Here is a 112,298-nt window from a genome sequence, read left to right as displayed (position 1 = left end):
GCACCAGGCCGATCACGTCCTGCGTCACCAGCCCCTGCAGGAACGCGCGGGCCTCCGCGCCGGAAACGCGCAGCACGGCACGGTCAGGCAGCATGCCATGGGGGGTGGTATCGGTCATGGACCTTAGGTAGGACGATGCCGGTGCCAAGCCAAGCCAAAGCGGACAACCATCATGACCCAGATTTTCGACATGGTCCTCAACAACGGGACAATCCATACCCCCGGCGGCCCGGTTCTGGCGGATATCGGGGTTTCGGGCGGACGGATCGCGGCCATCGGCAGCGGCTTTTCAGGCGGAGAAACAATCGATTGCACCGGTCTCGACATCTTGCCGGGGGTGATCGACAGCCAAGTGCATTTCCGCGAGCCGGGGCTGGAGCACAAGGAGGATCTGGAAAGCGGGAGCCGCGCGGCGGTGCTGGGCGGCGTCACGGCCGTGTTCGAAATGCCCAACACCAATCCCAATACCGACACGGCCGAACGCGTTCACGACAAGCTGGCCCGCGCCCGCCATCGGATGTGGTGCGACCATGCCTTCTATGTCGGTGCGACGGCGGACAATGCCGAACAGCTTGCCGAACTGGAGCGGATTCCCGGCACGGCAGGCGTGAAGATATTCATGGGCGCCTCGACCGGCAGCCTGCTGGTGGATGACGACAATGCGCTTGCCCGTGTGCTCGCCTCCGGCAAGCGGCGCGTCGCCATTCATGCCGAAGACGAAAGCCGGATGAACGCACGCAAGGATTTCCGCGTCGAAGGTGATCCCGCTTCGCACCCCGTCTGGCGCGATGATGAAAGCGCAATGATCGCGACGAAGCGGATCATTGCGCTTGCCCGTGCGGCCGGGCGGCGCATTCATGTCCTCCACATCACGACGCCCGCCGAACTGGAGTATATTGCACAGAACAAGGATATCGCGACGTGCGAGGTGACGCCGCAGCATCTGACCTTGGCCGGTGAGGAGGCCTATCCGCGGCTTGGCACCTTCGCGCAGATGAACCCGCCTATCCGGTCGGGTGCCCATCGCGATGGCCTGTGGCATTTCCTCAATCAGGGAGTCCCCGACGTGCTCGGGTCCGATCATGCGCCGCATACGCTGGAGGAAAAGGCGAAGACCTACCCGGCCTCGCCCAGCGGCATGCCGGGCGTGCAGACGCTCGTGCCTCTGCTGCTCGACCATGTTGCACAGGGCCGCACCACATTGGCACGGTTCATAGAACTGACCAGCGCCGGGCCGCAGCGCATATTCGGGCTGGTCGGCAAGGGACGAATCGCGGCGGGTTACGATGCCGACTTCACGATCGTGGACCTCAAGAAACGCTGGACGATCGGAGCGGACTGGCTTGCCTCGCGCTGTGGCTGGTCGCCCTTTGCGGACATGAGCCTGACGGGCAAACCAGTCGGCACCATCATCCGCGGCAACCGGGTGATGTGGGAAGACAGCCTGGCAGAGGCCGCGATCGGCGAGCCGGTGCGCTTTGAAGCGACCGATTTCTGAGCAGTGCATACGAATACATGACCAGGCCCGCCCCCTGATGCGGCATCAGGTTACGTGACGGACACATAACAAACGCAACGTCATCACAGGAGAGAAACCATGGCCATGGCACCCGGCGTGACCGCGCCGCAAACAGACCGGGGTTCGCCAGCGCCCGACAATACAAGGGGACTTTTGTTCCTGGTCGTCGCCGTGTTCTTCCTATTCGGGGGCATCACCAATCTCAACGACATATTGATTCCCAAGCTGAAAGGTCTTTTCTCGCTGGGTTATGCCGAAGCGATGCTGGTGCAGTTCGCCTTCTTCACCAGCTATGCGATTTTCTCGATCCCTGCCGGGCTGGTGATGGCGAAGCTGGGCTATTTCCGGGGTATTGTGCTGGGCTTTGGCATCATGGCGCTGTCTTGCCTGCTGTTCCTGCCGGCGGCCTATTCGGGTCTGTTCGGATCGTTTCTGGCCGCGCTGTTCATGCTCGGCGGCGGCATTACCCTGCTTCAGGTCGCGGTAAACCCACTTATCATTTCGCTGGGCAAGCCGGAGACGGCGCACAGCCGCCTGACCTTCGCGCAGTTCTTCAATTCGATCGGTGTTTTCCTGATGATCCGTTTCGGTGCCGAAGCGATCCTGGGCGAGGAATCGACGGTAGACGCATCAACGCTCTCGGGCGATGCGCTGACCGCGCACCGCGTTGCGGAAACGACCGTGATCGGCCACAGCTACATCGGCCTTGCAATCGTACTGACACTAATCGCCCTGTTCTTCTGGACGCGCCGCAGCCTGCTCGACCAGCAACAGGTCGCGAAAGTAAAAATGGCGGGCACCTTCGCGTTGCTGCGCCGTCCCCGCCTCGCATTCGGGGTGGCAGGCATCTTCGTCTATGTCGGTGCGGAAGTGGCAATCGCCAGCATCATGGTCAGCTATCTGGGCGACGCGCGCGTGCTCGCGCTGGACCCGCGCGCGGGCGGCGTGATGCTGTCCTATTACTGGCTGGGGGCGCTGATCGGGCGGATGATCGGCGGTTTCCTGCTCCGGCTGGCGCGGCCCGGCGCGCTGCTGGCAAGCTTTGCGGGGATCGCGATTGCCCTCATTCTCGTTTCGGCGGTCAGCACGGGCAGCGTTGCGGCCTGGTCATTGATTGCCGTCGGCCTGTTCAACTCGATCATGTTCCCGACAATCTTCAGCCTCGCCACCGAAGGTCTGACCGAAGAGGCACCGCAGGCGTCCGGCCTGCTATGCACGGCCATCGTTGGCGGCGCGATCGTGCCGGTCGCCATGGGCCTGCTGGCCGACGCCGCAGGCCTTGCCATCGCACTGGCAGTGCCTGTGCTGTGCTATGCCGTCATTCTGGCGTTCGGCCTTTACGCTCTGGCCGCACCGAAATCCGTCGCGACGTAGGTTTTCAGGGCGACGCTAGGGCGCGTGCCGCGCGCGCGCTGCGAACCGAATCGACGGTGTAGATCGCCAGCCCCGCCCAGATCAGGCCGAAGCTGGCGATCTGCCCCTGATTGAGACTTTCGCCGAAAACCAGCACGGCAACGAAAAACTGGATCGTTGGCGAAAGATATTGCAGCAGGCCGAGTGTCGACAGAGGCATGCGCCGCGCCGCCGTGGCGAACAACAGCAGCGGCAGCGATGTGACAACGCCACTCAGCACCAGCAGGACTGTACGGGGTGCATCCTGCCCCAGTGCAATGCCCCCGTGGCTGGCCAGCCAGGCCATATAGGCGAGCGCCACCGGCGTGAGGATAAGCGTTTCGGCAGCGAGGCCCTGTCGCGGGCCGACCGAGGCCGTCTTGCGAATATAGCCGTAGAAGGCAAAGCTGATGGCGAGCAGAAGGCTGAGCCACAGGGTGGCGAATGCGCTGGCCGCCATGACCGCAACCCCAAGCGTCGCAACGCCCACGGCCACCTTCTGCATCGCGCTGAGCCTTTCCTTCAGAAAGACGACGCCCAGCAGCACGTTGACGAGCGGGTTCAGGAAATAGCCAAGGCTGGCGGCTACGATGTGATCGGTGGAGATGGCCCACACATAGGCCAGCCAGTTGATGCCGATCAGCGCGGCGCTCAGCATCATGCTTCCCATGACCGCGCGGTTGCGCACCGTCGCCTTGAACTGCCCCAGCGCCCCGGTGGCCGCCAGCAGTGCGATCAGAAAAACCAGCGAGAACAGCACACGACTGGCGACGATTTCGGCCGGGCCGACGCTCGCCAGCAGCTTGAAATAAAGCGGGAGCAGGCCCCAGAGGAAATAGGCCCCCAGACCGAAGGGCAAACCGCTGCCGCCTTTCGCCCGCGACGGACTTTCCATCAACTCGGCCCCCCGGCGCGCAGGCGCAATCAGATGATGCCGCCACCCAGAAACAGGCGGAACATGCCCAATGCGGCGACGACCAGACAGAAATTGCGCCCGCCGTTGCGCGAGGAAACCGTGCCGACCAGGGCGCCGACCAGCGCGATCGGCACGAACAACCAGTTCGCCCAGCCGAGAAACGGAATGATCGTTGGCAGCATCAGGATGAGGGCGAGGAGGCCAATCAGGCCGGAAAGGATGTTCAGCATCCCAAGCACATGGATGCAATGCGCCATGACTTCAATCCCCGACCGGCAAAAGCCGGGCCATGGCAGAGAGAATCTTAACCTTGTTGGCGGAAAGACTGACAGCCGGGTGATCCGGCGACTGACCGGTGCCCGGAGATCGTACGCATGGCATCATCGCGCGGATTATGGGCAGCGACCGGCATGGCGGCGGCAATGACGCTTGCTGGGTGTGGCGCCGCGCCTCGCGATCCCGATGCGGCGCTGGCAGCGGCGCTGGCCAAGGATACGGCTGATCCGCTGATCCGCGACACGCTGACCATGCCGCTTGCGACTGACCCCGATCTGGCGACCCAGGCAAACGTCAATGCCATCCGCAGCAGCCCACGGGTGGCAGGCAACAGTATTCCGCGACCGCTTTCGCGCGCCGATGCCGCTTCAGCTCTGCCAACAAGGGATGGCAAACGCCTTGCAGCGCCCGCCGCAGTGCCTGCGTCACCCTGCCCCGATTGCGGTCCCGACGGACCCGCGACGCTGGGCGCCCTTGCCCGTGAACTGGCGCGGCGTACGCCAGCTGCCTGCCATGCCGACCCGGCCCATCGCCTCGATTACGCTCTGCCATGGGCCGAGCGCCTGCCGCCGCCGTTCGCGCTGTTCCCGGGTGCGGCGCTGATGGATGCCGCCGGAGCCGAGACCGCCGATTGCGCGGTGCGCGCTGCCAGCGTTGCTATCGCAGCGTCAGCGCAAGATGTGATCGATCATTATTACACCCAGGCCCGCCGCGCCGGATATACGGTGGCGCATCAGCGACTGGGCAGCCATGCCATGCTGATCGGCGCGCGCGCGCGCGACAAAGGCGGCCTTCTCCTGATCGCGCGGACGGCGCCCGATGGCGGTGCGACGGTCGATCTGGTCGTGAGCGAGTCGCGCTGAACCCCGGTCCGCGCGGCGCCGCCTTGCACTGTTGGCCAGCGCAGGGGTGACGCCCGCAGCAAAACCCTCTAGGGCAGGGGAATGAACGCCCTTTTCCTCGTCATGGCGGGCGGTGCCGTCGGGGCCGCGCTTCGCTTTCAGCTCGGACGTCTGTCCCTGCACGTGCTTGGCCCAGCCTTTCCATGGGGTACGCTGGCCGCCAATCTGCTGGGTGGACTGCTGATGGGCATGCTGGCGGGATGGCTGGTGCGCGCGTCAGTTGGAAGCGGCGAATCCCTGCGGCTGCTGCTGGGTGTGGGTGTACTCGGGGGCTTTACGACATTTTCCGCCTTCAGCCTTGAGACGATCCTGATGATCGAACGTGGCCAGATAGCCATGGCCTTCGGCTATGTACTCGTATCAGTGATCGGGGCGCTCGCGGCGCTTGCCCTCGGCCTGCTCGCCGCGCGGAGCATCGCATGACCGACCGCAAGCCGCCTGCCCGGCCCAAAAGCCCGGCGAAGTCCGGTACACGGGGTCGCGGAACCGGGCCGTCCTTCCCCGGTGCCAAAGCGGGCGGCAGGCCCGGCAGCAGCTTCGGCGCGAAAAAGCCCGTCGGCAAGAATACGACCTTTGCAGCGGGCAAGTCCGCCAAGCCCAAAGCGGCCGCCAAGCCCGCAGCCTCGCAGACGGCCAAGCTGACCCCGCCGCAAAAGACGCCCAAGCCTGCCGGGGTAACGCTGGACGTCCGCCAGTTCCGCGTGGCGGCGGACGACGACGGCATCCGGCTTGACCGCTGGTTCCAGCGGCATTTGCCCGATGTCGGCTTCAACATCGTCTCGCGCTGGGCACGGACCGGACAATTGCGCGTCGATGGAGCCCGCGCGGCACCCGGCGATCGCATAACCGAAGGCCAGACGATCCGTGTCCCCCCCGCCGAAGCCAAGGCACCGCGCCCCGACAAGCCCGCGCGCGCCGGACGCCGCATCACCCTGACCGAAGACGAAATCGCTTTCGCCCAGGATATGGTGATTTATCGCGACGAACAGGCGATCGTGCTGAACAAGCCGCCGGGCCTCGCGACACAGGGCGGCACGAAAACCGACGCGCATGTCGACGGCCTGCTCGATGCGCTGATGTTCGAGGGCGACCAGCGTCCCAAGCTGGTCCACCGTCTCGACAAGGATACGTCGGGCGCGCTGCTCGTCGCCCGGTCGGCACGCGCCGCGGGCTATTTTGCGAAGGCCTTTTCCAGCCGCACCGCACGGAAGATCTATTGGGCGCTGGTCGTCGGCGTACCCGATGTACGCGACGGGATAATCGAGTTGCCGCTCGCCAAACAGCCGGGCACCGGCGGCGAAAAGATGCATGTGGACGAAAAGGACGGCCTGCCCGCCCGCACGCGCTATCGCATCATCGAGCGCGGCGGAAACCGCACGGCCTGGGTCGAGTTGCAGCCCTTTTCCGGCCGCACGCACCAGTTGCGCGTGCATATGGCGGCCATTGGCCATCCGATCGTCGGCGACGGCAAATATGGCGGGAAAGACGCGTTCCTTTCGGGTACGATCAGCCGCAAGATGCATCTGCATGCCCGGCGCATCCGCATCGACCATCCCGACGGCGGCAAGGTGGACGTGCTGGCCGAACTGCCCGATCATTTTCGCGAAAGCCTGGAGGATCTGGCGTTCGACATGGCGCTGGGCGACATGCCGCTGGACGAGGAAATCGACACCACGCCCACCCGCGAGGACGAAAAGAAGTTCGCCCGCCAGCATGCCAAGGCGGTGCGCAAGGAACGGCGCGGCGAACGGCGCGGGCGCGGAACGCGGTGAGGCGCTGACGGCGATGCATCCCGACCCCGCCTTCGCCTGGAAAGACAGGGCCGCGATGCGCGCGCTGGTCGAAAGCGTCGGCTTCGGGACGCTGTTTGCCGAAACAGCCGAAGGACCGCGATGCGCGCAGGTACCTGCCTTGTTTCTGGATGAGGACCGCATCGGCTTTCACCTGTCGCGCCACAATGCCCTGGCGCAGGAACTGGCGGGGCGCCGCGCGCTGTTCGTGGTTCAGGGACCAAATGCTTATGTAAGCCCGGACTGGTACGGCATGGCCGATCAAGTGCCCACGTGGAACTATGCCGCGGTCGAGCTGGACGGCATGGTCACCGCGATGGACAGGGACGCGCTGATTGCCCTGATCGACGGCGTATCGGCCCATCACGAAGCGCGGCTGGCCCCCAAGGCCGTCTGGACGCGGGACAAGATGCGCGAGGGACTGTTCGACCGGATGCTTGGCGGCGTCACGGGCTATGCGCTACATATTACCCAATGGCGTGGCACGCTGAAAGCCGGGCAGAACAAGCCGCAGGCGGCGCGGGCAGCCGTCGCCGAGATGCTGGCGCAGCGCGGCGAAAGCGGCATGGCGGCGCTGATGCAGGCTGGCATGCCATGAACCGTCCGCTGGCCCTGTTCGACTGCGACGGCACGCTGGTGGACAGCCAGCACAGCATCTGTGCGGCCATGGTCCGCGCATTCGACGCGGCGAGGCTGACACCGCCGGACAGGCCGACCATCCTGTCCGTCGTCGGCCTGTCGCTGCCGCATGCCATGGCGAAGCTGCTACCTGACGCGGATGACGCCTTTCACCACCATATCGCCGACCAGTATCGCGATGCTTTCCGCACGATGCGCACCGAAGGCGATGTGGTCGAACCGCTATACGACGGCATCGGCGATCTGCTCGATCGGCTTAGTGGGCAGGGCTGGCTGTTGGGTGTAGCCACGGGCAAGTCGGATCGTGGCTTGGCGCTGTGTCTCACACAGCATGGCATCATCGACCGGTTCGTGACCCTGCAGACCGCCGATCGTCATCCATCGAAGCCCAATCCCGCCATGCTGATGGCGGCGATGGCCGAGGCGGACGCCGCGCCGGAGACCACCGTGATGATCGGTGACACAACCTATGACATCGACATGGCGATCGATGCCGGGGTGCGCGCGATCGGCGTCAACTGGGGCTATCATAGTCCGGCGGAGCTGCTGGCCGCAGGCGCCACTGCCGTAGCGGTGGACAGCGAAGACCTTGGCCGCCATATCGGCACGCCATGACGGAACCGGACCATCCATTGCCCGATATCGATCGTGACAGCGATCGCGACAGGGCCGCGCGGCAACGCCTGCTGGCGATCAATCTGTTCCGCCTGTCGGGCGTGTTCATCCTGATGTTCGGCTTTCTCATCATGATGCAACGCTTTGGCTGGGTGCAGGGGCAGAACGCCAAGATCATGGGCGCGATCATCGCGACGGTCGGCATGGTCCAGACGATCATCGTGCCGCGAATGCTGTTGCGCGCGTGGCGTAGCCCGCCAACCGACTGAGGCTGCGTGTGAAGCGATTTTACCGCAATGCCGATACCCAGCGAGACGAGGACGGATGGCAGGTGCTGCTCGACGGCCGGGCCTTGCGGACCCCTGCCCGCGCCAGCCTGATCCTGCCGAACGACGCAATGGCTGAGGCCATTGCAGCCGAATGGCGGGCGCAGGGCGAAACGATCGACCCGGCCCGCATGACGGCGACGGGCTTTGCGAATGCCGCGATCGATCAGGTCGCGCCACATCGCGGGACCTTTGCGGCGGAAGTGGCGCGTTATGCACAAAGCGATCTGCTCTGTTACCGGGCGGACGGACCCGCTTCGCTTGTCGCGCGGCAGGCGTTACTGTGGGACCCCTGGCTCGACTGGGCCAGGCAGCGATATGATGTCGCCTTCCGCGTGACGCACGGCATCATGCATGTGCGGCAACCGGACGAAACGCTCGACCGGCTTGCCGCCGCCGTCGGGGCCTGTGACGATTTCACACTGGCCGCGCTGTCCACGATCGTCAGCCTGACCGGATCTCTGGTGCTGGGGCTGGCGATCGTCGATGCACAGGCCGACGCCGAAACCATCTGGCAGGCCGCCGAGCTGGATGCGATATGGCAGGCCGAACAATGGGGCGAGGACGCACAGGCACAGCAGCAGGCGGCAGCGCATCGCGCCCAATTTGACGCAGCGGTCGCTTTCTGTAGGATAGTTCGAGGTTGATGGTCAGCGGATCGTCACGCCATTTCAAATCGTTACGCATGCGTGCCGGACCCCGAACGGGTGCGCATGCCCCCGCAGAGGAGACCCATGCGTTGACCAGAGCTATTATTGCAGCTTTCATGATTGGCTTGTCCGTGCCGGCGATGGCGCAGGACGCCGCTCCGGCCACCCCGGCCGCCGCGCAAATGACCCCGGACCAGGTGACCGCTTTCAACAAGGCCGTAGCCGATTTCACGGCGGCACAGGCCGCGCAGCAGGGCGGCGACAATGCCGGTGCGTTGGCCAAATATGAGGCCGCACTGCCCGCTATCTGCACCGCCGTGCAGGTGCAGCCCGGCAATATCGATAATGTCAATTTCCTCGCCAATGCGCTTTATGCCGCCGCCGCCGCCGCGGGGGCGCAGCAGCAGATCGACAAGACACTGGCGCTTTATGAGGAAAGCGTGCCGCATTGGCGCACCGTCGTAGAGGCCAAGCCGACCGACGCGACCAGCCGCAACATCCTGGCTGGCATTCTTGTCCAGCTCGGCAATGCGAAACTCGCCAAGCAGGACAAGGCCGGGGCCGCGCCACTTTATGCCGAAGGGCTTGCGCTTGCGCGCAAATCCTTCGCGGAAAATGCCAGCGACTCCATCGTCAAGAACCTGCACCTGAGCGCGCTGATCGGTGCCAGCCAGACCAGCGAGGACGCCGCCATCAAGACCGAGGCAACCACGACCGCCAAGGCGATGCTGGCCGACGGATCGGTCGATGCCGTCAACAAGCCTGCGGCGCAGGCGCTGGCAGGGATAACGCCCGGCGCATAAGTCGGCTTCCCGCTGTAACGCGTGCCAAGCGACCCGCCGCCTCAGGGCAGCGGGTCGTTGTCTTTGGGCAGCGGCGAACCGAAGCTGTCCGCGACGATCGGATGGGGCTGGTTATCGACAGGGGCGGCCGTGGCGATCGCCGGGACGTCAGGCATGAACTTTGCCGCTATCACCCCCGCCAGCACCAGCGCGACGAAGTCGCTGAAGCCGAGATAGAGGTAGAATCCCCAGGGTGCATGATTGAAAATCGGCTGGCCGATATGCATCCAGAGTGTTGCCGCCATCGCAAAAGCGACCGCCGCGCGTACACGCGTGGGCGCATCGCTCGCCACAAGACGCAGTGCCATCGCAATCAGTACACCGACCGCGAGGGCGAGGATCAGGCCGCCGATGAGCGCCTCACCATCGAGCGAGGGGAAACCGCTGGTGTTGAAATTGACCTGGGCGATCGGTCCCTTGCCATAGAGGATCGTGCCTTCCCTCGTGGTCGTCGAGGGGATCAGGTAGACGCCGGTGCCCGTCGGCGTGAGCGCCTGGGCCAGCGCTGCCTGGAGATCGGTGCTCGCCTGCGCGTCAGCCGTCGAATAGGCGATGTTGGCAAGCGGGGTGCCCCAGAATACAAAGCTTGTCAGAAACAGGGCGAAGCCGCCAAGCAGGCCGCCGAACAAAGTACGAAACATGGACGAAAATCCTTCCTCTCGTGCCGCATGGGCTGACAGGAAAACACCTTGTCGCCTAAATCTATCCGTTCAACGCGATCAACTTTATCCAACTACCTGAAATTACGCCGATAAAGGTCAATCGACTTCGCCAGTAGCCTTGCCAAGCTTTCGAATGAAGCCAATGAGGCCGGTCTGGCGGCTGCGCTTCATGCGCTCCGCCTCAAGGATGGTGCGCACCTTCTGGAAGCAGATGTCCGCATCGTCGTTGCACAGCACATAATCATAACCGTCCCAGTGCGCGATTTCCCCTGCGGCGCGGCTCATCCGGCCTTCGATTACCGTTTCGCTGTCGGTCGCACGACCACGCAGGCGACGCTCAAGCTCCTCGATCGACGGCGGCAGAATGAACACGCGGACAACGTCGCCCCCGGCGATCTGGTGCAACTGCTGCGCGCCTTGCCAGTCAATGTCGAACAGCACATCACGGCCAGACTTCAGCATCGCCTCGACCGGCGCGCGCGGCGTACCGTAGCGATGACCGAAGACATGCGCCCATTCGAGAAACTCATGATCGGCAACCATCTGCCGGAAAGCGGGAAGATCGACGAAATGATAATCCCTGCCGTCAACTTCACCCGGCCGCATAGGTCGCGTCGTGGCGGAAACCGACATGACAAGCGTGGGATCCGCAGCCAGCAGCTTGCGCGCGATCGTCGATTTCCCTGCACCCGACGGCGACGACAACACGAAGAGTAGCCCGCGACGCTTGAAGCCATGCGGATCGCCGGGGCGATCGTTCAGGGAGATATCGGCCATGCCTGCTACTGGCGCGGGCGAAACAATCCGTCAATGGTCTCGATTATGCCGCGACCGGTGCAACGGCTGAGGTCAGACCTTCAACCGCGCGTCGGACACAGCAGGGGCACCCTGAGCGGTGGGCAAGGGATGCGCCGCCGCGCCGTTGGGCAGGCTGTTGGCCTCGGGCGCCGACAGTCCGTCCTTGGTGGCCGTCGCATGCGGACCAAATGCGTCAATTTCACGCTTCTTCTTCAGCAGCTTGTGCGCGACATAGCCTCCACCGAGCAGGAGCGCGCCCATCGGCGAGCGCGCGATGATCCGCGTTGCGGCCATGCCCGCGACCAACCCCAACACGCCGGACGATTTGCCGGTGTCCGCAGCGATCCGTGTACCGATCACCGTGGCAGCGACCTTGCGAAAAATGCTCATGCTGGTTCTTTCCCTGTGTGCTGCCATGGATAATGTATAGCGCGCGGCCGTGGTTCCGGAAAGGCGCGGATTTATGCGTCGGCGGCGGTCAGACCATGTCCTGCGGCCGCACCAGCCGGTCGAAGGTCGCTTCGTCGACCAGACCGAGCGCCAGCCCTGCCTCGCGCAGCGTCAACCCTTCGTGATGGGCATGTTTGGCAATCCTCGCAGCATTGTCGTAGCCGATTTCCGGGGCCAGCGCCGTCACCAGCATCAGCGACCGATCGACCAGTTCGGCAATGCGCGTTTCGTCGGGCACCAGGCCATCGACGCAGCGTTCGGCAAAGCTTGCCATGCCGACCGCGAGCAGATCGATCGAACGCAGGACATTCGCGCCGATCAGCGGCTTGAACACGTTGAGTTCCAGATGCCCCTGCATCCCGCCGACCGTCACTGCCTGATGATTGCCGATCACCTGCGCCGCGACCATCGTGAGCATCTCGCACTGCGTCGGATTCACCTTGCCCGGCATGATCGAGCTGCCCGGTTCGTTGGCGGGCAATGCCAGCTCACCAAGCCCCGAGCGCGGGCCCGAGCCAAGGAGACGGATGTCGTTCGCGATCTTGGTCAGCGCGACGGCAAGAGTCGACAACGTCCCGGAGAGCTGCACCAGAGGATCGTTGGAGGCCAGCGCCTCAAACTTGTTGTCGGCGGTACGGAAGGGCAGACCGGTCAGCGTCGCGATTTCGGATGCTATGGCGACATCGAACCCGACAGGTGCATTGAGACCGGTGCCGACCGCGGTGCCGCCCTGGGCCAGCGCCATCACGTCGTTGATGACCGCCGCCTCGATCCGCCCCCGGCATCGGGCAAGCTGATGCGCATAGCCCGAAAACTCCTGCCCCAATGTCAGCGGCGTCGCATCCTGAAGATGCGTGCGGCCGATCTTCACGATTCCGGCCCATGCCGTCGCGTGCGAGGCAAGCGCGCCATGCAGCCGGTCGAGCGCCGGCAGCAGCGATTGCATGACGGCGAGCGCGGCCGCGACATGCAATGCGGTCGGGAAACTGTCGTTGGAGGATTGCGCCATGTTCACATGGTCATTGGGATGGACCGGCGCCTTGCCGCCGCGCGCGCCGGTGCGCATTTCGTTGGCGCGCCCGGCGATCACTTCGTTGACGTTCATGTTGGACTGAGTGCCGCTCCCCGTCTGCCAGATCACCAGCGGGAACTGGTCGTCATGATCGCCCGCGATCACCTCTGCCGCTGCGCCCTCGATCGCATCGGCCAGCACCGCATCCAGCCCGCGCGCACGATTCACCCGAGCCGAAGCCTGCTTCACGATCGCAAGGGCATGGATAATGCCGATCGGCATCCGTTCGGTCGCGCCGAAGGGAAAGTTTTCGATGCTCCGCTGCGTCTGTGCGCCCCAATAGGCGTCTGCTGGCACCGCTATCGCGCCGATACTGTCGGTTTCGGTGCGGGTATCCGTCATGCTGCTGCGCTCCTGCGAACTACGTGGGCACGCATGTGGGGCGGCGGAAAGCCCTGCGCCAGCCTTATTTCTTCTTCCCGAAATCAACCGTCACGACATTGGAACCATCTTCTGCGACGACCGCCGGGCCATCATTTTCGGCGGCTTCGTGATGTTGCGGATCATCACCTTGGTCCTGCACCTGGAATTGCAGCGCGAAATTGACGGCCGGATCGACAAAGGCGCTGATGGCCGCGAACGGAATGACAAGATGCGACGCGATCTGATTGAACGTCAGGCTCACCTCGAACGCCTTTGGCCCCACTTTCAAATCCCAGAACTTGTTCTGGAGCACGATGGTCATATCGTCGGGGAAACGCTCGATCAAGCTGCGCGGTATTTCGACACCCGGCGCCTGCGTCTTGAAGGTAATGTAGAAATGATGGCCGCCGGGCAGACCGCCGGACCGCTCGACTTCGCCCAGCACCCGGCCGACTACGGCGCGCAGGGCCTCCTGCACGATTTCGTCATATGGAATCAGACTGTCGGGCAGCGTTTCACTCATGGGCCATCTTCCTAACGCTGCTAGGCGGCGGGTCAAGGGACGTTGGCGGCGTACAGGCCACGCGCTGCGGAATCATTGCGCACGCCGCGGCAGACGCTATAGGGGCGCGATGCGCATCGCCGAAATCCATCGCAAGACCGCAGAAACGTCGATCGACGTGGCCGTCAACCTCGACGGCAGCGGCACCTATACGGTATCGACCGGCATCGGCTTTCTCGACCATATGCTCGAACAGCTCTCGCGCCATTCGCTGATCGACCTGAATGTTGCGGTCGTCGGCGATCTGCACGTGGACCAGCATCACACGACCGAGGACAGCGCGATCGCGATCGGCGAGGCCGTGTCGAAGGCGCTGGGCGACCGCAAAGGCATCAGTCGTTTCGGCTCGGTCTATTCGCCGATGGACGAAACATTGACCAGAGTGTCGCTCGACATTTCCGGGCGGCCCTATCTGGTGTGGAAGGCGGCATTCTCGCAGCCGCGCCTGGGCGAGTGGGATACGGAACTGATTGAGCACTGGTTCCACAGCTTTGCGCAATCGGCGGGCCTGACGCTTCATGTCGAGACGCTCTATGGCAGCAACAATCACCATATCGTCGAGAGCTGTTACAAGGGGCTGGCCCGCGCGCTGCGGCAGGCGGTCGAGATCGACCCGCGCAAGGCGGACAGCATCCCTTCGACCAAAGGCATGCTGGGCGCGGGCTGAACGGACCGCTGCCCTGCACGAAAAGGACCGTCGCCATGTTCATCATCGCCCTGCACTACACAGCAACGCTCGAAGAGGTCGACGCCCATCTCGACGCGCATGTCGCCTGGCTGCATCAGGGCATTGCCGACGGCTGGCTGATGATCGCGGGGCGGCAGGTTCCGCGCACCGGCGGGATATTGATCGCGCGGGGTGACCGCGACGCGATCGTTGCGAAGGCTTCCACCGATCCCTTCGTCGTGCATGGCGTCGCGGACGTGACGGTGACCGAGTTCACGCCAAGCATCGTGGCGCCGGGGCTGGATGCCCTGGCGGGATGATTGCCCTGATCGACTATGGCGCGGGCAACCTCCATTCCGTTCATAACGCGCTGATTCAGGCAGGGGCAGGGGACGTCGCGGTGACCGCCGACCCTGAGACGGTGCGGAGGGCAGACCGCATCGTCCTGCCCGGAGTCGGCGCGTTTCGCGCCTGCCGCGATGCGCTGGTCGCGATCGACGGCATGGTCGAGGCGATGGACGAGGCAGTGTTTCGGCGCGGCATGCCGTTTCTGGGGGTCTGTGTAGGCATGCAGCTGCTGGCGGACGCCGGCGAAGAGTTCGGGCGGCATGACGGGCTGGGCTGGATTCCCGGCACGGTCGAACGAATCGTGCCTGCGGACAGTACTGCGAAAGTGCCGCATATGGGATGGAACGACGTGAAGGTCGCGCGCAATCACCCGCTGTTGGCACAGGGCGAGGCGTATTTCCTGCACAGCTATCACTTCACCGCCGCCGATCCGGCCGATGTCGCGGCGACAACCGACCATGGTGGGCCACTGGTTGCCGCCGTCGCGCGCGGCCCCATAATGGGCGTGCAATTTCATCCCGAAAAGAGCCAGCGTTACGGTCTTTCCTTCCTTTCGCGCTTTCTGGAGTGGCGGCCATGAGCCTGATCGTCTTTCCCGCCATCGACCTGAAGGCCGGTCAGGTGGTCCGTCTGGCCGAAGGGGACATGGACCGGGCCACCGTCTATGGCGACGATCCTGCCGCGCAGGCCCTGGCGTTTGCGCAGGCAGGGGCCGGGCACCTGCATGTCGTCGATCTTGACGGCAGCTTCGCCGGGCATGCGGTGAATGCCGATGCCGTCGAGCGGATTGTCGAGGTCTTCCCGGGTCACGTCCAGCTTGGCGGTGGCATCCGCAATCGCACGGCGGTCGAACACTGGTTTGACCTTGGCGTATCGCGCGTCGTGATCGGCACGGCCGCGCTGAAAGATCCCGATTTCGTCAAGGCGGCGGCCCGTGACTTTCCGGGCGGCATTGTTGTCGCGGTGGACGCACGCGATGGCTTCGTCGCGACCGATGGCTGGGCCGAAAAGTCCGATATGCCGGTCGCCGATCTGGCCCGGAGGTTCGAGGATGCAGGGGTTGCCGCGCTGCTCTTTACCGATGTCGGGCGGGACGGGTTGCTCAAGGGCTGCAACATCGACGCGACAGTGGACCTCGCACGGCAGACCGACATTCCGGTGATCGCCAGCGGCGGCGTGGCGGGCATTGCCGACATTCGTATCCTGAGCCTGCATGCCGAAGAAGGGATAGAAGGTGTTATCACCGGGCGGGCGCTGTATGATGGTCGTCTGGACCTGAAAACGGCGCTGGCGATCGCGGCGGCGGCGGCATGACCGGGCGACTCTGTTGCTCCCTTTGGATCGAAGGCGTGCGCCGATGACGGTCCGCACGCGCGTTATTCCCTGTCTCGACGTCGCCAACGGACGGGTGGTGAAGGGCGTCAATTTCGTGGATCTGGCGGATGCGGGTGATCCCGTGGAGCAGGCGCGGCTGTATGACGCGGCGGGCGCGGATGAGCTGTGTTTTCTCGATATCACGGCCAGCCATGAGGCGCGGGGTACGATCCTGGACGTGGTGCGGCGCGTCGCTGAAGTCTGCTTCATGCCCGTGACGGTCGGCGGGGGCGTACGGACGCCGCAGGATGCGCGCGCGCTGCTGCTGGCGGGGGCGGACAAGGTCGCCGTAAACAGTGCGGCCGTCGATCGGCCCGCAGTGATCGCCGACATCGCAGACCGTTTCGGCAGCCAGTGCGTCGTCGCGTCGGTCGATGCGCGACGCGTGGGCGATGGGCGGTGGGAAATCTTCACCCATGGCGGGCGGCGCGCAACGGGGATCGATGCGCTGACCCATGCGGTGCGACTGGCGGAGCTGGGGGCGGGCGAGTTGCTCGTCACCTCCATGGACGGCGATGGGACGCGAGCGGGCTATGATCTGGCGCTGACACGGGCGATCGCCGATGCCGTGACGGTGCCGGTGGTGGCGAGCGGCGGGGTGGGCACATTGCAGCACCTGGTCGACGGCGTGGTCGAAGGGCACGCCAGCGCCGTCCTTGCCGCCTCCATCTTCCACTTCGGGCAGCACAGCATTGGAGAAGCCCATGCCGCGCTGGCGGCGGCGGGCATTGCCGTGCGGACGCCGCTCTTGACCCCGCCGGGCGAAGGCGCACTATGAACAGCATGTCCGACACACTCGCCCGACTGGAAGCCACGATCCGCGCCCGCCGCACCACCGATCCCGCCAGCAGCTATGTGGCCAGGCTGACCGCGCAGGGCCGCGCAAAAATCGCGCAGAAGCTGGGCGAGGAAGCGGTCGAGACGGTGATCGCGGCGATGGCCAATGATCCGCAAGCCGTGACGTCCGAAGCCGCCGACTTGCTGTTTCACCTTATCGTGCTGCTGGCCGACATGGGCGTGTCGCTCGACGATGTCTGCGCAGAGCTGGACCGACGCGAAGGCGTGTCGGGCATCACGGAAAAAGCGGCACGTCCCCGGGAATAACGGCCACAGGAACAGCCATGCCCATCGATCCGACTCTACCTTATGACGACACCAACATCTTCGCCCGCATCCTGCGCGGCGAAATCCCGTGCGGGAAAGTGTATGAGGACGATCATGCGCTGGCCTTTCACGATATCAATCCGCAAGCACCCAGTCATATTCTCGTGATTCCCAAAGGGGCTTATGTCAGCTGGGACGATTTTTCGGCGCGGGCGGCGGACGCCGAGATTGCCGGGTTCGTCCGCGCCGTGGGGCACGTCGCGCGGGCGGCCGGGCATGTGGAAAGCGGCTACCGTCTGCTGGCGAACATCGGGCAGGACGGCCATCAGGAAGTGCCGCATCTGCATGTGCATATCTTTGCCGGGCGACCGCTGGGGCCGATGCTGGCGTCATCATGAACCGCTGTTACGCGCGATAGTTTGTTACGCTTCGGTGTAACATGCTTGCACGATAGGCTTGCGCGGGCGGATTTAGGCGATAGTCTCGTTACCCATATCAGGGAGGCGCGCTGTCTGGCGCGCCACGAGACACAGGAAGACCCCATTTCATGATCTTCGGGCGCATAAAGTCTCTCGATGCGATATTGGCAACAGCGGAAAAGAAATCGCTGACCCGGTCTCTCGGCGCGTTTCAGCTCACGATGCTGGGCATCGGCGCCGTCATCGGCACCGGCATTTTCGTCCTTACGGCGGAAGCGGCGCAAAAGGCAGGGCCGGGCATGATGCTCTCCTTCGTGATCGCCGGATTCGTCTGCGCCGTGGCGGCGCTATGCTATGCGGAAATGGCGGCGATGGTGCCGGTTTCGGGTTCCGCCTACACCTATAGCTATGCGGTGATGGGCGAACTGATCGCCTGGATGGTCGGCTGGGCCTTGATCCTGGAATATGCGGTTGCGGCAGGGGCCGTTTCCGTAGGCTGGTCGGGCTATGTCGTCGGATTGCTGGAAAATGCGCTGGGCATCGACATTCCCGATCTTCTGGTACGTGGCCCCTATGACGGCGGTCTTGTCAACCTGCCTGCCATGGGCATTGCGGGGCTGGTAACCTGGCTGCTCGTGATCGGCACCAAGGAGAGCGCGGCGGTGAACGCGGTCCTCGTGGCGATCAAGGTAACGGCCCTGACCCTGTTCGTCGTCCTGGCCGTTCCAGTCATCAACATGGAGAATTTCACGCCGTTCTCGCCGCTCGGCTTTGCCGGCGTGTCCGCTGCGGCTGCATCGATCTTCTTCGCTTATGTCGGGTTCGATGCGGTATCTACAGCCGCGGAGGAAACCAAGAATCCACAGCGCAACATGCCGATCGGCCTGATCGGATCGCTCGGTATCTGCACCATCTTCTACATTCTGGTTGCCGCAGGCGTAATCGGCAGCGTCGGCGCGCAGCCGGTTGCGGGGCCGGAAGGGCAGATACTGGCCCCCGGCAGCATCGAATTGTCGCAGCAATGCGCCGCGCTTGCTTCGGCCGGCAAGGAAGCAGTGGTCTGCTCCAAAGAGGCCCTGGCGTGGACGTTGCGCGAAATCGGCTGGCCGCAGATCGGCAATCTCATCGGCCTTGCCGCGGGCCTGGCGCTTCCCTCGGTCATCCTGATGATGATGTTCGGCCAGACCCGCATTTTCTTCGTGATGAGCCGCGACGGTCTGCTTCCGGCAGTATTCTCCAAAGTGCATCCCAGGTTCCATACGCCGCATGTCATCACGATATTGACCGGCATCTTCGTGGCGCTGTTCGCGGCATTCTTCCCGGTCGGCAAGCTGGCGGATATCTCCAATTCGGGGACTTTGTTCGCCTTCGCCGCCGTGTCGATCGCGGTACTGATGCTGCGCCGGACCGATCCGTCACGTAAACGTCCGTTCCGTACTCCGGCGATCATGATAACGGCGCCGATCGCTGTCGCGGGCTGCCTTTATCTGTTCTGGAGCCTCGGTGTCGAAACCAAGCTCATGTTCGTGGGCTGGGCGGTGATCGGCCTGATCGTTTACTTCGCCTACAGCTACAAGCGCAGCCATGTGGGCCGGGGCCTCAACGAAGTGCACGAGACCGACGCCGACATCCCGCCGCAGCCCGTGCCGCCGATCACCTGATCCCGGCGGTACACCGGAACAAAAGCCCCGCGGGAGCGATCCGGCGGGGCTTTTTGCTATCGGGGCGGCAGCGAAGCGCCGTGACGCAGCGCAGAGAGGCCGGGCCGCGTGAACAACTTGCCGCGTTCGGCCCATGTCACGATCAGCAGAGCGGCCGCGCCATAGCCGAAAAAGCCGAGCGCTAGTGGCAATGTCGTGCCGTTGAACTGCGACCCGATGAACGCGCCCAACAACGCCGAGAGGATCGTCGTCAACCCGGCCTGGAATGACGAGGCCATGCCCGCGCCACGCGTGAACGGTTCCATCGATATGGCCCCGAAATTGGAGCCGGTGAACGCGAAGCTCAGCATTGTCATCGCCTGAAAGGCGATGAAGCTTGCCATGGTTTCGAAGCCCGCCCAGGCGACCAGCGCATGGCAGCCGGAAATCAGGATGAGAACCATCAGGGACCCCTGACTCAGCCTGCGGGCGCCGACGCGCTCCACCAGATGACTGTTGAGAAAACTGCCGATCCCCATGAAACCGGCGATGCCGGCGAAGGCCAGCGGGAACAAGGCTTCTTCATGAAAGACATCGAAGAATATCTGCTGCACCGACGTGATGAAACCGACCAGCGCGCCCATCACAACGCCACTGGCGGTCATATAGCCAATGGCGCTGCGATGCGTCACGACGCTGCGCAATGTCTGTGCGAGATCGGCTGCTCGTATCTCCACGCGATTGCGCGGGTCGAGCGTCTCGGGCAGTCGAACGAGCATCCAGGTAACGATAATGGCGCCGATGATGAGCAGCGCGCCAAAAATCCATCGCCACGGCGCAATCAGCAGTACCGCCTGCCCGAATGCCGGTGCGAGGATCGGCACGATCATGAACACGATGAAGATCAGCGACATGATGCGCGCCATCCGATCGCCCTGAAAACGGTCGCGCACGATGCTGATGGCGATCACGCGGCTGGATGCGGCAAAGAAACCGCAGGCGAAGCGGCCGACAAGCAGCATCGCGAAGCTGTGCGATAGTGCGCAGAAGCCTGTGAAAATGACGAACAGGCCAAGGCTGATACCCATCACCGGCTTGCGCCCGAAGCGATCAGATAATGGCCCGTAAATCAGCGATCCAAGCCCGAGACCCATGAAATAGGTTGTGATGATCCACTGCCGGTCGTTTGGACTGGCGATCGACAGCGACTCGCCGATGGCGGGCAAGGCGGGCAGCATCGGATCGATCGACAGCGCATTCATCGCCATCAACGCCGCTATCAGCGCCACGAACTCCTTGAATCCCAGCGGGAAAGGACGCTCAGTGGCAGGAGGCACTTCATGCTGCATTGCAGCGATATGTGCGTTCGGGCACCGATTGGCCAGCCCATTTTCACCAGGGTAGCGGGTTTATGCAGGATCGAGCGCGATGTTGTCGATCAGGCGTGTGCCGCCAATCCGCGCGGCAGCGAGTAGGCGGGCAGGTCGGTCGAGCCGGTCCATCGGGCGCAGCGTTGCCGCATCGCACAGGGCAACATAGTCGACCGAAGCGAAGCCATGGCCGAGAATCAGGGCTTCTGCGGCCTCCAGCGCGTCGCGGACCGCCACGCCCCTGCCGATCTGGCGGGCTGCCTCGCCAAGGGCACGGGGCAGGGCGAGCGCATCCTTGCGCTCCTGCTTGGTAAGATAGGCATTGCGGCTGGACAGTGCGAGCCCATCCTCAGCCCGCTGCGTCGGGACACCGACGATAGATATGGCCATGTCCAGATCGGCGACCATCCGCCGGATGACGGCAAGCTGCTGAAAATCCTTTTCCCCGAACAGCGCCACATCGGGCGCGACCTGGTTGAACAGCTTCGCCACGACCGTGGCAACGCCGTCGAAATGGCCGGGCCGCGCGGCACCGTCCAGCCCTTCGCTGACGCCCCAGATCGACAGATTCGACGCAAAGCCTGGCGGATACATGACATCAATCGGCGGCGCCCACAGGATTGCGACGCCTGCGTCCGCCAGCATCCGGCTATCGCTCGCTTCCCGTCGGGGATAGGCCGCCAGATCCTCATTGGGGCCAAATTGCCGCGGATTGACGAAGATCGATGCGACGACATGATCGGCCTGCCGCCGGGCTTCCATGACCAATGCCATATGCCCGTCATGCAACGCCCCCATGGTCGGCACCAGCGCAATGCGACCACCATCGGCGCGCAGCCGGGATAGGGCCGTACGAAGGGCGGGAATGTCACGCAGGATTTGCACGCGGCGGGTGGCTCCGATAAGGGCGGGAGGATGCGATGTCGCTAGGGCCGGAAGCCCCGGCGGGTCAAGAATCAAACAATCACACGCACAATGGAACAGGGAAGCGCAGGTCCAATGGCAAGCCACACGGCGCACACCATCGTCTTTGCCAATGAAAAGGGCGGCACCGGCAAATCGACGACCGCCGTTCATGTCGCCGTGGCGCTGGCCAGCCAGGGGCACAAGGTCGGCATGATCGATCTCGATCCGCGGCAGCGGACAGTGACGCGCTATATGGAAAATCGGGGCGAGACGGCGCGGCGGCGCGGCATCCTGTTGCCCGCGCCGGACTTTGCCGTGCTACAGGGCGACAGCCTGGATGCGCTGGCGGAAGAGGCGGCCGCCGTGGCGCTGGGCAAGGATTTCCTGATCGTCGATACGCCGGGACGCGACGACATGTTCGCGCGCGCCATGGCCGCACAGGCGCACACGCTGGTGACGCCGATGAACGACAGCTTCGTCGATTTCGATCTGATCGGACAGGTGGATGCGGAGACATTCAAGGTCAAAAGACTGTCCTTTTATTCCGAGCTGATTTTCGAGGCGCGCAAGAGCCGTGCGAAAGCCGACGGCGTGTCGATCGACTGGGTTGTCCTGCGCAACCGCGTTCAGCATCATGACGCGCGCAACAAGAAACGCGTCGGCGATGCGCTGACCGAATTGTCCCGCCGGGTCGGCTTTCGCGTGATACCGGGGCTTTCGGAGCGTGTTATCTACCGCGAACTGTTTCCCTCGGGCCTCACCCTGCTAGACAAAGGGCATCTGGGCGAACTGGGCGTCAGCCACATCGCCGCCAGGCAGGAACTGCGCGAGATGGTGGCCGGCCTCGCCCTTCCGGCCGTGGTGCAGGACAATGAAGGCATGACGGCAGAGATGATCCGGGCGGCAGAGGCTGATGAACGCCATAACGCAGCCATGACCAGCGACGCCTGATGGGCTTCTTCGCTCTCATCGTTATCGGCTTCGTCGGCTGGCTGCTATGGACGGGACGGTTGCAACGCATGACAGCGAAAGATGGCGTGATGCTGGGCATTGCGGTGGTCGGCGCGGTTATGGCCGCCAAGGGCAAGCCGCTGATCGGCGCCATCCCCTTGATCGTGTCGCTGGGCTATGCCGGTCTCAAGCTGCGCAAACCAGCGCCCAGAGCGTCACATCCGGTTGCGGCTGCCGACGTGGCCGAGGCGCGGGCGCTGCTGGGCCTTGGGCCATATGCCGATGCCGAAGCGGTGCGCGCCGCGCATCGTCGGCTGATTGCAACGGTCCATCCCGACAAGGGAGGGACAGAGGCGCTGGCGGCCAAAATCAATGCTGCGCGCGATCTCTTGTTGCGGCATGAAGCTTTGACGAAACCCCCGGCCGAATCGTCTGATCCCTAGTCGCGAAACCCGTTTCATCAACTTAACCCCACTCATCCGACCTATCTCCAACGACAGGATTTTGCATGACGCACGCCTTTCATCCCACATCCCTGCGCGAATATGACATTCGCGGCATCATCGGCGAAACACTTGGCGAACAGGATGCCTATGCCATAGGCCGCGGCTTCGGCACGCTGATTGGCCGAGCCGGTGGCCGGAAGGTCGCCGTTGGCTATGATGGCCGTGTCAGTTCGCCGATCCTGGAAGCGGCCCTGGTCAGCGGACTCAACGACAGCGGCATTCACGCGGTGCGGATCGGCGAGGGACCGACGCCGATGCTATATTATGCCGAGGCCGTGCTGGATGTGGACGGCGGCATAGAGATAACCGGCAGCCACAATCCCGCCAACTACAATGGCTTCAAGATGGTGTTCCAGGGTCGTCCGTTCTTTGGCGCGGATATTCAAACCCTCGGCACGATGGCGGCGCAAGGTGACTGGGATGATGGCACCGCAGGCTCCGAAAGCGTCGACATCATGGACCAGTATGTCGCGCGCCTTGTCGAGGGATTTGATGGCGCGGCCTATCGCATCGGCTGGGATGCAGGCAACGGCGTGGCCGGACCGATCGTCGAGAAGCTGATCAAGCTGATCCCGGGCGAGCATCATACGCTGTTCACCGATGTCGACGGCAATTTTCCCAATCATCATCCCGATCCCACCGAAGAGAAGAATCTGGCCGATCTGAAGGCGTTAGTCGCGGAAAAGAAGCTCGATTTCGGTGTGGCCTTCGATGGCGATGGGGACCGGATCGGTGCAATCGACGGCGAAGGCCGGGTCATCTGGGGTGATCAGCTGCTCGCCATTTATGCCGAGCCGGTATTGAAGGAACTGCCCGGCGCCACGATCATCGCCGACGTCAAGGCCAGCCAGGCGCTGTACGACCGCGTCGCCGAACTGGGCGGCGTGCCGCTGATGTGGAAGACGGGACACAGCCTCATCAAGTCGAAAATGAAGGAAACTGGTAGCCCGCTAGCAGGCGAAATGAGCGGCCACGTGTTCTTCAAGCATGAATATTACGGCTTCGACGATGCGCTGTACGCGGCTGTTCGCCTGATTCGCGCGGCAACGGCGCTGGGCAAGAGCGTGACGCAGTTGCGCGGCGAGATGCCCGCGATGGTGAATACGCCGGAAATGCGCTTTCAGGTTGACGAAAGCCGCAAGTTTGCCGTGATCGACGAAGTGCTCGCGCGATTGAAGGCGGCAGGTGCCACCGTCAACGACACGGATGGCGCACGCGTCAATACGCCCGATGGTTGGTGGCTGCTGCGCGCGTCCAATACCCAGGATGTGCTGGTTGCACGCGCTGAGGCCAAGGACGAAGCGGGTCTGGCGCGTCTTATGGACCAGATCGATTCGCAATTGGCAGAATCGGGTCTGGCACGGGGACCGCAAGCGGCACATTGAACCCGCGGGGGGCAATATCGTGTCGAAAAACCTAGCAGAAATATCAGGTCACTTCGTTGCTTTCCCTTACGGAAGTCTAGCATTTAGGTAGACTTGCATTTTTTGCAATCGTTGCTTCGTTTTTCGCATTTGCGGGAACAACTGTTGCGATGCACAACAATCGGGCCTTTCAGGCATCCTCTCCTAAAACTTTTCAGGCCGTCCCTCGGGGCGGCCTTTTTTTGCGTCGTGCGGCAAGTCGTTTGCTTTGTACGACGGATGCTTGCGCGCTGTGGACGGTGCGTTAAGCTGCACCGATGCACCACGTCCTGCTGCGCTCCGCTTTGGCGATTCTCTTGTTAGTCGCTGCCCCTGCGCAGGCCCAGATGTCGGCCAATTCCGCCCCGATCATAGCCCCGCCAGACAGCTGGGTCATGCCGCTCCCGCCCGCAGAAGCGACCATCAAGACCGGCAAGAAGACCGCCGCGCCTGCAACAGGCTTGCCTGCCACCCTGATCAGCCTGGACATGCAAGCGCGCTTTACGGCGGAAGGCAGCGCCCGTTATGCCGCCAGCAGCGTACGGATCGAAACGCCGCAGGGGCTGGCCGCGCTGGGCACTGTGAGCATTCCCTGGTCGCCCGACACCAGCAGCCTGACAGTGCATCGGCTGGCCATCCGGCGCGGCGCGGAAACGATCGACATTCTTGCCAACGGCCAGACGTTCACTGTCTTGCGGCGGGAAAACAATCTGGAAGCAGCAATGCTGGACGGTGTGCTGACCGCCACGATCCAGCCGGAAGGATTGCAGGTCGGCGATATTCTGGATTTTGCCGTGACCATCACGACGCGCGATCCGGTTCTGAAGGACCACAACGAACTCTTTCTGGGTCCGATCGTCACCGGACCGGCGACGCGGCTGACGCTGCGGGCGAGCTGGGCGGACAACCGGCCAGTCCGATGGCGCAAAAGCGCAACGCTTCCTGATCTGCGCGTCACCAAGACGCGGGGTGAAACGATCCTCTCTCTGGACGTCACCGGTCTGCCGGAGATTGCCTATCCCAAGGGCGCGCCGGGTCGATTCAATCCGTTGCGGTTTGTCGAGTTTTCCGATTTTGCCCAATGGGGCGACATCGCAGCCCTGATGATGCCGCTTTATAAAGAGGCCGCGACGATACCTTCTAGATCGCCGCTGGCAGCGGAAGTCGAAAAGATTCGCGCAGCCCACAGTGACCCGGCGGGCCGCGCCGGGGCGGCGCTGAAACTTGTGCAGGACCGTGTGCGCTATGTCTATCAGGGCATGAACAGCGGCAATCTGGTGCCGGCGGATGCAGCCACGAGCTGGGGGCGCCGATTTGCGGATTGCAAGGGCAAGACGGCGCTGCTTCTCGCGATGCTCCACGCGCTCGAGATCGATGCGGAACCGGCGCTGGTCAGTACCAATCTGGGCGACGGGCTGGATGCACGCCTGCCGCTGGTCGGCCTGTTCGACCATATTCTCGTACGCGCGCAGATCGCGGGCAAGACATATTGGATGGATGGAACGCGCACCGGTGATCGTGGCCTCCAGAGCCTGTCTGTTCCACCATTTCAGTGGGCGTTGCCGGTACGGGCGGACGATAGCCGCCTGGAGCGGCTGGACCAGATGCCATTAAGCGAGCCGACAGAGCATACTGAAATCCGCGTCAATGCTACGCGGGGCATTTCCCTGCCCGCACCTTTCGAGGTGGACCAAATCGTGCGGGGCGATCAGGCTGTGGCGCTCAAGGCGCAGCTCGACACGATCGCGCCGTCTGAACGCGAAAAGACGCTCAAGGCCTATTGGACCAAGCAATACAGCTTCGTCACGCCGGAACTGGTCGACTGGACCTTCGACACGGCGACGGGCGTGTTGCAACTCACCATGGACGGCACGGCCGATCTCGACTGGACGAGCAGCGGCTATGAGCTGGACGGGGCAGGGCTGGGGTGGTCGGGATCGGACTATGCGCGAGACCCCGGCTATGGCGCCGACGCACCGGTGCGGCTGTCCTTTCCGCAATACACCAGCTCAAGAGAAACGATCCGGCTGCCGTGGAACGGCAAGGGCTTTACAGTGACCGACGCGGATATTGACAAGACCGTCGGCGGTTTTGCCTTCCACCGGAAGGTCGGCATAGTCGACGGCGCGGTCGTCATGGAAGCGTCGAGCCGCAGCCTGCAACCGGAGATCCCGCTGGCGGAGGCGCTGATCGCGGCGAAGGAATGGGAAGCGATGAGCAAGGTGCGGCTGTTTGTGAACACGGCAGGGCATTATACGCGCACCCCGGAAGAAACAGCCGCCATGATTGCCCGCAAGCCGGAAACGGCACAGGATTTTTTCCGACGTGGCAACCTGTTTCTGGACCAGGGCGATTATCCTGCCGCAGTCGCCGACTTTTCTGCGGTCTTGGAAAAGACCCCTGACGATAACAACGCGCTGGCGCATCGCGGCATGAGCCTCGCAATGGACGGCAAGCTCGATGCCGCGCAGGCTGATCTGGACAAGGCAGGCGCAAAGGACGCCAGCAATTTTGTCGTGCAGCACGGTCGCGCAGCCCTCGCGGCGAGGCGCGGCGACTTCCCATCAGCCATCGCGTCCCTCAGCCGCGCAATCGATCTTCGCAAGGACAATCGATACGCCTTGTTCCAGCGCAGTTCCGCTTATGCATTGCTGGGCGAGACGGAAAAAGCCCTGGCCGACATTGATCAATTGCTGACATTATCGCCCGGTGCCGGAGACAGCATTTCGCGGAAGATCACCATTCTTTCGTGGGCCGGGCGTCCTGAGGAGGCACTCGCCTTTATGGACACGCAACGCAAAGCCGATCCGGACAATGTTGCGCTGCGTATCGATCACGCCATGCTACTTGCCAGAAACGAAAGGTCTGCGGAAGCACGCGACGCCTTCGCAGCATTGCGTGTGAAGGCGGGCAACAGGGCAGGCGAGCGCAACAGCCTGTGCTGGTCAGCCGCACTCGCCGGGTTCGATCTCGATCAGGCGGATGCCGACTGCACGGCAGCGATTAAAGCGGCGCCTGATAGCAGCGCAATAGCCGACAGCCATGCCTATGTCGCGTTGCGCCAAGGGAATAATGCGCTGGCGATCAGCCGCTATTCGGCTGTGCTCGCCAGACAGCCGCGGCTCGCGCCATCGCTCTATGGCCGCGGACTGGCGAAAATGCGCAATGGCGATACGGCCGGTGGCACGGCCGACCTTGGTGCGGCGCGCATGATCGATCCTTATGTCGCGCTGACCTTTCTTGAAAAGCCTGAGACGCCCTGATCCACTGCATGGCATAGCGCTCATGATATAGTATGGCGCGCTCATGTCCCCGCCGCTTCCCTCCGCCCTGACCGACTGGTTCGCCGCCCGCCAATGGGCGATGCGCCGTCATCAGCGCGACATGCTCGCGGCGGCCCGGGCGGGGCGGCATGCGCTGCTGGTGGCGCCGACCGGGGCGGGCAAGACGCTGGCCGGATTTCTGCCGGTACTCGCCGATCTGATCGACAATCCGGCGCAGGGGTTGCACAGCCTCTATGTCTCCCCTTTGAAGGCGCTTGCCGTGGACGTGCAGCGCAATCTGCTGAACCCCATCGCCGACATGAACCTGCCGATCCGGGTCGAGACTCGCACCGGTGACACCCCTGCCGACCGCAAGGCGCGGCAGCGGGTGAATCCGCCACAGATATTGCTGACGACGCCCGAATCGCTTTCGCTGCTGCTCAGCCATGCCGATGCCGCCTTTCTTTTTGCCGACCTGCGCACGGTGATCGTCGATGAAGTCCATGCCTTTGCCACACAGAAGCGCGGGGACCTGCTGAGCCTGTGCCTGGCGCGACTGCAGACGATCCAGCCCGCCATGCGCCGCGTCGCCCTGTCGGCAACGGTGGCGGACATCGACGGATATCGCGCCTGGCTGGCCCCCGATGGCGATATCGACATGGTCGAAACGGTGGTAGGCGAAGCGGGCGCCGAACCGGTGATCGACATATTGATACCGGAGGGCCGCGTGCCCTGGTCTGGCCATTCGGGCAAATATGCCGCGGCGCAAGTGATGGCGGAGATCGCCCGTCGCCGCACCACATTGGTCTTTTGCAACACGCGCGGGCTGGCCGAGCTGATCTTTCAGGAACTATGGGCCGTCAATGACGCCAATCTGCCGATCGGTATCCATCATGGCAGCCTGTCGCGCGAGGCGCGCCGCAAGGTCGAAAGCGCCATGGCGGCAGGCAAGCTGCGCGGGCTGGTCGCCACCGCCAGCCTCGATCTGGGTGTCGATTGGGGTGATGTCGACTGCGTGATCCAGATGGGGGCACCCAAGGGCAGCTCCCGCCTGCTTCAGCGGATCGGCCGGGCCAATCACCGGCTCGATTGCCCAAGTGAGGCGATCCTCATTCCGGGCAACCGCTTCGAATATCTGGAGGCGCGGGCTGCGCTGGACGCTGTCGAGGCCGGTGAGCGCGATGCGGACGATTTCCGTCCCGGGGCACTCGACGTATTGGCACAGCATGTGATGGGGATCGCGTGCGCCGGGCCGTTCGCGGAGGATGCATTGCTGGCGGAAGTGCGGTCGGCGCTACCCTATAGCGCGCTGACGGACGACGACTTTCGGCGTGTACTGCATTTCATCGCTGGTGGCGGCTATGCCCTCCGGGCCTATGACCGGTTCAAACGGCTGGTGCAGGATGCCGATGGCCGGTGGCGGATCGCGCATCCGCAATTCATCGCGCAGCACCGGCTCAACGCCGGTATCATCGTCGATCAGCCGGTCCTGACGGTGCGCTTCGCCAACGGGCGCAAGCTGGGTACTGTCGAGGAAGGCTTTGCCGCGCAGCTGGCTCCTAAGGATTGTTTCTTCTTTTCCGGCATGGCGCTGGAAGTGGTGAAGATGGATGCGGCCGACCTGATCGTGCGCGCGACCAGCCGCCCGGCACGCATCCCGAGCTGGGGCGGCACGCGCATGGCGATGTCGACGCGGCTGGCCGATCGGGTGCGCGGGTTCCTGTCGGACCCGGGGCAATGGCCGCGCTTTCCCGATGATGTGCGGGAATGGCTGGAAGTGCAGCAGGCGCGATCGGCTCTCCCGCAGCCGGGCCAGTTGCTGGTCGAGACATTTCCCCACGAGGGACGAGAATATCTCGTCTGCTACAGTTTCGAGGGATGGAACGCCCACCAGTCGCTGGGCATGCTGCTCACGCGCCGCATGGAGGCGCAAGGCCAGATGCCGCTGGGCTTCGTTTCGAACGATTATGCCCTGGCGATCAGCAGCCTGAAGCCAGTCACCGATCCGCGCGGCCTGTTTACGCGCGACATATTGGCGCATGAGTTCATCGATTGGGTCGAGCAGTCGAGCCTGCTACGGCGCGCATTTCGGGATGTCGCCGTTATCAGCGGCCTGATCGAGCGGCAGCATCCGGGCAAACGCAAAAGCGGGCGGCAGGTGACCTTCTCGACCGATCTCATCTATGACGTGCTGCGCAAATATGAACCGGACCATATGCTGATGGACGCCGCCTGGGCCGATGCCCGCGCGCGGATGACCGACGTGGGGCGCTTGGGCGACCTGCTGGACCGGGCGGCGGACACCATGCTGCATGTGACGCTGGATCGCGTCAGCCCGCTGGCGGTGCCGACACTGATCCTGATGGGCCGCGAAGCGGTTGGCACCCGCGCCACGGACGACACGCTGCTGACGGAGGCCGAAGAACTGGCGCGGGAAGCGATGCGGATGGAATGAGGAAATATTGGAGCGGGTAGCGGGGATCGAACCCGCATCACAAGCTTGGAAGGCTAGTGCTCTACCATTGAGCTATACCCGCTTTTCCGGCGCATGTTAGGCAACCGTGGCTATACCATGCCGAAGCGCGGCCCTGCCACAGGGGACGGCAAATCGTCAAGGGGACGCATCATGACAATGCGTCGAGCCTTACAGCAGTACGCGTTCGGGCTGACCGATCGTTTCGAGCCGGGTGCGGGCATCGATTTCCATGAGCGGCTTGATGAGACCATCGCGCAGATCATACACCCAGCCGTGGAGCGCCAGCGGCTGACCTGCAGCGAAGGCCGCCTGCACTGTCTTCGTCTGCGCGAGCTTTACGAGCTGGTCGCGCACATTGACTTCGACGAACCGGTTGACCTGGGCCTCGCGATCGCCCGCGTTGTAGATTTCGGCGCTATGGTTCTCGCGCACGGCACGCGCATTTTCCAGCCAGATATCGACCGGTCCGTCGACCTGCCCATCATAGGCGGCCATGATGCCACCGCACCCATAATGGCCGCAGATGATGACATGCTTCACCTGCAACACAGCGACGGCATATTGAAGGACCGACATCAGGTTGATGTCGTCTTCATTCACCAGATTGGCGATATTGCGGTGAATGAACATGCCGCCAGGTGGCGTCATCGTCATCTGTTCGGGATTGACGCGACTGTCGGAGCAGCCGATCCAGAGGAAATCGGGCATCTGGCCATTGAGCTGGCGCTTGAAGAAGTCGGGATTCTCCTCCTTCAGTTCCATGGACCAAGCCTTGTTGGCGAGAAGCAGTTGCTTGTAGCTTTTCATGCGAAGCGCACCCCGGTTTCCTTGGCGTTGATCAGCGGCGACACGCGCTCGGCAATGTCGGCGCGTACCCGCACAGTGATGTTGCGATAGGACGCGCCCTTGATGAAGGCATTGATGATGTCGACATTGTCGAGATCGACATAGTTTGTCGAGGACAGGTCGATCAGCAGCGCGCAATCATCCGGCACGCGATTGAGCGCCTTTTGCAGCTCATATTTGTGAATGAAGTAGAGGTTGCGGCGCGCGCGGATGATGCAATCGCTATCCTCTGCAATAAAAGTGATCGCCGGGCGGAAGTTGCGCGCGATCACGAACACGAAACCGACGACCAGACCGATGCCGATGCCGATCAGCAGATCGGTAAACAATATGGCGGTGACGGTCACGACGAAGGGAATGAACTGCGTCCAGCCTTGCTTGTACCGCTCCACGAACAGCTTCGGCTTGGTGAGCTTGTATCCCGTGGCAATCAGCACGGCCGCCAGCGCCGAAAGCGGGATGAGGTTGAGGACCGCAGGGATCAGCAGAACGCTGAGCAGCAGCCAGAAGCCGTGGAGGATTGCCGACATCTTGCTTTCCGCGCCAGCGTCGACATTGGCCGAGGACCGGACGATCACCGAGGTGATGGGAATGCCGCCGATCATCCCCGAAACGATGTTGCCGCCGCCCTGCGCCAGCAGCTCCCAGTTCTTGTCCGTGGTGCGGCGGCGCGGGTCGAGTTCATCGACAGCCTTGATACACAGCAGCGATTCGAGGCTGGCGACGATCGCCAGCGTCGCCGCCGCAGTCCAGACCCTGGGGTTCGTGATCGCCGTGAAGTCCGGAAAGCTGAAGAACGACAGAAACGCGCCGAAACCCTCGGCTACCGGCACCTGTACCAGATGTGTCTTTTCGATCGCGAGCGCCGGGGCGACCTGACCCAACAGCAAATTACCGAGCACACCGATCAGCACGACGACGAGCGGGCCGGGCACGAACCGCAGCAACCCTTCTTTCGGGCGGGCATGATCCCACCAGAACAGAAAGACGAGGCTGACGATCGCAATCAGCATCGCCCCCCAAAGGAAACTCTGGCTGACGGAGTACCAGATGGCGGAGAAGGTATTGTAGCCGTCAGCCTGGAAAAAGTCGAAATTGCCTTCGTAGCTGCCGTCATAGCCCAGCGCATGCGGAAGCTGTTTGAGAATGAGGATGAGGCCGATTGCCGCGAGCATGCCGGTGATGACCGAAGAAGGCACGAATTCGCTGAGCACCCCCGAACGTGTCAACGCAAAGGCCAGTTGCATGATGCCCGCAAGTACGACGGCGAGCAGGAACGCCTCATAGGTCGGCAGATTTTCGATGGCACTCAGAACAATGACCGTAAGACCTGCGGCAGGCCCGCTGACCGAAAGAGGCGATTTGGAGAGAATGCCGACGACAAGACCGCCGACGATGCCCGCGATCAGTCCGGAAAAAAGTGGTGCGCCGGATGCCAAGGCAACGCCAAGGCAGAGCGGCAGGGCGACGAGCGCCACGACAATTGAGGCGGGGATATCCGCGCGGAGCGTGGAAAAGAGAGACTTTTGGGCGGACACGACGGCTCCCTTGCGCTTGAACAGTCAGGCATGCGACATGACAGCCGTCTGCGATGCACTGCAAAACAGCCAGATAACTGCCAAATCGCTCTGCGTAGCGAACATCCTGTAACAAAATGTTTCTGTTGTCTCATTGTGCGAAGAGGCGGGAATCGGACGAAAACCGGCAATCCGGTGGCGTCGCGCCGATCGGAACAGCCCGGCACGGCTGTTTCCGCCTTCCCCCTGCCGCTCGGCGCGCCTAACAGAAGAGCATGTGGCAACTATACCAATTTCCGCTCTGTCCCTTTTCGCGCAAAGTGCGCCTGCTGCTCGGCGAAAAAGGCGTCGGCTATGATCTGGTGCGCGAATCGCCCTGGGCGATGCGCGACGAGTTCCTGGATCTCAATCCCGCTGGCACGACGCCGGTGATGGTGGATGCCGATAAGGGCGTCACACTGATCGACAGTCAGGCCATCTGCGAATATTTCGAGGAAACGATAGACCGCTTTCCGCTGATTTCCGGCACGGCGGCAGGGCGGGCCGAAGTGCGGCGGCTGGTCGCGTGGTTCGACCAGAACTTCTACGGCGATGTCGTCGCGCCGCTGCTGCATGAACGGATGAAGAAGCGCATCGTCCACCGGTTGTCGCCCGATGGCGGCGTGCTGCGCGAGGCGATGAAGCGCGCCAACACGCATATGGACTATATGGACTATCTGCTGGATCACCGAAGCTGGCTGGGCGGGGGCACGATGAGCCTGGCCGACATTGCCGCTGCTGCCCATCTTTCGGTTGCCGATTATCTGGGTGGGATCGACTGGACGGGCCATGATCCGGTGAAACGGTGGTACGCCGGGTTCAAATCCCGCCCGTCCTTCCGCCCCCTGCTATCCGAAAGAATGGAAATTGTCGCCCCGCCCGCGCATTATGACAAGCCGGATTTCTAGCCGACCCAGTCGTTGCGCAGAGCCTTTGCCGCCAGCGCCATCAGCAAGGCCGCAATCGCGTAGAAGCCAAGGGCCGAGAGTATGGCGTAGCGCAGCGCCTCCGCACCGAAGCGGACAGTCAGCGCATCGGACAGCGCGCCCAATATCATCGTGCCAAGGCCGATGCCGATCAGATTGTTGATGAACAGGAAGCTGGCAGAGGCACTCGCGCGCATCTGCGGCGGGACAAGGTGCTGCACGGCGCTCAGTACCGGGCCGATCCAGATATAGGACAGCGCCTGCGGCAGCAGGAAGAGCAGGAACGCGGCTGTCACAGACGATGACAATACGCCCGCCGCGAAGAACGGGATCGCCAGAAGATAGGCGATCGCCGGCAGCCGGACATAGTTGCCCCGATCGCGCGCGCCCAAATAATCGCCCAGCCAGCCTCCGGCAAGCACACCTGCAATGCCCCCCAGCAACAAAACCGCGCCGTAGAATTGCGAGGTCTGGACGAGATCCAGCCCAAAGCTGCGCTGCATCAGGCTGGGGAGCCAGAACGCGATTCCATAGCCGCACATCGAACTGAAGGAGGCACCGAAGGAAATCAGCCAGAAGCTGCGCTTGCGCGCCAATATGCCGAAAACGGCGCCTATCGGGGCTTTCTCGACCGGAATGGCATCGAACTGCCCCTTGGGCGGCTCGCGCACGATCAGGCGGAACAGCGGTGCTATGGCAATGCCGGCGATACCGACGACGAGAAAGGCCGTGCGCCATTCCACCAGCGCCGCAACATAGCCGCCAAGCAAAACGCCCGCCGCTGAACCCAGCGGAATACCCAGCGAATAGATCGCGAGCGCCCGCGCCCGTTCGGCGCTGGGGAAATATTCGGCGATGACGGCATAGGAGGGCGCGACTCCGCCCGCCTCGCCGACACCCACGCCCAGCCGAAACAGGAACAGTTGCCAGAAACTGGTGGCGATGCCGCACAGCGCCGTAAAGCCGCTCCACACGGTCAACGAAATGGTGATGACCCAGGTGCGGCTGGTCCGGTCGGCCAACAGCGCCAGCGGAATGCCGAGCGAGGTGTAGAGCAGGGCAAAGGCAATGCCCCCCAGCGCACCGAGCTGCGTGTCGTTAAGCCCGAGATCCGCCTTGATCGGACCGACCAATATGCCCAGAATCTGCCGATCGAGAAAATTGAAGGTATAGACCAGCAGCAGCATCGCCAGCACGACGCCGCGATAGCGCCGGGTGGGCTTTGTAACCGGGATTGCTGTGGTGGAGATATCGTCCATGAAATGCCCCTTGTCCGCCCTGTCGCACTAAGCGGCCATGACGGACAAGGATAAAGGCCTCAGAACTTGACGGCTGCGGTGACGAAGACCTGCCGCGGATTGCCGTAATAAGCGGTCAGCACACCTTCGCGACCCAAAGTCGGAATCAGGTTTCCCGCGATCGTGCGGTTGAAATTGCCGGTGTCGGGATTCTGGCTGAGGAAGTTGTAGCCAGACACGATATACTTCTTGTTGGTCAGATTGCGGCCATGGACACCCAGCGAAAGACGGTCGCCCTCCGATGACCAGACGAGGCTGGCGTCCCACAGGGCAAACTGGCCCTGGTCCAGCCCCGGCGTCCGCAATTCGAACTGCTGGCTTGCGCTGCGATAGGCGAGCGTCGTGCTGGCGTTGAGCGCGCCACTGCCGACGGGCGTATTGTAGGCAAGCGTTCCACTGGCCGTCCATTTGGGCGTATTCTGGAACTTGCGACGATCGGACACGTCGATCCCGCGCGCATCGATGAAGCGCGTATATTTGGCGTCGATATAGCCGAGCGCCCAGTTGAAACCGAGCCGGTCGCCGCCGGTCGCGAAATCACGGGCGATGGCGAGATTGCCTTCATATTCGATGCCACGGATGCGGGCCTTTCCGGCGTTGGTCGTGACGCCAATGAAGGTCTGTTGCCCGTTGATCACCGTGCCGACCGAGCCGGGGACCTGCACGTCGCTGTAATCGGCGTGGAACGCGGACAGCGCCATGGTCAGGCGGCGATCGAACAGCGATGCCTTGTAACCGACTTCGTAGCTGTCGACCGTTTCGGGATCGAACGAGAGGAAGTCGAAGATTTCCTGATAGCTGCGCGTTCCGTCACCATTGCTGTCCGGCGCCGCCGTGCTGACGCCGCGGGGATCGAAGCCGCCACCCTTGAAGCCTTTGGAATAGCTTGCGTAGAGCGTATGGTCCGGCGTGGGCTTGAAGCTGACCGACGCGCGCGGCGTGAACTCTTTGAAGCTGTTGTCACCGGTGAAGCTGGAGGTGGTCGCAAACAGCAGTCCGTTGCCGCCGAAGAAGGGCGATCCGCCACCCAGAAAGGTCTGCCGCAGGATGGTCGAGCTGCGCTTGTCCCACGTGTAGCGCCCGCCGACCGACGCACTGAACATCGGGCTGAAGTCATAGGTGAAGTCACCGAAAATCGCGAAGGTTTCCGTATCGACATCCCCGAAGGTCAGTGCCGTGACGCCATTGGGGAGGCGCACGTCGAAGGCCGTCCGTGCATTGGCATCCAGGAAATAGCCGCCGATCAGCCCCTGAAGACTGCCCGCATCGATCAGCAGTTGCAGTTCCTGCGAGAATTGCTTGTTGTTGTAGAATGCCGGGACATCGACGTCGACGGCGGCGAGCGAGTCGAAATCGATGGGCGTCGCGCTGTCATCCTTGCGATAGGCGCTGATGCTGCGCACGGTCAGCATGTCGGTGGGCTGCAACTCGGCAAACAGCGATACGCCCCAGGCCTCCACATCCTGCTTGGGATCGAGCAGGCCGGCGCGGCTGTCATAGACGTCCGTCAGCACCGGCGCGCCGGTGAACAGGCCAGGGATAAGGCGATGTCCGCCACGGGGATTGCTCTTGTCCTTGGTATAGTCGCCGGTCAGGCGGAAGAAAGCGTCCTTCGCCTCCACCTGGGCGGTCAGGCGACCGGCCCACACGTCCTTGTTATAGTTTTCCTGACCGGTCGTCAGATTGTCGCCGAACCCGCCCCGGCTGAGCCGTGCGAGCGCGCCGCCCAGCTTCAGCGTGCCGTCGCCGACCGGGATGCTGGCGGTCAGGACGCCATCGGCCTGATTGTAGCTGCCATATGTGCCGCGCACTTTCAGCATGGGATCATCCCCCAGCCGTTTGGTCACATATTTGACCGCGCCCCCGATGGTGTTGCGGCCATAGAGCGTGCCTTGCGGCCCGCGCAGCACTTCGATCCGCTCCACATCATAGATATCGAGCACCGCCGCCTGCGGCCGGTTGAGATAGACATCATCGAGATAGAGGCCGACGCCTGCCTCGAAACCGGCGACGGGATCCTGCTGACCCACGCCGCGGATGAACGCCGTCAGCGTCGAATTGGTGCCGCGCGAGGTTTCGAGCGTGACATTGGGCGCACTGTTGGAAATGTCGGTGATGTCGATGGCGCCCGTGCGCTCCAGCGTGTCACCGGAGATGGCAGTGACGGCGATCGGCACATTGAGCAGGCTTTCCTCGCGCCTGCGCGCCGTCACCACGATTGTGCCGTCGTCTGATCCGGCCTCGACCGCTGCGTCCTGCGCGGCCAGCGACGCCGGAAAAAGGCCGCCACAGGCGACCGAAGCCATAGCCAAAATCCGCAATGCATGCCGCGAAGCCATCATCATTCCTCTCCTGATCGGCGTCCCCTTTTGTGCGATGCGGGCGGGCCGTGCATCGCGGGTTGCCAGTTTCTATCAAATCCAATAATGAAAGTTGAACCACCTTTCAACTTTAAAAATGATTGGTGGTTCCGGGGATCGAAAGCGCAGGATTGCTGCGACATTTTGGCCACGGACCGATCCGGCTAAGGCATCATGCGAATCGCATTTGACGGCACGGGTCGCACGATGGGAGAGTGAAGCGGATGAAGGCCGAAGACCCACAGACGGACGCCAAGGCGCCACGCACCGCGCGTGGGGAACGAACGCGTCGTGCCATACTCGACGCGGCAGCCGCCGAGTTTGGCGAAAAGGGATTTCATGAAGGGTCGATCAGCGGCATCACGCGCCGGGCCGGGTGCGCGCTGGGCAGCTTTTACACCTATTTCGATACCAAGGACGCCGTGTTTCGCGCGCTGGTGACCGACATGTCCGCGCAAGTGCGCGACTATGTCGGCCCGCGCATCGCCGCCGCGCCCGACCAGATCAGCGCCGAACGCGAGGGGCTGCTGAGCTTTCTGGAGTTCGCGCGCGCGCACAAGGAAATCTATCGCATTATCGACGAGGCCGAGTTCGTCGACCAGGCCGCCTACCGCAGCCATTACGAAACCACCGTCGACCGCATCACCCGCCGCCTGAGAGCCGCCGCCGACCGTGGCGAGGTGCGGGACGACATTACCGAAGTCCACGCCTGGGCGATCATGGGCATGAACGTCTTTCTGGGCCTGCGCTATGGCGTCTGGGACGAAAGCGAAACGCCGGTCGAGGTTGCCCGCATCGCCAACGACATGCTGGCGCGCGGCATCGCGCCCTAGCGCGGGTTCTTCTTGGCTGCACCAAGCCAACCCGTTCTATGGTATTGGTTTACCGCGATTTCCGTATCGCCCGATGATTCTATCGGGCTCGAAATCGCTCTAGCGCCGCAGCAGGAACACAGCATGCTGGGCAAAGAGATTGGCGTTGGTGTGCGTCGTTTCCCGATCCCCGTTCAGGAACCATTGTCCGTCGATCGACCAGCCACGTTCCTTCACCAACGCCCGGAAGTCATCGATTGTCAGATGATGGATGTTGAGCGTGTCGTACCAGGTGTCGGGCAGCAGCCGCGTGACCGGCATCCGTCCGCCGAATGCCAATGACATGCGCCCGCGCCAGTGGGCAAAATTGGGAAAGCTGACAAAGGCCTGCGCCCCAATCCGCAGCAGTTCCTCCACCACGCGATCGGGTCGGCGGGTGGTCTGCAACGTCTGGCTGAGGATCGCATAATCGAAGCTGCGCGCGCCATAATAATGCAGGTCCGTATCGGCATCGCCCTGCACCACCGAAAGGCCGCGCGCCACGGCGGCGGCAACATTCGCCGGATCAATTTCCAGGCCCCGTGCGTCAACCTGCCGCCGGTCGCGCAGCGCCGCCATCAGCGCCCCGTCACCGCAGCCGATATCGAGCACCCGCGCGCCGGGGGTCACATTGCGCGCGATCAGGGCGAGGTCGGGACGAAGGTCTTGCGTCGCGGCGTTCATCGTTCGCCTGCACGCAGAAAGCCGTCGACGACCCGGTTGAGTTCGGGTGCCTCAAGCAGAAAGGCGTCATGGCCGAAGGGGCTGGACAGTTCGACGAAACTGGCCTGCGCACCGGAAGCGTTGAGGGCATGGACGATCACGCGCGACTCAGCGGTCGGATAGAGCCAGTCGGTGTCGAAGCTGACGACGCAGAAACGCGCCTTCGTGCGCGCAAAAGCGCGCGCGAGGCTGCCTTCATGATCCTCCGCCAGATCATAATAATCCATGGCGCGGGTAATGTAGAGATAGCTGTTGGCATCGAACCGCTCGACGAAGCTCAGTCCCTGGTGCCGCAAATAGCTTTCAACCTGAAAATCCGCGTCGAAACCGAAGGTCTTTTGCCCGCCGGGACTGTCCGGTCGCGCCTGCAGTCTGCGACCGAACTTTTCCGTCAGCCCCGCTTCGGACAGGTAAGTAATGTGCGCGGCCATGCGCGCGACGGCAAGGCCTGCGCTCGGCACATCGTTGTCGCCATAATAATTGCCGCCGCGCCAGCGCGGATCGGCCATGATCGCCTGCCGCCCGACTTCATGGAAGGCGATGTTCTGGGCGGAATGACGGGCGGTGGAGGCGATGACGATCGCCGATTCGACACGGTCTGGATAAAGCGTGGGCCAAGTGAGCGCCTGCATGCCGCCCATCGATCCCCCGATCACCGCCGATAGCCGTTCTATACCCAGATGATTGAGCAGCATCGCCTGCGCACGCACCATGTCGCCGATGGTGATGACGGGAAAGCGCATCGCAAATGGTTCGTCGCGCACAGGATCGACGCTTGCCGGCCCGCTCGATCCCATGCAGCTGCCCAGAACATTCGCGCAGACAATGAAATGCCGCGCCGGATCAACCGGCTTGCCCTCGCCTACCATCCGCCACCACCAACCGGGTTTGCCTGTTAGCGGGTGCGGGGATGCAAGATACTGATCCCCGGTCAGCGCGTGGCAGATCAGCACGGCGTTCGATCGATCGGCGTTCAGGCTACCGTAGGTTTCATAGGCGATATCGACTGGCGCAAGTGCAACGCCGCTGTCCAGCCGCAACGGTCCGTCCAGCCGCACCTGGCGACCGAGACCGAAGCGGCTGTCGGAATGAGGAGCTGTCGGGGCAGGGGCTGGAGCCATGTGCCGCCGCTAGGACGCAGGGACCAAGGTGTCAATCAGGCCCGCCCCCGCGGTGACCGGTAGCCGCACCGCCGCATCGGCGTCGCGCGCCCCCTTTGCGCCAGACGGCTTTGCCGCTAAAGCCCCTGCCATGACACAGGATACAATTATCAAATCCGGCACGCCCCAGCCAAAGCCATGGATCATGGACATTTCGGCCTATGTGCCAGGCAAGGCGAGCGCGGCGGATGGGCGGCCGCTTATCAAGCTGTCCGCCAATGAAAACCCCCTCGGCACGAGCGAAAGCGCACGCGCGGCCTTGATGGCGGCTACGGGGGATCTGAGGACATATCCCGATCCTGGCGCGGTGCAACTGCGCGAAGCGATCGGCGCGGCATTCGGTCTGGACCCAGCGCGCGTCATTTACGGTACCGGATCGGACGAACTGCTGCACATCGCCGCCAGCGCCTTTGCCGGCCCGGGTGATGAAGTATTGTACGTCCGACATGGCTTTTCCGTATATGATATCGCCACGCGACGCGTGGGCGCTACGCCGGTGATCGCCCGCGACAAGGATTATGCCACTGATGTCGATGCATTGCTTGGCGCCGTGACGGACAAGACCCGCGTCGTCTTCCTTGCCAATCCCAACAATCCCACCGGCACGATGACATCCGCGGCGGAAATCGCTCGGCTGCACACCGGACTACGGTCCGACATCCTGCTGGTGCTGGACCAAGCCTATGCCGAGTATCTGGAACCGGAGGAGGACGACGGCGGCCTGGCGCTGGCGCAAACTGCGAACAACATATTTGTGACACGCACTTTCTCCAAGATTCACGGGCTTGCGGCGGAACGCATCGGCTGGGGCTATGCTTCGGCGGCGATCATCGACGCGCTGCACCGCATTCGTGCGCCGTTCAACGTGACGACAGCAGGCCAGGCAGCGGCGATTGCAGCGATCCGCGATGACGCGTGGGTCGCGCGCAGCCGCGCGCACAATCGGCAATGGCGCGAGTGGCTGGCAGGAGAAATCACGGCGCTGGGCAACCACGGCCTGCGCGTCGTGCCGAGCAAAGCGAACTTCCTGCTCATTCTGTTCGAGGGCGCCCTTACCGCCGAAGCCGCCATGAACGCCCTTATGGCGGAAGGCTATGCGACGCGCTGGCTGGCCGGGCAGGGGCTGACCAACGGTCTGCGCATCACGATCGGCACGGAGGAGCAGACGCGCGATGTCGCCCGCATCCTGCGCGCTCTGGCCACAGCGGCTTGATGCTGTCTCCCTCGGCTGCGCTCGGGACAGGCTTTTCCCGGATCAGTGTTATCGGACTTGGCCTGATCGGATCGTCGCTGCTGCTGGCGATCCGCGAGGCGATGCCGACGGTCACGCTGATCGGACATGACGCGAGCCCGGACGTGCGGGAAACCGCGCGCAGGCTGAAGCTGGCCGATGCCATCACCGATACCGCCGGGGCCGCCGTGGCCGACGCCGATCTGGTGATACTTTGTGTGCCCGTTCGCGCCATGGCGGATGTCGCCGCGTCGATTCGCGATGACCTGCCGCCCGAGGCGATCATATCCGACGTGGGATCATGCAAGGCGGAGATACTGGCGAGCCTGACCGCGGCCTTGCCGCACCATCGCGTGATCCCGGCGCATCCCGTCGCGGGCACCGAGAATAGCGGGCCGGAGGCAGGCTTTGCCAGCCTGTTCACCGGCCGCTGGTGTATCATCACGCCACCTGCGGAGGCCGATCCGGCGGCTGTCGCGCGCATCGCCGATCTGTGGCGAGAGGTTGGCGCGCTGGTGGAGACGATGGACGCGGCCCACCATGATCTGGTGCTGGCCGTCACCAGCCATCTGCCCCATCTGATCGCCTATACCATCGTGGGGACCGCCAGCGATCTGGAGGATGTAACACGTTCGGAAGTCATCAAATATTCCGCCGGCGGCTTTCGCGATTTCACGCGCATCGCTGCAAGCGATCCCACCATGTGGCGTGACGTGTTCCTGTCCAACAAGGATGCGGTGCTGGAAATGCTCCAGCGTTTTTCGGAAGATCTGTCCGCCCTGCAGCGGGCGATTCGCTGGAATGACGGCGACGCGCTGTTCAACCTGTTCACCCGAACGCGTGCGATTCGCCGTTCGATCATCGAGGAAGGGCAGGACGATCCTGCTCCCGATTTCGGCCGCAGCCATCCATAGCGATCAAAAGCCGATTTCTGCCGGATAATCGGGATCGTGGAGGGCCGTCAAACGGCGGGCGGCGCGGCGCGCAAGCCTCAGGGTTTCGGCCTTGCGCCGCGCCGAGGACAAGGGCTCGATCGGGGCGGGGCGCAGGATTTCCGCATCATAACGATCCGCAACGATCAACCCGGTCCGCTGCGGCCAAAGCGACGAACCCTCGAAAGGCGTAAGATCGAACCCGGACGGCACTGCCCAGAAAAAACGATCGCAATAGTCGAAATAATCGCCCCATTTGGCATCGCCCAGCAAATCGGCCCGGCTGCACTTGATTTCGACAATGATGATATGCCCTGCGGCATCGAGCGCCATGATGTCGGCGCGTCGCGCGTTGGGCAGGGGGACTTCGAGCACACCGAACAGGTCGTGCCGCTGAAACAGACGCAGCACACCACGCGCGACGGCCATGGCGGTCCCGTCGGTCATCGGTGAACAGTCACTCACAGGGGCGGCAGTCATCGATTGGCATTAGAACAAGAGAAGAACAAAGAAAAGGCCGATTCCGGTTTCCCGGATCGGCCCTTTCCTCCTCTCCCCCAATTCTCGCGGATGCTGCCTTGGGAGGCGCGCCGCGGCTGCGGGTATCTCAGCGGTAGAAGATGTGATTGTCGATCGCGGCGAGGCGCGGCTTGCCCCAGCCCGGCGAAACCCGGCGCGCATGGAAATAGAGCGCCCCTTCCGCCGGGGTCTGCCATGCATCCTTCAGCGCAATCTGCGCGATGGCAACGGCATCCTGCCAGTCGGCGCTGGCGGTGCTCGGCTGCGGAATCGTTCCGCCACGCACAAAGCTGAACTGGCTCGGCTGACGCACGACGCCGCACAGGCTGTCAGCGAAACGGCCCGACCGTGCGCGATTGATGATGACGCGTGCCACAGCAAGCTGGCCGGTCAGGCTTTCGCTCTTCGCCTCATAGTAGACCGCGCTGGCCAGGCAGCGCAGATTTTCGTCGAGAGAGGCGGGCACAGGGTGGGAATCGACCAGATCGGCCAGCGAGGCCGGCGGCTGCGCGATATCGGAAACTTTTTCCCCATTGGACGTTGAGGGGACGTCGGTGGGCTGAACCACCTCACGCGGCGCGGCGAAACTTATTCCCGCAGCCTGCGGAGCGTGATTGGCCTGCAGCGGACGGATGGTGACGGGCAACGTCTCGTTCGATCCGGCGGCTATCGATGCATCGCTTGCAAGAACTGCGGCGATGGCTGACAAGGTAAAGGCGGTCACGGTCGCGACCTTCAAACGAAAACTCATTATAACCCAGAAACATGCGGTGAGTCGTCTCGCACGCCGCGCCCTTGCATCTGGGCTTGTCTTGCGCCAAGTCGCTCCCCGTCTGCGTGTTTACCGCGTTCGCCCCCATTGAACGATGATACGGCAACCTGCGCATGGAAAGTGCAGCGCCTATGAGCGAGACGTTCCGCTAAGTCAACAATCAGCGCAGTATCGCAGCGGCCAAGCGTTCCGCCTGTGCGACATCGAGTTCGATCAGCCACAGGTCGGGATCGGCACGACGCCGGCGGGCGATATAACTGTCAATTCCGGGGGAGTCCAAATGATCCGACGGACCGCAGGGTTCGATGCGATAGCCGCCGCTGCCATCTGCCACACGCTCGAAAAGGCCGCACGGTTTCCCGCGTTCGAGACATTGCAGGAGAATAACACCGCTTGTCGGATCGCCGCGGTGCACGACGGTCGCAAAGCCGCCCGCTTGCTGAACCTGACGGATCAACGCCCCGACGAGCATATTGGCCGCGAGTCGCGGCCCGCTCATGCCGCGCGGTAGCCAGGCAGCGATGAGAGCGGAAACTGCGACCGCATGAACGTGCCGGTGCCGCGCCCGACTTCCTCGCCATCCGCATCAATCAGGCTCGCTTCGGCCACATAGACGCGGCGGCGACCGCTGATCCAGCGCCCTTCGGCGCGGAGCGTTCCGGCGTGGATAGGGCGCGTGAAAAGCAAGTTGAAACTGGTCGTCAGCAGAAAACGATCGCTGACCAGGCTGTTGGCGGCGTAGAAGGCCGCGTCGTCCAGCATCTTGAAATAGACGGTTCCGTGCACCGCGCCTGCGGCATGATAGACGCCAGCATCGACATCGAAATCGATGTGCGAGATGCCAGGTGCCGGGATGGCCAGCGTGGACCGGAACAATCGGTTGATCGGCGCAGACATGTAAAGCTGCTCCAGGGCACGAAAATGCGCCTCTTCGCCGCTCGGTGCTGGACCCGGCGCAGGCTGGCGGGCTTCAGGCGGCGTCACGCGCCTCATTGCCGGACAACAAGGCAAACAGAGCCTCGCGTGATCCCGCGCCGCGCAGGCGGGTGATCTGCGCCTCGTTACGCAGATATCGGGAAACCCGTGCCAGCGTTTTCAGATGTTCAGCACCGCTATCGACCGGCGACAGCAGCGCGAACACCACATCGACGGGCGCGTCATCCACAGCGTCGAACGCAAGCGGCGTTTCGAGCAACACCACGATAGCCCGCACCCGGTCGAGATCAGGTATCTTCGCGTGCGGGATGGCGACGCCACCGCCAAAACCGGTCGAACCGAGACGCTCTCGCTCGGTCAGACGGTCGAACACCACATCGGCGGGGAGACCATATACGCTGGCCGCCATCTCACCCAGCTTCTGGAAAAGCTGCTTCTTGCCCGCTACGATCGCGGCTGTCGCCAGCGCCTCCGGCGTCAATATGTCGTCAAAATGGACCATTTTGTACCTAAACGCCGGATATTCCGGGCCGCGCGGGGGCACAGCAATTTCGACCGGCCTGCTGCCTGCGCCGCATATCCTATCCGAACCAAAGATCGGCGCATTAGAGCGGCACAGCGCGATCGTCAATGCTTGCACGGCAAAGCCACTGGGGACAGGCCGACTATCCTTTCGCCTGCCCCCATGACCTCAGGGCGATCCATTCAAGCGCGCGGCTCCACCCAGCCGATCGTGCCGTCATTCCTGCGATAGACCATGTTGTACGCGGATGTCCCCGCATTGAGAAACAGCAGGGCATTGGTATTGCGCAGGTCGAGCATCATGACTGCGTCCGACACGCTGGCCTCGGGTATATCGACGCGCGTTTCGGCCACGATCAGCGGGGCATCGTCCGCCTCGACATCCTCCTCGGGCGTGGCGAACACCGTATAGCCCGCACCGTCGAAGGCGAGTGCATCGACCCCGTTGGCGCGTTGTGCTTCGGCCGCGGCGGTCTGTGCATGACGATCCTTGAGCCGACGCATGTAGCGGCGCAACTGCTTCTCGATTCGATCGGCGGCCTGATCGAAAGAGACGTGCGCATCCTGGGCCTCTCCGGCACCTTTCAGGATCAGTCCGCTCATGACGTGACATACGATGTCGCAATGGAATGCACCATGCGGTGCCGGCCGGAACGTCACCTGCGCGGAAATCGCGCGCGCGAAATATTTCTCGGCCATAGTTTCGAGCCGCGTCCAGACGTGCTGCTTGAGCGCGTCACCCGTATCGACCTGATGACCGGAAACACGAATATCCATCTTGCCTTCTCCTTATGCGAGCCGGACCGCCGGGGAAGGCGGGCCGGTGAGCGTGCTGCACCCGCCCTGAGGACTGAGGCGCGGCGTTTTGCCGGAACAGCGTTCAGGCCGCTGGTCCGGCAAGCCAGAGCGGTTTTTCCAGCGTTGCGACGAACGCTTTATGCCGCTCCAGTTCTTCGATGCTTGCCCGATGGGGGCGCGCGGCACGCAATGGCCGAACGGTTGGGACGGGACCACGTTCCTTGCTCGCCGGAGCATCGCCCGCTTCTTGCGCCAGGGTGAGGCCGATCTGCCGTCCGCCCGTCAACTCGATATAGAGCTGCGCCAGGAGTTCGGCATCGAGCAGTGCGCCATGTTTTACCCGATGGCTGCGGTCGATGCCGTAGCGGGTGCAAAGGGCATCAAGGCTGTGTTTGGCGCCGGGATGCAGGCTACGGGCAATGGCGACGGTATCGATCATACGGTCGAACGAAATGGGGTCGCGCGCGATCAGCTTCAGTTCGTGATTGAGGAAACCGAAATCGAACTTGGCATTGTGTGCAACCAGTGGAGAATCGCCCAGGAACGCCAGCAGCGCGTCCACGCCGTCGCGGAATAGCGGCTTGTCGCTCAGAAAAATGTCGGAAAGGCCATGTACAGCCTCAGCAGCGGCCGGCATGGCGCGCTGCGGATTGAAATAGGCGTGGAAGGTTTGGCCGGTAGGTACGCGATTGATCAGTTCGATACAGCCGATCTCCACCAGCCTGTCACCTGTGGCAGGATCGAATCCTGTCGTCTCGGTATCGAATATGATCTCGCGCATGAGTCTTCCGCCAATGCCAAAATGTTTTATCGGCCTGCTTTCGCGTTAAGGCAAGCGACCAGACGGCGCACCTGAACACGCGTCCGATCGAAACTGCCGCCGGTGTCGATGATGATGTCGGCGCGGCGACACTTTTCCGCGTCGGACGTTTGCAACCGGCGAATCCGGGCGAACTTCTGCGGCGACATGCCAGGCCGCGTCAATACCCGCTTGCGCTGCTTCCAGTGCGGCGCACTCACGACGATAACCCCTGCCAGCCAGCGGTCGGCATGCGTCTCGTACAGCAGCGGGATGTCGAGCACGACGACGCGACGCGCGCGATTGTGCCGCAGAAAGGCCGCCCGTGCGCGTTGCACGGCGGGATGGACGATCGCTTCCAGCGCCTTGCGCTCGTGCGGATGCGCAAACACCGCCGCGCCGAGCCTGGCGCGATCGACGCCCTGCGCCCCTGTCGTACCGGGAAAACGCGCCTCGATCTGAGACAGCAACGCGCCACCGGGACCCTGAAGACGGTGGACTTCGGCGTCGGCATCGAAGACGGGAACGCCCTGACGCATCAGCATCGCGGCAACGGCGGACTTACCCATGCCGATCGATCCAGTAAGGCCCCAGACGCGCACCATCGGCGTTGCGTCAGGCCGTCAACAGGGCGCGCAGTTCCGCGTCATGCTCCCGCGGCGCAGCGGCATCGAAGAAGATGTCAAAGGCCAGCGCGGCTTGCCCGATCAGCATCTCCAGACCATCCACGATCGACAGCCCCCGCGCGTCGGCCGCGGTGAGCAGGGGTGTTTCGAGCGGCGCGTAGACGATGTCATAGACCAGCGCACTGGCAGGCAGCGGCGCCAGATCCGGCGCCAGCGCGGGTTGGCCGTCCATGCCGAGCGACGTGCTGTTGACCAGCAGGTCCACCGGCGGGAGCCGATCCTCCATCCCTATGACATTTCCCGCGACGCCAGCGCCATCGAGCAGCGCCTGTGCCTTGTCCGCATTGCGCGCCATGATCGTGATCGCGGGAACACCGAAAGTCGTCAATGCAAACAGGATGGCACGGGCCGCGCCGCCGCTACCTACCAATAGAGCATGCGCGGGACGGAACTTGCGGGCAATGAGCGGCTGGAGGAAGCCGCCCGCATCGGTATTGGTGCCGATGAGGGGACCGCCAGTTTCGCTGGCAATGGTGTTCATCGCACCGATGCGGCTGCGCACGCCGCCCGGATCGTCAGTATAGTCCATCACCGCGATCTTGTGGGGTATCGTCACGTTGCACCCCAGCCAGTCGGGATCGGCCCGCCGTTCAAGGAAATAGGCGGACAGGCCATCTGCGGTCACATGGGTCTTCCGATATTCCGCTTCGATGCCGAGTTTTTGCAGCCAGAAATTATGGATGGCAGGCGATTTGCTGTGCGCGATCGGATCGCCGATCACTTCGGCATAAGGCATTCCCTGGGTCATGATGGCAGGAAACCGCGGACGCGCAGGAAGTCAAGCAAAGGCAGCAGCGGCAAGCCCTGAATCGCAAACTGACTGCCTTCGATACGCGCAAAAAGCTGCACACCCGGCCCCTCGATCCGATAACAGCCGACGCACCAGCGGCAATGATCCCATTCGGTATCCAGATAGGTGTCGATGAACGCAGCGGACAGCGGTCGCATGATCATCTTGACGCGCTCGACATGCCGCCAGATTGCGGTTCCGCCCTGCGCGATGACGGCCGCACTATGCAGATAGTGGGCGCGGCCCGACAGCAGCGTCAATATCCTTTTCGCGTCCCCCCGATCGACAGCCTTGTCGATCATGCCCCCAGTGTCCAGACACAGCGTCTGATCGCAACCGAGCACGAGATCCCCCGGCGCCTGGCGCGACACACGCAGCGCCTTGAGCTCCGCCAGCGCATCGGCCAACGCCCGCGCGTCCAATCCGTCCGCACGCAGCGCGTCTTTTGCGGCCTCTTCGTCGACACCGGGCGCAACCGCGTCGAACGGGACAGCGGCTGCCGTCAGCAGCGCACGGCGCGCGACACTTTGCGAGGCAAGGACGAGACGGAGGCTCATGCGCCTTTCTGCCCCCCTTCTTTCAATACCCTTTCGTTGAACAGATTGATGATCGCCGCTGCCGCCTCTTCGATCGACCGGCGCGTCATATCGATCACCGGCCAGCCGTGGTCGGCGAAAAGGCGTCGACCAAATGCAACTTCGGCCTGGACCCGCTCAATGTCGACATAGGCGGTTTCCGGGGCCTGGTTGAGCGACAGCAGCCGATTACGACGAACCTGCACCAGCCGCTCCGGGCTGATCGTCAAACCGACCACCATGGGATGCTTCAGACGATAAAGATTGGCGGGTGGCGGTGATTCCATCACCAGCGGAATATTAGCGGTCTTGTATCCGCGATTGGCCAGATAGATCGACGTCGGCGTCTTTGATGCACGGGAAACGCCCGCCAGGACGATATCGGCTTCCTCCCAGTTGTCATGTCCTACGCCGTCATCATGGGCGATGGTAAACTGTATGGCCTCGATGCGTGCGAAATAGGCTTCATCGAGAATATGTTTTCGCCCGGGCCGATTTCGGGTTTCTTGCCCCAATATATTCGACATGGCATCCGTGACGGTATCGAGTGCCGCCACATGTGGCAGTCCCAACGCGCGGCAGCGGTTCTCCAGCTTCCGCCGCAAATCGCTGTTCGCGAGCGTGAAGAGAACAAGGCCGGGATGAACCGCGATTTCTTCCATGATCCGGTCGAGATGGAGTTCGGACCGCACCATCGGCCAGAAATGGCGGATCGCCTCGACATTCTCGAACTGTGCAATGCCTGCCTTCGCAATGTTTTCCAGCGTCTCACCAGTGGAATCCGACAGGAGATGAAGATGCAGGCGTGTCATCGGGCAATAGTGTTGGCAGGTTGTGGATAAAGCAAGGGAGGAAAGCGGTGGTAACTGACGCCCTCGTAACAGTGCCCCTTTGCCGGGATTTCATCCACAGCCCTCCCACAAGCCGCGGTTTTGATCCACAGCCTGTGGATAACGGGGAAAAGCCTATCGACTCTGCCCGAAATCAGACATTGAATGGAGTCAAACTGTTGGCAATTGCGCGGACAGTCGATTACCCCCATCGCCAACTGACCATCATCTTCAACATTCTCCTTTATATAAACTAGAATATAGAAACGGAGCCGACATAGCTGTGGCCGACATCATGCAATCGCCCAAACCTCTCATGCGTGTCATTGCCGGGGAGCGGCTCGATCCACCGCCTATGTGGCTTATGCGACAGGCCGGTCGCTATCTGCCCGAGTATCGCACCCTAAGGGCAGAAAAGGGCGGTTTTCTGGAACTGGTTTATGACAGCGCAGCCGCAGCGGAAGTCACTGTACAACCCTTGCGCCGCTTCGCTTTCGATGGCGCGATCCTGTTTTCAGACATTCTCATCGTGCCCTATGCCATGGGACAGAAATTGTGGTTCGAGGCAGGGGAAGGCCCACGCCTTGCCCCTACGCTCGATGTCACCCAGCTCGACACGCTGGTCGCAGACCACAGCCGTTTCGATGCGATCTACGAGACGGTGCGACAGGTGAAGGCACAACTGGCGGCCGACGTGACGATGCTGGGCTTTGCCGGCAGTCCGTGGACCATCGCGACCTATATGATCGCGGGGCAGGGCAGCAAGGATCAGGGTGCGGCACGACGTCTGGCCTACAGCGATCCGGCGCGCTTCGGTGCGATCATCGACGCGATCGCCGACGCAACCGTCGAATATCTCTGCGGCCAGATCGACGCAGGTGTCGAGGCGATCCAGTTGTTCGATAGCTGGGCCGGCAGCCTGGCACCGCTGGAGTTCGATCGCTGGGTCATTCGGCCGAATGCGAAGATCGTTGCCGCAGTGAAAGCGCGGCGGCCCGGCGTTGCTGTTATCGGCTTTCCCAAGGGCGCAGGTGCAAAGCTGGTAGACTATGCGGAGGGCACCGGCGTCGATGCCATTGGCCTTGATGAAACGGTCGATCCGCACTGGGCTAACGCTGTTCTGCCGAAAGGCATGGCCGTACAGGGCAATCTTGATCCGCTGGCGCTGGTGTCGGGTGGTCCCGGTCTGGCGGAAGCCGTTGCCAACATCCGGGCCGCGTTCGCCGACCGTCCGCACATCTTCAACCTTGGCCACGGCATCCTTCTCGACACGCCGATTGACCATGTTGAGGCGCTGATTACACTGGTGCGGACTCCGCTGGCGTCGCGGGCCGAAACATGAGGCACTGACCATGAGTTTGCTTGGGGCGGCCTATCTTTGGGTGAAGGCTGCACATCTCATTTTCGTCATCTTTCTGATGGCGGGCCTTTTCATGCTGCCGCGCTTTTTCGTGTATCATCAGGAAGTGCCGGTTGGATCGGACGAAGATCGCAAATGGATCGACCGCGAAGCAAAACTGCTGCGCATAATCCTCAATCCCTCGCTGGTGATCGTCTGGGTGCTGGGACTGCTGCTCGCTTATGACATCGGCGCCTGGACGATGGGATGGTTCCACTTGAAACTGCTGCTCGTGGTCGCGCTCTCGGGCTATCATGGCTGGCTGGGTGGCTATGCCAAGAAGCTGGCGCGGGGGGAACGCACGCTCACGGACAAGAAGCTGCGATTGCTGAACGAAGTCCCCGGAATCGCCGCTGCCGTCGTGGTGATACTGGTCATCGTCAAGCCATTCTGAATGGGCGGCAGTTCAGCGATGCGACGGTGCGTTGTACACCGCCTTGACTTGGTCTTTGCCCCCGCCTAACGCTTGAGGTCTCTTCAGCCGCTCGGACGCACGACGTTATTCCGTACTTCCGCTCGAGCCGGCACCTTTTCCCATCGTCATATCCGCCGGAACGTCACCCGATGCATCTTAAAGACCTCAAGAAAAATACGCCCGCTGAACTGGTCTCCATGGCCGAGGAGCTGGGCGTGGAAGGTGCGTCGACCCTGCGCAAGCAGGATCTGATGTTCGCCATTTTGAAGGCGGAGGCGGAAAATGGCGCACAAATCATGGGCGAGGGGACCATCGAGGTCTTGCCCGACGGTTTCGGTTTCCTGCGCAGTCCGCAGGCCAATTATCTCGCCGGCCCCGATGATATCTATGTCTCTCCCAACCAGGTTCGCAAACATGGGCTGCGGACCGGCGACACGGTTGAAGGCGAAATCCGGGCACCCAAGGATGGCGAACGCTATTTCGCGCTGACACGCATCAGCTCGGTTAATTTCGACGATCCCGATGCCGTGCGTCATCGCGTCAATTTCGATAATCTTACACCGCTCTATCCTGAAGAGAAGCTGACGCTCGATACGCTGGACCCGACGGTCAAGGACAAGTCCGCTCGGGTGATCGACATCATATCCCCGCAAGGCAAGGGCCAGCGCGCGCTGATTGTCGCGCCCCCACGCGTCGGCAAGACGGTGTTGCTGCAGAACATCGCCAAGGCCATCACCGATAATCACCCCGAAGTGTTCCTGATCGTGCTGCTGATCGACGAGCGTCCGGAAGAAGTGACCGACATGCAGCGTAGCGTGAAAGGCGAAGTCGTATCCTCGACCTTCGACGAACCCGCGCAACGCCATGTCCAGGTCGCCGAAATGGTGATCGAAAAGGCCAAGCGTCTTGTCGAGCACAAGAAGGATGTCGTCATCCTGCTCGATTCGATCACACGCCTGGGCCGTGCCTACAACACTGTCGTTCCGTCATCCGGCAAGGTGCTGACCGGCGGTGTCGATGCCAACGCGCTCCAGCGGCCCAAGCGGTTTTTCGGTGCGGCGCGCAATATCGAGGAAGGCGGTTCGCTTTCGATCATCGCCACCGCGCTGATCGATACCGGCAGCCGCATGGACGAAGTGATCTTCGAAGAGTTCAAGGGCACCGGCAACAGTGAAATCGTGCTCGATCGCAAGGTTGCGGACAAGCGTATCTTCCCCGCGCTCGATGTCGGCAAGTCCGGCACGCGCAAGGAAGAATTGTTGGTCGACAAGGGCAAGCTCAGCAAGATGTGGGTCTTGCGGCGAATCCTCATGCAGATGGGCACGGTCGATGCCATGGAGTTCCTGCTCGACAAGATGAAGGATTCCAAGACTAACGAGGATTTCTTTGATTCCATGAATCAGTGAGCCTGCGCTGCGCTGCTGTCGTCACGCGCGCACTGACGTTCCAAAGAGGCTTACCGGAGATGTCTGTTGATTGACCTGCTGACCATGGCCAGTGCCGCTGCGACCTCGCTTGGCTCGCCTGCCGAGATCTGGGGCCATATCGTCGCGGATTTCGCCAATATCGGCTCGCCGAGCGCGCTGGCCGCCTTTGGCCAAGTGCTGATGATCGACATCCTGCTCGCAGGCGACAATGCGATCGTCGTCGGTGCGCTTGCGGCGGGCCTGCCTGCGGACCAGCGCAAAAAAGTCATCCTGATCGGTATCATCGCAGCCTTAGTGCTGCGTATCGGTTTTGCACTGGTTGTCAGCCAGCTTATGCAGATCGTTGGCCTTATTCTAGCGGGCGGTTTGCTGCTGCTGTGGGTCAGCTGGAAAATGTATCGCGAACTGCATCCTGCCGGGCAGAGCGTCGGTTCGGCCGAGATCGAGGGTGACGAACGCAGCGGCGTCAAGCCCGCCAAGAGCTTTGCGGCGGCCGCATGGGCGGTCGCGGTGGCCGATGTCAGCATGAGTCTGGACAATGTGCTGGCGGTCGCCGGCGCGGCGCGGGATCATCCCGGCATCCTTATCATCGGCCTTATTCTGTCGGTCGCGCTGATGGGCATCGCTGCCAATGTGATCGCGAAATATATCGAGCGGTTCCGCTGGATCGCCTATCTTGGCCTGGCCGTCATTGTCTATGTCGCCGCTAAGATGATCTATGAAGGCGTCACCGATCAGCAGGTAGGAATATTGACGCTGTTTTCCTGAGCCATCAGGGCAGCAATATCGTTGATCCTGTCGTTACGCGGGATTCCAGCGCGCGATGTGCTTCTGCGGCATCGGCCAGTGCGTATCGCTGACCGATATTCGCCTGGACCACGCCGCGTTGCATGCGGTCAAACAGGCGATCGGCGGTATGCGCAAGATCGTGCGGCGTGGCGACATAATCGAACAATGTCGGCCGCGTGACATAGAGTGACCCGCCTTTGCTGAGGTCGAGCAAGCTGACCGGGGGCACTGCGCCCGACGCGTTACCATAGCTTACCAACAGGCCACGGCGCCTGAGGGAACCGAGCGATGCGGTCCAGCTATCCTTGCCCACGCCATCGTACACCACGTCCACGCCTTTCCCGTCGGTCAGATCACGCACTTGGTCCGCAAGGCTGTCAAACGGCGTGTGGAGACTATGGTCGGCCATTACCTTCGCGGCTTTGGTCGCAGAGCCACTATGTGCAATGACAATGACACCCTTGTCGCGCAACCAGGGCACGAGCATCGACCCGACACCCCCAGCCGCCGCCAGGACAAGCGCGACCTGTCCCGGGCGGAGTGGTATCATGTCTTCCGCGAGATAGCAGGCCGTCATTCCCTTCAGCATCGAGGCCGCCGCGTCTTCGCTGGAAATCCCGTCGGGAATCGGCACGACCTTATCCGCCGAAACAATGCGATGCGTCGCATAGCTGCCCAAGCCATGCACACAGCCAACCCGATCGCCAATCGCATAGTCCGAGACATCCGGGCCGATCGCAACGATCCGTCCGGTGCTTTCCGACCCAAGCGATATGGGCATCGGCGCGGGATAAAGGCCGGAACGGTAATAGGTGTCGATGAAGTTGATCCCGATGGCATCCTGTTCGATCAGCATTTCGCCGATGCCCGGCAGGCCGGGATCGAAATCCTCCCGCACAATCACCTCCGGCCCGCCGTGCGTACGCGCCACCATGCGCCAAGGCCGGGCCATCATGCGAGTTGGTCCGCGAAGACGTCGGCAGTTGGCTTGCCCGCCGATTGGACAGCTCTGATTAGCGCTTCAATATCGTTTGTATTCCAATTTGTGTTAAATTGTCTCATAATATCAGATGCTTGCTAGTGAAAATCGGAAGTATCTTCGCTCAGGCTGATGTGCAGCTGGAGGCCCCCGTGCAGATTGGGGGCATACACGATATCGTCGGCGTCCGCCCGGATAGCGCAATTGCCGCAAATGCGCTCGTTGACGCCGACAATCTCATGCATGAGGATGAATCCGCTTCGAATAGATTGTCCCGCCGGGTGACATAAGCGTCGAACGGCGCATCAGCAGCGAGCGTTGGTTTTGGAATCTTCTTGCTCATCGTCCCAAGTTTCAACCTGATTGCCGCATCGCATAATGACGTCGATCCATGGCAATTCAAGGACGATAGCCTGCCGAAGCGGCAAAACTGGCATTTCATGCGCTGTTGCGCCATGATGGCAGCATTGCGGCTGGCAGTGGGCGCGTTGGAAAGGGCAGAACGTGAAAGTGACCGTTGACGTTGAATGCACACCGGAAGAGGCACGCACATTTCTAGGCTTGCCCGATGTGTCGCCCATTCATGACAAATATGTACAGACGATGCTGGAAACGATGGACGGTACGGTCAGTCTTGACCAGATGGAGAATCTGTTCCGCAGTTTTTCGCCCATGGGTGATGCCGGCATGCGGCTTTTCAAACAGATGATGGATATCGGCCTTTCGGGCAGCGGAATGGGCAGTGGTTCCATCACGGGCAAGAAGGACGGGTAGCGAACGCTTGTCTGCCGATACCATTTTTGCCTTGTCCAGCGGCCAGCCACCCGCAGGTATCGGCATCATACGGATCAGTGGCCCGGCCGCCGCTACAACGTTGCGTGCTGTTGTTGGCCGCATACCAGCGCCGCGGGTTGCGACCTATGTGACGATGGCCGATCCGGCGGATGGCGACGTGATCGACCGGGGTCTGGCCTTGTGGTTTCCCGGCCCAAAGACAGCCACCGGCGAGGATCTGGCCGAGCTGCATTGCCACGGTGGCCGTGCTGTCACAGCCGCTTTGCTGCTGATGCTCGCCCGTCAGGCGGGATGTCGCCTTGCCGAACCAGGCGAATTTGCGCGTCGGGCCTTTCTGAACGGGCGGATCGATCTGAACGAGGCGCAAGGTCTGTCGGATTTGCTGCTCGCCGAAACACAGACGCAACGGCGCGCCGCCATGGCGATGGCGCAGGGTGATTTTTCCCGACGACTTGAAACATGGCGCAGCGAAATCGTGCGGTTGGCGGCGCTAGCCGAATCGGTGCTCGACTTCTCCGATGCCGACGATGTTCCCGACGATGGAATGGAATTGGTCATTGCGGAAGGCTTGCGCGCGCTGGGCGAACAGGTGCGGCACGAGCTGTCGCGGCCTGCCGCCGAGCGGTTGCGTGACGGCATTCGCGTTGTCATTGCCGGACCGCCGAATGCCGGTAAATCGACCTTGTTAAACCGACTTGTGGGCCGCGAAGCAGCGATCATATCCAGCATCGCAGGGACGACCCGAGATCGTATCGAAGTGCCTGTCGCTATCGACGGCATCGCCTATGTCTTCACGGACACGGCAGGGCTTCGCAATGATACAGATGATCGTATCGAGCAGACCGGCATCGATCGTGCGCATGAGGCCATTGAAGCGGCGGATATTCTCTTGTGGCTCGGCGAACCGCAGGCCGCACCGCGGCCCGATTCCCTTTGCATAGCGGCACAGTCCGATCGAAAGGATTGGACCATGGCCGAAGGAGGGCAGTTGGCGCTGTCGGCCGTATCTGGTGCAGGACTTGATGCTCTGCTCGATGCAATCGGGCAACGGGCTTCGGCCTTGTTGCCACGAGATGACGGCTATGCCCTGCATAGGCAGCAACGCGAAGCACTGGAGCATATCGCAACACTGATTGCTGAAGCGCGCGACCAGTCCGATACTCTCGTAGTGGCGGAAATACTACGCCTGCTGCGTGGGGCGATTGACCAGTTAACCGGCAAGGCCGGGACCGAGGATATGCTCGACGCGTTGTTCGGAACCTTCTGCATCGGGAAATAGGCTGTTCCACGTGGAACAGCATGATGCGATCTTTGACGATGACCGGCATTATCGCTATGGATCGCTCATGCGAAATAGGGATCTGGATGTAATCGTGGTCGGTGGCGGCCATGCCGGTTGCGAGGCTGCCGCCGCTGCTGCACGCATGGGTGCGCGTGTCGCGCTCGTTACATTCGATCGCAAAACCGTTGGTGCGATGTCGTGCAATCCGGCAATTGGCGGATTGGGCAAGGGGCACTTGGTCCGGGAGGTCGATGCGCTTGATGGGCTGATGGCGCGAGCGGCTGACGCCGGTGCCATTCATTATCGCATGCTGAATGCAAGCAAGGGCGCGGCAGTGCAGGGCCCACGCGTTCAGGCTGATCGCCGCCGCTATCGGGCGGCGATACAAGCGATGCTCGAGGCCTGCGAGTCTCTGGACATCATCGAAGGCGAGGCCGAATCGCTGATCATCGAAGCGGGCCGTGTTGGCGGGCTCAACCTTCGCGACGGCAGGACGTTGCGCGCGGCCACGGTTGTGCTCGCAACCGGCACATTCCTCGGTGCCACGCTGTTTCGCGGTGAGGAGCGGATGGTCGGCGGACGCACAGGGGAGCAGGCAGCGCAATTGCTCGCGGCACAGTTGCGCGCGCTCGCCCTTCCTATGGGTCGACTGAAGACGGGAACGCCGCCACGTCTTGACGGCCGTACCATCAATTGGGCTGCTCTTGATGTCCAGCCATCCGATCCAGGCACATGGACTATGTCGCCGCAATCGGCGGGGCGGGTGCTGTCGCAAAGTTTTTGCGCCGTCACGCGCACCAATATGCGGACCCACGCCATTATCCGCGATGGCCTGGGCCGGTCTCCGCTTTTCAGTGGCGCCATCGAGGGCCAGGGGCCGCGTTATTGTCCCTCGATTGAGGACAAGATTTTCCGTTTTGGCGATCGCGACGGGCATCAGATTTTTCTGGAGCCGGAGGGACTGGATGACGCGCTCGTCTATCCCAACGGGATCAGTACCTCGTTGCCGAGTGATGTTCAGCTGGAGATGGTGCGGTCAATTGCGGGGCTGGAACGTGCCGATATCGTCGTTCCGGGCTATGCCGTAGAATATGACTATGTTGATCCGCGCGCATTGGACCGTCGTTTGGGTCTTCGCGCATTGTCAGGCCTCTACTGCGCGGGACAGATCAACGGGACGACCGGCTATGAGGAGGCGGCGGCACAGGGGCTGGTCGCGGGTGCAAATGCTGCCGCCGAAGCGCTTTCGCGCCCACCCATTATTCTCGATCGTGCAAGCAGCTACATCGGCGTGATGATCGATGATCTTGTCTTGCAGGGGGTGACGGAGCCTTATCGCATGCTCACCGCGCGCGCTGAATATCGTTTGCTCCTGCGGGCGGATAATGCCGCGACGCGCCTGACCCCGATCGGCACCGCGCACGGTCTTATCGGTGCCGAACGCGCCAAGGTCTTCGGCGATCGTCAGCTCCGGCGCGACGCTCTTGTTCAGGCACTCGGGCGAACGGTTACGGCGTCAGAAATGCAGGCAGCCGGTGCGCCGGTCCGGCAAGACGGCATGCGTCGGAGCCTGTTGGAATGGTTGCGCTTCCCCGAAGTCAATTTGGACATGTTTGACAGGCTTTGTGCGGAATGGCGTGCTGCTGACGCTGACATACGCGAGGAAATCGTAGAGGATGCGCGTTACGCACCTTATCTCGATCGGCAGGCAAGCGAGATACATGCGCTTCGTGCCAATGAGGCGTTGCTGCTTCCTGATGACATGGATTATGCCAGCATTGGCGGACTCTCGAAGGAAATGTTTGAGCGGCTGGAGGTCGCTCGCCCCGATACGCTGGCGGCTGCAGGCCGGATACGCGGAATAACGCCCGCGGCTTTGGCTGCTATTCTGGTCCACGTCCGACGCCGCGCCGCATGACGGAAGAAGAGGCGCGTGCCTGGCTTGCCTGTCATGATGTTTCACGTGAAGCGTTTGCGCGACTGAACGGTTATGTCGCGTTGCTGTTGGATGAAATGCAGCATCAGAATCTGATTGCCCAGTCTACGCGCGATCATGTGTGGGCCCGCCACATTGTCGATAGCGCGCAATTATTGCCTCTCGCCCCAGCACCCAAAATGGATACAGGGCGCGCTGGCTGGATCGATCTTGGCTCAGGTGCCGGCCTGCCGGGCGTTATCATCGCCATACTGTCCCCATGGCTGGTGACCCTTGTAGAGTCGCGCCGCCGTCGCATTGATTTTCTTGCTCATGTGGTTGCTGAACTGCGTCTCGATAATGTTCGGATTTTCGCAGGCAAGGTAGAAACGCTCCAACTGGAGCAGCCCGCCACGGTTATCAGTGCCCGCGCCTTTGCACCTATGCCGCGCCTCTTCGCGACGGCGCATCATCTTGCCGACGCAGGCAGCTTTTGGCTGTTACCCAAAGGCAAAAGCTGGCAGAGTGATATCGATGATGCAGCCAAGGATTGGCACGGGCTGTTTCACGTGGAACATAGTGTGACCGATCCGGATAGCGCGGTTGTCGTGGCGCGATCGGTCCGCAGGAAAGGCCGCCGATGATCCGCATTGCGATTGCCAACCAAAAGGGTGGCGTCGGAAAAACCACTACTGCGATTAATGTCGCTACCGCGCTTGCGGCTACCGGGCATCGGACACTGCTGATTGACCTTGATCCCCAAGGTAACGCGTCGACCGGTCTGGGCATCAGTCATGCGGAAAGGCAGCAGTCCAGTTACGATGTGCTGATCGGCGATTGCGATGTAGCGGATGCCGTTCTGGCTACCCGCGTTCCCAAACTCGACATCTTGCCCGCGACGCAGGATCTGTCCGGTGCGGAAATAGAGCTGATCGACTATGAGCAGCGGACACATCGTCTTCAGCAGGCGCTGGACAAGGCAGAACAGGGCCAGTGGGACATCTGCCTGATCGATTGCCCGCCTTCGCTGGGCCTGCTGACGATCAACGCCATGGTTGCGGCACAGGCGTTGCTGGTGCCGTTGCAATGCGAGTTCTTTGCGCTCGAAGGCTTGTCGCAATTGCTGCAAACCGTTGATCGCATCCGGGGACGCTTCAATCCAGGCCTATCTATCATGGGGGTGGCGCTTACCATGTACGACCGGCGTAATCGCTTGACTGATCAGGTGGCGGACGATGTGCGCGCCTGCCTTGGCGATGTCGTTTTCAAGACCGTGATACCGCGCAACGTCCGCTTGTCCGAAGCACCCAGCCACGGCATGCCGGCACTGATCTACGACTATCGCTGCGCCGGATCGGAGGCCTATATGCAATTGGCGCGCGAACTGATCGGGCGTTTACCGCACAGAGAAGAGGTTGCTGCGTGACCGGGACGAACAAGCAAGACAATGCCGCAGCGAAGGCAGCGACCAAAATAGTGAAGCGTCCCCATGGCCTGGGCCGGGGCTTGTCGGCGTTGCTGGGCGATACCGCGCAGGAAGAATCGGTTTCTGCCGGCAGCAGTAAGCCTGGCTCGTCGATCCAGAGCATCGAAATTGCACTGATACAGCCTCATCCGGACCAGCCGCGCCGCCATTTTGACGATGGGGCCTTGCAGGAACTGGCAGACAGCATCGCCAAACGCGGCGTCATTCAGCCCATCATCGTGCGCCCGCGCGGATCGGGCTATCAGATCGTTGCAGGTGAACGGCGCTGGCGCGCCGCCCAGCGTGCCCAATTGCATCGCATCCCGGCCATCGTGCGTGATTTTGACGAAGCCGAGACGCTCGAAATTGCGTTGATTGAGAATATTCAGCGCGAAGACCTCAATCCGATCGAAGAGGCTGAAGCGTATCGCAAGCTGATCGGGCAATTCGGCCATAGCCAGGAGGCGCTCGGTCGTCTCGTCGGCAAATCGCGCAGTCATGTCGCCAATCTAATGCGTCTGCTTGACCTTCCAATGCCGGTTCAGCGTGCGGTGATGGAGCAGCGGATCAGCATGGGGCATGCTCGGGCGTTGATCGGTGCCGACGATTGCGAGGCACTGGCCCGGACGGTCGAGCACAAGGGCCTTTCGGTGCGCGAGACGGAAAAGCTGGTCCGCAAGGCCCGTACAGGGGATGCGGCGCCACGGCCAGGCAGTGGTGGGCAGTTGCGCGGAAAGGATGCCGACATTGCGGCTCTTGAACAGCATCTGGCGGATATCCTCGGCCTCAAGGTCGATATCGCACATGGCGCGGGTCAGGGCGGAGCAGGATTGCTTACCCTGCGCTATTCGACCCTCGATCAGCTCGACATGCTGTGCCAGCGCCTTTCGGGCGAACGCATTTGAAGCCTATGAGCTAATTGTCTGATAAATATGGGTTATCTGCAATTGGTGCGGTCGAGAAGACTCGAACTTCCACGGCCTTTCGGCCACAACGACCTCAACGTTGCGCGTCTACCAATTCCGCCACGACCGCACAGTGCATGAAGAAGTCGGCCGGGCCGACACCTTGGTAGGGGCAGGCACCTAGCAAAGGCGGGCAGACCTTGCAAGCGGCGAAAAGGCGGGATGTGTCGGTGTTGTCGGGCCGTTGCGCCCGCTTGGTTGGCGCGTCGCAAGTCGCGCGCCTATCGGCCTTTGTCCACGAAGGCGAGCGACAGATTTTCCGCATTTTTCGGGATGTCGAGGCGGCTTTCGCTGATGGCGGTTTCCTCGCCGGGTTTCAGCTGCGCCTTGTCCGCCTTGGTCATCCAGCTGAAGACCAGTCGGTTCTGCTTGTCGCGCAGCTCCACAAGCACTGGCGGCACGGCCTGCATCGTTTCGCCGCTGTTCACGATCCGCGCACTGAAGGCGAAATACTCCTCCCCGGTCGGCAGTTTCCGCCTTTCGGCGGGCTTCGCAAGGTAGAACAGAAGGTCCGGTTCTTCCATGTTGCTTGCCAGGCCCAGATTGACGGCCCAGCCCGGAACGCCGAACCGATACAGGGCGGCACCGGTGGCGCTGATCGCGATCAGGAAGAGGATGCCGCCGATCAGCCAGAGTCGGGCCGGGTTGCGCCGTGGCCGAAATGGTGGCTCAGGCGCAAAACTGTCATAATCCTGCGAGGCGTCGGCTTCCTCGTCGGGCGGTTGAACAGCAGTTGCCACCGGGGCCACGCTAGCCGGTGCGTCGATGCTCTCTGTGACGGATGCGCTTTCCTGTTCGGGTTCCGTCGGCATGTGCGAAGATGCGGCTGCATCGGGCACCGGCGGGGTTGCGGATGCCGCGCTCATCGCAGGCATTGCCGCTGCCGGCCGCTCGGGCAAGGCAGCGCCTTCCTGAAACCAGCTATGCTTGCACGAGGCGCAGCGGACCTGACGTCCTGCCGGGCCTATGGCGCTGTCCGGGACAATGTATCGCGTGGCGCACTGCGGACAATTAAGGATCATTGCACTTCATAAGCACTGCAACGACTCGAGGGCAAGCGGGGAACGCAAGACGCTGCTTTTGCAAGCGCGTTGTCGATGCACAGGGCTGCCTCGCCTATGCCACTTTACGGCGGGGGTTGCCCTGTGCGATGGCAACTTGGCAAAGGCGGCAGCGGCGGCAAGAGCGGGAAGGGGCACGGCGCAACAGCATCATGGCCAGCATCGTGCAGTTTGAGAATGTCGGTCTGCGCTATGGGCTTGGCAGCGAGGCGCTGAGCGACATCAGCTTTTCGCTGGACAGCGGCGGATTCTATTTTCTGACGGGAGCGTCGGGGGCCGGCAAGACATCATTGCTCAAGCTGCTGTATCTGGCGCAGCGACCCAGCCGGGGTGTCATCCGCCTGTTCAACGAGGATGTCGTCACCCTGCCTCGCAAGCGGCTACCCGGATTCCGGCGGCGCATTGGCGTCGTTTTTCAGGATTTCCGGCTGGTGCCGCATCTCTCGACCTATGATAACATCGCCTTGCCACTGCGCGTAGCCGGGATGGAGGAAAGCGAAATCGCGGCACCCGTTGCCGAAATGCTGGCCTGGGTCGGGCTGGCCGACCGCGCGGACGCACGTCCCGCAACCTTGTCCGGCGGAGAACAACAGCGTGTCGCGATCGCGCGCGCCGTCATCGGCCGACCCGAAATCCTGATTGCCGATGAGCCGACGGGCAATGTCGATCCGGACATGGCACAGCGGCTGCTGACCCTGTTCGAGGCACTCAACAAGCTGGGCACGACGATGGTGGTGGCAACCCACGACATTCCCCTCATCGGCAAGGTCCCCGACGCGCAGATGATGCGGCTCGATCGCGGCAGGCTCGCGGACCCGACCGGATCGTTGCGCTATCCTCCCGGTCGGGCAGGATCTGCATGATACCGGGGATAAAGCGCAAGCGGGACAAGGCCGCAACGGCGGCGCGCAACAGGCTTTTGCCCGAAGGCCGTGTGGCGGGGCCCATGCCATGGGTCATCGCGATCATGATGTTCCTGACGGTACTGGCGGCTGCGGCGGGCCTTGGCCTTCTGCATGCATCGCGCGCGCTTGGCGCGGATCTGTCTGGGCGGGTCACCGTGCAACTGATCGACGCCGATCCGGTCGCCCGCAACGATGCCGTGCGTCGCCTCGTCCGCGCTCTGCCGCGTCTTCCCGGCGTGGTTGCGGTGCAGCCCGTGCCGGAATCGCAATTGGCTGATCAGTTGCGCCCTTGGCTCGGGACGGATTTGGCGGCGGCGGAATTGCCGATCCCGGCACTTGTAGACGTCACGCTGGCTGCCACCGACCCGGCCGCCGTTGCAACGTTTCGGCGTGCCGTCGCGGCGATCGTGCCCCAAGCTCGCGTAGAGCCGCATGCGGCGTTTCTGGCGCCTCTGTCCGGCCTCATGACGTCGCTGGCCGGCTTGGCGGTCGCGCTTGTTCTGCTTATGGCGCTGGCGACCGGTGCCGTCGTCGTTCTGGCGGCGCGCGGCGCGCATGACAGCCATCGCGGGACGATCGATGTGCTGCATTTGATGGGCGCGACCGACATACAGATCGCGCGCCTGTTTCAGCGGCGCATCGCTCTGGACGCGTCCTTTGGCGGTGCGCTCGGCTTTGCTGCGGCGGCGGCCGTGATTGCGATTATCGGGCAAAGGCTCGGCGCGACGGGATCGGACATGCTCCAGACAATCCACCTGTCGGCTGGCGCATGGCTGCTGCTACTGGCTTTGCCGCTGGCGGGCGTATTGCTGGCGATGCTGACGGCGCGAATGACGGTGCTTTCCGCGCTGGGCCGCCAGCTGTGATCGGGCGCCTGCTATCGCTGGGTCTTGTCGCCTGGATTCTCGGTTTTGCGTGGTTCGGTGCGTTCCTGCCGCAACCGCTCGATGGCCGCGCGACGGACGCAATCGTCGTGCTGACCGGTGGGGCAGGGCGGATTGACCGCGGCCTTGCCCTGCTCAAGGACGGTGCCGCGAAAAGGATGCTGATTTCCGGTGTCGATCGTTCGGTTCGGCCGGTCGAACTGGCGGTACGATACAAGGCCCCCACGCAATTGTTCGATTGCTGTGTGACGCTAGGGCGCGAGGCGATCGATACCCGTTCCAACGCGCTGGAAACCGCGCGCTGGCTCGACCGGCGGGATTTTCATACCGTGCGCCTCATCACGACGGATTGGCATATGCGCCGCGCGGCGCTGGAACTGCGGCAGGCGCTCCCGCCCGACGTGACCCTCGTCTACGATGCGGTGCCCGCCCGGCCCAGCCTGACCATGCTGTTCAAGGAATATAACAAATATCTGCTTAGGCGGATCGTCGCCCTGATCGGCATCTAGGATATTCCAGAATGACTGCATTGCGTTCCATCGCCTTCGCGCTGGTGTTTTACGGCCTGTCGCTATTCTGGGTGCTGTGGGCCATCCTGATCGCGCCGTTCGGGGAACGGGCCGTGATCTTTGCCGCTACCCGCTGGAGCCGCTTTCACCGCGGCTGCGCGCGGCTCCTGCTGGGTCAGAAGGTGGAGGTGATCGGCACGCTACCGACAGAGCCGATGCTCTGCATCTTCAAGCATGAATCGATGTTCGAGGCGATTGATCTGCTGTGCCTCTTCGACGCACCGATGGTCGCAGCTAAGCGCGAACTGATCGACATTCCGCTATGGGGCCGCGCGGCGCGGCTCTACGGCCTTATTCCCGTGGAACGCACGGCAGGCCCAGCGGCAATGCGGGCGATGCGCAAGGCGGCGCTTGCAGGGCTGGCCGCCGGTCGCCCGATCTGCCTCTTTCCAGAAGGCACGCGTGTGCCGCATGGTGAAATGCCCCCGCTTCGGGCGGGTTTTGCCGGGCTATACATGCTGCTCAAGGTGCCGGTGGTGCCCGTCGCGGTCAACAGCGGGGCGCTGGCCCCTCGGCGAAGCTGGCGCAAGCGCGCCGGTACGATCACCTATCTGGTGGGCGAGACGATCCCGCCCGGTCTGCCGCGCGAAGAAGCGGAAAGGCGCGTACATCGCGCCATCAACGCACTCAACGGCTGCTAGCTACAGCGACGGACCTTGGACAGCGGAGTTGGCGGGCTTGACTGGCTTGGCAGCGGAAAGCGCATCGGAAAGCCCGGCCGCGCGGCCTTCGCGTTCGGCATAATCGCGGGCGGACATGCCGGCGATCGTATCGCGCTTGTCGGGATTGGCTCCCTGCGCCACCAGCAGCCGAACCGTGCCGAGATCGCGCAATTGCACGGCACGGATCAGCGGCGTCTCGCCATTGTCGTTCGCCTTGTCGATGGTCGCGCCATTGGCCAGCAGGACGCGGATGCCGTCTGCCCAGCGCAGTTGCGTCGCGAGCATCAGCGGCGTGTCACCCTGCGTATTGGCAAGGTCCGGCTTGCCCCCCTTTGCCAGCAGGAAATTGAGCCACGCCGGATCGCGCCGCGCGACGACGATATGCAGCGCGGTCTCGCCGGTCTTGAGATCGCGCGTGTTGATGACGGTGCCGCCGGGCTTGGACAGCAGTGTCGTCGCCTTTTCGCCGTCACGATCACGCACGGCCTTCAGGAAATTGTAGCTGTCGGAAAACTGCGCCTGTGCGACCTGCGGCGCAACCATAGCCGCCAGCGGCACGGCCAGCGCCGCGCAGCGGGCAATATCACGCAGGCCAAGCCCGAGCGTGACGGTGATAAGCTGCCGATTCATGCTGTTACCCTGTTCACAATTGCTAAAGCGTGCCTAGCAGGGCATGGCTGGCTGCGCCATGAACAAAGCGATATGCCTTCTCTCCGCCGTTGTCCTAGCAACCCTGTCGGCCTGTTCGGGACAGGGATCATCGGGCGATCAGCCACCGCTCGCCGGGGCACGGATCGGCGCGCCTTTCACACTCACCGATCAGGACGGCAGGAAAACGAGCTGGGACAGTTTCAAGGGACAGTATCGCCTGGTCTATTTCGGCTACACCTATTGCCCGGATATCTGCCCTGTCGATCTGCAGAAGATTGCCCAGGCGTTTATCCGGTTTGAAAAGCAGGATCCGGTGCGCGCGGCGAAGGTGCAGCCGATCTTCATCACCGTCGATCCGGAACGGGATACGGTGCCGGTCGTCAAAAATTATGTCCGCGCGTTCCATCCCCGCCTCATTGGTCTCACCGGCACTGCGGAGGACATTGGCAAGGTTGCCCGGGACTTCGCTGTGATCGCGAGCAAGGAAGGGGCAGGGAAGGACTATCTCGTCGCCCATAGCCGCACGCCCTATCTGTTCGGGCCGGATGGCGCACCGATCGCCCTCATCCCCGTTGGCGAAGGCCCTGACGGTACCGCCGATGCCATTCTCAAGACGCTCGACACATGGGTGAAATAGCGTTCTGGGAAAAGCCGCTGTCGGCACTGAACCGGACCGAGTGGGAGGCGCTTTGCGACGGCTGCGGCAAATGTTGCCTGCACAAGGTGGAAGATGAGGATACGGGCAACATCTATCCCACGAACGTCGCCTGTCGGCTGCTCGACCGGGACAGCGGCCGGTGCAGCAATTATCGCGGCCGTCGCGCCTTCGTACCGGACTGCATCCAGTTGACGCCGCGTCTGGTGCGGGAGCTTGCCTGGCTACCCCGAAGCTGCGCCTATCGCCTGCGCGGTGAGGGCAAGCCTTTGCCTGCCTGGCATTATCTTTTGAGCGGGGACCGGGAAGCGGTGCATCAGGCCGGCGAATCGGTACGCGGGTGGACCGTCGCGGAGGTCGAGGCAGGCGATCTGGAACGGCATATTGTCGATTCCGACATCTGATCCCGCCGCCGGGGCGATCCTGGTCGATGGCCGGATGGTGCCGGTGCGCATCCGCCGGTCGGCGCGCGCGCGCAACTACCGGCTGACGCTCGACAGCAGCCGCGGCGAACTGCGCCTTTCGCTACCTGTGCTTGCCAGTCTGCGCAAGGCGCTCGGCTGGGCGCAGGGGCATGAAGCATGGGTGCGCGACCAGATGGCCTGCGCGCCTGCCATATTGCGGCTGGCGGATGGCGCGACGCTCCCATTGGAGGGCGTGGAGACCGTGATCCGGTGGGATCAGGCCGCGCCGCGCAGGGTAACGCGCACGGCCGACAGCCTCGTCGTCGGTGGTCCGTGCGATGCCGTCGGCCCGCGCGTCCTGCGCTGGCTGAAGGCGGAGGCGCTGCGTGTGCTGGAATCTGAAACGCGCACGCTCGCGACGCGTCACGGGCTGCACGTCGCCAGCGTCGGCATCGGTGATCCGCGCACACGATGGGGCAGTTGCGCCACATCCGGCGCCATCCGCTACAACTGGCGCCTCATCCTCTGTCCGCCAGACGTGCGATACGCCACGGTGGCGCATGAAGTCGCGCATCTCGTCCATATGGATCACAGTCCGGCATTTCACGCTGCGCACGAACGGCTGCTTGGTGCCGATCCACGACCGGCGCGCATCTGGCTCAAGACCCATGGCGCGCGGCTGCATGGAATCCTTGCCTGAGTCTTACGCCGGACGTCAGCGTGCGCCGAACAGCGCCGTGCCTACGCGCACATGCGTCGCACCGAGCATGATCGCGGTTTCATAGTCGCCCGACATGCCCATCGACAGTCCCTCCAGTCCTTCGTCCCGCGCCATTTTCGCCAGCAACGCGAAATAAGGGGCGGGCTCGATATCGGCAGGCGGCACACACATCAGGCCGATCACCGGAATGTCCGCGCTGCAGGCTTGCGCCACCAATTGCGGCACCTGCGCGATCGGACAACCGCCTTTCTGTGCTTCTGCGCCAATGTTGACCTGGACAAAACAGGGTACTTGCCGCCCCGCCTTGTGCATCGCCCTGGCCAGCGCAACCAACAGCGACGGGCGATCGAGCGCGTGAATCACATCGAACAGCGCCACCGCGTCGGCTGCCTTGTTCGACTGCAACTGGCCCACCAGATGCAAGGCGATGTCCGGGGTCGTCTCCTTTAGTGCGGGCCATTTGTCCTGCGCTTCCTGCACCCGGTTCTCGCCGAACACGCGCTGTCCCGCGGCAATCAGCGGCGCGATTGCCTCTGCACCATGCGTCTTGGACACTGCAACCAGAGTGACCGCGTTCGACGCACGGGCAGACAGGGCCGAGATACGGTCGATAGTCTCGCGCACCCCGGCCAGACGCAGGGCGGCATCGGTGGCGGGATCGGCGGAGGGAGTGGCAGAGTGCATGCGCGCTGCTATAAGCGTCGTCATGGCCATGCGTCACTGCAAAAAACTCGGGCCTGCGGCTCTCCCTACATTATGGCTGATGACCGATCCACGGATAGCCGAATCCGCCCTGATCAGGGCGCTGTACCGCTTGCCGCGCGGCGCGGGCGTCATCTTCCGCCATCAGGGCTGGCCGCCAGACCGCCGACGTGCCCTGTTCGATATCGTGCGCGGGGTTACGCGGCGGCGGGCGCTGTGTTTGTTGCTGGCGGGGGAGGCCCGCGTGGCGCGGGCCTGGGGCGCAGATGGCTGGCACGGGCGGCATGGGGCCGCGCCAGGCGTCCGGCGCGGCCTGCTGCATAGCGCCCCGGTGCATGACGTGCCGCAGATACGCAGCGCCGAGCGATCCGGCGCGCAGCTTCTCCTGCTTTCGCCGATTTTTCCGACGCGCTCGCATCCCGGTGCGCCAGTACTGGGGCGGGTGCGCTTTGCCATGCTGCTGCGTCGTGCGCGGCGGCCCGTCATTGCTCTGGGCGGCATGACAGCCCGACGCTGGCGCAGCCTGCGCGCCGTCGGGGCGACAGGATGGGCAGCGATCGATGCCTTGGCTGCGGAAAGTCATCCTTGACCTCTGCGCCAAAAGGCCTAGATGTCGCGCCGACACCCCATGGGGCGATTAGCTCAGTTGGTAGAGCGTCTCGTTTACACCGAGAATGTCGGCGGTTCGAGCCCGTCATCGCCCACCACTCGTTTGACTTTGCACGGCATCTGCTACTTTCAAATTGTACGAAGGCTGTTAAGTGGCGCAAATCCGCGGCTTTCGGCGGGACAAATGCATCGGGTCGCGTATCGAGAGACGCTCGCATCGCGGCGGAGCGTTTGGTGATCTGCCGTTCAAAAACCTTCGAGTGAACGACTGACACTGGTCGGCAGCTACCGGAATCGGACCGTCAGCAGCTGGGCAACCATAGTCATGGTCTGAGTGTCGTCAAAGGGTCGACATCGGTGGACCGGAAGTGGGACATTGCTGTCGTTCGGGAGGTCGGCCGGCGAGGTCCGGTTCGGACAACATCAGACGTTCGCTCGGTTGCATCGTTCAGGCTAATTTTGGGTGCCACTGGCGAGAGCGCCCGCCGGGCGCGCGGCTGCCCTACCCCGGATACTCAGCGCAGGTTTACCGCTTCAGGATTATATCGGCTGTCCACTGCCTTAATCTGGTCGGATCTGCGGGCGAGCGTCCCAAGGTGGGCGCTTGCAGGCCGTAGCAGCGAGATGGCAGGCAAGAACTGTTGGTCAGCCAGCACACCCGGCTTTCGATACAGCTAGTGCGGCGGGCAATCCAAGCCGTTATACTTGCTGCCGAAAACGACCCTATTTCCCTTGCTGGGCTCCGTGCATCTGCCTACTGATGGCGAACAAATTGCGTTGACAAGGCAACGCAATCTGAGGGGCGATCATGACCGACTACACACGCTGTTTGTCGATGCGTCGCATCATGCTCGTTGCTGGCGCGAGCGCTGCCGCCATAAGCGTTGTCATCGCTACCCCGGCAGCAGCACAATGCTTGCCCGATCCTAGTGGGCCGGGCGGTACTACGACTTGCAACGGCCTGGACGCAGACGGACTGATCGTGACTTCGTCCGGCGGCGTAGTTGTCGCTAGCGGCGCTACGGTCCTGAATGGTGCGGGAACCGCAGGTGCCATCGCACTCTCCTCACCTCCGTCCGAATCGACGATCGTCGCACTGACCAACAACGGAATGATCTCAGCAACGAACGGTGTTGCCCTGGTCGCACAGGACCAGCCGGGCCGCGTCGGCTTTTCCACGATCACCAACGCAGCCGGAGCGACGATCGCGGGTACCAATGGTGCCATGAATGTCTGGTTCAGCCGCCTGACGAATGCCGGCACGATCGATGGCGGTACGGGGAGCGCGATCGCCTTGCCGGGCACAGAGACCGTGATTACCCCGGATGCGATTTTCAACAGCGGATCGATCCTTTCCAATTCGTCTACTGCGACGATCGCATTGACTGCATTGCCACCACAACAATTCGGCAACAGTGGCACGATCGCAAACGCGGGTGCGGGTTTAGTGATCGATGCGGGCAGCCAGTCGCTCAACTTTGTCAATGATCAGGGTGGCGTAGTGAGTTCGGCGGGGCCGGTGGCGCTCATCAGCACGTTCCAAGTGTCGCTCATCAACGCCGGCACGATCAACGGAGGAATAGTCGGGGGCAGCGGCTTTGATGACCGGATCGACACACGTTCGGGCGTGATCAACGGCTCGGTAACTCTGAACGACGGCAACGACCTGCTGGTTGCTCGGCTTGGCGCGAACACGCTCGTGGAAAATGTCACCGGGCCAATCGACGGCGGCAGCGGCACCGACGTGCTGGAACTGATCGCGGGACGGGACCGCGTGCTGACCAGCGCGGCACTGCCCACCGGTTTCGAAGTGCTACAGCTCGACATTGCGAACGATGCAACGCTGACCCTCGCTGCGCAGGCACCGGCTGGCGGCTACTCAGTGCGGGGCACCGGGACTTTGGTGGTCGGCGCAGATCTGACGACGGCCGGTCCGGCGATCGGCCCCAGCTACATCCGGCAAAATGTCGGTTTCGAAGCTCTGCGCTTCGTCAATGACCGAGCGATCATGGCGACGCTCACGCAAGACTTCGACGTTGCCGTCCGCCTGGAAAGCGTCGCATCCGCCATCAACGATGGCACGATAACGGCGATTGGTGGGGGTGGCATCGCCATCCAGAACGCTTCGGAGCAAACGATCACCCGCAACAACGGCTTGATCGTCGCCACGTTCACTGGCGCGAGCGTCAACGGCGTTCTGCAAAACAGCGGATCGATCCAATCACTCGCCGGTACAGCGGTCAGCAACGATCTGGGTGGGGGCGCAGTGCGTAGCCTGACCTCAATGAATACCGGTTCGGTGTCAGGTGTGACTGTCGGATACGGCCTTGGTTCCCTGGTGCTGGTGAATAGCGGCCTGATTGATGCCTCGAACGGCGTCGGTGTTGTCATGAGCTCAGCCACTCTCGACAACCGTGCGAGTGGAATCATCACGGGCAGCCAGGCCGCGATCCGCAGCGTCGGCTTCAACGGCGCTTACATCGCCAACGCGGGGACGATCAACGGAGTCGTGGACCTCGGCATTTTTTATAATCCGTTAAGCGCGTCGCAGGACTGGTTCATCGATCGCGGGGGCGTCGTGAACGGCAATGTGCACATGGCGGGCGGCGACGACATCTTCGTTACCGATCTCGTCCGCCCGTCCGGCGGCGTTGTCGGAACGATCGACGGAGGCGACGGCTTCGACATCTATCGTTATCGCACGAACCTTGATGCGCAGGCCATCATTACGCCACGCGCCACATTCGAGGGGATCGGTTATGAGGTTGCCAACGGCGCTCAACTCACGCTGACAAGCCCAACGGTGGTCACTGTGCCGATCAGTTTCGTCGGTGTTGGATCGATCGACATGACGGCCGATCTGACTGTTTCGGGCGGTCCGTTGATCGATGTCACCGGCGCAATCCTTCCGAGCTTCTCAGGTCTTGGCGAAAATCTGCCGACCAACAATCTCACGATCGTGAGCCGCGGCACCTTGAGCTATGGTGGAGGGTTCGCACCCGCCTTTGCCATGGTTCAAGGCACAGTCGAGTCAGACTTCGAGAATGCCGGCACGATCACCACCGCTACAACCACGCTTGCTGCGCTGCGCCAATGGGACACGGTCACCAACTCCGGCACGATCGTGTTGAACGGTAATACTGCCGTCACCGACGTCAACGCGGTCATCAACACCGGGGGCATCACGACGTCGAGCGATGCGAGCGCCTCATACGGGATTCTGGAAACTCAAAGCGTCGATAACGCAGGAACGATCAGCGTCCGAAACTTTGCGATCTACAATGTCGGATCAGTCATCAATTCCGGACTGATTGCCAGCAGCGACGATGCGGCGATTGGCGGACGAGGATTTGGGACGTTCTTCTCGGTCCCGCCCATCATCGACAATCGCGCAGGAGGCACGATCAGCGGGAGCGAAGCCACGGGCGCCATCCGCGTCAGCGGTGGCATGCTTACGAACGCGGGCACCATCGTGGGGTCGGTCGATCTCGGATATACCGGCGGCGAGCCCTCTTACGACGAGGGGATCTACGTCGCTGATGGCGGTACGATTACGGGCAACCTCCTGTTCGGATCGGGCCAAGATACGCTAGTCGTCACCGGTACGGGCACAGGCGTCAGCGGGACGATCGACGGCGGCTTGGGGTCCGACACGGTCGCGCTGGACATGACGACTGGCAGCGCCGTGAGTTTCGCGGGCGCGCTGAATTTCGAGCGACTGGACGTTCGCACCGGCGTCTGGACCCTGACCGGCGCGCAGAGCTACGCGGACGGCGCCAGCATTGCCACGGGCGCCAGCCTGACCGCCTCGGCCTCTGCGTTCGGCGCCGACGTCGCAAACAGCGGCACGCTGACGTTAGCTCAGACAGACGAAGGCACGTTCGCCAATAGCCTCACCGGCAACGGCACGCTGACCAAACAGGGCATGGGCACTCTGGTTCTGGCGGGCAATTCCTCTGCCTTTGCCGGAACCACGGCTGTGCAGGCCGGATTGCTGGCGCTAGATGGTGCATTGGGTGGCCAGATCGAGGTGAGCTCGGGTGCACGTCTGACGGGTACTGGCCAGGGGACCGGCACGGTAAGCATTCTCGCCGGCGGCACGCTGGCAGGTCGTGGCGGTCAGGTCCTGACGCTCGGCGGGCTCAATCTGGTCGAGGGCTCGACGATCGAGGCCGCGCTGGGCGCACCATCGGACACCGGTCTGTTCAGGGTGAACGGCAATGTCGTGCTCGATGGCTCGCTCAACGTGCTCGATGCCGGTGATTATGGCGTGGGTGTCTATCGCCTCATCGACTACACCGGCACGCTGACCGACAACAGGCTCGAGGTGGCATCGCAGCCGCAGGCCGACACGAGCTCCGCCGTGGTCCAGACAAGTCTGGCCAACCAAGTTAACATTGTAGTCAATCGTGCTGGCGAATCTGGAGCGGTCCAGTTCTGGGATGGGACAGGCACGACGGCCGATGGTATGGTCGGCGGCGGCTCGGGTACCTGGAACGCAGGGTCGATCACGAATTGGACCAACGCGCAAGGCACCGCCAACGCAAGCTGGGACAGCGGCTTTGCGGTGTTCCAGCACAATGGCGGCACCGTCACGGTGGAAAGCTCTGGCGTTGCGAGCCAAGGCATGCAGTTCGCCTCCGATGGCTATCGCGTCACCGGCGGACCGGTTGCGCTCTTCGGTTCGGCCACCATGCGCGTGGGCGACGGCAGTGAAGCGGGAGGCGGCTGGAACGCGACGATCGACAGCGTGCTCTCGGGCGCAGGTAGCCTCGTGAAGCAGGATCTGGGAACGCTGACGCTGACCGCCGCCAGCACTTACACCGGCGGCACCACAGTGGACGCCGGAACCCTGCGGATCACCGGCAGTGTCTCAGGCGACATTACCAATAACGCCTCGCTCGTCTTCGACCGCTCGAGTGATCTGGCATTCACCGGCGCGATCTCCGGCAACGGCACGCTGACGAAAGCGGGCACAGCCACTCTGACCCTCGGTAGCCAGTCCGGCTACACCGGGCGCATCAGTGTCGATGCCGGGCGTTTGGTCCTGGCTGGAGCGCTCCCGGCCGCCGTCACTGTCAATCGGGGCGGAACCCTTGGCGGCACCGGCACGCTTGCCAGCCTGACGGTGGCTTCAGGCGGTACCGTAGTGCCTGGCAACAGCTCGGGCACGATCACCGTCGCCGGTGCCTTCGTCCAGGCCGCTGGCTCGACTTACGCTGCTGAGACCACTGCGGTCGGCTTGTCCGATCGGATCGCCGTCGGAGGCAGTGCCACGATTGGCACTGGCGCCGTCCTCCGCATTAGCCGCGACAACGGCACCTACACGCCGGGCACGCGCTACACGCTGCTGACCGCCGCCGGAGGCATCGCGGGCACATATACGCTGGAGCAGACCGCCGCTGGTGGAACGGAGTTTCGCTTGGTGCAGTCGGCCAATGGCGTCGCTGTCGACATCGCGCGGACCGGCGCGTCGCTCGCCCGGATCGCCACAACCGGCAACCAAGCGGCGGTGGCCGGTGCCTTCGGCGAATTGGGTATCACCAATGCCGCCTACGTGACGCTGACGCTCGAGCCGAACGACGCAAGCGTGCGCGTCGGGCTCGACCAGCTGTCCGGCGAGATCCATGCCACCGTGCGCACGGCGATGATGCACAGCGCCCGGACCGGCTTGGACGTCGCGCGATCGCGGCTGCTCGGGCCTGAAGGCGGGCGCGGCTTGTGGCTCCAGATGACCGGCCAGAGCGGCGAAGACGACGGCGACGGCAATGCTGGGCCAGCGCGACGGCGTGGTTGGGGCCTATTCGGCGGAATCGAGGCACCGGTCGGGGCTGCGGCGCGGATCGGCATTGCCACCGGCTACACCCATACCGACCTCACCTCGAAGCGAGGGCTGGGATCGGCCGACGTGGAGACCTGGCAGGCGTTTGCGTACGCCGGCGGCACTCTTGGTCCCGTAACCTTGCGCGCTGGCGCGGGGTACGCTTGGGCCAGGAATGCGGTTGAGCGCCGGGTGGCATTCTCCGGTTTCTCGGCCTCAGCGTCTTCGAACTATAAGGGCAACGTACTGCATGGATTTGCCGAGGCCGGTATTCCACTTCCGGCTCTGGGCGGCACGGTCGAGCCCTTCGCGGGGATCGAGGCCTATCGGGTGAAGAGCAATGCCTTTGCCGAGAGCAGCAGCGCTGTGGCGCTCGCCGGGCGTGGCCGATCGGAAACATTCACGCTGGGCACTCTCGGGCTTCGCGGACAGACGCCGGTCGCACAAGGCCTAAGCGCGCGCACCCGGATCGGCTGGCAACGCACGTTCGGCGATCGCAGCCCTAGCGCGGCTCTCCGCTTTGCAGCCGCAGGCCCGCAATTCGAGGTTTCGGGCACGCCCCTGTCGCGCAATGCCGCGCTGGTCGGGCTCGATCTGACTTGGCAGCCGAGCGATCGAGTGGTGGTGACGACAGGTTACTCCGGCAATATCGGCGACGCAGGTTCCGACAATCGGTTCCGAGCGACCCTTTCGATTGGCTTCTGATCCTGTCCAAGACTCGGCCGATCGTGCGAGGTCGAAGCACGTTTGGCTGGTGCCGCGTGTCTAGACCTTGCTCGACATTTTTGAGGGTAGTTGTCGACAGGATGGATTGAGGCGACGATCGTGGACAGTTCGGTCTTTCAATCGGCAGGGGCGGGTTTCGGGGAAAGCCGTCATTCTGATCTTGGTCGGATAACGGCTTGATCTGGTCAATAGCTGCCGGAAAAGCGGAACCTCTGCTGCTGGGGATCAAAAATTCGGCCCTGAGCGTCCGGCATAGGTCGCTTCCGCTATGGCCGCTTAGGCAAATCCCACATCCCGGTCGTATCGCCAGAGCTATCATCGACGTTAATCGTTGTCAGTCCAGACGGAGTGATGAAGATGCCCGACGTAGGATTGCCTTCAGCGCTTCCACCTGTAGCCCAACCACTGCCGCGTGGCTCATTAAAATCGCTGTTCGCCTCTCTATCGGCACAATCAAATACCGTGTGATGGATGGCGTGTTTCAAGATCGCTTACGGGCGTGACGGAAGAAACCGGGTAAAGCTCCGATCAGCATAAGTTTATGCATTATTTTCGCGCCACAATGAGCGTATCCGCCGCGCTAGGGTCATCGGATCGAAAGGCTTGGTTATGATCCCATTTGCGCCCAAATCCGCGTAACGCGCAATGTCTGACGAACGCGCGCTGGCCGTAATGAAGTAAATCGGTAATGCTACAGGCGAGGGCCGGTTACGCAACTTTTCAAGCAACTCGATACCGCTCATGCCCGGCATCATCATGTCTATCATTGCGATATCGGGTACAAATCCACCCGTCTCGAGCAGCGCCAGTGCTGCCGCGCCGGACGACAGCGACTGCAACTCGATATCCGGGTCCAGCCCCAGCGCCATCTCAACAATCGTTCTTATGTCGTCCTCATCATCGACATACAGGATACGCAGCCTTTCGTTCATCACAGCTTCTCCGCACTTGACCGCTGCGTAATGTTCATGACGGTTTCGACCAGAGTGGGCAGCGAGCGCTTCGACTTAAGCAACACGGCTTCGACATTCGGTGCGACGCGAGCGGAACCGACGTCCTGCGCGGAATAGACTATGACGGGAATGATCCTTTCCGACCCAGTCCGATTGAGATCGGCCAGAATATCCAGGCCCGACCCATCCGGCAGGGCGATGTCCACGATCAGCAGATCGACATCATGCATCGCCAGAAAACTGCGCGCGGAGGAAAGGTCGCTCGCCTTTGCGATGCGCGCCAGGCCAACCAATGCACGTTCCGTGATTTCCAACGTGTCGATGTCGTCATCGATGTGCAGAACCAGCGGCATCGCGACCGCCGCACGTTCGACCGCCGCGCCTACGGCATGATTGAGGCGAAATGGAGATACAGGCTTGAAAATCCAGTCGATGATGTCGAGCGCTGCGGTTTTCTCTGGCGGCAGTGGCGGCGTTTCGCCTGCAATGGCGATGACAGGCAACGAACGGTGAAGCGGGTCGGCGCGGATCTGCTGCAAGGTTGTCAAGGCATCCTCCCCGGCAAACTGAAAATCCATAACCAACGCAACGTAATGGCGGTTCGCAAGGGCTGTGAGTGCCGCTTCATGGTCTGCCACCACATCGGCCTCGATCTCGCGTCGCGAGAAAGCGGCACCGATCGTTGCCGCTTCGTGGGCATCGCAAAAAAGGAGAAGCCGTCGCGCGCCAAGATCGTCGATCTGCCCAGAAAGGCCGTTCCATAGCGGCACGGTGAACGTAAAGGTGCTGCCTGTGTCCGCTGACGTATCGAGCGCAGGTTCCCACCATATCCGCCCGCCATGGTTGTGCACGATCTCCCGCGAAATAGCGAGGCCGAGGCCGGTACCGGGAGTCGGCCCGGTCCGGTGCGCGCTTTGGGCAAAACGCGTGAACAGCCTCGCGCGCAGATCGGGATCAATGCCTGGTCCCTGATCGGTCACGGCGACATGCACGTACCCAAATTGCATGGCGAGGCTTAGCGTTACGGCTCCCCCTTCCGGCGAATAGCTAATCGCATTGGACAGCAAGTTGACGATGACCTGCATCAGGCGATCGGTATCACCATGAATAGCCAAGGGACGATCATCGCCGGTGAGACCGAGGCAAATTGCGCGCGTCGTCGCCATGCCGCGTATCGAATCCAGACTGCGGCGTGCGATGTCGCGCATGTCGGCTTGCTCGAAATCGAAGGTCATCAGGCCGGTCTGCATCTTTTCGACATCGAGGAGATCGTTGACCAGCCGGATCAGTCGGTTGGCATTGTTTTCAGCGATTACAACGAGCCGCTGGGCGTCGCTCGGCAGTTCTTGGGTAGCCCCGCCACGCAGCAGGCCAAGAGAGCCTACAATAGATGTCAACGGCGTACGCAACTCGTGGCTTATGGTGGAAAGGAACTGATCCTTCATCTTCTCCACTCTGGCACGCCCGGAAATATCGCGAAACGCCGCAACAATATGAATGCCGTCTTCCAAAGGCATAGTGCCGAGCGCCACTTCGACCGGTACAACCACGCCGTCCGCGGTGCGCGCTTCGAGCGGAGTACGCAGCGGAACTTCTATGGTGTCGCCCTTCACGCCCAGCCTGTCCAGAAATGGCCCTGTGCCCGGTGCGATATCGATGACCAGCGACAGGTCGCGGCGTAACAATTCCTGCGAAGGATAGCCGAACATCCGTTCGGCCGCAGAATTGAGCATTTCCATGCTGCCGCTCGGGTTGACCAAAATGATGGCATCGAGGCTATGACGGAAAATGGCTGTTTGTCGCGCCGTGGCTTCGGCGACCTGCTGCTGTGCGCGATAGCGCGCCGCTCTTGCCGTGTGAACGATGACGGCACCCAGCATTGCCAATATGGTGGACAGGATGACGACGACCCATGCGGCAGCGCGGATGATGGCGTTGCGTCTGTCCTCGAACGCCAGATTGCGAGCAAGCATCGCATTCTGATCGCGCACCATGGTCGCGACATGCGCGCGGAAATCATCCATGATCTGCTTACCGCGCCCCTGCACGATGATAGACGCAGCAGCATCGCGCCCGAAAGCATCCCGTGCAGCAAGAACGCGTTCCAATTCCGCGAACTTGAGGTCGATCAGGCGGCGCAATTTCGGCAGTTGGGCGGATCCAACCGGATCGCCGGAAAGCAGTTTCTCTAACGCCGCAATATCCTTCGGCAGAGCGAGGCCGGCATTTCGGTAAGGTTCCAGAAAATCGGGATCGCCGGTTATCACATAACCGCGCTGCCCCGTTTCCGCATCCTGCACTGCCGAAAAAACGGATTCGATCGCGAGTTGGCGGCGGAACGACTGATCCACTGCGTCATTGGTTTGCGCGGCGCGGCGATATTCGCTGGCAAACCAGAGCGTCAGCCCGGCCAGCAGCAACGGGACAAGCGAAGCCACCATCAGGCTGCGCCATAATTTCGGTGCCGCCCGCGGAGTGGGCATCTCCTTAATTGTCATGATTCTGCGAACGGATCGAGCACAGGGCGTATGGCCAGCATTGCCTGCAATCGGTTGGTCACGCCCAACTTGCGAAAGATGGAGGTAAGATGCGCCTTGACCGTCGCTTCGGTTAGGTCGAGGTCCGCTGCAATCTGCTTGTTGAGGTGACCGCTGGCCAGCGCCGACAGCACACGCGCCTGCGCCGGCGACAAGCTCTGCAAACGCGCGTTGAGATCAGCAATGTCCGAGGGCACTTCGATGACGTCGGGAAAAACCTTCTGACCGGCGAGCAGCAAGTCGACGTTGCGTACCAACTCGTCCAGCGGCTGGGATTTCGAAAGAAACCCTGCCGCCCCGAGCGCGCGCGCCGTCGCGATGATCGGCGGCTGGGTGTAGGCGGACAAGAGCGCGATCGGCGTATCGTGCAGAGCGTGCTGCATTCGAAAGAGGCCGTTGAAGCCATTGCAGTCCGACATCCGGTAATCGAGCACCAGCAACTTGTAGGGCTTTCGCCGCCGTGCGAGATCTTCAGCCGCTGCGATGCTATCAGCGGCGTCGACCATATATTGGGGATGGCGGATGCGTATCGCCATCTGCAATCCTTCCCGGATCAACGGATGGTCGTCTGCCAGTAGTATTCGCCCCTCTTGCATAGAGATTCCACTCACCGTCTGCGCGTTGTGTCGGAACTAGCGGAGAAGATGCGCGCTTGATCGACCATTGTCGAGTGGAAAGGTCATGATTTCTATAGGAAAATGGTCCAAGCGAGGGACTTATGCAGAGGATGGATCCCAACGCCCTTTATCTCCTGAGCGCGGACGACAGCTGTCGTCGGCAAATTGCCCTGTGGATGGCCGATTTCCCTTGGTGTTGCCATCACGCGAATTATGCGGCGCAGTTAATGGCCGATATGTCGGACAGCGTACCGGCTGTCCTGCTGATCGACAGCCGTACTTCGAGCGACATCGCCGCCACCGTGCGCGCTATCCGAGCCGTGCCCGGACCGTCCGCTACGCTGCCGATCGTGCTGCTGACCCCGCACATGGATGACGCAGGGCAGGGATGCAATGCCGTCCTGCACCTGCCACTCGCGGCGGAAAGAATGCTGGACGTCGTGTCCGAATGGGCGGGGCCTCTGGAGGATGCAGCATTCCGGTCCTTCGATAACCCGCTTTACCGTCTCATCCGTATCGTCGGCCGGCGCAGAGCTTCGGCCATGCTGATGCGCTGCCTCGATAGCTTGCGCAGGGCACTGACCCAGATTGCGGAAGGCGCGCCACCGAAACCCATAGCGCATGACACGGCCGGCATATGCGGCATGTTAGGATTTGAAGCGCTCGGGGTGGCGTGGTCGGCAGTGGAATATGACGAGCCGAATGCCCTGGAAGACGCCGTCAAACTGACGCGCAGCACTATTGCGCGGTTGTCAAACAACTGAATTTCCCGCGTTTATTAGCGATGATCGTTAGACATTGGTCTAACTATACCCCCTTTGTTCCGTTTTGGAAAACTTTCTTAACCAGAGACCCGCTTACTCCATCGCACTCAAACGGCGGGGTAAGCCTTATGAATATGCGTATGATTTTGAAGCATGGCATCGCGGCTCTGGCAGCAACGGCGAGCATGGGAATTGCCGCACCGGCACAAGCGGGCAGCAGCAGCGGAACGATCAATGTGCAGCTGACGATCACGTCTGCGTGCCTCGTGAACGGAACGGCATCGACCGCTTCGTTCGGATCGGCCGGTACAATCGCGTTCCCGAATGAACCGGGCACCTTCACGCAGTCTGATGCGCAACTGGTAGGATCGCTCGGCGATCTGGCCATTCGCTGTTCGCCCGGCACGACGCCGACATTGACGATCGGCAGCGGTCTCAATGACGATAGCGGCGTGCGGCGCCTGGCATCCGGCACCAACCGCATCGGATATCGTCTCTATACCGATGCCGGGCGATCGCAGGAAGTGACGGTCGGCCACAGCATTGCTTTGGGCACCATGGGGCAGACGGCGATCACGGTGCCGCTTTACGCGCGGGCCTCGAACAGCGGCGTGCTGCCGGCGGGGACCTATGCGGACACCGTCCAAGTCACGTTGGCATGGTAACATGCAACTGATCGAGGCAAGCCATGGCACGCTATTTTGTCTGCATTATGTTGGCGCTATGCCTGTTGTCGACCGCGTCGTCGCCAGCCTGTGCGGAACTGACGCGGGATGTGACGGTGTCTGCCGATGTTGTGCCTGGCTGCCGGATCGCGACGACGAGCAACGGCAGCCTGGGTAACGCTGACTTCGGCAGCCATTCGGGCACCTCGACCTCAACGGTCAACGCCGCTGTCGTCGGTGCAACCGGCGCTGGCTTGCGGATCGAATGCACACCGGGAATTACGCTCGGCATTGCAGCAGATGCCGGTGCTCATGCTGTAAGTGGGCAGCGGCATCTCGCCGGTCCTGCATCGAGTACGCCCATCCCCTACGATTTGTACGCCAATGGCGGCACGACACCGTGGACCAGCAACACAGTCTCGCTGGGTTTCACCCAAGGCGGCACGATACAGATTTTCCCGATCACGGCGCGTGTCACCCTTCCGGGCAACGCGCGCGCGGGCAGCTACACCGACACCGTCCATGTCACATTGACATGGTGACTTTACAAAGGACATCCGGATGAAACTGTCTCTGCTGTTGCCTCTGACACTGCTGTGTGCCGGCGTGAGTGCCGTGTCGCCGAGCTATGCAGCGTCGTCCGTCGTTATCTGGCCGATCGACCCGTCGATGGACGTGCAGGACAAGGCGACGCCGCTTTGGATCGAAAATCGCGGCACGGAACCGGTCACGGTGCAGGTTCGCACCTATCGCTGGGCGCAAAATGGCGGCGAGAACCGGCACGAACCACAAAATGACGTCATCGCCAGCCCGCCGGTCGCGAAAGTAGAGCCGGGCGCACGGCAGCTGATCCGTATCATCAAGCTGAACAGCCCTGAAAAGGGGAGCGAAAGCGCCTATCGCCTGCTGATCGACGAATTGCCCAAACCGTCTGCGGAAGGCGACCAGAATGCACGCCGCGCCGATCTGGCCGTGCAGATGCGCTATTCCATTCCACTGTTCGTGCGCGGCGAAACTCTGAGTGTAGCCAGCCCGGTCACATCGCTGAGTGCGGCGATGCTGATCGAAGGCGGTGAACGCTATGTCTCCATTCAAAATCGCGGCGCCATCCACGCCCGATTGACCGACCTGCGACTGGTGACGCGGGGTCATGAAACGACCGTACGCAACGGCTTGGTTGGTTATGTGCTGCCCGGCGCCACGATGCGCCTGGCATTGCCGTCCGATGCGCCTGCCGATGCCACTGTTCGTGTGGGCATCAACGGGCAGGATCGTCTGCTGGCATCCGGCACCTGACAGCGTGCGCGCAAACCATGGGGGGAGATCGATTCTGGCGCTGTTGTCGCGCACTGTGGCAAGCTCTGCTGGCCCTCTTCCTTGCGGCGACGCCGGCATGGGCCTTTGCGCAGACATCCTCTGTCACCGACTTTACCTCTTCGGCAACGCATCTTTTCCTGAAAGTCGATGTCAATGGCACCCGCGATGGTCCGGTGGTGTTCGTGGAGCAGCATGGCGATCATTTCCGCATCAAATGCAGCGATCTGCGCGCCATAGGTCTACGCCTCGAAGGGGCAGCGGAGGACATGATCGATGTCACCGCTCTGGCAGGCGCGAAGGTCGCATATGACATGGCACAGCAGAGTCTGTCGGTGATAGTGCCGCCTTCCCTGCTGCCAACGCAGAGGCTGGGTGAGGCTTCGACCGCGCGCGCGCCCGCTATTTCGGGCAGCGGCGTACTCATCAGCTATGATCTCTATGCCCAGACCATCGGTGGCCGCACAACCGCCTCGCTGTGGAGCGAGCAGCGCCTCTTCGGCCGCTTCGGTACGGCAAGCAACACCGGCACGGTGCGCTTATCCGGCGGCACGACCGGCTATCTGCGCTACGACACGCGCGTGCGATTGCAGGATGAAGGCCGCGCCTTGGCCGGCACGGTAGGCGATATGGTGACGGGATCGCTCAGTTGGGGCAATGTGGTAAGAATGGGCGGCGTCCAGATAGGCCGCAACTTCCGCATCCGACCCGACCTCGTGCTCACCCCGTTGCCGCAGTTCGCCGGACAGGCCAGCGTGCCTTCCGCCGTCGATCTGTTCATCAATGGCCAGCGATCCCATACCGACAGCGTGCGCCCCGGTCCGTTCCTTCTTGATGCGCGCCCGTCCATCAACGGCGCGGGCGAAGCCGTCGTGGTGACGACCGATGCGGTCGGGCGACGGATCGCCGCCAGCATCCCCTTTTATGTGTCCAACGATCTGTTGCGGCCTGGCCTCGTCGACTTTTCACTCGAAGTCGGTGCATTACGCCGCGATTACGGCCTGAAGTCCTTTTCCTATGGTATGGCAGCGGCCAGCGGCGTCGCACGGATGGGCATCACCCGGCATCTGACGCTGGAAGCGCAAGGGCAGATGTCGCGCAAGGTACAGATGGCCGGGATCGGTGCCGTCGTAGCGCCCGGCGTGTTCGGGACCGCCAATCTTTCGGTCAGCGCCAGTCACAAGGCGAATGGCACTTCCGGACGACAGGTCGCCATCGGATATGATTATGTGGGGCGGCGCTTCGGCCTGTCGGTACAGCGCGTCGAACGCAGCAGCGGCTATCGCGATTTGGCGTCCTTCGATCTGGGCATGCTGTCCGGTGCTCGCCGCAGCTCACGCGTCTTCGCCTCCGCGTCGCTCGATTCCGCCGGATCGATCGGTGTCGGCTACATCGATGCGGTGTACCGCGATGCGCCGCGCACCCGCCTGGCGACGGCATCCTACACCGCAACGCTGTTCGGGCGCCTGAGCCTGATCGCCAGCGCCGATGTGGACGTGCGCAACGGGCGGGCGGGCGGGCAATTCCGTGTGCTTCTGCCGTTTGGCCGCAGCAGCCTTTCCGCAGGCGTGCAACGCGCATCGACCGGCACCAGCCGGATGCAGGTCGATTTCGCGCGCGCCATCCCCAGCGAAGGCGGCCTTGGCGTCTCGGCCAGCGTCGCACGCGAAGGACGGGGGGCCATGTTGGCGCAAGGCGAGACGGTGTGGCGCACACCTGTCGTGCAATTGACTGCAGGCGGATCGCGCGGACGCGGGGATACGGCGCTTTGGGCGAGCGCGAGCGGATCGCTGGTCATGCTCGGCGGGCAGATCATGCCCACGGCACAGGTCAGCGATGCCTTCGCGCTCGTCTCTACCGATGGTATGGCAGGCATCCCGGTCTACTACGAAAATCAGCGTGTCGGCGTGAGCAACCGCCGTGGCTATGCGTTCGTCCCCGGTGTCACATCGCATTATTCGGGGCGGTACAGTATCGATCCGATGGCGCTCGACCGGACCATTTTGGTGTCGGTCTCGGAAAAGCACATGAATATTCGCGCGGGCGGCGGCGCGGTGGTCGATTTTACGCTCGCCAGAAACAGCGCGATCTCCCTCACCCTGACCGACGATGTTAACCGGCCATTGCCGGTCGGCAGCATCGTCGCGCAGACGCAGACGCAAGGGTCCGTTGTCGTCGGCTGGGATGGTCTTCTGTATCTAGAAAACACGCAGTCCGGTGCCATCCTCGATGTACGTCGCGCCGATGGCGGGCGCTGTCGCGCGGTCGTCCCTGAGATTTCCGCAGAGGCGATAGCGCCACCGGTGGTGTCATGTCTATGATTGCGCGCTTCAGAGTCGTGCGTTTCTGCCTGGTCCTCATGGGCTTTCTGCTGATGCCGGAAACGGCATCGGCGGCCTGCACAGTCGGCAGCGTCAGCGGTAGTCTGGGCACGCAATCCTCCTACAGCGTCCAGACAGGCGGCGGCGGGCGCACCAAGATAGGCGCGGGCTTCACCTGTTCTGGCTCCGTCATTACCTTAGTGTCGAGCAACAGCGCCAATGCGACTGTCACCACCACCAACCAGTTCAAGCTGAAGCGTGCCGGAAGCAGCGATGTGATCTCTTACACCCTGTCGGCCGATCCGGGTGGCACGATGCCATTTTCCAACAACAGCACCGTAAACTATATGAGTTCGTCCACATTGGCGCTACTCGGCATATTGGATCAGGGCAATTTTGCGCCGTCGGTTTACGTCCTGCCGCAGCCCGGTGCCAATGTATCGGCCGGCACCTATACCGATACCATTCGCATCGACTGGGCGTGGTCGGTCTGCCACGGTGTCAACGTCCTTGGCATCTGCATCTTCAGCGAAAACGGCACGGGAACAGCGTTGGTCATCGTCACGATGGTCGTCAGCGCCGATTGTCGGATCAGCGTGCAGCCGATCAGTTTCGGATCGGTAGCACTGGTTGATCAGTTTTCTGAACAAAGCGGAAGCTTCGCTGTGGATTGCACCAAGGACAGTACGTTCAGCATCACCGTCACCAACGGCAATTCCGGCACATCGATGCCATGGCGCAAAATGAGCAACGGCTCCGGCGGGACGTTGGATTACAACATCTACTGGGCCGATGGCCATACCATATGGAATGCCGCTGCGCCTGTGGCGGGTGCCGCCCCTGGAACGGGTGCGCCAGTTCCGGCTCAGAACTATCCTTTCAAGGCGCGCATAAACCCGTCACAAAGCGCACCCGCAGCTGGGCATTATAAGGATCTGGTAAGTGTGCAGGTCACCTTTTGAGAACAAATGCATCCCCAGGGAATGTCCGGACCCGATAAAGCCATTCCATTATGGCTGCAGACATTGCTGATAGCGAGATGACTGCGCGTTTGGCTTCACCATGAGCGTATCGACGCTCACCCGGAGTCGTTGATGAGGCCGCCTCCCGTCCCCTTTGAATAGGATGTTTCGTTCGAAGCGGCATCAAAGCAGGGTGTTTAGAATTGGAAGGCAGACCGTCCGCTCCTGGCGAACGAACATGTACCGCAGAATGACCGACAGGGGTCGTTCCAAGCGCAACACCCGCTGGCCAAGGCCCCTGAGCCCTGCAATCACGCATCGGTCAAAGGTGCATGCCGCCATCTATGGGCAAATTAGTACCTGTAATATACCTTCCCGCATCTGAACATAAAAGCAGTGCTGTACCGGCGACGTCCTCTGCTTCGCCAAAACAGCGTGCAGGAATGCCTGCCAGCACGCCTTTGGCATATCCAGGATCGGCCAGGACGGCCGCATTGCGGTTCGTCAGGATCACCCCTGGCGCGATAGCGTTCACGGTTATGCCTTCACCGGCGGTCTGCCGGGCGATATTCTTCACCATGTTAGCCTGCGCGGCCTTCAACGCCGCATAGATTATCATGTCGGGGTGGGGGACGCTTTCCTGCACGCTGCCGATCATGACGATGCGACCCCATTTCTGCGCCTGCATGTATGGCAGAAAGGCCTGGATCAGGCGCAGCGCGGCTTTCATATTAACGGCGACCTGATGGTCGATCGCGGTGCTTTGGATTGAACCGAGCGACTCCTTGATCTGGACGGCGACATTAGAAACCAGAATATCGACGTGCCCAACCGAAGAAATCATGGCGTCGACAGCCGCTGCATCCGCAAAATCTGCCGTGACCAGATTGGCGGGCCTACCGGTGGATGCCAACTCCTGCTGCAGTAGGGCCGCCGACGCATCCGCGGTCACTCCGTGCAGAATGACTTCGGCCCCGGCCAGTACGAGCCGCTGCGCTATCGCTTTTCCGATGCCTTCGGTTGAGCCCGTTACCAGCGCCCGACGGCCCGTCAGATCGAAGTCATGCATTCTCACAATTCCCTGAATGGCTGGAAAGCGTATCTCTCAGCCATTCCGTTATCATTTTCATGGCCGTATCCGCAGCCGGTACAGCGCCGACCAGATGCAGGAAGCCGTGGGTTACGCCGTCTACCCGCTTATGCTGCGTTTCGACACCGGCGGCCATTGTCTTGATGGCGAACGCCTCGCCTTCATCGCGAAGAATATCATGCGATGCCGTGACGACGAGCGTCGGCGGCAGACGCTTGAGATCGCCGTGACGCAAGGGAGCGGCCTCATTCTGACGATCGGGTGCGTACAACTGCCAGAACGTCATCATCATCTGCCGCGTCAATCCGAAGCCTGTGGCAAATGCACGATAGGATTCGCGACGGTCGTCGGGATAATCCGTCACAGGATACACCAACGCCAACGCCTTAATCGGTACCCCGACTGCTTGCAGGACGACAGCGATCGCCAGCGTTCCACCGGCGCTGTCACCGACTATTGCAATCCGCTGGGCATCTCCGCCCAGAAATTCCGACTGTGCCTCGATCCAGGCACCAACGGCCGCACAATCCCCGACCGCGGCAGGAAAGGGATGCTCGGGCGCACGGCGGTAATGGACTGCGACAACGATCGCACCTGCTCCTGCGGCCAGATGCCGACATATGCCATCGTGGGTATCGAGATCACCAAGCACAAAGCCGCCGCCATGAATGAACAGAAGCATGGGCATGGGACGGGTTGCCATGGGCACGTAGATGCGAACCGCGATATCGGTTCGTTCGATCGTTACGGTGCGATCTGCAACATAGTCCAGAACCGGAACGGTTCGATCGATGGGACGAAAACGTCTCCGTGCCTCTTCCCGCGCTTCAGGCACAGTCGCCCGGTCGAGTAGGGGAGGCTCACCCTCAGAAAGCATGGCCGCAATGTAGGGATCCAGAGAAGCTGACGTGTTCAGAGCGCGCATGTCATCGACCGTCGAAAAGTCATTCCCGTCAGCGTTGGAAGTGACGGTCATAGGTAGCGTCCCTCGCCTTTTCATTCATTGCCACGACATGCCTGTCGCCTGCATCAGCCCCTTAATATAACCGATGGTGTAGACCATACCTTCGGCTTCGTATCCCGATCCGGTGCCACCGCTGAAGCTGGCTTCCGCCTGCGATCCCAACATGGTCGGCGCATGATCGGGTCGGAGATAGCCGTCAAAGCCGATGTCCCGGTAGGCGCGAAACATTGCTGCCATGTCGCTGTCGCCATCTTCTGGGAAAGTCTCGACAAAGTCGTTCCACAAGCCTTTTACATCCCTGATGTGGACATAGAAAATCTTGCCCTGTGCGCCGAACCGGTGGACCAGTTCCTCGATATCCTCGCCCATTGTCTTATACGTCGCCTGGCAGAAGGTCAGGCCGTTCATCGGGCTGGCGACCATGTCCAGTGCGCGTTGCGACGCGGCGGCGTTGATGAATATACGGCCGATGCCGTCGATCATGGGGGCAGGCGGATCATCCGGGTGCATGCCCATACGCACGCCGCTGTCTTCCGCAGCCGGAATGACTCGCCGCAGGAAATACTCGTAATTATCCCAGATGCGTTCGGCCGGGATGATCTCCGCGCCCGGCGCATGATCGGTTCCATGCCGATAACCCGTCGTAACTGCGCCGCCGCGATCCTGCACACCCGTGCGATTGCGCAGCCAGCCCAGGGGCATGAAGTTGTAGCACAGGAAATCGATGCCGCACCTGCCCATGTTCTGAAGCATGCGCTTGTACCGCTCGATATCGTCGTCGCGCCCGTCCAGCCCCAGCTTGATGCGCGACATGTCGAACTGATCCCCTTCGAGACCGCCGATGCGAAACCCCGCCGCTGCATAGCGGTCGACTTCCGAGCGTAGGCTTTCATAGTCCCAAGGCGGGAGCTTGCCCGTCAACTCCGGTGCCAGTTTTGCAATAGCGTGCGTGACGCCCATCTGGCGTGCGAGGCCCCAGCGTCGATCCTCCTTGGGCAGGATCAGCATGGTAAGTTTTACAGGATCGGGCATCAATGAGCGCGCATCAGAAATAGCCGCCTCTTTTGGTAATTTCCTCTACTGTGTCGCCATTCGCCACCCAGGAGAAGATCTGTTCCTCATCGCGGCGCAGCTGCTCCGCGCGTTCCAGTACGGCGATCGCCATGGCGCGAGGCACCACGATCACACCGTCTATGTCCGCTATTACAATGTCGCCGGGCCGGATCAGCACATCGCCGATCTTTATGGGGATTTCATAATGCGTAATCTGGCATCTGCCCAGCGAACCGTTAGGGCTGCGATAGCGGTAATAGACCGGAAAATCCTTGTCCATGATTTGCCGGGTATCGCGGATGCCGCCGTCTACGCAGGCTGCACGGACACCAAGGCCGGTCGCCGTTGCCGTCATCACGCCGCCCCACAAGGTTGCATGCTCGTCGCCTGAGCTGTCCCACATGATGAAGGCGTCCGCGGGCAACTCGCCTAGCATCCGGGTGCGTGTTTCCATTTCGCCCGTGATCTTGGCATTGGGCGCACTCTTAACCGTAAAGGCGATGCCCGCGACGGTATGTTCGGGACGCAATGGAATGATCCAGTGCGGCAGCGCTTGGTCGAGCAGCACGAATTCGCGCAGCACATCGCTGATGAGGCCCGTGTAGAGCTGCTCATATCGATCCAGAAGTTCCTTCTGATCGATCGGTAGCGGGGATGTGTCGACTGCCTCGCGCTCGGCGATCAGCCGATCGAGGTTCATCATCGCGGCTTCTTTCTGGAAATCATCAGTCGACATAGGGTTCTCTTGTTTGGTGTTGGGAAACTGACGGTCGCCACTGCGTGCGACGACCGTTGGAAATGTTTAGAACGTAGCGCTGACGCCGAAGTAGATGCGGCGATCATCCTGCCATGCCGTGGTCAGACGATTGGTCGTGCCGGTGTACAGGCTGCGCACCGACTTGGTCAGGTTCAGTCCATCGAGCGTGAGCGTAAAGGTATCGTTGAGCTTGTAGGTTGCCGAAGCATCCAGTTGCCCGCGACCCCGCTGATACAGGCTTCCGCCGAGCGCCGCAGTCTGTTGCGCCAGCAGATAGCTGCTGCGGTAGTTATAGGCGAGGCGGAGATTGAGGCCGTATTTTTCGTAATAGGCCACCAGATTGTAGCTGTTGCGAGACAGGTTAGGCAAAGACAGCGTCTTGCCCGTCAGTTCATCGACATTCGGCGTCTTGCCATTGGACCGCGTGAAGCTGGCGTTAATGCCCAATCCGTCCAGCGGCGAGGGCAGGAATGTCAGCGCATGATAATAGTTGACTTCAAAGCCCGTGATCCGGCCGTCTGATCCGTTCACCGGGCGACTGATGGTGTAGAGCGTGTTCGTTATGCCTGGTGCGACGACTTCCGGATGATCCTCGATCGTCTGCACCGTGCGGGTGAATGCGGAAACATCCTTCTTGAACGCTGCGACGGAGATGAAGCTCGCGGGGGCAAAATACCATTCGGCAGAAATATCATATTGCGTTGCCGCAAATGGAGCCAGGCGGGGATTGCCTGCGCTGCCGGTGCCCGATGTCGGCTGAAAGGTGATGCCGACGCCCGTCAGCGATAGCTGGGGACGGGCCGTGACTTTCGCTGCAGCCAAACGGATCGACAGCCTGTCGTTGGGATTTACCGAAAGGTTGAAGCTGGGCAAGGTATTGTTGAACGTGCTATCGACGCTGCGCGCGACGACGCTCGTTGTGCCGGTCTGGTCGAAACCGGACGAAGTGCGCTTCGTGTTGACCTGGCGCACGCCGACATTGCCGGCATAGGTCATGCTGCCCAGATCTCCGCCGAAGTCGAGCCGTATGAACGCCGCTCTGGTCGTCTGGTCGACGTCGGAGGTCGAGGCCAGTCCGCGGACGAGATCGGCCTCCGAAGGAACGCCCCCGAAGCGGCGACGGAAATCCTCCACATCGAATTGCCCGGCCAGAAGCGAGCGGGGATAAGACCCGTCGAGACCGCTGAAAAAGTCGGTGATCATGCCGGAATAGGTGAGGCCCGCAATTTCGTTGGCGCGCAACGTCGTGCCGGGCGTAGGGTCTCCTGCCGCCAGTTGCCCAGCCGTATAGGTGCGGACGTTGACGTTCCTGAAAACGCTCACTTCTTCGATGCGCGCGCCAACCTTGATCGCCTTTAGCGGGCCTGCATCGATATCATACTGCACGTCGAAGTCGGCATCCTTGGACGAGTTGTCCGTCGGATAGCTTTGATCGACGACCGTGAACCCTTCGTACTGGGACACGTCGTTGATGTCGTAATTCGTGCTTACCGTGTAATTGGGCGAATGCGGTGAACCCAGATTGTCGTAGGTGACGCTGGCGGTATTCCCTGCGACTTGACGGGTCACGACAACGAAGTCGTTACCTGGATAACTGATCGCGTCCTGCGCGATCGCATCATTGCCGCCGTCGCTCTTGCCTGTGCTGCGCGAGGCATTGATGTTCAGGGTCCAGCGATCCTTTTGGTAATTGGCCTTGAAGGCGATCGCATCGGCGTCGTTCACACTGGGACCGTCGAACACGATCGGCCGGACAGTGACACCACCGACGGTAGCAGCGTCGATGGTGCCGTCCGCTAGGACGTTGGTGCGCGTGAGGGCATTGGTGAAAATAAGTTGGTTGACGAAGCGGCGGCGCGCCGTCTTTGAATGCGACTTGAGGCCATCCAGTGTGAAGGTCAGCTCATCGACCGGACGCCATTGCAGCGTACCGTTCAGACTGTAGCGATCGGTATCGATCAGATTGACATATTCCTCGAAGCGGTTTGGCCGAAAGACGAAGGTGTTGCCCGCGCCCGGTCCGCTGAGCGGTACGCCGGTCAGGCGGGTGAAGCCGCGATTGGAATAGCCGTCCGCTCGCCCGGAAAAGCGCGATGCCGTACCGCTGATCAATATGCCGACGCGATCGTTGAAGAAGGTATCGCCAAAAGCGGCCGATCCCTTGGCGCCCAACTTGTCGGCCTTGTCGGCGTACGAACCCTGGATACGCCCTGCGAGCAGCGTCTTGCGCAGATCCAGGGGGCGCTTTGTCTTCAGGTTGATGATGGCCCCAAGCCAGCCTTCGACCAGATCGGCGGAGGGAGACTTGATGATATCGACCGAAGAAAGGATTTCCGAAGGGAAGTCGGACAGGTTTGGATCGCCATTGTTGGACGCACCGACGAAATTGTTCCCGTTATACTGCGTGCGGTTGAGGTCGATGCCGCGGACGTTGATCTTCGACCCTTCGCCTTCGACGCGCGTAATTTGTACGCCGGGAATGCGGCTGAGCGTCTCGGACACGTTCTGGTCCGGCAATTTGCCGATATCCTGCGCTGAAATGCTGTCGAGGATGACGGATGCCGAGCGCTTCACGCGGATAGCGTCGTCGATTGACGCCCTGATCCCCGTGACGACGATATCGCCTGCTTCCGGCACCTGTGCTGTTGCAACAGCGGCATCGCCTCCGGCTGTATCCTGAGCAAGAGCCTGCCCGCCGAAGCCGATCAGCAGGGTAGTGGCCATGAGGCCTGCGCGCACAGTCATGTTCTTCATTTTCCTCTCCCCATCACCGGCGACCTCACCTGAGTCACTCGGGAGAAACGCTAACGTTTGGCGTCTCATGAGAACTGTTTATCTTTTTGGTTCATATTTGGCAATAGGTTCTAATAAGAACTTGTAGCGATTATGGATCAAATATAAATGCGTGCCATAATCGGCGAAAATGTCGCATGAAGCACATGGGGAGGATATATGTCTTTGGAGAATAGCCGGGTGCGGCCGGACTGGTGGATTGTCGCGCTTCTCTGGGGCGCTTTCTTCCTAAACCAAGCTGACCGCCAGGTGTATAACGTCGTCCTGCCGCTCATTCAGGCCGAACTGCACTTGTCCAGCGCGGCGATGGGGCTTGTTGCTTCGATTTTCACCCTAGCCTACGGGCTTCTCGTTCCTTTCGCCGGCATCGCCGGGGATACGTTCAATCGCCGTTGGGTAATCGTCGCCAGCCTTCTCGTATTCAGCCTCGGTACTGTCACGACGGCACTGGCTTCGACGCTGATCATGCTGATTATCTGCCGGGGTGTCGCGACGGGTGCGGGTGAGGCTTTCTATGCGCCGGCCGCCAGCGCGCTGATCGCAGAGACGCATGTCGAAACGCGGGGACGGGCGCTCGCCGTGCATCAGACAGCCAACTATACCGGGATTGTGCTGGGGAGCCTGATCACGGGGTGGATTGCAGAGCGGTTCGGATGGCGGGCGTCATTTCTGGTGTACGGCATTACGGGTATCTTCTGGGCGCTGGTTATAGCCGCCGCCGCAAAGCGTGCGCCGCGTGTCATTCGCCCGGCGGTCAAGATGTCCTCGCAGGTCAGGGAGCTTGGATCATCAATGCGCTATGTGGCCCGAAGTCCGCGTCTGCTGGCGCAGTTGCTTGCATTCGGCGGTCTGGTATTCGGGTTGACGGGTTTTTTAACGTGGACCCCCACGCTTCTTCACGAACGCTTTGGCCTGTCGATTACGGAGGCAGGATTTTCTGCTGTTTTCTACCATCACCTCCTTGCCTACATCAGCCTTCTGGCAAGCAGCGCCGTCACCGATTTGCTGATTCGACGCTTTCCACGGGTGCGGCTGCTATTTATGGCCGGAGGTCTGATTTTAAGCGCGCCTGCCATTCTACTTGCCGCGCGCGCGGATTCGCTCTGGATCGTCTATCTCGGTTTTGCCCTCTATGGCTTGTGTCGTGGGGTGTACGATGCAGGTTTGTTTGCCGCGATTTTTGACGAAGTCGATGATGCCCGCCGTTCTACGGTGATCGGGTTGCTTATTTCGTCGGGCTTTCTGATCGGTGCCGCCGCACCGGTCGTGATGGGGGCGATGAAGGCCCGCTATGGCTTGGAAGCGGGCCTTGCAATGATCGCTGTAGTCCAGATTATCGCCGGGGCGATATTGCTGGCCGCAACGCTACGGCCTCCCTCCTCACGATATGAAAACTAGGGGCTTGCGTCTGGATGCGCATGCGGTTGAATAGATCATATGAGAACCAGCGATCCCACTCCGAGTGACGAGACCGATGACGGTCAGGCCACGCACCGCATCCCGGTCATCGACAAGATGGTGGAGATTCTAAAGGTGCTTGAGGAAGCAACCGACAAAGGGATGAACATCGGCGCGATCATCGCTTCGACGCATATCCCGCGATCGACCGTGTATCGCGTGCTCAATACGCTGGCGGACCATGGGATTATTGCTCGGTCAGGCAGCGGTGGTTATGCTCTGGGCTTTCGGCTGATCAGTCTGGCGGCGGCCGTGCGGACCGAATTGTCGGAGCAAGAACTTATCGCCATCGTACAGCCTTTTCTGGTTCGGATCGCGGCGCAGACTGGGGAGACGTGCAAGCTCTCGATGCTCAAGGATGATCATGCCGCAGTCGTCGCCGTCGTTCAGAGTGAAAAGGCGATGGCGCCTTCGTCCCGGGTGGGGAGCCGGTTCGACCTTCATGCAGGCGCCGCTTCCAAGCTGCTACTCGCCTTTGCCGACGTCGCGGTGCAGCAGCGGACGATGAAGGCCGCACTACATCGATACACCGAACGAACGATGATCGACCCTTCCGTTCTGGACGCCGAACTGGCGCTGATACGGAAGGAGGAGATCAGTCACGATCGAGGCGAATGGAATACTGCCGTACATGCGATCGCGACGCCCGTCCGGGACCATGCCGGGGATGTGATCGCGGCTCTCAGCGTCACCTATTTCTCTGGTCCCGAAGAAGAAGCCATGGCTGCTCAGGTGGAGACAGCGTTGCGGGCGGCCTCGGCGAAGGTGTCGGCGGCGCTCGGGTATCGGGGTTAGGCCCAGTTCGACCGGCGCGACGTCTTGCCGATCCCCGGTTTGAAGATGTTGCCGGGGTCCAGTTCCCGATAGAAATCGCTGAGCGTGGCGTCGGCATGATAGACGTGGCCGACATTGTGCTCGGCCGGATAAATCCGGTCGATCCGCGTCGTGTTTACGATGACGACGAGGCGATCATAGAAGTCTCCATCGGGGCTGGCCCCACCTGTAAGCCCGGTATTCGCCGCCTGCATGATGATCACCATGTCGGCTTTCGCGCACAAAAAGAGCACTTGCCATATCTCGACCAGCGTCCCGGGCCACACGACAGCCAATGCTGATCCGCTGCCGTAACGATATCCCGTGCGATAGGCGCGTCTTGGCGGCGCCTACCAGAAGATGCCGTTTCCCCACAACGGCACGCAGTGCCGCTGTCAGCCCTTGTTCGGATAGTTCCATGATCATGATGCGATGCCGAACAAGCAAGGCCGCGCGTCGATACCCGGAAAGCTCAGCAGCCGGCCATGTTCTGCTTCGGTGACAACGAGACCGAGCACACCCGCAGGATCGAGTGCGACGTTCGTCGGCCGTGCGCCGGGAACGGGGACCGTTGTCAAGATCATGCCGTCTGTCCCGACGACCTTAATAGATCCCATACCGAAAGCGGCGACGAAAAGCCGTCCGTCACTTGCGAAAGCCAGTCCGTCCGGGCCTGTTGGTCCTCCAATATGTGCCCAGGGACGAGGATCGATCCAGCGGCATTCGAGGGAATCCCAGCGGCCGCGCCATAAACGGTGCCGGTACGTCTCTGCCACAACCAGATCACGGCCATCGGGAGAAAAGGCAAGACCGTTGGGGAAATACAGATCCCTGGCTATGCAGCGTGTCAGCCCGTTCGTATCACAACACCAGATGGTACCGAGTGGTTCGGTGCGCGACGACGCGGGCGCAGTGAAGAGCAGATTTCCGTGCGGATCAAGCGCCAGATCGTTGGGGCCGTCAAATAATGTCGTCTCCGCCTTTTCGACGATCGTCGTGATGCTGCCATCGGCTTCCATTTGGCTGATGGCATTGGTCTGCGCATCGCAGAACACGGGTCGTCCGTCTACGAATGCAAGCCCGTTTGGCGCACCGCCTACGGTGTATCTCTCAGCCCCTCCGCTACCTGTTGCAAAAAGGCAGCCGCCCTTCAATTCCACGCCCCACAGCCGTCCGTCCGGTCCGAATGCCGGTCCTTCAGGAAACGCTAGCCCGTCCCCAAGGCATAGCCAAGGTTCCGGTGAAATATCCTGCACCATGTATGAAGCCTATTCATATAAGAACTGTTCTAAATTTGTTTCATATACGTGCGTTGGCGTCAAGCAAGCCTCACATAAGGTTCTCGTCATGACTATCTCTCCGACCGTTGTCGCCATCGGCGAATGCATGATCGAGTTGTGCGGCATCGATACCCCTCCATTGTTGCTGAAGGCAGGAGGAGACACATGCAATACGGCTATTTATATGACTCGGCTCGGTATGGAGGTGGCCTACATGACGGCACTCGGCGCCGATCCGTTCAGCACGAAAATGCGTCTTGATTGGGAAACAGAGGGCTTGGATACGACGCTTGTGCTGACGGATCCAGCTCGACTGCCGGGGCAGTACGCTATCCGCACCGATGACGATGGCGAAAGGCGTTTTTTCTACTGGCGTCGGACGTCTGCCGCGCGTCGCTTGTTCACGCTGGAAGGCATCGATGCGATGCTGGAGCGGGCTGCGCAGGCGAGACTGCTCTATCTGACGGGCATCACTTTGTCGCTTTTCGATCGCGCGGGGCGTAGTCGGCTTCTCGATCTTGCATGCCAGGTCCGCAGCAACGGCGGCGACGTGGCGTTCGACAGCAATTATCGCCCGCAAAACTGGAGCCATGTTCGCACTGCGCGCAAGGCGATCGAAGATTTCGCAGGCATCGTTACGATCGCGCTGCCCACGCGGGACGACGAATGCCTGCTTCACGGAAAGTGCGACAGCGATGCAACGATCAGACGATGGCAGGATTTCGGCGCACGTGAAGTGATCGTCCAATTGGGAGCCGAAGGTTGTTGAGTCGCGATCGACGGTGTGGTCGAGTCCGTTGCTATCGGCCATCCGGTGCAGGCCGTGGATACGACGGGCGCGGGCGACAGCTTCAACGCAGGGTATCTCGCCGCACGCTTTCACGACCGGTCACGGGTGGAAGCAGCGCGCTTTGCCAATCAGGTTGCTGGAACCGTCATCCGTTACCCCGGTGCCATAATTTCGGCAGCGGACACCCCAAAATTACCCAAGGTCTTCGACGGGCACGTCCCTGCACCGTCACGCTGAGACTGAGGTAGGCCGACCATGTCCAAGATGCGTGTGCTGAAAGCCCGTATCATATTTGAGGCCATATCCGACCATCCGATCGAAGCCGACATGCGCCACCCATATCAGTGCAAGTGAAAGGAACAGGGGCTGAGACGCCATCACCCCGTACAGCCCCAAGAGACAGGGCAATATGCAATTATGCCCTAAATTATAGACGCTTGCACCTACCCGGCGGTTAACAAGATAACCGAGCATCGACAGATCAGGTATCAGAAACATCGCAGCGAACAGTGTCCATCCGCTGCCGGTCTGCTCATAAAGTGCAGACGCCAATGCAAGAACGACAGCGCCTTCGAGTCTGAGGATTGTTTTTGGGCCGGTGCGGACGTCGCCATAGGTATGGACTGGCGCTTCGGTATCGGCGGAGTGGCGGATCGGGGCAAGGTTGGTCATCGTTCAACTCCAGCAAATGCTTGTCCCGGCTTGAGACGCCTTTGAAATGGTGCCATCGCGTGATTAACACTATTGTCTGATTCTGTTCATCCGCTCATACATTTTGTATGAACCTGCTCTTGTCCTGGGATTTGCTGTCGAGCTTCATTGCGGTCGCGCAGACAGGCAGTCTTTCAGCCGCGGCCCGGTGTCAGCGCAGGGCGCAACCTACTGTGCGCCGCCATATTGAAGCGCTGGAAGCGCAATTGGGTGTGATGCTGTTTACCCGGTCGCAGAGCGGTTTGGTGCCAACGCAAGAAGCTTTGCGGATCATTCCTTATGTCGAAAGTATGGCCTCGACCGCGCAGGCGCTCGTCCGAACCGCATCCGGCGAGGGAATTAACGCAGGAACCGTGCGGATCGCTGCCAGTGAGCTTATGGCTGCTCAGGTTCTTCCGGCCATCCTTTCCCGCATGTTCGAAGCCAGTCCCGCATTGGCCATCGAACTTGTCGCCAGCGACCTGAACGAGGACTTGCTGCGGCGCGACGCGGATATCGCGGTCAGAATGAATCGGCCGACGCAGGCCGCATTGGTAGCGCGCCGCGTCGGTACAGCATCGCTGGGGCTGTACGCCAGCAAGGTTTATCTTGCCCGCTTTGGCGAACCCGACACGCTGGCCGAACTGGTGGCGCAACATCGTCTGATCGGGGAAGATCGCGGCACAAGGATCATCGACGCTTTTCGGGTGCTCGGTGTAGCCGAGGCAGCTTTGAACTTCGCTTTGCGGTCCGATAACGATAATGTCCAGCTTGCTGCGATGGATGCTGGAATAGGTATCGGCGTATGCCAGATCGCATTGGCGAAGAGCCTACCAGGATTACGGCGTGTTCTGCCGGATATTACCGCACCATTGGAAATCTGGGTGGTAGCGCATGAGGATTTGCGGAACGTGCCTCGTGTCCGCCTCACTTTGGAGACACTGGCGAAAGGCCTAGCTAGCTATCTGAAGAGCGAGTTATCCTTTCAGCCGTTGGAATAACACACAGCCGCGTTTCGGGCGTTCCTGGTTGCCATGCGGATTGCCTAAACAGAATATCGGAGCGGGATGTCCAAGCGTCGCGAAACAACGAGGACTCGAAGAGGTGGCAGCTATCTGCAGTGCCAAGAAAGCGCTTTAGCGGCGAAGACCACGATTCCACCGCCTATCTAACGGCTAGATTGACTCCGAGAAGTATTGCGGGCTCGTGACATGCTACATCCAGGTAACCGGCGAGCCGTTCTGCGACTTTTGAATGGAAATAAGGGTTGAGAATGCTGTATCACTAATTCCAACGCATCTTGGAGAAGGCGCCCGCCTCGCGTTGTGTCTACTTTTCCCAACCAAGGGCACCAGCAATTTGGTGCGCCTCCTCATGACCTAACGCAGACCAGCCGAGGCGACGAGCGATGGCATGCTGCGTCACGCGAAAAATAAGCACTTCGCCCATTTTGGCGAACGCCTCGATCAGTATGGCAGGATCTGAAGGTTTTTTACCTGTGCTGCGCGCCAGAAGCGCGGCGATCAGATCAATGGCGTTGCCTACCGCATCTTCATACACGATCTCGAATGCATCGGTTGGGTCGAGATGCTCACGCACGAGAAGCTTGGCCCAACTCTCTGCCTCCGGATCTGCAGCGATGATCTGTAGGAGATTTCCCTGCAGCCTGGAAAGGGCCGCACGTGCGTCTTCCGGTGTGCCGTCGAGGCCCGCTCTGGCAGCTTCGACTGCTGGCGCAATAGCGGTTCCAAGTCTTGATCGGACCTGCTCCAGCGCTGCTCGATAAAGCGCCTCTTTTGTACCGAAATGATAGGGGATGGCTGCCAGTGGTGCGCCAGCAGCGGCAGCGATCTCGCGCGCGCCAACGCCGTCGAAACCTTTGCGCCCGAAAAGGTCAAGCGCCGCCGCGACCAGACGTTTTCTGGTGCCTGCTCCGTCCGGACCAGGCTTTTTCCCGACTGGTGGTGTCGCACTTATTGACATTCTTGTACGTCTGTACCAATTAAGTTGTACGATCGTACCATGTTAATGTCACTCTCCTGTGAAAGCAAGGATACCATGATGTTTCTTGATAAACGTCGGCCTCATGCCTTTCGTGAACGTCATATTGTGCCCCATGAAATGGATAAGGCTGTCGAGGACGCTATTGCGGCGGCAGAACGACGAATGTCCCGGCATTCCGGTCTCGAGAATTATGCGGTGCATGCCGCGCAAGATCGCACGCGCATCGTGACCGTAGAAAGATGGGCAAGCATCGACGCTTATCGCTATGATCGGGATGCGGCCATGCCTGGATCGCAACTGTACGACTGGGGTGCCACTGGGGGCATCGTGCCAACGCCTTTAGCCGACAAATACGCAGGCGTGATCATCATAGATATATTTCGCATCTGGCGACCACTGCTGCATCCTGTTTCAGCATTCACTATCCGCAATGGCCGTGCCTTTAACCAGGAGCCTGGTTGCATCAGCACGACTGTTTTTCGAGGAATCACGGCGGGCGCAATCGCAACCTATGCCCGCTGGGAATCGCCTCACGCCTTTGCGGCTGCCTTCTCGAAGTTAACCGGACGACACGCGGTCGATCCGGACAGCGTCAATCATGCTGCGCGACGCATGACAATGGGTCTGATCAGGCCTGATTATCATGTTTATGATCTCGTTGCCGTCGGCGGAGCCGTTTGATGATCGAGCAAATACCCGCAGTAATCGCTGGTGCCGGGCCGGTCGGCTTGAGTATTGCACTGGACCTGTCGAGGCGTGGTATCCGGTCCGTCGTGCTTGAAAGGAAGCAGCGTCTCGATCCACACTCGCGTGCGACCTTGCTCGTCCCCCGAAGCCTTCAGTACTTCGAGCGATTGGGAGTATTGGACAAGCTTCTGGCCGCCGGTCAGCGGAATGATGCTATTCGGATCCTTCGCGCCACCGATCACAGGCCGCTCTTCACATTCGATTTTGGCATGTTGGCCGACCGAACATCGACGCCGTTTGCTCTTGCGCTCTCACAGGACAAAACGGAGAGGATCCTGCTTGATGCGGCACGGACCACAGGCTTGGTTGAGGTGGCATTCGACACGCCGTTCGAGCGCTTCGAACAGCACCGAGAGAAGGTCCTGGTTGCTGCCGGTGGGGGAATAGCCTTCGAAACGGGTGTCCTTGTTGGAGCGGATGGTGCCCATTCGAGCGTCCGCGCGCAACTCGGCTGGGAACTTGAAGGCAAGACCTATCGCACGCGTGCGGTTCTCGCTGACATAAGAGTGAGTCCGGAGTCCGACATCGCCGACGGCTGGCTGGCAGATCCCAAGGCAGCGTCATTCACGATCGCTATCCGCTTTTCAAAAGGCGTGTGGAGGATCATCGAGTCTGCCGTGCCGGAGACTGCGACGGATGCAGCGTTGCCCGAAAGGGCGCGTGACTTGGCAAATGCGATCTTTGGTCCAGATGCATGGCGCGAGACGCTTTGGGTGGCGTCCTACCGCAAGCATGAACGACGGTCGGCGCAGTTCGTCCAGGGACGGGTGGTTCTTGCAGGGGATTCTGCGCATTTGAACAGCCCGGCGGGCGGCCAGGGTATGAACGCAGGTCTCGCCGATGCCGAACTGTTGAGTAACCAGATTGCACAGATGCTCGACGATCCATCGCGTGCCGTTGCCTTTCTGGCACATTATGGGAATGAGCGAATGGGCGCTTTCGATCACGATATTCGCGGGCTTACCGATAAGCTGGAAGCCATGGAGACCATGCCAGCCTGGTTCCGCAATCTCGTCTTTTCCGCTGCAGGTATCGCGCGCGCGATGGGCGTTGAGACTTACGTCGCGCGCAGGCTCTCCATGTTATCTCAATAGAGCCATTCAGCTTGGCTATCGAGAAAAGGGCATCGGCGGCAGCGAGATGATGATATCCAGGACGGAACAACCCACCAGCCGCATCGGGGCACCCACAATGGGCGGGTTGACCTGCATCTCCCTGCTCAGCCATGTCATGCTCCCTGAAAAAGCGATATAATTCCCTGTTTATGGTCTCAGGGATTTTGCACCTCCAATGTAAGGATTTCCGCCAGTTTCCGCTAGCTCTTGCGTTCGCCAAAGCGCGAATGGGCAAGGATTTAGCAAATTTCCCTGTAAATACCCTGCTTAACAGGGATACGACGCAGAGACAGGTTTACCTTCGACTGCCTCCACCACCATGAAATCCGTTGTACGGACCATGGCCCTTCCATCGGGCGATGTCACTCCTTGACCAGTTCGGGATCGCGATGAAGCCAGTCGGCATGGCGCGGGGCCTGTTTGGTCCGGCTCCACTCGTCGAGCATTAGCGGCGCGACGCGTCTGAGTTCGTCGTGCTGCTCGGCGGTGCCGATGTTGCAGGCGAGTTCCAGCCGGTGTCCGTTGGGGTCAAAGAAATAGATCGACCGGAAAATGCCGTGATAGGTCGGCCCGAGGACTTCGATGCCCTGCGCTTCGATATGGTGTTTCGCGGCCATCAGCGCCGCGCGGTCAGGCACTTCGAAGGCGATATGCTGGACCCATGCGGGCGTATTCGGGTCGCGGCCCATCTCCGGCTGATTGGGTAGCTCGAAGAAGGCGATGACATTGCCGCCGCCGCAATCCAGAAAGATATGCATGTAAGGATCATATGCACCGGTCGAGGGTACGTGATCCTCTGAAAAGGCCGTCTGGAACGGCATGCCCAGGACGCGGGCGTACCAGTCGGCCGTCTCCTTCGCATCACGGCAGCGATAGGCAACATGATGGATGCGCGACAGCGCGAACGGCACGGTCACGCGACCGGTTCCGCCGCGATGGCACCGCGCTGCACCTGATCGGCCTCGATCGACTTGAACAGGGCCGTGAAATTGCCTTCGCCGAATCCTTCGTCCTTCTTGCGCTGGATGAATTCGAAGAACAGCGGCCCGATCTGGGGCTGGGCGAATATCTGGAGCAGCAGCCGGGGATCGCCGTTTTCCGTGGACCCGTCGAGCAGGATGCCACGCGCTTTCAGGGCCTCTACAGGCTCGCCATGGCCGGGCAGCCGCTCGTCGAGCATCGCATAATAGGTCGCGGGCGGCGGCGCCATCAATGGCACGCCCAACGCCTTCAACCGGTCTATGCAGGTGATGAGATCGTCACAGATCAGCGCGATATGCTGAATGCCTTCGCCGTTGTAGGCGCGCAGATATTCCTCGATCTGGCCACCGCCGCTCTTGCCCTCCTCGTTCAGGGGAATGCGGATCTTGCCGTCGGGGGCTGTCATCGCGCGACTGGTGAGGCCGGTATATTCGCCCTTGATGTCGAAGTAGCGGATTTCCCGGAAATTGAAGATACGCTCGTAAAAGCGTGCCCAATGATCCATGCGCCCGCCATAGACGTTGTGCGTCAGATGATCGATCATCTGGAAACCGGCGCCTTGCGGATGCTTGTCCACATTCGGCAGATACTCAAAGTCGATGTCGTAGATCGAGAGATCATCGCCGTAGCGGTCGATCAGATAGATGATTGCGCCGCCGATGCCGCGGATCGCGGGTATGCGCAGCTCCATGGGGCCTGTGGTCGTATGGACCGGCTCCGCGCCGCGCCGCAACGCCTCCTCGTAAGCGGCTTTGGCGTTGCGTACCCGGAATGCCATGCCGCAGGCCGAAGGACCATGTTCCGCCGCAAAATAAGCGGCCGGACTTTTCGGCTCGTAATTCGCGATCAGGTTGATCCCCCCCTGCCGCCACAGGTCGACATCCTTCGACCGATGGCGGGCAATGTGGGTAAAGCCCATGGTCGCGAATACCGGCTCGAGCAGTCCCTTTTCGGGCGCGCAGAATTCCACGAACTCGAACCCGTCGAGGCCAAGCGGGTTATCGAACAGATCGGCCATCGGATGCTCCAGTATGATGAAGGTGTCGACTTGAATATCGCAGGTCATCAAACTGGTGTCAATTGTTACTATATCGATGGTAATGTGGTTTGCCGGGTAGCGGCCGTTTTCAGTTTGCGGCGTTCTCCGCTGGTTCTGGTGCGGCGGCGTTCGGCGCCGTCGTGTCGGAAGCGGCGCCTGCTCCACGAGCCGCCTTCACACCCGATTTGATCGTTTCGGGGCCGGTTTCCGGCCAGGACATCCGGCATTCCCGCACCCAGACGTCGTATATGGGATGCTCCACCACATTGCGTTCGGGCCGGTCCCTGAACAGCCAGCCGGAGAAAACGCGATACCATTTCCCGCTGCCTGCGCTGCGCACGTCGAGCTGCACGAATGCGCCCACTTCGGGCGTATTCTCCCAAGGGGCGGTCTGTTCACAGGCGCGCACCCGCACCACCGCATCCCCGACACGCTGCGCCTGGCCCGGCTTCATGACGAGATCGCGAGTCTGGCCATTGCGCTTGTTGAGCAGGCCGACAACGGCGATCCGCTGCGCCATGGGTGTGCCCGGCAGTGTTTCGGCCGCATTATCCGCAGAGACGATGGCGGTCCCTTGCGCCGCCAGACTTTCGCCGGTGCTGCTCCGCTTTTCCCCGCTGTCGCAGGCCGTCAGCGCCATCAGCGCCATCAGCGCCGCCGGGCCGAGCGCAGCCTGCCCTTGGGCCTTGAAGGGCATGGTCGTTGTGCGGATCATTCATCAAGCCCTTTGCGGCAGCGTCCCGTCCTGCGCGATATAGGCGTGGAGGAAAGGCGCTGGCAAGCGTGACCCCTTGCTATGGTTGGGCACGTGCGGCGCGGCGCAGAAAGTTCAGAACGGCCTTTTCCCCGGCGTTAAGCGCGTCTGTGGTCTCGGATGTCCCGGCGTCACCTATTCTGATCCTTAACGTACCGCCTTCAAACCCCGCGATCACAGCGGGGTGTATGTAACAGGTCCGGCAGACGGTGCGCGTGTTGCCCAGCCGTGCCGCAACCCTGTCTATAGCGGCCGCCAGGACTCGTCTGCTCGCGGTCACATTCTCGACCGGGGCGCAGGCCGCCAGTTCGAGCGCGGCGAGGACAGTGCCGTGCCAGGTGCGAAAATCCTTGGCCGTGATCGCCGATCCGCTGATCGCCTTGAGATAGGCATTGACGTCGCTGGAGTTTACGGCGGAGGCTTCTCCGTCGTCGTCCAGATACTGGAACAAATGCTGTCCCGGTAACTCCTGCATCGCCTTCAGCAGCCGGGCGACGCGCCGGTCGCGGATCGTCACGTCCCAGGGCTGGCCGCTTTTCCCCTTGAACGTCATCCGCAGGGTCGATCCCGCAAGGGCCGCATGGCGACGTTGCAAGGTGGTGAGGCCGAAACTGCGGTTCTGGCGCGCGTAATCGGTGTTGCCGACCCGGATCATCGAAATGTCGAGCAGATGCACGATCGTCGCCAGCACTTTGGCGCGCGGCAGGCCCCGTAACTTCATGTCGGCGTGTACGCGCGCGCGAATGCCGGGTAAGGCGCGGGCAAAGGCGATCAGATGCGCGAACTTGTCCCGGTCGCGTTCGGCGCGGAAATCGGGGTGATAGCGATACTGCTTGCGGTCGCGTGCGTCGCGCCCGGTTGCCTGCAGATGGCCGTTGGGCAGCGGGCAGATCCACACATCGCGATAGGCGGGCGGAATCGCCAGCGCGCGGATGCGCATGCATTCGCTCTTGTCGCGGATCGTGCGCCCGTGTGGATCGCGATATGTAAAGCCCTTGCCCGATCTACGGCGGCTGATGCCCGGCATGTCGTCACTGGTGAACACCAGCGATGCTGCCGCGGGGTCATCGGACGTTTCGATGGTTGTCGTCATGGAACCAGGGGCTTTCGGCAAGAGACCGGCAACATACGTTTTCCCGTACATCTCGGTTCCTGCGTCACCCCACATTCGACCACGTCAGATAAAAAACATTCATGATTGTTTTATACGATGGCGATGCTAATGTGCGCCGATAGAAACGGGGATTCCGGGACGATGGATGCGGCGCAAGCAGAGCTTCTGAAACAGGCCATGGCCTATGAAACGGCGCGCAAGGCACCGCCCGAGGGTTTTCCGGCCTTTTCGGACATTCCCGCCGGACGCTATGTCGATAGCGATTTTCTTGCGCTCGAACGTGAATTGATGTGGAAGCGCGCCTGGCTTTACGCCTGCCATGCCGACCAGATTCCCGAACCGGGCAGCTGGATGCTCGTCCGCAGTACCGGTTCGCCGATCCTTGTCGTACGCGATCTCCAGGGGGGTTTCCGCGCCTTCTACAATACGTGTCAGCATCGCGGCGCGCCGCTCGTGAAGGAAGACAGCGGTCAGTCGCGCGGTTTCATCTGCGGCTATCACGGGTGGAGCTATACGCTGGAGGGGCGGCTGACGGCGGTGCGCGACCGGCGTGATTTCGTCGACCTGGACTTCGCCTGCCGGTCCTTGAAGGCCGTGCGATGCGAGACGATCGGCAATCTGATCTTCATCAACGAAGATGCCGAAGCCCAGCCGCTTATGGCGCATCTTGGCCCGATGGCGGACGAGCTTGGCCAATATGCGCTCGACCAGTTGCGCTTTGTCGAAAGCCGGTCCTACGATGTGCCGTGCAATGTGAAGGTCCTGCTGGACGCCTTCCTCGAAGTCTATCATCTCAAGTCGATCCACGTCGATACGGTCGATCGCTTTCTGGATCACAAGGGGATGACGATCACCCTGTGGCCCAAGGGGCATTCGCGGATGATAACGCCCAACCGTCGGCCCGACTGGACCGACCCGGGTACGCGCGGTATGCCGAAGATCGAAACCGTGACGGAAATACCGCGCGACAACAATGTCAGCTATCACATCTTTCCCAATTTCGTGATGCCGCCGTCGGATTCCGGCATCCCGCTCTTGCAATTCTGGCCGGTCGCCGACAATCGCTGCCGCGTGGTGTCGACCTGGATCGCGCCGGATTATGACCCGGCTGACCCCCATCCGCGCTGGGAACAGCGGACCGCCAACTGGGAACGGATATTGTACGAGGATCTGCAATTTGCGCCGCAAATACAGGAATCGATTGAATCGCCCGGGTTCCGGGGGATGCCGCTGAATTATCAGGAACGCCGCATCTATCACTGGCATGAAGAACTGGACCGCAGGATCGGTGCAAACCGGGTCCCCCCTGCTCTGGCGGTCAAGCCGGTGCTCGATCCTTGGGTTGTGCGATGAACGAGGTGCCCGACATGGCCAATTTCGAGCAGGCCGGCGCGCCGCGCCCCAAGTTCGGTTTCACCGAATCGGAACTGGCAGCGATGCCAACGGTCTACCGTGAGGATCTGCTCGCGGGTCAGGTGGTGCTGATCAGCGGCGGCGGATCGGGCATTGGCAAGGGTCTTGCGTTTCTGGCGGCGCGTCTGGGGGCGGATGTCATCATTTGCGGGCGACGCGCGGAAAAGCTGGAGACAACGGCGGACGCGATTGAACGGCATGTCGGCAAACGCCCGCTTCCGGTGTCGATGTCGATCCGGGAACCCGAAGAGGTCGATGCGCTGTTCGACCGCATCTATACCGACTACGGGCGTCTCGATCATCTGGTCAACAACGCCGGCGGACAGTTTCCGCAGGATGCGATCGATTTTTCGCGCAAGGGCTGGATGTCAGTCATCGATCTCAATCTCAACGGCACATGGTGGATGATGCAGGCCGCCGCGCAGCGGTGGCGCGAAGCGGGCAGCGGCGGCAACATCGTCAGCGTCGTTGCCAATGTGGAGCGCGGCATGCCGCAGGCGGCGCATACCTGCGCGGCGCGCGCTGGCGTCATTTATCTGAGCAAGACCCTGGCGACCGAATGGGCACCGCATAACATCCGCGTTAACTGTGTCGCGCCGGGCGTCATCGAAAGCGAAGGCTTCCATGTCTACCCCGAAGAGGCGCTGGCGCGGTTTCACGATGCCAATCCGATGAAGCGCCGGGGCGATGTGTGGGACGTGGCGGAGGCAGTCGTCTACCTTATGGCACCGTCGGGCAAGTTCATCACCGGCGACCTGCTGGTGATCGACGGAGGGCAGGCGCAGAACGGCGCGGTTTGGCCGGCGGGTCGCCCCGACTATTTCGGCGGCAAGGCACCGAACGGCGTCTGATAACGACAGTTTGTACTAAGCCTGGCCGGATAGCCATGCTAGTGCCGTGCGCATGACTCCGATCGAAAACGCCGCGCGCGCGATGCACGCGCAAACCGCCCCGGAATGGTCGTGGGACGATCCTGACGCGGAACTGCTGCGCCGACTGTATCGGGCTAATGCGCGGGCAGCATTGCTGTCCCTGCGCGATCCTACCGATTCCATGTGCGAGGCAGGCGGTGACCATGTGGCGCAGGCCGACCGTATCACGGTCGATGCCATCTGGACGGTGATGATGGATGCCGCATTGGTGCAGGACGTATGAATGATGATGCGATCATCGACACGCCCGAAGGCCCCATGACCTGGGCGGCCTGGAAAAAGCGCAATCCCGTGCAGGTGCCTTCGCGCCGCACGAAGGGTAAGGCGCTGCCCAACAAGATACCGCGCCGAACCGGCGACTGACCGGAAAGGGACCGGATGATCTATATTCTGCTCAACGCGGTGCCCATCGGGCTGGCGACGCTGGCAGGCCTGGTATTCGGCATGATCTGGTACGGCATCGCCGGCGGCCCAGCGGCGCGTCCGCGCCTGTCCATACTGCCTTTGGCGTTCGTTGCCGAATTCTGGCTGGCGGCGATATTGGCAGGGGCGCTGATCCTCGCGCCGCGTCAGGCAACACCCTGGACGATGGCGCTCGCAAGCGCCTTCGTGATCTGGATCGGCTTCGTCGTGCCCACCTTGTTTGCCACGCATCTTCATCGCAGGCTGCCGCTTCGGCTGGCCTTCGTCGATTGCGGTCACTGGCTGGGTGTGATGCTGGTCCAGGCGGCCCTGTTGCAGGCTATCGGTCTTCAGCCCCCTCCAGCCTGATCCGCGCCCCTGATCCCGGCCCCCTGATCCCCGTCAGCGTCACTCGGTGCGATAGACCGCGCCGCCCTTCATCACGAAACGCATCTTTTCCAGCACGGTCACATCGGCCAGCGGATCGCCTGATACGGCGATGATGTCGGCCGGCATACCCGGCGTGATCCGGCCGGCCTGAGTGTCGATCTTCAGATGGTTTGCCGCTGCAACCGTGGCCGACTGGATCGCCTCGAGCGGCGTCATCCCGGCCTTGACCAGCAATGCGAACTCCTTCGCATTGTCGCCATGCGCGGATACGCCGGTATCGGTGCCAAAGGCGATGCGAACGCCGCCAGCATGGGCGCGGCGTGCCATGTCGAGCATCTTCGGCCCGGCGTCCAGCGCCTTGGCCGTCTGTGCTGGGGTGAAGAAATTGCCCGGGCTTGCGGCGATTCGCGCCACATAGTCGCCCGCCAGCAAAGTGGGGACCAGATAGGTGCCAGGGCGTTTGAACAGGCGGATCGATTCGGCGTCGAGATAAGTCCCATGCTCGATCGAATCGCCGCCTGCTTTCAGAAAGGCATTGATCCCGTCGACGCCATGGGCATGCGCCGTCACCTGCCGCCCCATACGGTGAGCCGCCTGGACAATCACCGCCAGCTCGTCGTCGCTGAATTGCTGCGCCAGGCCAGCCGCCGTGTTCGACAGGACGCCCCCGGTCGCGGTAATCTTGATGATGTCGGCACCGCTGCGCACCTGCAAGCGCACTGCGCGCATGCAGTCATCCGCCCCGGAACACACGCTTTCGGGCGAAAGCAGATGCAGGATATCGCTGCGGAAGCCATTGGCATCGCCATGTCCGCCGTGGACGGACACGGCCGATCCCGAGGCGATAATCCGCGGCCCTACCACATCGCCGCGCTTCACCGCGTCGCGCAGGGCAAAGATCGCGCTGTTCTCCGCGCCCAGATCTGCGACGGTGGTAAAGCCTGCGAGCAATGTCTTGCGTGCGTAGCCCGCGCCGATCATTGCCTGATCGGCGGACGATTGCGTCACCTCGTCCAGCCGCGCATTGGCGTTCTGCTGTCCCGTCAGATGGACATGACTGTCGATAAGGCCGGGCAGCACGAAGGCGTTGCGCAAATCGACGATCGTGCCTTCGCCTTCGCCAACGAAGCCATCGCGGATTTCCGCGACCTTGCCGTCGCGCACCACCAGCGTCTTGTCGCGCTCGACGCGGCCGGTCGAAGGATCGGCCAGCAGACGCCCCGCCTGGATAAAGCGCGTACCGCTGTCGGCTGCGGACGTAGCGGGCTGGGCCGCAACGGCCCCTGCTGCGGCAAGCGCCGCCAGCCCCGTCATCCAGAAACGCGGTGCCATATGATCACTCCCCCATAAATGCTGTTCTTTCCAAGCCATAACGGAGGCTGGATCGCCTGCAAAGGGTCTTGTCAGGCCAGCAGGGGCTGTCGTCGCCTTTGCGTCAGCCGTTGGTCGGCTACGGCGATGGCGAAAATCGCGATGCCGCCCAATGCGAGCGCCGCGCCGACCCAGCCGACCGATGTCCAGCCATAGCCTGCCGCTATCGCCAGACCGCCCAGCCACGGACCAAGCGCATTGGCGACGTTGAAGGCGCTGTGGTGCAGCGATGCGGCGAGCGTCTGCGCATCGCCCGCCACGTCCATCAGCCGCGTCTGGAGCACGACCCCGAATCCACTGCCAATCCCGACCAGAAAGCCGACGACCGAAAGCGCCACCAGATTGCCCGCCGCAAAGGGAAAGGCGGCGAGCGCCAGTGCGGTCCAGAGCATGAGGCCAAAGCCCGTTGGCAGCATCGCCTTGTCCGCCGCCCAGGCCCCGCCCAGATTGCCGATGTTCATGCCGATGCCGATGATGAGCAGCACCACCGGCACCTGCGCCGGGGTCGCACCGGTCACCTCCAGCATCGTCGACGCGATATAGGTGAACAAGGCGAAGATGCCGCCGAAGCCGATCGCGCCGGTGGCGAGGGTCAGCCACACCTGCCGCCGCTTCAGCGCCCCCAGTTCGCGCAGCGGGCTTGCGTCGGGATCCGGCCTGTCGTGCGGTGCCAGCGCCCATACCAGCGCGACCGTAACCAGCGCCAGCCCCGCCACGATGGCAAAGCCCGCCCGCCAACCGAACCACTGGCCCAGCAGATTGGCGGCCGGAACGCCGACGACGGTCGCCACCGTCAGCCCCGCCATGACCCGTGACACCGCCTGAGTCCGGCGGTTGTGCGGCACAAGGCCCGCCGCGACCAGCGCGGCGACGCCGAAATAGGCGCCGTGCGGCACCCCGCTCAGGAAGCGGAAGACCAGCAGCCAGCCATAGCCGGGTGCCAGCGCGCTGATGGCGTTGGCGACGGCAAACCACGCCATCAGACCGATCAGCAAGGTGCGGCGCGATTGTCGCGCGCCCAGAATGGCGAGGATCGGCGCGCCGACGACCACGCCCAGCGCATAGGCGCTGATGACATGCCCGGCGGTCGGTGCATCCACGCCAAGATCGGACGCAAAATAGGGAATAAGGCTCATCGCCGCGAACTCCGCGGTGCCTATTGCAAAGCCCCCCATCGCCAGCGCGAACAGCACCAGCCCGATGTGACGGGCCGGTCCGCTTGCAGGCGCGATCGGTGACGCAGGGGAGAGCATGGATGGCAATCTTTCTGACGATGCAACGGATTGCATTCCTTAGACGCATATCCGCGCGGCTCAATGGCGGTGACGGCGAATCGGGGATGATATTTGCGGTGGGACAAGTGCGCGCGCTGCAACGGCTTCAGCCTGCCAGGCGATAGCCAACGCCCAGTTCGTTGATGATAAGCGTCGGCTTTGCCGGGTCCTGCTCCAGCTTCTGCCGCAGATTGCGGACGACAAGGCGCAGATATTCGACCGGCGGATCATAAGCGTCCGGCCATACCGTGCGCAGCAGATGCTGATGCGTCAGCACGCGGCCGGGTGCCGCCGCCAGCAGGGCCAGTATCGCAAACTCCTTGCGCGTCAGATGGACGTCCACGTCGGCCAGGGTCACGCGATGCCGGTCGAGATCGATCGTCACTGCCCCGATCGCCACCGGCCCGCTCGCCGCGCCGCCGGATATGCGATGCCGCAAGGCGACGCGGACCCGCGCGCGCAATTCCTCGCTGTCGAACGGCTTGGTCACATAGTCGTCCGCCCCCAGATCGAGCGCGGCGACTTTCTCCTCGGTCGCCTCGCGCGCGGAAACGATCACCACGGCGGCACCCTGCTTTTTCAGCAGCGGCACCAGCTCCAGCCCGTCACGATCGGGCAGGCCAAGGTCGAGCAGGACGAGATCGGGATGCTCGGCCGCGACCATGGTCATCGCCTCCGCGGCGGTGCCTGCCTCGGCGACGCGATAGTCCGCGCGATGCAGCATGGCGCGGCACAGGCGACGGATCGGCGCTTCGTCATCGACCACCAGGACCAGCGGCATGGTCACGGGGCGGCTCATGCTTCGCTCTCCTCCATCGCCCGCACCAGCATGGCGTCGGGAAAACGCAGGGTAAAGCATGCCCCGGAGCCATCGGCCCGATTCGCGGCACCGACCGATGCCCCCATCGCCTCGGCAAAGCCCTTGACGATGGCAAGACCAAGCCCGGTGCCGCCTGGCGTGCGGTCCGATCCTTCGATGCGGCGGAAGGTATCGAACACGGCGGCTTCGCTGCCCGGGCGCAAGCCGGGGCCTTCGTCGAGAATGGACAGCTTGAGGCCGTCGGCTTCGCGTTCGGCTTTGACCAGGATCGGCGTACCCGGCTTGCCGTATCGCCCCGCATTGTCGAGCAGGTTGATGAGGCAATGGTGGAAAAGACGCGGATCGAGCCGGACGAGGGGCAGGGCGGGGGACACGTCCAGCGTGATCGGGCGGTCGCCCAGCACCTGCCGTGTATCCTGCACGGCGGCGGCCACCGCGTCGGTCAGGTCGGTCGGGTCGAGCGCCAGTTGCAGCGCGCCTGCCTCCACCCGTGCCATGTCGAGCAGATTGGCGACAAAGCGGCGCAGGCGTTCGGCCTCGCCGCGGATGGTCGCGACCAGTTCGGGCGTCGCGCCATTTTCCAGCGCTTCCGCCGCGCCGACGATGGCGGTCAGCGGCGTACGCAGGTCATGCCCGACCGAGGAGAGCAGCGCGGCGCGCAGCCGGTCCCGCTCGCGCACCGTTTCTATGTCCCGCATTTCCTCCCCCAGTCGCAACCGCTCAAGCGCGACGGCCGACTGGTCGAGCAGACCCATCAGCAGCGGCAACTGGTCCGAGCGGACGGGATCGCCGCCATCGTCGCGTGCCAGCCCCAGCACCGCCAGCGTCCGTTCGCCCGCCACCAGTGGCCGGAACAGCCAGTCGGAGGCGGTCAGCGTGCCCGATCCGCGTCCGGCCGGCTGGCCATGGTCCAGCGCCCATTGTGCGGAGGCCAGCTCCATCGTTTCCAATCGGACACCGGGTGAATTGGTGCCAGTGATTTCCAGCCCGCCCGGTCCCTGCGTCACCA

At 62.0% G+C, this 112,298-nt stretch carries 114 protein-coding genes, 3 tRNA genes and 2 pseudogenes (2 of these 119 only partly in view); 65 read left to right on the top strand and 54 right to left on the bottom strand.

The genetic code is table 11. The features are described from left to right. A protein-coding gene (gene ygfZ / locus ENE74_RS04730; protein ID WP_127689427.1) for a CAF17-like 4Fe-4S cluster assembly/insertion protein YgfZ crosses the window boundary here: on the bottom strand, positions 1-118 show its 5' portion. 632 nt of this gene lie to the left of the window's left edge; only the first 118 of its 750 coding nucleotides appear in the window; its start codon is at positions 116-118; its stop codon lies beyond the left edge, outside the window. A gap of 54 nt (positions 119-172) precedes the next feature. On the opposite strand from ygfZ, the gene ENE74_RS04725 reads away from it, so the two are divergent. After that, positions 173-1,498: a dihydroorotase gene (locus ENE74_RS04725; protein WP_127689426.1), complete on the top strand. Its 1,326-nt coding sequence runs from the start codon at positions 173-175 to the stop codon at positions 1,496-1,498. Positions 1,499-1,597: 99 nt separating this feature from the next. Then, positions 1,598-2,893 carry a sugar MFS transporter gene (locus ENE74_RS04720; protein WP_127689425.1) on the top strand — a complete coding sequence of 432 codons (1,296 nt, stop codon included), beginning with the start codon at positions 1,598-1,600 and terminating at the stop codon, positions 2,891-2,893. Between the two features lie 4 nt (positions 2,894-2,897). Here ENE74_RS04720 and rarD read toward each other — a convergent pair whose 3' ends face one another. Beyond that, positions 2,898-3,806 (bottom strand): EamA family transporter RarD, encoded by a 909-nt coding sequence (rarD, locus tag ENE74_RS04715; protein ID WP_127689424.1) that lies wholly within the window; start codon positions 3,804-3,806, stop codon positions 2,898-2,900. Between the two features lie 29 nt (positions 3,807-3,835). After that, positions 3,836-4,084 carry a hypothetical protein gene (locus ENE74_RS04710; protein WP_420902557.1) on the bottom strand — a complete coding sequence of 83 codons (249 nt, stop codon included), beginning with the start codon at positions 4,082-4,084 and terminating at the stop codon, positions 3,836-3,838. 117 nt (positions 4,085-4,201) lie between these two features. Between ENE74_RS04710 and ENE74_RS04705 the strand changes: the two genes are divergently transcribed. From ENE74_RS04705 to ENE74_RS04670, 8 genes are all read left to right on the top strand, one after another. Next, entirely contained in the window at positions 4,202-4,966 is a 765-nt protein-coding gene (locus ENE74_RS04705) for a hypothetical protein (protein ID WP_127689423.1), read from the top strand. An 81-nt stretch (positions 4,967-5,047) separates the two neighbouring features. Then, positions 5,048-5,428, top strand: coding sequence for a fluoride efflux transporter CrcB (gene crcB, locus ENE74_RS04700; RefSeq protein WP_127689422.1), 381 nt, complete (start codon positions 5,048-5,050; stop codon positions 5,426-5,428). Continuing rightward, on the top strand, positions 5,425-6,777 hold the full coding sequence (locus ENE74_RS04695; RefSeq protein ID WP_127689421.1) for an RluA family pseudouridine synthase: 1,353 nt from the start codon (positions 5,425-5,427) through the stop codon (positions 6,775-6,777). The genes crcB and ENE74_RS04695 overlap by 4 nt, the downstream gene beginning before the upstream one ends. Further along, positions 6,719-7,393, top strand: coding sequence for an FMN-binding negative transcriptional regulator (locus ENE74_RS04690; RefSeq protein ID WP_241241819.1), 675 nt, complete (start codon positions 6,719-6,721; stop codon positions 7,391-7,393). The genes ENE74_RS04695 and ENE74_RS04690 overlap by 59 nt, the downstream gene beginning before the upstream one ends. Beyond that, positions 7,390-8,049, top strand: a complete 660-nt coding sequence (locus tag ENE74_RS04685) for an HAD-IA family hydrolase (protein ID WP_127689420.1) — start codon at positions 7,390-7,392, stop codon at positions 8,047-8,049. Before ENE74_RS04690 ends, ENE74_RS04685 begins: the two co-directional genes overlap by 4 nt. After that, positions 8,046-8,318, top strand: coding sequence for a hypothetical protein (locus tag ENE74_RS04680; protein WP_127689419.1), 273 nt, complete (start codon positions 8,046-8,048; stop codon positions 8,316-8,318). Before ENE74_RS04685 ends, ENE74_RS04680 begins: the two co-directional genes overlap by 4 nt. Positions 8,319-8,326: 8 nt before the next feature. Beyond that, positions 8,327-9,022 carry an ATP12 family chaperone protein gene (locus tag ENE74_RS04675; protein ID WP_127689418.1) on the top strand — a complete coding sequence of 232 codons (696 nt, stop codon included), beginning with the start codon at positions 8,327-8,329 and terminating at the stop codon, positions 9,020-9,022. Positions 9,023-9,165: 143 nt separating this feature from the next. Continuing rightward, a complete protein-coding gene (locus ENE74_RS04670; protein WP_241241818.1) occupies positions 9,166-9,828 on the top strand; it encodes a hypothetical protein in 663 nt (220 codons plus the stop codon). Positions 9,829-9,869: 41 nt separating this feature from the next. Here the strand turns inward: ENE74_RS04670 and ENE74_RS04665 are convergent, their stop codons facing one another. From ENE74_RS04665 to ENE74_RS04645, 5 genes are all read right to left on the bottom strand, one after another. Continuing rightward, positions 9,870-10,508, bottom strand: a complete 639-nt coding sequence (locus ENE74_RS04665; protein WP_241241817.1) for a hypothetical protein — start codon at positions 10,506-10,508, stop codon at positions 9,870-9,872. A gap of 117 nt (positions 10,509-10,625) precedes the next feature. Next, positions 10,626-11,306 (bottom strand): guanylate kinase, encoded by a 681-nt coding sequence (gene gmk, locus ENE74_RS04660; RefSeq protein ID WP_127689417.1) that lies wholly within the window; start codon positions 11,304-11,306, stop codon positions 10,626-10,628. A 72-nt stretch (positions 11,307-11,378) separates the two neighbouring features. Further along, positions 11,379-11,717 (bottom strand): hypothetical protein, encoded by a 339-nt coding sequence (locus ENE74_RS04655; protein WP_127689416.1) that lies wholly within the window; start codon positions 11,715-11,717, stop codon positions 11,379-11,381. Between the two features lie 88 nt (positions 11,718-11,805). Then, complete coding sequence (gene fumC / locus ENE74_RS04650; RefSeq protein WP_127689415.1) at positions 11,806-13,191, bottom strand: class II fumarate hydratase; 1,386 nt, start codon at positions 13,189-13,191, stop codon at positions 11,806-11,808. 64 nt (positions 13,192-13,255) lie between these two features. Next, a complete protein-coding gene (locus ENE74_RS04645; RefSeq protein WP_127689414.1) occupies positions 13,256-13,735 on the bottom strand; it encodes an SspB family protein in 480 nt (159 codons plus the stop codon). A 109-nt stretch (positions 13,736-13,844) separates the two neighbouring features. On the opposite strand from ENE74_RS04645, the gene hisB reads away from it, so the two are divergent. The 8 genes from hisB (at position 13,845) to ENE74_RS04605 (ending at position 19,347) form a co-directional block, all read left to right on the top strand. After that, on the top strand, positions 13,845-14,441 hold the full coding sequence (gene hisB, locus ENE74_RS04640; RefSeq protein WP_127689413.1) for an imidazoleglycerol-phosphate dehydratase HisB: 597 nt from the start codon (positions 13,845-13,847) through the stop codon (positions 14,439-14,441). A gap of 35 nt (positions 14,442-14,476) precedes the next feature. Continuing rightward, positions 14,477-14,761, top strand: coding sequence for a YciI family protein (locus tag ENE74_RS04635; protein WP_127689412.1), 285 nt, complete (start codon positions 14,477-14,479; stop codon positions 14,759-14,761). Further along, on the top strand, positions 14,758-15,369 hold the full coding sequence (gene hisH, locus ENE74_RS04630) for an imidazole glycerol phosphate synthase subunit HisH (RefSeq protein WP_127689411.1): 612 nt from the start codon (positions 14,758-14,760) through the stop codon (positions 15,367-15,369). The genes ENE74_RS04635 and hisH overlap by 4 nt, the downstream gene beginning before the upstream one ends. Beyond that, positions 15,366-16,103, top strand: a complete 738-nt coding sequence (gene hisA, locus ENE74_RS04625; protein ID WP_127689410.1) for a 1-(5-phosphoribosyl)-5-[(5-phosphoribosylamino)methylideneamino]imidazole-4-carboxamide isomerase — start codon at positions 15,366-15,368, stop codon at positions 16,101-16,103. Before hisH ends, hisA begins: the two co-directional genes overlap by 4 nt. 43 nt (positions 16,104-16,146) lie before the next feature. Beyond that, entirely contained in the window at positions 16,147-16,941 is a 795-nt protein-coding gene (gene hisF / locus ENE74_RS04620) for an imidazole glycerol phosphate synthase subunit HisF (protein ID WP_127689409.1), read from the top strand. 5 nt (positions 16,942-16,946) lie between these two features. Beyond that, entirely contained in the window at positions 16,947-17,267 is a 321-nt protein-coding gene (locus tag ENE74_RS04615; protein WP_127689585.1) for a phosphoribosyl-ATP diphosphatase, read from the top strand. Between the two features lie 17 nt (positions 17,268-17,284). Next, on the top strand, positions 17,285-17,665 hold the full coding sequence (locus tag ENE74_RS04610) for a histidine triad nucleotide-binding protein (RefSeq protein WP_127689408.1): 381 nt from the start codon (positions 17,285-17,287) through the stop codon (positions 17,663-17,665). Positions 17,666-17,814: 149 nt separating this feature from the next. Then, positions 17,815-19,347 carry an amino acid permease gene (locus ENE74_RS04605; protein ID WP_127689407.1) on the top strand — a complete coding sequence of 511 codons (1,533 nt, stop codon included), beginning with the start codon at positions 17,815-17,817 and terminating at the stop codon, positions 19,345-19,347. Between the two features lie 56 nt (positions 19,348-19,403). Here ENE74_RS04605 and ENE74_RS04600 read toward each other — a convergent pair whose 3' ends face one another. Both ENE74_RS04600 and panC read right to left on the bottom strand, forming a co-directional pair. Continuing rightward, a complete protein-coding gene (locus tag ENE74_RS04600) occupies positions 19,404-20,675 on the bottom strand; it encodes a multidrug effflux MFS transporter (RefSeq protein ID WP_241241816.1) in 1,272 nt (423 codons plus the stop codon). Between the two features lie 60 nt (positions 20,676-20,735). Further along, positions 20,736-21,581 carry a pantoate--beta-alanine ligase gene (panC, locus tag ENE74_RS04595; protein WP_127689406.1) on the bottom strand — a complete coding sequence of 282 codons (846 nt, stop codon included), beginning with the start codon at positions 21,579-21,581 and terminating at the stop codon, positions 20,736-20,738. A gap of 114 nt (positions 21,582-21,695) precedes the next feature. Here panC and ENE74_RS04590 point away from each other — a divergent pair, with 114 nt between their 5' ends. From ENE74_RS04590 to ENE74_RS04570, 5 genes are all read left to right on the top strand, one after another. Further along, positions 21,696-22,553 (top strand): division plane positioning ATPase MipZ, encoded by an 858-nt coding sequence (locus ENE74_RS04590; RefSeq protein ID WP_127689405.1) that lies wholly within the window; start codon positions 21,696-21,698, stop codon positions 22,551-22,553. Beyond that, positions 22,553-22,996: a J domain-containing protein gene (locus ENE74_RS04585; RefSeq protein WP_127689404.1), complete on the top strand. Its 444-nt coding sequence runs from the start codon at positions 22,553-22,555 to the stop codon at positions 22,994-22,996. The genes ENE74_RS04590 and ENE74_RS04585 overlap by 1 nt, the downstream gene beginning before the upstream one ends. Before the next feature lie 65 nt (positions 22,997-23,061). Further along, a complete protein-coding gene (pgmG, locus tag ENE74_RS04580) occupies positions 23,062-24,444 on the top strand; it encodes a phosphoglucomutase/phosphomannomutase PgmG (protein ID WP_127689403.1) in 1,383 nt (460 codons plus the stop codon). Positions 24,445-24,857: 413 nt separating this feature from the next. After that, the gene (locus ENE74_RS04575) at positions 24,858-27,725 is read left to right on the top strand and encodes a DUF3857 domain-containing protein (protein WP_164847375.1); all 2,868 of its coding nucleotides are present in this window, start codon (positions 24,858-24,860) and stop codon (positions 27,723-27,725) included. Positions 27,726-27,768: 43 nt separating this feature from the next. Then, positions 27,769-30,180, top strand: coding sequence for a ligase-associated DNA damage response DEXH box helicase (locus ENE74_RS04570; protein ID WP_127689401.1), 2,412 nt, complete (start codon positions 27,769-27,771; stop codon positions 30,178-30,180). An 8-nt stretch (positions 30,181-30,188) separates the two neighbouring features. Here ENE74_RS04570 and ENE74_RS04565 read toward each other — a convergent pair. The 3 genes from ENE74_RS04565 to ENE74_RS04555 form a co-directional block, all read right to left on the bottom strand. Then, a tRNA-Gly gene (locus ENE74_RS04565) sits at positions 30,189-30,262 on the bottom strand. Positions 30,263-30,369: 107 nt separating this feature from the next. Further along, complete coding sequence (locus ENE74_RS04560) at positions 30,370-31,008, bottom strand: carbonic anhydrase (protein ID WP_127689400.1); 639 nt, start codon at positions 31,006-31,008, stop codon at positions 30,370-30,372. Then, positions 31,005-32,585, bottom strand: a complete 1,581-nt coding sequence (locus ENE74_RS04555; protein ID WP_127689399.1) for a SulP family inorganic anion transporter — start codon at positions 32,583-32,585, stop codon at positions 31,005-31,007. The genes ENE74_RS04560 and ENE74_RS04555 overlap by 4 nt, the downstream gene beginning before the upstream one ends. A 254-nt stretch (positions 32,586-32,839) precedes the next feature. Between ENE74_RS04555 and ENE74_RS04550 the strand changes: the two genes are divergently transcribed. Continuing rightward, positions 32,840-33,511 (top strand): glutathione S-transferase family protein, encoded by a 672-nt coding sequence (locus tag ENE74_RS04550; protein ID WP_127689398.1) that lies wholly within the window; start codon positions 32,840-32,842, stop codon positions 33,509-33,511. Here ENE74_RS04550 and ENE74_RS04545 read toward each other — a convergent pair. Together ENE74_RS04545 and ENE74_RS04540 are read right to left on the bottom strand one after the other, a co-directional pair. Then, positions 33,508-34,788 (bottom strand): spinster family MFS transporter, encoded by a 1,281-nt coding sequence (locus ENE74_RS04545; RefSeq protein WP_127689397.1) that lies wholly within the window; start codon positions 34,786-34,788, stop codon positions 33,508-33,510. The genes ENE74_RS04550 and ENE74_RS04545 overlap by 4 nt on opposite strands. Positions 34,789-34,847: 59 nt before the next feature. Continuing rightward, a complete protein-coding gene (locus ENE74_RS04540; RefSeq protein WP_127689583.1) occupies positions 34,848-37,166 on the bottom strand; it encodes a TonB-dependent receptor in 2,319 nt (772 codons plus the stop codon). A gap of 245 nt (positions 37,167-37,411) precedes the next feature. Here ENE74_RS04540 and ENE74_RS04535 point away from each other — a divergent pair, with 245 nt between their 5' ends. After that, positions 37,412-38,020: a TetR/AcrR family transcriptional regulator gene (locus ENE74_RS04535; RefSeq protein WP_127689396.1), complete on the top strand. Its 609-nt coding sequence runs from the start codon at positions 37,412-37,414 to the stop codon at positions 38,018-38,020. A gap of 99 nt (positions 38,021-38,119) precedes the next feature. Here the strand turns inward: ENE74_RS04535 and metW are convergent, their stop codons facing one another. Together metW and metX are read right to left on the bottom strand one after the other, a co-directional pair. Next, on the bottom strand, positions 38,120-38,722 hold the full coding sequence (gene metW / locus ENE74_RS04530) for a methionine biosynthesis protein MetW (protein ID WP_127689395.1): 603 nt from the start codon (positions 38,720-38,722) through the stop codon (positions 38,120-38,122). Then, positions 38,719-39,882: a homoserine O-acetyltransferase MetX gene (gene metX, locus ENE74_RS04525; protein ID WP_127689394.1), complete on the bottom strand. Its 1,164-nt coding sequence runs from the start codon at positions 39,880-39,882 to the stop codon at positions 38,719-38,721. The genes metW and metX overlap by 4 nt, the downstream gene beginning before the upstream one ends. Before the next feature lie 130 nt (positions 39,883-40,012). Here metX and hisC point away from each other — a divergent pair, with 130 nt between their 5' ends. Both hisC and ENE74_RS04515 read left to right on the top strand, forming a co-directional pair. Further along, on the top strand, positions 40,013-41,134 hold the full coding sequence (gene hisC, locus ENE74_RS04520; RefSeq protein ID WP_127689393.1) for a histidinol-phosphate transaminase: 1,122 nt from the start codon (positions 40,013-40,015) through the stop codon (positions 41,132-41,134). Then, positions 41,134-42,066 (top strand): prephenate/arogenate dehydrogenase family protein, encoded by a 933-nt coding sequence (locus tag ENE74_RS04515; RefSeq protein ID WP_127689582.1) that lies wholly within the window; start codon positions 41,134-41,136, stop codon positions 42,064-42,066. Before hisC ends, ENE74_RS04515 begins: the two co-directional genes overlap by 1 nt. A 3-nt stretch (positions 42,067-42,069) precedes the next feature. Here the strand turns inward: ENE74_RS04515 and ENE74_RS04510 are convergent, their stop codons facing one another. The 11 genes from ENE74_RS04510 to ENE74_RS04460 form a co-directional block, all read right to left on the bottom strand. After that, positions 42,070-42,564: an MmcB family DNA repair protein gene (locus ENE74_RS04510; protein ID WP_127689392.1), complete on the bottom strand. Its 495-nt coding sequence runs from the start codon at positions 42,562-42,564 to the stop codon at positions 42,070-42,072. 127 nt (positions 42,565-42,691) lie between these two features. Beyond that, on the bottom strand, positions 42,692-43,354 hold the full coding sequence (locus ENE74_RS04505; protein ID WP_127689391.1) for a cell wall hydrolase: 663 nt from the start codon (positions 43,352-43,354) through the stop codon (positions 42,692-42,694). A 181-nt stretch (positions 43,355-43,535) separates the two neighbouring features. Beyond that, the gene (locus ENE74_RS04500) at positions 43,536-43,874 is read right to left on the bottom strand and encodes a DUF1491 family protein (RefSeq protein WP_241241815.1); all 339 of its coding nucleotides are present in this window, start codon (positions 43,872-43,874) and stop codon (positions 43,536-43,538) included. Beyond that, complete coding sequence (locus ENE74_RS04495; protein WP_127689390.1) at positions 43,871-44,368, bottom strand: PaaI family thioesterase; 498 nt, start codon at positions 44,366-44,368, stop codon at positions 43,871-43,873. The genes ENE74_RS04500 and ENE74_RS04495 overlap by 4 nt, the downstream gene beginning before the upstream one ends. Further along, positions 44,346-44,813: a PTS sugar transporter subunit IIA gene (locus tag ENE74_RS04490; protein ID WP_127689389.1), complete on the bottom strand. Its 468-nt coding sequence runs from the start codon at positions 44,811-44,813 to the stop codon at positions 44,346-44,348. Before ENE74_RS04490 ends, ENE74_RS04495 begins: the two co-directional genes overlap by 23 nt. A gap of 203 nt (positions 44,814-45,016) precedes the next feature. Next, positions 45,017-45,610, bottom strand: a complete 594-nt coding sequence (hpf, locus tag ENE74_RS04485) for a ribosome hibernation-promoting factor, HPF/YfiA family (protein WP_127689388.1) — start codon at positions 45,608-45,610, stop codon at positions 45,017-45,019. 103 nt (positions 45,611-45,713) lie between these two features. Next, positions 45,714-46,412, bottom strand: coding sequence for a DNA polymerase III subunit epsilon (gene dnaQ / locus ENE74_RS04480; protein WP_127689387.1), 699 nt, complete (start codon positions 46,410-46,412; stop codon positions 45,714-45,716). Between the two features lie 26 nt (positions 46,413-46,438). Continuing rightward, complete coding sequence (gene coaE, locus ENE74_RS04475) at positions 46,439-47,032, bottom strand: dephospho-CoA kinase (RefSeq protein WP_127689580.1); 594 nt, start codon at positions 47,030-47,032, stop codon at positions 46,439-46,441. A gap of 13 nt (positions 47,033-47,045) precedes the next feature. Next, a complete protein-coding gene (gene aroE, locus ENE74_RS04470; protein ID WP_127689386.1) occupies positions 47,046-47,864 on the bottom strand; it encodes a shikimate dehydrogenase in 819 nt (272 codons plus the stop codon). Next, on the bottom strand, positions 47,861-48,463 hold the full coding sequence (locus ENE74_RS04465; RefSeq protein ID WP_127689385.1) for a Maf family protein: 603 nt from the start codon (positions 48,461-48,463) through the stop codon (positions 47,861-47,863). Before ENE74_RS04465 ends, aroE begins: the two co-directional genes overlap by 4 nt. Further along, positions 48,460-49,293, bottom strand: a complete 834-nt coding sequence (locus ENE74_RS04460) for a pyruvate, water dikinase regulatory protein (RefSeq protein ID WP_127689384.1) — start codon at positions 49,291-49,293, stop codon at positions 48,460-48,462. Before ENE74_RS04460 ends, ENE74_RS04465 begins: the two co-directional genes overlap by 4 nt. 313 nt (positions 49,294-49,606) lie before the next feature. Between ENE74_RS04460 and hemE the strand changes: the two genes are divergently transcribed. The 4 genes from hemE (at position 49,607) to ENE74_RS04440 (ending at position 53,320) form a co-directional block, all read left to right on the top strand. Next, positions 49,607-50,653, top strand: a complete 1,047-nt coding sequence (gene hemE / locus ENE74_RS04455; RefSeq protein WP_127689579.1) for a uroporphyrinogen decarboxylase — start codon at positions 49,607-49,609, stop codon at positions 50,651-50,653. A gap of 10 nt (positions 50,654-50,663) precedes the next feature. Next, positions 50,664-51,104, top strand: a complete 441-nt coding sequence (locus tag ENE74_RS04450) for a CopD family protein (protein ID WP_127689383.1) — start codon at positions 50,664-50,666, stop codon at positions 51,102-51,104. Between the two features lie 170 nt (positions 51,105-51,274). After that, positions 51,275-52,531, top strand: coding sequence for a transcription termination factor Rho (gene rho / locus ENE74_RS04445; RefSeq protein WP_127689382.1), 1,257 nt, complete (start codon positions 51,275-51,277; stop codon positions 52,529-52,531). Between the two features lie 84 nt (positions 52,532-52,615). Further along, a complete protein-coding gene (locus tag ENE74_RS04440; RefSeq protein ID WP_420902560.1) occupies positions 52,616-53,320 on the top strand; it encodes a YjbE family putative metal transport protein in 705 nt (234 codons plus the stop codon). A gap of 4 nt (positions 53,321-53,324) precedes the next feature. Here ENE74_RS04440 and ENE74_RS04435 read toward each other — a convergent pair whose 3' ends face one another. Beyond that, positions 53,325-54,293 carry a quinone oxidoreductase family protein gene (locus ENE74_RS04435; protein ID WP_241241842.1) on the bottom strand — a complete coding sequence of 323 codons (969 nt, stop codon included), beginning with the start codon at positions 54,291-54,293 and terminating at the stop codon, positions 53,325-53,327. A gap of 531 nt (positions 54,294-54,824) precedes the next feature. Here ENE74_RS04435 and ENE74_RS04430 point away from each other — a divergent pair. The 6 genes from ENE74_RS04430 (at position 54,825) to ENE74_RS04405 (ending at position 60,682) form a co-directional block, all read left to right on the top strand. Beyond that, positions 54,825-55,094 carry a DUF6489 family protein gene (locus tag ENE74_RS04430; protein WP_127689380.1) on the top strand — a complete coding sequence of 90 codons (270 nt, stop codon included), beginning with the start codon at positions 54,825-54,827 and terminating at the stop codon, positions 55,092-55,094. Positions 55,095-55,101: 7 nt separating this feature from the next. Then, on the top strand, positions 55,102-56,394 hold the full coding sequence (gene mnmE / locus ENE74_RS04425; RefSeq protein WP_127689379.1) for a tRNA uridine-5-carboxymethylaminomethyl(34) synthesis GTPase MnmE: 1,293 nt from the start codon (positions 55,102-55,104) through the stop codon (positions 56,392-56,394). A gap of 67 nt (positions 56,395-56,461) precedes the next feature. Beyond that, positions 56,462-58,315: a tRNA uridine-5-carboxymethylaminomethyl(34) synthesis enzyme MnmG gene (gene mnmG, locus ENE74_RS04420; RefSeq protein WP_127689577.1), complete on the top strand. Its 1,854-nt coding sequence runs from the start codon at positions 56,462-56,464 to the stop codon at positions 58,313-58,315. Beyond that, a complete protein-coding gene (gene rsmG / locus ENE74_RS04415) occupies positions 58,312-58,956 on the top strand; it encodes a 16S rRNA (guanine(527)-N(7))-methyltransferase RsmG (protein WP_127689378.1) in 645 nt (214 codons plus the stop codon). Before mnmG ends, rsmG begins: the two co-directional genes overlap by 4 nt. After that, positions 58,953-59,738, top strand: a complete 786-nt coding sequence (locus ENE74_RS04410) for a ParA family protein (protein ID WP_127689377.1) — start codon at positions 58,953-58,955, stop codon at positions 59,736-59,738. Before rsmG ends, ENE74_RS04410 begins: the two co-directional genes overlap by 4 nt. Continuing rightward, positions 59,735-60,682 carry a ParB/RepB/Spo0J family partition protein gene (locus ENE74_RS04405; RefSeq protein WP_127689376.1) on the top strand — a complete coding sequence of 316 codons (948 nt, stop codon included), beginning with the start codon at positions 59,735-59,737 and terminating at the stop codon, positions 60,680-60,682. The genes ENE74_RS04410 and ENE74_RS04405 overlap by 4 nt, the downstream gene beginning before the upstream one ends. Positions 60,683-60,725: 43 nt before the next feature. Here the strand turns inward: ENE74_RS04405 and ENE74_RS04400 are convergent. Then, positions 60,726-60,812, bottom strand: a tRNA-Leu gene (locus ENE74_RS04400). Between the two features lie 151 nt (positions 60,813-60,963). Beyond that, positions 60,964-61,482 carry a hypothetical protein gene (locus tag ENE74_RS18700; protein ID WP_338142979.1) on the bottom strand — a complete coding sequence of 173 codons (519 nt, stop codon included), beginning with the start codon at positions 61,480-61,482 and terminating at the stop codon, positions 60,964-60,966. A 25-nt stretch (positions 61,483-61,507) separates the two neighbouring features. On the opposite strand from ENE74_RS18700, the gene ENE74_RS18695 reads away from it, so the two are divergent. Then, positions 61,508-61,657 carry a hypothetical protein gene (locus ENE74_RS18695; protein WP_338142978.1) on the top strand — a complete coding sequence of 50 codons (150 nt, stop codon included), beginning with the start codon at positions 61,508-61,510 and terminating at the stop codon, positions 61,655-61,657. Positions 61,658-61,668: 11 nt separating this feature from the next. Here the strand turns inward: ENE74_RS18695 and ENE74_RS18690 are convergent. Further along, a pseudogene (locus tag ENE74_RS18690) lies at positions 61,669-61,764 on the bottom strand (MJ0042-type zinc finger domain-containing protein); the annotation flags it as partial. 191 nt (positions 61,765-61,955) lie between these two features. On the opposite strand from ENE74_RS18690, the gene ftsE reads away from it, so the two are divergent. From ftsE to ENE74_RS04375, 4 genes are read left to right on the top strand one after another with little or no spacing between them, the layout of a single operon-like run. After that, complete coding sequence (ftsE, locus tag ENE74_RS04390) at positions 61,956-62,666, top strand: cell division ATP-binding protein FtsE (RefSeq protein ID WP_127689576.1); 711 nt, start codon at positions 61,956-61,958, stop codon at positions 62,664-62,666. Next, a complete protein-coding gene (locus tag ENE74_RS04385; RefSeq protein WP_127689374.1) occupies positions 62,663-63,574 on the top strand; it encodes a cell division protein FtsX in 912 nt (303 codons plus the stop codon). The genes ftsE and ENE74_RS04385 overlap by 4 nt, the downstream gene beginning before the upstream one ends. Then, the gene (locus tag ENE74_RS04380; RefSeq protein WP_127689575.1) at positions 63,571-64,101 is read left to right on the top strand and encodes a YdcF family protein; all 531 of its coding nucleotides are present in this window, start codon (positions 63,571-63,573) and stop codon (positions 64,099-64,101) included. Before ENE74_RS04385 ends, ENE74_RS04380 begins: the two co-directional genes overlap by 4 nt. An 11-nt stretch (positions 64,102-64,112) precedes the next feature. Further along, positions 64,113-64,802 (top strand): lysophospholipid acyltransferase family protein, encoded by a 690-nt coding sequence (locus ENE74_RS04375; RefSeq protein WP_127689373.1) that lies wholly within the window; start codon positions 64,113-64,115, stop codon positions 64,800-64,802. On the opposite strand, the gene ENE74_RS04370 is transcribed toward ENE74_RS04375, so the two are convergent. Beyond that, positions 64,803-65,453 carry an ankyrin repeat domain-containing protein gene (locus ENE74_RS04370; RefSeq protein ID WP_127689372.1) on the bottom strand — a complete coding sequence of 217 codons (651 nt, stop codon included), beginning with the start codon at positions 65,451-65,453 and terminating at the stop codon, positions 64,803-64,805. 43 nt (positions 65,454-65,496) lie between these two features. Here ENE74_RS04370 and ENE74_RS04365 point away from each other — a divergent pair, with 43 nt between their 5' ends. From ENE74_RS04365 to ENE74_RS04355, 3 genes are read left to right on the top strand one after another with little or no spacing between them, the layout of a single operon-like run. Next, on the top strand, positions 65,497-66,111 hold the full coding sequence (locus ENE74_RS04365) for an SCO family protein (protein WP_127689371.1): 615 nt from the start codon (positions 65,497-65,499) through the stop codon (positions 66,109-66,111). Continuing rightward, positions 66,108-66,533, top strand: a complete 426-nt coding sequence (locus ENE74_RS04360) for a YcgN family cysteine cluster protein (protein ID WP_127689573.1) — start codon at positions 66,108-66,110, stop codon at positions 66,531-66,533. Before ENE74_RS04365 ends, ENE74_RS04360 begins: the two co-directional genes overlap by 4 nt. After that, positions 66,514-67,233: a M48 family metallopeptidase gene (locus tag ENE74_RS04355; RefSeq protein WP_241241814.1), complete on the top strand. Its 720-nt coding sequence runs from the start codon at positions 66,514-66,516 to the stop codon at positions 67,231-67,233. The genes ENE74_RS04360 and ENE74_RS04355 overlap by 20 nt, the downstream gene beginning before the upstream one ends. 15 nt (positions 67,234-67,248) lie before the next feature. Here the strand turns inward: ENE74_RS04355 and ENE74_RS04350 are convergent, their stop codons facing one another. Further along, positions 67,249-67,938, bottom strand: coding sequence for a YggS family pyridoxal phosphate-dependent enzyme (locus ENE74_RS04350; protein ID WP_127689370.1), 690 nt, complete (start codon positions 67,936-67,938; stop codon positions 67,249-67,251). Here ENE74_RS04350 and ENE74_RS04345 point away from each other — a divergent pair. The 3 genes from ENE74_RS04345 (at position 67,937) to ENE74_RS04335 (ending at position 75,091) form a co-directional block, all read left to right on the top strand. Further along, positions 67,937-68,545: a thiamine phosphate synthase gene (locus ENE74_RS04345; protein WP_420902556.1), complete on the top strand. Its 609-nt coding sequence runs from the start codon at positions 67,937-67,939 to the stop codon at positions 68,543-68,545. The two genes, ENE74_RS04350 and ENE74_RS04345, sit on opposite strands and share 2 nt — an antisense overlap. A 42-nt stretch (positions 68,546-68,587) precedes the next feature. Beyond that, positions 68,588-68,663 (top strand) — tRNA-Val (locus tag ENE74_RS04340). A gap of 710 nt (positions 68,664-69,373) precedes the next feature. After that, the gene (locus ENE74_RS04335) at positions 69,374-75,091 is read left to right on the top strand and encodes an autotransporter domain-containing protein (protein WP_127689369.1); all 5,718 of its coding nucleotides are present in this window, start codon (positions 69,374-69,376) and stop codon (positions 75,089-75,091) included. A gap of 560 nt (positions 75,092-75,651) precedes the next feature. On the opposite strand, the gene ENE74_RS04330 is transcribed toward ENE74_RS04335, so the two are convergent. From ENE74_RS04330 to ENE74_RS04320, 3 genes are read right to left on the bottom strand one after another with little or no spacing between them, the layout of a single operon-like run. Next, positions 75,652-76,044, bottom strand: a complete 393-nt coding sequence (locus ENE74_RS04330; protein WP_127689368.1) for a response regulator — start codon at positions 76,042-76,044, stop codon at positions 75,652-75,654. Further along, positions 76,044-78,548 (bottom strand): CHASE3 domain-containing protein, encoded by a 2,505-nt coding sequence (locus tag ENE74_RS04325; RefSeq protein WP_164847374.1) that lies wholly within the window; start codon positions 78,546-78,548, stop codon positions 76,044-76,046. The genes ENE74_RS04330 and ENE74_RS04325 overlap by 1 nt, the downstream gene beginning before the upstream one ends. Positions 78,549-78,559: 11 nt before the next feature. Further along, positions 78,560-79,198 carry a response regulator gene (locus ENE74_RS04320; RefSeq protein WP_127689366.1) on the bottom strand — a complete coding sequence of 213 codons (639 nt, stop codon included), beginning with the start codon at positions 79,196-79,198 and terminating at the stop codon, positions 78,560-78,562. A 248-nt stretch (positions 79,199-79,446) separates the two neighbouring features. Here ENE74_RS04320 and ENE74_RS04315 point away from each other — a divergent pair, with 248 nt between their 5' ends. From ENE74_RS04315 to ENE74_RS04290, 6 genes are all read left to right on the top strand, one after another. Then, positions 79,447-79,983: a hypothetical protein gene (locus ENE74_RS04315; RefSeq protein WP_127689365.1), complete on the top strand. Its 537-nt coding sequence runs from the start codon at positions 79,447-79,449 to the stop codon at positions 79,981-79,983. 134 nt (positions 79,984-80,117) lie between these two features. Then, positions 80,118-80,648: a Csu type fimbrial protein gene (locus ENE74_RS04310; RefSeq protein WP_164847373.1), complete on the top strand. Its 531-nt coding sequence runs from the start codon at positions 80,118-80,120 to the stop codon at positions 80,646-80,648. A gap of 23 nt (positions 80,649-80,671) precedes the next feature. Beyond that, positions 80,672-81,190, top strand: coding sequence for a Csu type fimbrial protein (locus ENE74_RS04305; RefSeq protein ID WP_127689363.1), 519 nt, complete (start codon positions 80,672-80,674; stop codon positions 81,188-81,190). Positions 81,191-81,209: 19 nt separating this feature from the next. Beyond that, complete coding sequence (locus ENE74_RS04300) at positions 81,210-81,944, top strand: fimbrial biogenesis chaperone (RefSeq protein ID WP_127689362.1); 735 nt, start codon at positions 81,210-81,212, stop codon at positions 81,942-81,944. A 17-nt stretch (positions 81,945-81,961) separates the two neighbouring features. Continuing rightward, a complete protein-coding gene (locus tag ENE74_RS04295; protein WP_127689361.1) occupies positions 81,962-84,283 on the top strand; it encodes a fimbria/pilus outer membrane usher protein in 2,322 nt (773 codons plus the stop codon). Continuing rightward, entirely contained in the window at positions 84,274-85,245 is a 972-nt protein-coding gene (locus tag ENE74_RS04290; RefSeq protein WP_127689360.1) for a Csu type fimbrial protein, read from the top strand. The genes ENE74_RS04295 and ENE74_RS04290 overlap by 10 nt, the downstream gene beginning before the upstream one ends. A 322-nt stretch (positions 85,246-85,567) precedes the next feature. Here the strand turns inward: ENE74_RS04290 and ENE74_RS04285 are convergent, their stop codons facing one another. From ENE74_RS04285 to ENE74_RS04265, 5 genes are all read right to left on the bottom strand, one after another. After that, positions 85,568-86,314, bottom strand: a complete 747-nt coding sequence (locus ENE74_RS04285; protein WP_127689359.1) for an SDR family NAD(P)-dependent oxidoreductase — start codon at positions 86,312-86,314, stop codon at positions 85,568-85,570. Next, on the bottom strand, positions 86,307-87,260 hold the full coding sequence (locus tag ENE74_RS04280) for an alpha/beta hydrolase (protein WP_164847372.1): 954 nt from the start codon (positions 87,258-87,260) through the stop codon (positions 86,307-86,309). Before ENE74_RS04280 ends, ENE74_RS04285 begins: the two co-directional genes overlap by 8 nt. Before the next feature lie 75 nt (positions 87,261-87,335). Continuing rightward, positions 87,336-88,331 (bottom strand): mannonate dehydratase, encoded by a 996-nt coding sequence (locus ENE74_RS04275; RefSeq protein ID WP_206517634.1) that lies wholly within the window; start codon positions 88,329-88,331, stop codon positions 87,336-87,338. Between the two features lie 13 nt (positions 88,332-88,344). Beyond that, positions 88,345-89,088, bottom strand: a complete 744-nt coding sequence (locus tag ENE74_RS04270) for an RraA family protein (protein ID WP_127689357.1) — start codon at positions 89,086-89,088, stop codon at positions 88,345-88,347. Between the two features lie 66 nt (positions 89,089-89,154). Next, positions 89,155-91,863: a TonB-dependent receptor gene (locus tag ENE74_RS04265; RefSeq protein ID WP_164847371.1), complete on the bottom strand. Its 2,709-nt coding sequence runs from the start codon at positions 91,861-91,863 to the stop codon at positions 89,155-89,157. 198 nt (positions 91,864-92,061) lie between these two features. Between ENE74_RS04265 and ENE74_RS04260 the strand changes: the two genes are divergently transcribed. Beyond that, positions 92,062-93,300: an MFS transporter gene (locus ENE74_RS04260; RefSeq protein ID WP_127689355.1), complete on the top strand. Its 1,239-nt coding sequence runs from the start codon at positions 92,062-92,064 to the stop codon at positions 93,298-93,300. Positions 93,301-93,339: 39 nt separating this feature from the next. Then, positions 93,340-94,155, top strand: coding sequence for an IclR family transcriptional regulator (locus ENE74_RS04255; RefSeq protein WP_127689354.1), 816 nt, complete (start codon positions 93,340-93,342; stop codon positions 94,153-94,155). On the opposite strand, the gene ENE74_RS04250 is transcribed toward ENE74_RS04255, so the two are convergent. Together ENE74_RS04250 and ENE74_RS04245 are read right to left on the bottom strand one after the other, a co-directional pair. Continuing rightward, entirely contained in the window at positions 94,152-94,460 is a 309-nt protein-coding gene (locus ENE74_RS04250; RefSeq protein WP_241241841.1) for a hypothetical protein, read from the bottom strand. The two genes, ENE74_RS04255 and ENE74_RS04250, sit on opposite strands and share 4 nt — an antisense overlap. 135 nt (positions 94,461-94,595) lie before the next feature. Then, a complete protein-coding gene (locus tag ENE74_RS04245; protein WP_127689352.1) occupies positions 94,596-95,432 on the bottom strand; it encodes an SMP-30/gluconolactonase/LRE family protein in 837 nt (278 codons plus the stop codon). Between ENE74_RS04245 and ENE74_RS04240 the strand changes: the two are divergent. Beyond that, positions 95,431-96,480: pseudogene (locus ENE74_RS04240) on the top strand (sugar kinase). The gene ENE74_RS04245 and the pseudogene ENE74_RS04240 sit on opposite strands and share 2 nt — an antisense overlap. Here the strand turns inward: ENE74_RS04240 and ENE74_RS04230 are convergent. Next, positions 96,472-96,915 carry a DUF4260 domain-containing protein gene (locus tag ENE74_RS04230; protein ID WP_127689349.1) on the bottom strand — a complete coding sequence of 148 codons (444 nt, stop codon included), beginning with the start codon at positions 96,913-96,915 and terminating at the stop codon, positions 96,472-96,474. The pseudogene ENE74_RS04240 and the gene ENE74_RS04230 sit on opposite strands and share 9 nt — an antisense overlap. 107 nt (positions 96,916-97,022) lie before the next feature. On the opposite strand from ENE74_RS04230, the gene ENE74_RS04225 reads away from it, so the two are divergent. Continuing rightward, the gene (locus ENE74_RS04225; RefSeq protein WP_127689348.1) at positions 97,023-97,934 is read left to right on the top strand and encodes a LysR family transcriptional regulator; all 912 of its coding nucleotides are present in this window, start codon (positions 97,023-97,025) and stop codon (positions 97,932-97,934) included. 328 nt (positions 97,935-98,262) lie between these two features. Here the strand turns inward: ENE74_RS04225 and ENE74_RS04220 are convergent, their stop codons facing one another. After that, a complete protein-coding gene (locus tag ENE74_RS04220; protein WP_127689347.1) occupies positions 98,263-98,916 on the bottom strand; it encodes a CerR family C-terminal domain-containing protein in 654 nt (217 codons plus the stop codon). A 24-nt stretch (positions 98,917-98,940) separates the two neighbouring features. Here ENE74_RS04220 and ENE74_RS04215 point away from each other — a divergent pair, with 24 nt between their 5' ends. Then, positions 98,941-99,618: an antibiotic biosynthesis monooxygenase gene (locus ENE74_RS04215; protein WP_164847368.1), complete on the top strand. Its 678-nt coding sequence runs from the start codon at positions 98,941-98,943 to the stop codon at positions 99,616-99,618. Further along, the gene (locus ENE74_RS04210; RefSeq protein WP_127689345.1) at positions 99,618-100,778 is read left to right on the top strand and encodes an FAD-dependent oxidoreductase; all 1,161 of its coding nucleotides are present in this window, start codon (positions 99,618-99,620) and stop codon (positions 100,776-100,778) included. The genes ENE74_RS04215 and ENE74_RS04210 overlap by 1 nt, the downstream gene beginning before the upstream one ends. Positions 100,779-101,161: 383 nt before the next feature. On the opposite strand, the gene ENE74_RS04205 is transcribed toward ENE74_RS04210, so the two are convergent. The 4 genes from ENE74_RS04205 to ENE74_RS04190 all read right to left on the bottom strand — a co-directional run bounded on the left by ENE74_RS04205 (position 101,162) and on the right by ENE74_RS04190 (position 104,666). After that, positions 101,162-101,716 (bottom strand): VOC family protein, encoded by a 555-nt coding sequence (locus ENE74_RS04205; RefSeq protein WP_127689344.1) that lies wholly within the window; start codon positions 101,714-101,716, stop codon positions 101,162-101,164. After that, positions 101,713-102,798 (bottom strand): 4-hydroxyphenylpyruvate dioxygenase, encoded by a 1,086-nt coding sequence (gene hppD / locus ENE74_RS04200; RefSeq protein ID WP_127689570.1) that lies wholly within the window; start codon positions 102,796-102,798, stop codon positions 101,713-101,715. Before hppD ends, ENE74_RS04205 begins: the two co-directional genes overlap by 4 nt. Before the next feature lie 109 nt (positions 102,799-102,907). After that, positions 102,908-103,534 (bottom strand): DUF2155 domain-containing protein, encoded by a 627-nt coding sequence (locus tag ENE74_RS04195; protein ID WP_338142975.1) that lies wholly within the window; start codon positions 103,532-103,534, stop codon positions 102,908-102,910. 79 nt (positions 103,535-103,613) lie between these two features. Further along, positions 103,614-104,666 (bottom strand): DNA topoisomerase IB, encoded by a 1,053-nt coding sequence (locus ENE74_RS04190; protein ID WP_127689343.1) that lies wholly within the window; start codon positions 104,664-104,666, stop codon positions 103,614-103,616. Positions 104,667-104,864: 198 nt separating this feature from the next. Here ENE74_RS04190 and ENE74_RS04185 point away from each other — a divergent pair, with 198 nt between their 5' ends. The 5 genes from ENE74_RS04185 to ENE74_RS04170 are packed head-to-tail and all read left to right on the top strand — an operon-like array spanning position 104,865 to position 107,803. Continuing rightward, positions 104,865-106,040 carry an aromatic ring-hydroxylating oxygenase subunit alpha gene (locus tag ENE74_RS04185; protein WP_241241812.1) on the top strand — a complete coding sequence of 392 codons (1,176 nt, stop codon included), beginning with the start codon at positions 104,865-104,867 and terminating at the stop codon, positions 106,038-106,040. Next, positions 106,037-106,951, top strand: a complete 915-nt coding sequence (locus ENE74_RS04180; protein ID WP_127689342.1) for an SDR family oxidoreductase — start codon at positions 106,037-106,039, stop codon at positions 106,949-106,951. Before ENE74_RS04185 ends, ENE74_RS04180 begins: the two co-directional genes overlap by 4 nt. A 52-nt stretch (positions 106,952-107,003) precedes the next feature. Continuing rightward, positions 107,004-107,255: a hypothetical protein gene (locus tag ENE74_RS04175; RefSeq protein ID WP_127689341.1), complete on the top strand. Its 252-nt coding sequence runs from the start codon at positions 107,004-107,006 to the stop codon at positions 107,253-107,255. Next, positions 107,252-107,395: a hypothetical protein gene (locus ENE74_RS18140; RefSeq protein WP_164847367.1), complete on the top strand. Its 144-nt coding sequence runs from the start codon at positions 107,252-107,254 to the stop codon at positions 107,393-107,395. The genes ENE74_RS04175 and ENE74_RS18140 overlap by 4 nt, the downstream gene beginning before the upstream one ends. A 15-nt stretch (positions 107,396-107,410) precedes the next feature. After that, positions 107,411-107,803 (top strand): DUF1761 domain-containing protein, encoded by a 393-nt coding sequence (locus tag ENE74_RS04170; protein WP_127689340.1) that lies wholly within the window; start codon positions 107,411-107,413, stop codon positions 107,801-107,803. Positions 107,804-107,842: 39 nt separating this feature from the next. Here ENE74_RS04170 and ENE74_RS04165 read toward each other — a convergent pair whose 3' ends face one another. The 4 genes from ENE74_RS04165 to ENE74_RS04150 all read right to left on the bottom strand — a co-directional run. Beyond that, the gene (locus tag ENE74_RS04165; RefSeq protein ID WP_206517633.1) at positions 107,843-109,156 is read right to left on the bottom strand and encodes a metal-dependent hydrolase family protein; all 1,314 of its coding nucleotides are present in this window, start codon (positions 109,154-109,156) and stop codon (positions 107,843-107,845) included. Between the two features lie 71 nt (positions 109,157-109,227). Next, positions 109,228-110,448, bottom strand: coding sequence for an MFS transporter (locus ENE74_RS04160; RefSeq protein WP_127689339.1), 1,221 nt, complete (start codon positions 110,446-110,448; stop codon positions 109,228-109,230). Between the two features lie 127 nt (positions 110,449-110,575). After that, positions 110,576-111,268: a response regulator gene (locus tag ENE74_RS04155; protein ID WP_241241811.1), complete on the bottom strand. Its 693-nt coding sequence runs from the start codon at positions 111,266-111,268 to the stop codon at positions 110,576-110,578. Next, a protein-coding gene (locus ENE74_RS04150) for a sensor histidine kinase (protein ID WP_127689338.1) crosses the window boundary here: on the bottom strand, positions 111,265-112,298 show its 3' end. 1,639 nt of this gene lie beyond the right edge of the window; only the last 1,034 of its 2,673 coding nucleotides appear in the window; the start codon falls outside the window, past its right edge — the gene reads right to left on this strand; the stop codon is at positions 111,265-111,267. The genes ENE74_RS04155 and ENE74_RS04150 overlap by 4 nt, the downstream gene beginning before the upstream one ends.

It is taken from the genome of Sphingobium algorifonticola, assembly GCF_004005485.1.
GTDB lineage: Bacteria > Pseudomonadota > Alphaproteobacteria > Sphingomonadales > Sphingomonadaceae > Sphingobium > Sphingobium algorifonticola.
Note: the sequence above shows the minus strand (reverse complement) of the source record. Positions and strands in the feature narration are given on the sequence as shown.

Bases quoted from the DNA above. Each gene is read 5' to 3' on its own strand.
- ENE74_RS04725 (WP_127689426.1), top strand. From the start codon at position 173: ATGACCCAGATTTTCGACATGGTCCTCAACAACGGGACAATCCATACC.
- ENE74_RS04720 (WP_127689425.1), top strand. From the start codon at position 1,598: ATGGCCATGGCACCCGGCGTGACCGCGCCGCAAACAGACCGGGGTTCG.
- rarD (WP_127689424.1), bottom strand. From the start codon at position 3,806: ATGGAAAGTCCGTCGCGGGCGAAAGGCGGCAGCGGTTTGCCCTTCGGT.
- ENE74_RS04710 (WP_420902557.1), bottom strand. From the start codon at position 4,084: ATGGCGCATTGCATCCATGTGCTTGGGATGCTGAACATCCTTTCCGGC.
- ENE74_RS04705 (WP_127689423.1), top strand. From the start codon at position 4,202: ATGGCATCATCGCGCGGATTATGGGCAGCGACCGGCATGGCGGCGGCA.
- crcB (WP_127689422.1), top strand. From the start codon at position 5,048: ATGAACGCCCTTTTCCTCGTCATGGCGGGCGGTGCCGTCGGGGCCGCG.
- ENE74_RS04695 (WP_127689421.1), top strand. From the start codon at position 5,425: ATGACCGACCGCAAGCCGCCTGCCCGGCCCAAAAGCCCGGCGAAGTCC.
- ENE74_RS04690 (WP_241241819.1), top strand. From the start codon at position 6,719: ATGCCAAGGCGGTGCGCAAGGAACGGCGCGGCGAACGGCGCGGGCGCG.
- ENE74_RS04685 (WP_127689420.1), top strand. From the start codon at position 7,390: ATGAACCGTCCGCTGGCCCTGTTCGACTGCGACGGCACGCTGGTGGAC.
- ENE74_RS04680 (WP_127689419.1), top strand. From the start codon at position 8,046: ATGACGGAACCGGACCATCCATTGCCCGATATCGATCGTGACAGCGAT.
- ENE74_RS04670 (WP_241241818.1), top strand. From the start codon at position 9,166: ATGGCGCAGGACGCCGCTCCGGCCACCCCGGCCGCCGCGCAAATGACC.
- ENE74_RS04665 (WP_241241817.1), bottom strand. From the start codon at position 10,508: ATGTTTCGTACTTTGTTCGGCGGCCTGCTTGGCGGCTTCGCCCTGTTT.
- gmk (WP_127689417.1), bottom strand. From the start codon at position 11,306: ATGGCCGATATCTCCCTGAACGATCGCCCCGGCGATCCGCATGGCTTC.
- ENE74_RS04655 (WP_127689416.1), bottom strand. From the start codon at position 11,717: ATGAGCATTTTTCGCAAGGTCGCTGCCACGGTGATCGGTACACGGATC.
- fumC (WP_127689415.1), bottom strand. From the start codon at position 13,191: ATGACGGATACCCGCACCGAAACCGACAGTATCGGCGCGATAGCGGTG.
- ENE74_RS04645 (WP_127689414.1), bottom strand. From the start codon at position 13,735: ATGAGTGAAACGCTGCCCGACAGTCTGATTCCATATGACGAAATCGTG.
- hisB (WP_127689413.1), top strand. From the start codon at position 13,845: ATGCGCATCGCCGAAATCCATCGCAAGACCGCAGAAACGTCGATCGAC.
- ENE74_RS04635 (WP_127689412.1), top strand. From the start codon at position 14,477: ATGTTCATCATCGCCCTGCACTACACAGCAACGCTCGAAGAGGTCGAC.
- hisH (WP_127689411.1), top strand. From the start codon at position 14,758: ATGATTGCCCTGATCGACTATGGCGCGGGCAACCTCCATTCCGTTCAT.
- hisA (WP_127689410.1), top strand. From the start codon at position 15,366: ATGAGCCTGATCGTCTTTCCCGCCATCGACCTGAAGGCCGGTCAGGTG.
- hisF (WP_127689409.1), top strand. From the start codon at position 16,147: ATGACGGTCCGCACGCGCGTTATTCCCTGTCTCGACGTCGCCAACGGA.
- ENE74_RS04615 (WP_127689585.1), top strand. From the start codon at position 16,947: ATGTCCGACACACTCGCCCGACTGGAAGCCACGATCCGCGCCCGCCGC.
- ENE74_RS04610 (WP_127689408.1), top strand. From the start codon at position 17,285: ATGCCCATCGATCCGACTCTACCTTATGACGACACCAACATCTTCGCC.
- ENE74_RS04605 (WP_127689407.1), top strand. From the start codon at position 17,815: ATGATCTTCGGGCGCATAAAGTCTCTCGATGCGATATTGGCAACAGCG.
- ENE74_RS04600 (WP_241241816.1), bottom strand. From the start codon at position 20,675: ATGCAGCATGAAGTGCCTCCTGCCACTGAGCGTCCTTTCCCGCTGGGA.
- ENE74_RS04590 (WP_127689405.1), top strand. From the start codon at position 21,696: ATGGCAAGCCACACGGCGCACACCATCGTCTTTGCCAATGAAAAGGGC.
- ENE74_RS04585 (WP_127689404.1), top strand. From the start codon at position 22,553: ATGGGCTTCTTCGCTCTCATCGTTATCGGCTTCGTCGGCTGGCTGCTA.
- pgmG (WP_127689403.1), top strand. From the start codon at position 23,062: ATGACGCACGCCTTTCATCCCACATCCCTGCGCGAATATGACATTCGC.
- ENE74_RS04575 (WP_164847375.1), top strand. From the start codon at position 24,858: ATGCCGCTCCCGCCCGCAGAAGCGACCATCAAGACCGGCAAGAAGACC.
- ENE74_RS04570 (WP_127689401.1), top strand. From the start codon at position 27,769: ATGTCCCCGCCGCTTCCCTCCGCCCTGACCGACTGGTTCGCCGCCCGC.
- ENE74_RS04560 (WP_127689400.1), bottom strand. From the start codon at position 31,008: ATGAAAAGCTACAAGCAACTGCTTCTCGCCAACAAGGCTTGGTCCATG.
- ENE74_RS04550 (WP_127689398.1), top strand. From the start codon at position 32,840: ATGTGGCAACTATACCAATTTCCGCTCTGTCCCTTTTCGCGCAAAGTG.
- ENE74_RS04545 (WP_127689397.1), bottom strand. From the start codon at position 34,788: ATGGACGATATCTCCACCACAGCAATCCCGGTTACAAAGCCCACCCGG.
- ENE74_RS04540 (WP_127689583.1), bottom strand. From the start codon at position 37,166: ATGGCTTCGCGGCATGCATTGCGGATTTTGGCTATGGCTTCGGTCGCC.
- ENE74_RS04535 (WP_127689396.1), top strand. From the start codon at position 37,412: ATGAAGGCCGAAGACCCACAGACGGACGCCAAGGCGCCACGCACCGCG.
- metW (WP_127689395.1), bottom strand. From the start codon at position 38,722: ATGAACGCCGCGACGCAAGACCTTCGTCCCGACCTCGCCCTGATCGCG.
- metX (WP_127689394.1), bottom strand. From the start codon at position 39,882: ATGGCTCCAGCCCCTGCCCCGACAGCTCCTCATTCCGACAGCCGCTTC.
- hisC (WP_127689393.1), top strand. From the start codon at position 40,013: ATGACACAGGATACAATTATCAAATCCGGCACGCCCCAGCCAAAGCCA.
- ENE74_RS04515 (WP_127689582.1), top strand. From the start codon at position 41,134: ATGCTGTCTCCCTCGGCTGCGCTCGGGACAGGCTTTTCCCGGATCAGT.
- ENE74_RS04510 (WP_127689392.1), bottom strand. From the start codon at position 42,564: ATGACTGCCGCCCCTGTGAGTGACTGTTCACCGATGACCGACGGGACC.
- ENE74_RS04505 (WP_127689391.1), bottom strand. From the start codon at position 43,354: ATGAGTTTTCGTTTGAAGGTCGCGACCGTGACCGCCTTTACCTTGTCA.
- ENE74_RS04500 (WP_241241815.1), bottom strand. From the start codon at position 43,874: ATGAGCGGGCCGCGACTCGCGGCCAATATGCTCGTCGGGGCGTTGATC.
- ENE74_RS04495 (WP_127689390.1), bottom strand. From the start codon at position 44,368: ATGAGGCGCGTGACGCCGCCTGAAGCCCGCCAGCCTGCGCCGGGTCCA.
- ENE74_RS04490 (WP_127689389.1), bottom strand. From the start codon at position 44,813: ATGGTCCATTTTGACGACATATTGACGCCGGAGGCGCTGGCGACAGCC.
- hpf (WP_127689388.1), bottom strand. From the start codon at position 45,610: ATGGATATTCGTGTTTCCGGTCATCAGGTCGATACGGGTGACGCGCTC.
- dnaQ (WP_127689387.1), bottom strand. From the start codon at position 46,412: ATGCGCGAGATCATATTCGATACCGAGACGACAGGATTCGATCCTGCC.
- aroE (WP_127689386.1), bottom strand. From the start codon at position 47,864: ATGACCCAGGGAATGCCTTATGCCGAAGTGATCGGCGATCCGATCGCG.
- ENE74_RS04465 (WP_127689385.1), bottom strand. From the start codon at position 48,463: ATGAGCCTCCGTCTCGTCCTTGCCTCGCAAAGTGTCGCGCGCCGTGCG.
- ENE74_RS04460 (WP_127689384.1), bottom strand. From the start codon at position 49,293: ATGACACGCCTGCATCTTCATCTCCTGTCGGATTCCACTGGTGAGACG.
- hemE (WP_127689579.1), top strand. From the start codon at position 49,607: ATGCAATCGCCCAAACCTCTCATGCGTGTCATTGCCGGGGAGCGGCTC.
- ENE74_RS04450 (WP_127689383.1), top strand. From the start codon at position 50,664: ATGAGTTTGCTTGGGGCGGCCTATCTTTGGGTGAAGGCTGCACATCTC.
- rho (WP_127689382.1), top strand. From the start codon at position 51,275: ATGCATCTTAAAGACCTCAAGAAAAATACGCCCGCTGAACTGGTCTCC.
- ENE74_RS04440 (WP_420902560.1), top strand. From the start codon at position 52,616: ATGGCCAGTGCCGCTGCGACCTCGCTTGGCTCGCCTGCCGAGATCTGG.
- ENE74_RS04435 (WP_241241842.1), bottom strand. From the start codon at position 54,293: ATGGCCCGGCCTTGGCGCATGGTGGCGCGTACGCACGGCGGGCCGGAG.
- mnmG (WP_127689577.1), top strand. From the start codon at position 56,462: ATGCGAAATAGGGATCTGGATGTAATCGTGGTCGGTGGCGGCCATGCC.
- rsmG (WP_127689378.1), top strand. From the start codon at position 58,312: ATGACGGAAGAAGAGGCGCGTGCCTGGCTTGCCTGTCATGATGTTTCA.
- ENE74_RS04410 (WP_127689377.1), top strand. From the start codon at position 58,953: ATGATCCGCATTGCGATTGCCAACCAAAAGGGTGGCGTCGGAAAAACC.
- ENE74_RS18695 (WP_338142978.1), top strand. From the start codon at position 61,508: ATGCTCTCTGTGACGGATGCGCTTTCCTGTTCGGGTTCCGTCGGCATG.
- ftsE (WP_127689576.1), top strand. From the start codon at position 61,956: ATGGCCAGCATCGTGCAGTTTGAGAATGTCGGTCTGCGCTATGGGCTT.
- ENE74_RS04385 (WP_127689374.1), top strand. From the start codon at position 62,663: ATGATACCGGGGATAAAGCGCAAGCGGGACAAGGCCGCAACGGCGGCG.
- ENE74_RS04375 (WP_127689373.1), top strand. From the start codon at position 64,113: ATGACTGCATTGCGTTCCATCGCCTTCGCGCTGGTGTTTTACGGCCTG.
- ENE74_RS04370 (WP_127689372.1), bottom strand. From the start codon at position 65,453: ATGAATCGGCAGCTTATCACCGTCACGCTCGGGCTTGGCCTGCGTGAT.
- ENE74_RS04365 (WP_127689371.1), top strand. From the start codon at position 65,497: ATGGCTGGCTGCGCCATGAACAAAGCGATATGCCTTCTCTCCGCCGTT.
- ENE74_RS04345 (WP_420902556.1), top strand. From the start codon at position 67,937: ATGCGCGCTGCTATAAGCGTCGTCATGGCCATGCGTCACTGCAAAAAA.
- ENE74_RS04350 (WP_127689370.1), bottom strand. From the start codon at position 67,938: ATGCACTCTGCCACTCCCTCCGCCGATCCCGCCACCGATGCCGCCCTG.
- ENE74_RS04335 (WP_127689369.1), top strand. From the start codon at position 69,374: ATGACCGACTACACACGCTGTTTGTCGATGCGTCGCATCATGCTCGTT.
- ENE74_RS04330 (WP_127689368.1), bottom strand. From the start codon at position 76,044: ATGAACGAAAGGCTGCGTATCCTGTATGTCGATGATGAGGACGACATA.
- ENE74_RS04325 (WP_164847374.1), bottom strand. From the start codon at position 78,548: ATGCCCACTCCGCGGGCGGCACCGAAATTATGGCGCAGCCTGATGGTG.
- ENE74_RS04320 (WP_127689366.1), bottom strand. From the start codon at position 79,198: ATGCAAGAGGGGCGAATACTACTGGCAGACGACCATCCGTTGATCCGG.
- ENE74_RS04315 (WP_127689365.1), top strand. From the start codon at position 79,447: ATGGCCGATATGTCGGACAGCGTACCGGCTGTCCTGCTGATCGACAGC.
- ENE74_RS04310 (WP_164847373.1), top strand. From the start codon at position 80,118: ATGCGTATGATTTTGAAGCATGGCATCGCGGCTCTGGCAGCAACGGCG.
- ENE74_RS04305 (WP_127689363.1), top strand. From the start codon at position 80,672: ATGGCACGCTATTTTGTCTGCATTATGTTGGCGCTATGCCTGTTGTCG.
- ENE74_RS04300 (WP_127689362.1), top strand. From the start codon at position 81,210: ATGAAACTGTCTCTGCTGTTGCCTCTGACACTGCTGTGTGCCGGCGTG.
- ENE74_RS04295 (WP_127689361.1), top strand. From the start codon at position 81,962: ATGGGGGGAGATCGATTCTGGCGCTGTTGTCGCGCACTGTGGCAAGCT.
- ENE74_RS04290 (WP_127689360.1), top strand. From the start codon at position 84,274: ATGTCTATGATTGCGCGCTTCAGAGTCGTGCGTTTCTGCCTGGTCCTC.
- ENE74_RS04285 (WP_127689359.1), bottom strand. From the start codon at position 86,314: ATGCATGACTTCGATCTGACGGGCCGTCGGGCGCTGGTAACGGGCTCA.
- ENE74_RS04280 (WP_164847372.1), bottom strand. From the start codon at position 87,260: ATGCGCGCTCTGAACACGTCAGCTTCTCTGGATCCCTACATTGCGGCC.
- ENE74_RS04275 (WP_206517634.1), bottom strand. From the start codon at position 88,331: ATGCCCGATCCTGTAAAACTTACCATGCTGATCCTGCCCAAGGAGGAT.
- ENE74_RS04270 (WP_127689357.1), bottom strand. From the start codon at position 89,088: ATGTCGACTGATGATTTCCAGAAAGAAGCCGCGATGATGAACCTCGAT.
- ENE74_RS04265 (WP_164847371.1), bottom strand. From the start codon at position 91,863: ATGAAGAACATGACTGTGCGCGCAGGCCTCATGGCCACTACCCTGCTG.
- ENE74_RS04260 (WP_127689355.1), top strand. From the start codon at position 92,062: ATGTCTTTGGAGAATAGCCGGGTGCGGCCGGACTGGTGGATTGTCGCG.
- ENE74_RS04255 (WP_127689354.1), top strand. From the start codon at position 93,340: ATGAGAACCAGCGATCCCACTCCGAGTGACGAGACCGATGACGGTCAG.
- ENE74_RS04245 (WP_127689352.1), bottom strand. From the start codon at position 95,432: ATGGTGCAGGATATTTCACCGGAACCTTGGCTATGCCTTGGGGACGGG.
- ENE74_RS04230 (WP_127689349.1), bottom strand. From the start codon at position 96,915: ATGACCAACCTTGCCCCGATCCGCCACTCCGCCGATACCGAAGCGCCA.
- ENE74_RS04225 (WP_127689348.1), top strand. From the start codon at position 97,023: ATGAACCTGCTCTTGTCCTGGGATTTGCTGTCGAGCTTCATTGCGGTC.
- ENE74_RS04220 (WP_127689347.1), bottom strand. From the start codon at position 98,916: ATGTCAATAAGTGCGACACCACCAGTCGGGAAAAAGCCTGGTCCGGAC.
- ENE74_RS04210 (WP_127689345.1), top strand. From the start codon at position 99,618: ATGATCGAGCAAATACCCGCAGTAATCGCTGGTGCCGGGCCGGTCGGC.
- hppD (WP_127689570.1), bottom strand. From the start codon at position 102,798: ATGGCCGATCTGTTCGATAACCCGCTTGGCCTCGACGGGTTCGAGTTC.
- ENE74_RS04195 (WP_338142975.1), bottom strand. From the start codon at position 103,534: ATGATCCGCACAACGACCATGCCCTTCAAGGCCCAAGGGCAGGCTGCG.
- ENE74_RS04190 (WP_127689343.1), bottom strand. From the start codon at position 104,666: ATGACGACAACCATCGAAACGTCCGATGACCCCGCGGCAGCATCGCTG.
- ENE74_RS04185 (WP_241241812.1), top strand. From the start codon at position 104,865: ATGGCCTATGAAACGGCGCGCAAGGCACCGCCCGAGGGTTTTCCGGCC.
- ENE74_RS04180 (WP_127689342.1), top strand. From the start codon at position 106,037: ATGAACGAGGTGCCCGACATGGCCAATTTCGAGCAGGCCGGCGCGCCG.
- ENE74_RS04175 (WP_127689341.1), top strand. From the start codon at position 107,004: ATGACTCCGATCGAAAACGCCGCGCGCGCGATGCACGCGCAAACCGCC.
- ENE74_RS18140 (WP_164847367.1), top strand. From the start codon at position 107,252: ATGAATGATGATGCGATCATCGACACGCCCGAAGGCCCCATGACCTGG.
- ENE74_RS04170 (WP_127689340.1), top strand. From the start codon at position 107,411: ATGATCTATATTCTGCTCAACGCGGTGCCCATCGGGCTGGCGACGCTG.
- ENE74_RS04165 (WP_206517633.1), bottom strand. From the start codon at position 109,156: ATGGCACCGCGTTTCTGGATGACGGGGCTGGCGGCGCTTGCCGCAGCA.
- ENE74_RS04160 (WP_127689339.1), bottom strand. From the start codon at position 110,448: ATGCTCTCCCCTGCGTCACCGATCGCGCCTGCAAGCGGACCGGCCCGT.
- ENE74_RS04155 (WP_241241811.1), bottom strand. From the start codon at position 111,268: ATGAGCCGCCCCGTGACCATGCCGCTGGTCCTGGTGGTCGATGACGAA.